107 protein-coding genes and 2 pseudogenes (1 of these 109 only partly in view) are annotated in these 115,343 nt (G+C 37.5%); 36 read left to right on the top strand and 73 right to left on the bottom strand.

Features of this window, described 5'->3' with window-relative positions; translation table 11 throughout:
* Nucleotides 1–306, bottom strand: the 5' portion of a protein-coding gene (gene hcaT / locus SOI76_RS07180) for an MFS transporter (protein ID WP_205668356.1). Its footprint begins 858 nt before the window's first position; the window shows 306 of its 1,164 coding nt (coding positions 1–306); its start codon is at nucleotides 304–306; its stop codon lies beyond the left edge, outside the window.
* Between the two features lie 671 nt (nucleotides 307–977).
* Here hcaT and SOI76_RS07175 point away from each other — a divergent pair.
* On the top strand, nucleotides 978–2,651 hold the full coding sequence (locus tag SOI76_RS07175) for an FMN-binding glutamate synthase family protein (RefSeq protein WP_032054012.1): 1,674 nt from the start codon (nucleotides 978–980) through the stop codon (nucleotides 2,649–2,651).
* A gap of 143 nt (nucleotides 2,652–2,794) precedes the next feature.
* Here SOI76_RS07175 and pldB read toward each other — a convergent pair whose 3' ends face one another.
* From pldB to SOI76_RS07145, 6 genes are all read right to left on the bottom strand, one after another.
* Nucleotides 2,795–3,823 (bottom strand): alpha/beta hydrolase, encoded by a 1,029-nt coding sequence (pldB, locus tag SOI76_RS07170; protein ID WP_016140682.1) that lies wholly within the window; start codon nucleotides 3,821–3,823, stop codon nucleotides 2,795–2,797.
* Nucleotides 3,823–4,947: a YdcF family protein gene (locus SOI76_RS07165; protein WP_032054014.1), complete on the bottom strand. Its 1,125-nt coding sequence runs from the start codon at nucleotides 4,945–4,947 to the stop codon at nucleotides 3,823–3,825. The genes pldB and SOI76_RS07165 overlap by 1 nt, the downstream gene beginning before the upstream one ends.
* A 4-nt stretch (nucleotides 4,948–4,951) precedes the next feature.
* A complete protein-coding gene (murB, locus tag SOI76_RS07160) occupies nucleotides 4,952–5,986 on the bottom strand; it encodes a UDP-N-acetylmuramate dehydrogenase (protein WP_032054015.1) in 1,035 nt (344 codons plus the stop codon).
* Nucleotides 5,987–6,013: 27 nt separating this feature from the next.
* Nucleotides 6,014–6,508 (bottom strand): low molecular weight protein-tyrosine-phosphatase, encoded by a 495-nt coding sequence (locus tag SOI76_RS07155; protein ID WP_104078862.1) that lies wholly within the window; start codon nucleotides 6,506–6,508, stop codon nucleotides 6,014–6,016.
* Nucleotides 6,509–6,879: 371 nt separating this feature from the next.
* Nucleotides 6,880–7,110, bottom strand: a complete 231-nt coding sequence (locus SOI76_RS07150) for a hypothetical protein (protein WP_039761891.1) — start codon at nucleotides 7,108–7,110, stop codon at nucleotides 6,880–6,882.
* 289 nt (nucleotides 7,111–7,399) lie between these two features.
* Nucleotides 7,400–7,729 (bottom strand): YcgJ family protein, encoded by a 330-nt coding sequence (locus SOI76_RS07145; RefSeq protein WP_205668385.1) that lies wholly within the window; start codon nucleotides 7,727–7,729, stop codon nucleotides 7,400–7,402.
* A gap of 341 nt (nucleotides 7,730–8,070) precedes the next feature.
* Between SOI76_RS07145 and gbsB the strand changes: the two genes are divergently transcribed.
* Complete coding sequence (gene gbsB, locus SOI76_RS07140) at nucleotides 8,071–9,228, top strand: iron-containing alcohol dehydrogenase (protein ID WP_104078864.1); 1,158 nt, start codon at nucleotides 8,071–8,073, stop codon at nucleotides 9,226–9,228.
* Nucleotides 9,228–9,662, top strand: a complete 435-nt coding sequence (locus SOI76_RS07135) for an acyl-CoA thioesterase (protein ID WP_104078865.1) — start codon at nucleotides 9,228–9,230, stop codon at nucleotides 9,660–9,662. Before gbsB ends, SOI76_RS07135 begins: the two co-directional genes overlap by 1 nt.
* Before the next feature lie 48 nt (nucleotides 9,663–9,710).
* Here SOI76_RS07135 and SOI76_RS07130 read toward each other — a convergent pair whose 3' ends face one another.
* The 4 genes from SOI76_RS07130 to amvA form a co-directional block, all read right to left on the bottom strand.
* On the bottom strand, nucleotides 9,711–11,939 hold the full coding sequence (locus tag SOI76_RS07130; protein ID WP_104078866.1) for a phosphocholine-specific phospholipase C: 2,229 nt from the start codon (nucleotides 11,937–11,939) through the stop codon (nucleotides 9,711–9,713).
* Between the two features lie 26 nt (nucleotides 11,940–11,965).
* Nucleotides 11,966–12,118 carry a hypothetical protein gene (locus SOI76_RS07125; RefSeq protein ID WP_153301268.1) on the bottom strand — a complete coding sequence of 51 codons (153 nt, stop codon included), beginning with the start codon at nucleotides 12,116–12,118 and terminating at the stop codon, nucleotides 11,966–11,968.
* Between the two features lie 145 nt (nucleotides 12,119–12,263).
* Nucleotides 12,264–14,351: a DNA polymerase III subunit gamma/tau gene (gene dnaX, locus SOI76_RS07120; RefSeq protein WP_104078867.1), complete on the bottom strand. Its 2,088-nt coding sequence runs from the start codon at nucleotides 14,349–14,351 to the stop codon at nucleotides 12,264–12,266.
* A gap of 173 nt (nucleotides 14,352–14,524) precedes the next feature.
* Nucleotides 14,525–16,003: a multidrug efflux MFS transporter AmvA gene (gene amvA, locus SOI76_RS07115; protein ID WP_104078868.1), complete on the bottom strand. Its 1,479-nt coding sequence runs from the start codon at nucleotides 16,001–16,003 to the stop codon at nucleotides 14,525–14,527.
* 124 nt (nucleotides 16,004–16,127) lie between these two features.
* Here amvA and SOI76_RS07110 point away from each other — a divergent pair, with 124 nt between their 5' ends.
* The gene (locus tag SOI76_RS07110; RefSeq protein WP_104078869.1) at nucleotides 16,128–16,706 is read left to right on the top strand and encodes a TetR family transcriptional regulator; all 579 of its coding nucleotides are present in this window, start codon (nucleotides 16,128–16,130) and stop codon (nucleotides 16,704–16,706) included.
* Between the two features lie 47 nt (nucleotides 16,707–16,753).
* Here the strand turns inward: SOI76_RS07110 and lipL are convergent, their stop codons facing one another.
* From lipL to SOI76_RS07095, 3 genes are all read right to left on the bottom strand, one after another.
* Entirely contained in the window at nucleotides 16,754–18,013 is a 1,260-nt protein-coding gene (lipL, locus tag SOI76_RS07105; protein WP_104078870.1) for a serine hydrolase domain-containing protein, read from the bottom strand.
* Between the two features lie 71 nt (nucleotides 18,014–18,084).
* Complete coding sequence (locus SOI76_RS07100; protein WP_104078871.1) at nucleotides 18,085–18,939, bottom strand: MaoC family dehydratase; 855 nt, start codon at nucleotides 18,937–18,939, stop codon at nucleotides 18,085–18,087.
* Nucleotides 18,940–19,013: 74 nt separating this feature from the next.
* Complete coding sequence (locus SOI76_RS07095) at nucleotides 19,014–20,405, bottom strand: 3-oxoacyl-ACP reductase (RefSeq protein WP_017725281.1); 1,392 nt, start codon at nucleotides 20,403–20,405, stop codon at nucleotides 19,014–19,016.
* Nucleotides 20,406–20,640: 235 nt separating this feature from the next.
* On the opposite strand from SOI76_RS07095, the gene fadI reads away from it, so the two are divergent.
* A complete protein-coding gene (gene fadI, locus SOI76_RS07090) occupies nucleotides 20,641–22,209 on the top strand; it encodes an acetyl-CoA C-acetyltransferase (RefSeq protein ID WP_032054027.1) in 1,569 nt (522 codons plus the stop codon).
* Between the two features lie 64 nt (nucleotides 22,210–22,273).
* On the opposite strand, the gene aceI is transcribed toward fadI, so the two are convergent.
* Entirely contained in the window at nucleotides 22,274–22,708 is a 435-nt protein-coding gene (aceI, locus tag SOI76_RS07085) for a chlorhexidine efflux PACE transporter AceI (protein ID WP_146065062.1), read from the bottom strand.
* 90 nt (nucleotides 22,709–22,798) lie between these two features.
* Between aceI and yahB the strand changes: the two genes are divergently transcribed.
* From yahB to leuE, 3 genes are all read left to right on the top strand, one after another.
* On the top strand, nucleotides 22,799–23,692 hold the full coding sequence (gene yahB / locus SOI76_RS07080; protein WP_104078872.1) for a LysR family transcriptional regulator: 894 nt from the start codon (nucleotides 22,799–22,801) through the stop codon (nucleotides 23,690–23,692).
* Nucleotides 23,693–23,822: 130 nt separating this feature from the next.
* Complete coding sequence (gene tal, locus SOI76_RS07075; protein WP_104078873.1) at nucleotides 23,823–24,812, top strand: transaldolase; 990 nt, start codon at nucleotides 23,823–23,825, stop codon at nucleotides 24,810–24,812.
* Nucleotides 24,813–24,885: 73 nt separating this feature from the next.
* Nucleotides 24,886–25,536: a leucine efflux protein LeuE gene (leuE, locus tag SOI76_RS07070; RefSeq protein WP_025466523.1), complete on the top strand. Its 651-nt coding sequence runs from the start codon at nucleotides 24,886–24,888 to the stop codon at nucleotides 25,534–25,536.
* A 51-nt stretch (nucleotides 25,537–25,587) separates the two neighbouring features.
* Here the strand turns inward: leuE and SOI76_RS07065 are convergent, their stop codons facing one another.
* A complete protein-coding gene (locus SOI76_RS07065) occupies nucleotides 25,588–26,061 on the bottom strand; it encodes an Lrp/AsnC family transcriptional regulator (RefSeq protein WP_016140663.1) in 474 nt (157 codons plus the stop codon).
* A gap of 186 nt (nucleotides 26,062–26,247) precedes the next feature.
* Between SOI76_RS07065 and SOI76_RS07060 the strand changes: the two genes are divergently transcribed.
* A complete protein-coding gene (locus SOI76_RS07060) occupies nucleotides 26,248–27,423 on the top strand; it encodes a benzoate/H(+) symporter BenE family transporter (protein ID WP_104078874.1) in 1,176 nt (391 codons plus the stop codon).
* 56 nt (nucleotides 27,424–27,479) lie between these two features.
* On the opposite strand, the gene SOI76_RS07055 is transcribed toward SOI76_RS07060, so the two are convergent.
* The 3 genes from SOI76_RS07055 to SOI76_RS07045 form a co-directional block, all read right to left on the bottom strand.
* A complete protein-coding gene (locus SOI76_RS07055; RefSeq protein ID WP_104078875.1) occupies nucleotides 27,480–27,923 on the bottom strand; it encodes an RDD family protein in 444 nt (147 codons plus the stop codon).
* Nucleotides 27,924–28,171: 248 nt separating this feature from the next.
* Nucleotides 28,172–28,345: a hypothetical protein gene (locus SOI76_RS07050; protein WP_104078876.1), complete on the bottom strand. Its 174-nt coding sequence runs from the start codon at nucleotides 28,343–28,345 to the stop codon at nucleotides 28,172–28,174.
* Nucleotides 28,346–28,520: 175 nt separating this feature from the next.
* Nucleotides 28,521–28,748, bottom strand: coding sequence for a hypothetical protein (locus SOI76_RS07045; RefSeq protein ID WP_104078877.1), 228 nt, complete (start codon nucleotides 28,746–28,748; stop codon nucleotides 28,521–28,523).
* Nucleotides 28,749–29,037: 289 nt separating this feature from the next.
* Here SOI76_RS07045 and SOI76_RS07040 point away from each other — a divergent pair, with 289 nt between their 5' ends.
* Both SOI76_RS07040 and SOI76_RS07035 read left to right on the top strand, forming a co-directional pair.
* Entirely contained in the window at nucleotides 29,038–29,481 is a 444-nt protein-coding gene (locus SOI76_RS07040) for a universal stress protein (protein WP_002115225.1), read from the top strand.
* Nucleotides 29,482–29,742: 261 nt separating this feature from the next.
* Nucleotides 29,743–31,329, top strand: a complete 1,587-nt coding sequence (locus tag SOI76_RS07035; RefSeq protein ID WP_205668357.1) for an ATP-binding cassette domain-containing protein — start codon at nucleotides 29,743–29,745, stop codon at nucleotides 31,327–31,329.
* 63 nt (nucleotides 31,330–31,392) lie between these two features.
* Here SOI76_RS07035 and SOI76_RS07030 read toward each other — a convergent pair whose 3' ends face one another.
* From SOI76_RS07030 to SOI76_RS07020, 3 genes and pseudogenes are all read right to left on the bottom strand, one after another.
* Entirely contained in the window at nucleotides 31,393–31,821 is a 429-nt protein-coding gene (locus SOI76_RS07030) for a PPC domain-containing protein (protein ID WP_104078878.1), read from the bottom strand.
* A gap of 21 nt (nucleotides 31,822–31,842) precedes the next feature.
* Nucleotides 31,843–31,941, bottom strand: a pseudogene (locus SOI76_RS07025) (hypothetical protein); the annotation flags it as partial.
* A gap of 44 nt (nucleotides 31,942–31,985) precedes the next feature.
* Complete coding sequence (locus SOI76_RS07020) at nucleotides 31,986–33,098, bottom strand: OmpW/AlkL family protein (protein WP_104078879.1); 1,113 nt, start codon at nucleotides 33,096–33,098, stop codon at nucleotides 31,986–31,988.
* 382 nt (nucleotides 33,099–33,480) lie between these two features.
* On the opposite strand from SOI76_RS07020, the gene yhbS reads away from it, so the two are divergent.
* Nucleotides 33,481–33,987: a GNAT family N-acetyltransferase gene (gene yhbS, locus SOI76_RS07015; RefSeq protein ID WP_104078880.1), complete on the top strand. Its 507-nt coding sequence runs from the start codon at nucleotides 33,481–33,483 to the stop codon at nucleotides 33,985–33,987.
* 90 nt (nucleotides 33,988–34,077) lie between these two features.
* On the opposite strand, the gene SOI76_RS07010 is transcribed toward yhbS, so the two are convergent.
* From SOI76_RS07010 to dgdR, 4 genes are all read right to left on the bottom strand, one after another.
* Nucleotides 34,078–34,440, bottom strand: coding sequence for a NirD/YgiW/YdeI family stress tolerance protein (locus SOI76_RS07010; protein ID WP_104078881.1), 363 nt, complete (start codon nucleotides 34,438–34,440; stop codon nucleotides 34,078–34,080).
* A 241-nt stretch (nucleotides 34,441–34,681) separates the two neighbouring features.
* Nucleotides 34,682–34,969: a hypothetical protein gene (locus SOI76_RS07005; protein ID WP_104078882.1), complete on the bottom strand. Its 288-nt coding sequence runs from the start codon at nucleotides 34,967–34,969 to the stop codon at nucleotides 34,682–34,684.
* 272 nt (nucleotides 34,970–35,241) lie between these two features.
* Complete coding sequence (locus SOI76_RS07000) at nucleotides 35,242–35,373, bottom strand: hypothetical protein (RefSeq protein ID WP_032054042.1); 132 nt, start codon at nucleotides 35,371–35,373, stop codon at nucleotides 35,242–35,244.
* A 183-nt stretch (nucleotides 35,374–35,556) separates the two neighbouring features.
* The gene (gene dgdR, locus SOI76_RS06995; RefSeq protein WP_016140648.1) at nucleotides 35,557–36,426 is read right to left on the bottom strand and encodes a LysR family transcriptional regulator; all 870 of its coding nucleotides are present in this window, start codon (nucleotides 36,424–36,426) and stop codon (nucleotides 35,557–35,559) included.
* Between the two features lie 197 nt (nucleotides 36,427–36,623).
* On the opposite strand from dgdR, the gene SOI76_RS06990 reads away from it, so the two are divergent.
* The gene (locus tag SOI76_RS06990) at nucleotides 36,624–37,478 is read left to right on the top strand and encodes a DMT family transporter (RefSeq protein WP_104078883.1); all 855 of its coding nucleotides are present in this window, start codon (nucleotides 36,624–36,626) and stop codon (nucleotides 37,476–37,478) included.
* 55 nt (nucleotides 37,479–37,533) lie between these two features.
* On the opposite strand, the gene SOI76_RS06985 is transcribed toward SOI76_RS06990, so the two are convergent.
* From SOI76_RS06985 to SOI76_RS06945, 9 genes are all read right to left on the bottom strand, one after another.
* A complete protein-coding gene (locus SOI76_RS06985) occupies nucleotides 37,534–37,797 on the bottom strand; it encodes a hypothetical protein (protein WP_104078884.1) in 264 nt (87 codons plus the stop codon).
* A gap of 162 nt (nucleotides 37,798–37,959) precedes the next feature.
* Nucleotides 37,960–39,066 (bottom strand): minor capsid protein, encoded by a 1,107-nt coding sequence (locus SOI76_RS06980; protein WP_104078885.1) that lies wholly within the window; start codon nucleotides 39,064–39,066, stop codon nucleotides 37,960–37,962.
* Between the two features lie 184 nt (nucleotides 39,067–39,250).
* The gene (locus SOI76_RS06975; RefSeq protein WP_104078886.1) at nucleotides 39,251–39,493 is read right to left on the bottom strand and encodes a hypothetical protein; all 243 of its coding nucleotides are present in this window, start codon (nucleotides 39,491–39,493) and stop codon (nucleotides 39,251–39,253) included.
* 566 nt (nucleotides 39,494–40,059) lie between these two features.
* Nucleotides 40,060–40,632, bottom strand: coding sequence for a lysozyme (locus SOI76_RS06970; protein WP_104078887.1), 573 nt, complete (start codon nucleotides 40,630–40,632; stop codon nucleotides 40,060–40,062).
* Nucleotides 40,633–40,799: 167 nt separating this feature from the next.
* Complete coding sequence (locus SOI76_RS06965) at nucleotides 40,800–41,000, bottom strand: hypothetical protein (RefSeq protein WP_002114613.1); 201 nt, start codon at nucleotides 40,998–41,000, stop codon at nucleotides 40,800–40,802.
* Between the two features lie 155 nt (nucleotides 41,001–41,155).
* Entirely contained in the window at nucleotides 41,156–41,614 is a 459-nt protein-coding gene (locus SOI76_RS06960; protein WP_104078888.1) for a hypothetical protein, read from the bottom strand.
* 309 nt (nucleotides 41,615–41,923) lie between these two features.
* Nucleotides 41,924–42,193: a hypothetical protein gene (locus tag SOI76_RS06955; RefSeq protein ID WP_104078889.1), complete on the bottom strand. Its 270-nt coding sequence runs from the start codon at nucleotides 42,191–42,193 to the stop codon at nucleotides 41,924–41,926.
* A gap of 302 nt (nucleotides 42,194–42,495) precedes the next feature.
* Nucleotides 42,496–42,870, bottom strand: a complete 375-nt coding sequence (locus SOI76_RS06950) for a TonB C-terminal domain-containing protein (RefSeq protein WP_104078890.1) — start codon at nucleotides 42,868–42,870, stop codon at nucleotides 42,496–42,498.
* A 149-nt stretch (nucleotides 42,871–43,019) separates the two neighbouring features.
* Nucleotides 43,020–43,250 (bottom strand): hypothetical protein, encoded by a 231-nt coding sequence (locus SOI76_RS06945; RefSeq protein WP_104078891.1) that lies wholly within the window; start codon nucleotides 43,248–43,250, stop codon nucleotides 43,020–43,022.
* A 301-nt stretch (nucleotides 43,251–43,551) separates the two neighbouring features.
* Here SOI76_RS06945 and SOI76_RS06940 point away from each other — a divergent pair, with 301 nt between their 5' ends.
* Nucleotides 43,552–44,040, top strand: a complete 489-nt coding sequence (locus tag SOI76_RS06940) for a hypothetical protein (RefSeq protein WP_104078892.1) — start codon at nucleotides 43,552–43,554, stop codon at nucleotides 44,038–44,040.
* Nucleotides 44,041–44,098: 58 nt separating this feature from the next.
* On the opposite strand, the gene SOI76_RS06935 is transcribed toward SOI76_RS06940, so the two are convergent.
* From SOI76_RS06935 to pepN, 10 genes are all read right to left on the bottom strand, one after another.
* On the bottom strand, nucleotides 44,099–44,650 hold the full coding sequence (locus SOI76_RS06935; protein ID WP_104078893.1) for a TetR/AcrR family transcriptional regulator: 552 nt from the start codon (nucleotides 44,648–44,650) through the stop codon (nucleotides 44,099–44,101).
* Nucleotides 44,651–45,224: 574 nt separating this feature from the next.
* Entirely contained in the window at nucleotides 45,225–45,782 is a 558-nt protein-coding gene (locus SOI76_RS06930; protein ID WP_104078894.1) for a chorismate mutase, read from the bottom strand.
* Between the two features lie 77 nt (nucleotides 45,783–45,859).
* Nucleotides 45,860–46,543, bottom strand: a complete 684-nt coding sequence (locus tag SOI76_RS06925) for an SDR family NAD(P)-dependent oxidoreductase (protein WP_104078895.1) — start codon at nucleotides 46,541–46,543, stop codon at nucleotides 45,860–45,862.
* Between the two features lie 9 nt (nucleotides 46,544–46,552).
* The gene (locus SOI76_RS06920; RefSeq protein WP_104078896.1) at nucleotides 46,553–47,314 is read right to left on the bottom strand and encodes an SDR family NAD(P)-dependent oxidoreductase; all 762 of its coding nucleotides are present in this window, start codon (nucleotides 47,312–47,314) and stop codon (nucleotides 46,553–46,555) included.
* Between the two features lie 7 nt (nucleotides 47,315–47,321).
* Nucleotides 47,322–48,008: a glutathione S-transferase family protein gene (locus SOI76_RS06915; RefSeq protein ID WP_057074573.1), complete on the bottom strand. Its 687-nt coding sequence runs from the start codon at nucleotides 48,006–48,008 to the stop codon at nucleotides 47,322–47,324.
* Nucleotides 48,009–48,234: 226 nt separating this feature from the next.
* Complete coding sequence (locus tag SOI76_RS06910) at nucleotides 48,235–49,254, bottom strand: spore coat U domain-containing protein (protein ID WP_104078897.1); 1,020 nt, start codon at nucleotides 49,252–49,254, stop codon at nucleotides 48,235–48,237.
* Nucleotides 49,245–51,704 (bottom strand): fimbria/pilus outer membrane usher protein, encoded by a 2,460-nt coding sequence (locus tag SOI76_RS06905; RefSeq protein ID WP_104078898.1) that lies wholly within the window; start codon nucleotides 51,702–51,704, stop codon nucleotides 49,245–49,247. Before SOI76_RS06905 ends, SOI76_RS06910 begins: the two co-directional genes overlap by 10 nt.
* 9 nt (nucleotides 51,705–51,713) lie before the next feature.
* The gene (locus tag SOI76_RS06900) at nucleotides 51,714–52,418 is read right to left on the bottom strand and encodes a molecular chaperone (protein WP_104078899.1); all 705 of its coding nucleotides are present in this window, start codon (nucleotides 52,416–52,418) and stop codon (nucleotides 51,714–51,716) included.
* A 71-nt stretch (nucleotides 52,419–52,489) separates the two neighbouring features.
* Nucleotides 52,490–53,020: a spore coat U domain-containing protein gene (locus SOI76_RS06895; RefSeq protein ID WP_104078900.1), complete on the bottom strand. Its 531-nt coding sequence runs from the start codon at nucleotides 53,018–53,020 to the stop codon at nucleotides 52,490–52,492.
* Between the two features lie 587 nt (nucleotides 53,021–53,607).
* Complete coding sequence (gene pepN / locus SOI76_RS06890) at nucleotides 53,608–56,214, bottom strand: aminopeptidase N (RefSeq protein ID WP_104078901.1); 2,607 nt, start codon at nucleotides 56,212–56,214, stop codon at nucleotides 53,608–53,610.
* A gap of 318 nt (nucleotides 56,215–56,532) precedes the next feature.
* On the opposite strand from pepN, the gene SOI76_RS06885 reads away from it, so the two are divergent.
* The 3 genes from SOI76_RS06885 (at nucleotide 56,533) to thiM (ending at nucleotide 58,962) form a co-directional block, all read left to right on the top strand.
* Nucleotides 56,533–56,790, top strand: a complete 258-nt coding sequence (locus tag SOI76_RS06885) for a hypothetical protein (RefSeq protein ID WP_005068647.1) — start codon at nucleotides 56,533–56,535, stop codon at nucleotides 56,788–56,790.
* 151 nt (nucleotides 56,791–56,941) lie between these two features.
* Nucleotides 56,942–58,099 carry a hypothetical protein gene (locus SOI76_RS06880; protein WP_205668358.1) on the top strand — a complete coding sequence of 386 codons (1,158 nt, stop codon included), beginning with the start codon at nucleotides 56,942–56,944 and terminating at the stop codon, nucleotides 58,097–58,099.
* A 35-nt stretch (nucleotides 58,100–58,134) separates the two neighbouring features.
* Nucleotides 58,135–58,962, top strand: a complete 828-nt coding sequence (thiM, locus tag SOI76_RS06875) for a hydroxyethylthiazole kinase (RefSeq protein WP_104078902.1) — start codon at nucleotides 58,135–58,137, stop codon at nucleotides 58,960–58,962.
* Between the two features lie 117 nt (nucleotides 58,963–59,079).
* Here the strand turns inward: thiM and SOI76_RS06870 are convergent, their stop codons facing one another.
* Nucleotides 59,080–59,439, bottom strand: coding sequence for a 5-carboxymethyl-2-hydroxymuconate Delta-isomerase (locus SOI76_RS06870; protein ID WP_205668359.1), 360 nt, complete (start codon nucleotides 59,437–59,439; stop codon nucleotides 59,080–59,082).
* A 43-nt stretch (nucleotides 59,440–59,482) separates the two neighbouring features.
* Nucleotides 59,483–61,195: an AAA family ATPase gene (locus SOI76_RS06865; RefSeq protein WP_019767620.1), complete on the bottom strand. Its 1,713-nt coding sequence runs from the start codon at nucleotides 61,193–61,195 to the stop codon at nucleotides 59,483–59,485.
* Between the two features lie 230 nt (nucleotides 61,196–61,425).
* On the opposite strand from SOI76_RS06865, the gene mdh reads away from it, so the two are divergent.
* Both mdh and SOI76_RS06855 read left to right on the top strand, forming a co-directional pair.
* Nucleotides 61,426–62,598: an iron-dependent methanol dehydrogenase gene (mdh, locus tag SOI76_RS06860; RefSeq protein ID WP_104078904.1), complete on the top strand. Its 1,173-nt coding sequence runs from the start codon at nucleotides 61,426–61,428 to the stop codon at nucleotides 62,596–62,598.
* A gap of 195 nt (nucleotides 62,599–62,793) precedes the next feature.
* On the top strand, nucleotides 62,794–63,762 hold the full coding sequence (locus SOI76_RS06855; RefSeq protein WP_104078905.1) for an alpha/beta hydrolase: 969 nt from the start codon (nucleotides 62,794–62,796) through the stop codon (nucleotides 63,760–63,762).
* On the opposite strand, the gene SOI76_RS06850 is transcribed toward SOI76_RS06855, so the two are convergent.
* Nucleotides 63,759–64,949 carry a helix-turn-helix domain-containing protein gene (locus SOI76_RS06850; RefSeq protein ID WP_104078906.1) on the bottom strand — a complete coding sequence of 397 codons (1,191 nt, stop codon included), beginning with the start codon at nucleotides 64,947–64,949 and terminating at the stop codon, nucleotides 63,759–63,761. The genes SOI76_RS06855 and SOI76_RS06850 overlap by 4 nt on opposite strands.
* A 142-nt stretch (nucleotides 64,950–65,091) precedes the next feature.
* Here SOI76_RS06850 and aldA point away from each other — a divergent pair, with 142 nt between their 5' ends.
* The 6 genes from aldA (at nucleotide 65,092) to SOI76_RS18685 (ending at nucleotide 71,634) form a co-directional block, all read left to right on the top strand.
* Nucleotides 65,092–66,603 (top strand): aldehyde dehydrogenase family protein, encoded by a 1,512-nt coding sequence (gene aldA, locus SOI76_RS06845; protein WP_104078907.1) that lies wholly within the window; start codon nucleotides 65,092–65,094, stop codon nucleotides 66,601–66,603.
* A 220-nt stretch (nucleotides 66,604–66,823) separates the two neighbouring features.
* On the top strand, nucleotides 66,824–68,260 hold the full coding sequence (gene eat / locus SOI76_RS06840; protein ID WP_104078908.1) for an ethanolamine permease: 1,437 nt from the start codon (nucleotides 66,824–66,826) through the stop codon (nucleotides 68,258–68,260).
* A gap of 13 nt (nucleotides 68,261–68,273) precedes the next feature.
* Nucleotides 68,274–69,659 (top strand): ethanolamine ammonia-lyase subunit EutB, encoded by a 1,386-nt coding sequence (gene eutB / locus SOI76_RS06835; protein WP_104078909.1) that lies wholly within the window; start codon nucleotides 68,274–68,276, stop codon nucleotides 69,657–69,659.
* A 10-nt stretch (nucleotides 69,660–69,669) separates the two neighbouring features.
* Nucleotides 69,670–70,485 (top strand): ethanolamine ammonia-lyase subunit EutC, encoded by an 816-nt coding sequence (eutC, locus tag SOI76_RS06830; RefSeq protein ID WP_104078910.1) that lies wholly within the window; start codon nucleotides 69,670–69,672, stop codon nucleotides 70,483–70,485.
* A gap of 166 nt (nucleotides 70,486–70,651) precedes the next feature.
* On the top strand, nucleotides 70,652–71,374 hold the full coding sequence (locus SOI76_RS06825) for a glutamine amidotransferase (RefSeq protein WP_104078911.1): 723 nt from the start codon (nucleotides 70,652–70,654) through the stop codon (nucleotides 71,372–71,374).
* Between the two features lie 146 nt (nucleotides 71,375–71,520).
* Nucleotides 71,521–71,634, top strand: coding sequence for a hypothetical protein (locus SOI76_RS18685; protein WP_414017395.1), 114 nt, complete (start codon nucleotides 71,521–71,523; stop codon nucleotides 71,632–71,634).
* A 77-nt stretch (nucleotides 71,635–71,711) separates the two neighbouring features.
* Here SOI76_RS18685 and SOI76_RS06820 read toward each other — a convergent pair whose 3' ends face one another.
* On the bottom strand, nucleotides 71,712–73,439 hold the full coding sequence (locus tag SOI76_RS06820; RefSeq protein ID WP_104078912.1) for a glutamine--tRNA ligase/YqeY domain fusion protein: 1,728 nt from the start codon (nucleotides 73,437–73,439) through the stop codon (nucleotides 71,712–71,714).
* 167 nt (nucleotides 73,440–73,606) lie between these two features.
* Here SOI76_RS06820 and ppiB point away from each other — a divergent pair, with 167 nt between their 5' ends.
* Nucleotides 73,607–74,116 (top strand): peptidylprolyl isomerase, encoded by a 510-nt coding sequence (gene ppiB / locus SOI76_RS06815; RefSeq protein WP_002122280.1) that lies wholly within the window; start codon nucleotides 73,607–73,609, stop codon nucleotides 74,114–74,116.
* A gap of 15 nt (nucleotides 74,117–74,131) precedes the next feature.
* The gene (lpxH, locus tag SOI76_RS06810; protein WP_104078913.1) at nucleotides 74,132–74,851 is read left to right on the top strand and encodes a UDP-2,3-diacylglucosamine diphosphatase; all 720 of its coding nucleotides are present in this window, start codon (nucleotides 74,132–74,134) and stop codon (nucleotides 74,849–74,851) included.
* 7 nt (nucleotides 74,852–74,858) lie between these two features.
* Here lpxH and SOI76_RS06805 read toward each other — a convergent pair whose 3' ends face one another.
* Nucleotides 74,859–75,089, bottom strand: a complete 231-nt coding sequence (locus SOI76_RS06805) for a hypothetical protein (RefSeq protein ID WP_104078914.1) — start codon at nucleotides 75,087–75,089, stop codon at nucleotides 74,859–74,861.
* A gap of 139 nt (nucleotides 75,090–75,228) precedes the next feature.
* Here SOI76_RS06805 and nfsB point away from each other — a divergent pair, with 139 nt between their 5' ends.
* The gene (gene nfsB / locus SOI76_RS06800; protein WP_104078915.1) at nucleotides 75,229–75,882 is read left to right on the top strand and encodes an oxygen-insensitive NAD(P)H nitroreductase; all 654 of its coding nucleotides are present in this window, start codon (nucleotides 75,229–75,231) and stop codon (nucleotides 75,880–75,882) included.
* 36 nt (nucleotides 75,883–75,918) lie between these two features.
* Here the strand turns inward: nfsB and SOI76_RS06795 are convergent, their stop codons facing one another.
* The 5 genes from SOI76_RS06795 to tsaE form a co-directional block, all read right to left on the bottom strand.
* Complete coding sequence (locus SOI76_RS06795; protein WP_104078916.1) at nucleotides 75,919–76,779, bottom strand: DMT family transporter; 861 nt, start codon at nucleotides 76,777–76,779, stop codon at nucleotides 75,919–75,921.
* A gap of 141 nt (nucleotides 76,780–76,920) precedes the next feature.
* Nucleotides 76,921–77,436, bottom strand: a complete 516-nt coding sequence (hfq, locus tag SOI76_RS06790) for an RNA chaperone Hfq (RefSeq protein WP_016140609.1) — start codon at nucleotides 77,434–77,436, stop codon at nucleotides 76,921–76,923.
* 94 nt (nucleotides 77,437–77,530) lie between these two features.
* A complete protein-coding gene (gene miaA, locus SOI76_RS06785) occupies nucleotides 77,531–78,475 on the bottom strand; it encodes a tRNA (adenosine(37)-N6)-dimethylallyltransferase MiaA (RefSeq protein ID WP_032054084.1) in 945 nt (314 codons plus the stop codon).
* Between the two features lie 6 nt (nucleotides 78,476–78,481).
* Nucleotides 78,482–80,431, bottom strand: a complete 1,950-nt coding sequence (mutL, locus tag SOI76_RS06780; RefSeq protein ID WP_104078917.1) for a DNA mismatch repair endonuclease MutL — start codon at nucleotides 80,429–80,431, stop codon at nucleotides 78,482–78,484.
* Nucleotides 80,424–80,897: a tRNA (adenosine(37)-N6)-threonylcarbamoyltransferase complex ATPase subunit type 1 TsaE gene (gene tsaE / locus SOI76_RS06775; RefSeq protein ID WP_104078918.1), complete on the bottom strand. Its 474-nt coding sequence runs from the start codon at nucleotides 80,895–80,897 to the stop codon at nucleotides 80,424–80,426. The genes mutL and tsaE overlap by 8 nt, the downstream gene beginning before the upstream one ends.
* 120 nt (nucleotides 80,898–81,017) lie before the next feature.
* On the opposite strand from tsaE, the gene SOI76_RS06770 reads away from it, so the two are divergent.
* The 3 genes from SOI76_RS06770 to SOI76_RS06760 all read left to right on the top strand — a co-directional run bounded on the left by SOI76_RS06770 (nucleotide 81,018) and on the right by SOI76_RS06760 (nucleotide 82,887).
* On the top strand, nucleotides 81,018–81,926 hold the full coding sequence (locus tag SOI76_RS06770) for a pseudouridine synthase (RefSeq protein WP_205668360.1): 909 nt from the start codon (nucleotides 81,018–81,020) through the stop codon (nucleotides 81,924–81,926).
* A 110-nt stretch (nucleotides 81,927–82,036) separates the two neighbouring features.
* On the top strand, nucleotides 82,037–82,345 hold the full coding sequence (locus tag SOI76_RS06765) for a type II toxin-antitoxin system RelB/DinJ family antitoxin (protein WP_002122138.1): 309 nt from the start codon (nucleotides 82,037–82,039) through the stop codon (nucleotides 82,343–82,345).
* Nucleotides 82,346–82,443: 98 nt separating this feature from the next.
* Nucleotides 82,444–82,887 (top strand): GNAT family N-acetyltransferase, encoded by a 444-nt coding sequence (locus SOI76_RS06760; RefSeq protein ID WP_002122286.1) that lies wholly within the window; start codon nucleotides 82,444–82,446, stop codon nucleotides 82,885–82,887.
* Here SOI76_RS06760 and rsuA read toward each other — a convergent pair.
* Both rsuA and SOI76_RS06750 read right to left on the bottom strand, forming a co-directional pair.
* Nucleotides 82,880–83,584, bottom strand: a complete 705-nt coding sequence (rsuA, locus tag SOI76_RS06755; protein WP_104078920.1) for a pseudouridine synthase — start codon at nucleotides 83,582–83,584, stop codon at nucleotides 82,880–82,882. The genes SOI76_RS06760 and rsuA overlap by 8 nt on opposite strands.
* Before the next feature lie 102 nt (nucleotides 83,585–83,686).
* Nucleotides 83,687–83,905, bottom strand: a complete 219-nt coding sequence (locus SOI76_RS06750) for a hypothetical protein (RefSeq protein WP_032054089.1) — start codon at nucleotides 83,903–83,905, stop codon at nucleotides 83,687–83,689.
* A 250-nt stretch (nucleotides 83,906–84,155) separates the two neighbouring features.
* Between SOI76_RS06750 and SOI76_RS06745 the strand changes: the two genes are divergently transcribed.
* Nucleotides 84,156–84,608 carry a DUF441 domain-containing protein gene (locus tag SOI76_RS06745; protein ID WP_104078921.1) on the top strand — a complete coding sequence of 151 codons (453 nt, stop codon included), beginning with the start codon at nucleotides 84,156–84,158 and terminating at the stop codon, nucleotides 84,606–84,608.
* A 61-nt stretch (nucleotides 84,609–84,669) separates the two neighbouring features.
* Here SOI76_RS06745 and metR read toward each other — a convergent pair whose 3' ends face one another.
* From metR to SOI76_RS06730, 3 genes are all read right to left on the bottom strand, one after another.
* Nucleotides 84,670–85,590 carry a LysR family transcriptional regulator gene (metR, locus tag SOI76_RS06740; RefSeq protein WP_002122195.1) on the bottom strand — a complete coding sequence of 307 codons (921 nt, stop codon included), beginning with the start codon at nucleotides 85,588–85,590 and terminating at the stop codon, nucleotides 84,670–84,672.
* 278 nt (nucleotides 85,591–85,868) lie between these two features.
* Entirely contained in the window at nucleotides 85,869–86,666 is a 798-nt protein-coding gene (locus SOI76_RS06735) for a DUF4198 domain-containing protein (protein ID WP_205668361.1), read from the bottom strand.
* Between the two features lie 146 nt (nucleotides 86,667–86,812).
* Complete coding sequence (locus SOI76_RS06730; RefSeq protein WP_205668362.1) at nucleotides 86,813–87,241, bottom strand: hypothetical protein; 429 nt, start codon at nucleotides 87,239–87,241, stop codon at nucleotides 86,813–86,815.
* A gap of 226 nt (nucleotides 87,242–87,467) precedes the next feature.
* Here SOI76_RS06730 and SOI76_RS06725 point away from each other — a divergent pair, with 226 nt between their 5' ends.
* Nucleotides 87,468–88,667, top strand: a complete 1,200-nt coding sequence (locus SOI76_RS06725; protein WP_104078923.1) for an MFS transporter — start codon at nucleotides 87,468–87,470, stop codon at nucleotides 88,665–88,667.
* Between the two features lie 26 nt (nucleotides 88,668–88,693).
* Here SOI76_RS06725 and SOI76_RS06720 read toward each other — a convergent pair whose 3' ends face one another.
* The 7 genes and pseudogenes from SOI76_RS06720 to ytfM form a co-directional block, all read right to left on the bottom strand.
* The gene (locus SOI76_RS06720) at nucleotides 88,694–89,677 is read right to left on the bottom strand and encodes an ion transporter (RefSeq protein WP_104078924.1); all 984 of its coding nucleotides are present in this window, start codon (nucleotides 89,675–89,677) and stop codon (nucleotides 88,694–88,696) included.
* A 123-nt stretch (nucleotides 89,678–89,800) separates the two neighbouring features.
* Nucleotides 89,801–90,235 carry a hypothetical protein gene (locus SOI76_RS06715; protein ID WP_104078925.1) on the bottom strand — a complete coding sequence of 145 codons (435 nt, stop codon included), beginning with the start codon at nucleotides 90,233–90,235 and terminating at the stop codon, nucleotides 89,801–89,803.
* Nucleotides 90,236–90,463: 228 nt separating this feature from the next.
* Nucleotides 90,464–93,103, bottom strand: a complete 2,640-nt coding sequence (gene acnB, locus SOI76_RS06710; RefSeq protein ID WP_002119674.1) for a bifunctional aconitate hydratase 2/2-methylisocitrate dehydratase — start codon at nucleotides 93,101–93,103, stop codon at nucleotides 90,464–90,466.
* Nucleotides 93,104–93,356: 253 nt separating this feature from the next.
* Nucleotides 93,357–93,719: a hypothetical protein gene (locus SOI76_RS06705; protein ID WP_104078926.1), complete on the bottom strand. Its 363-nt coding sequence runs from the start codon at nucleotides 93,717–93,719 to the stop codon at nucleotides 93,357–93,359.
* Between the two features lie 136 nt (nucleotides 93,720–93,855).
* Complete coding sequence (ykgB, locus tag SOI76_RS06700; protein WP_104078927.1) at nucleotides 93,856–95,091, bottom strand: lactonase family protein; 1,236 nt, start codon at nucleotides 95,089–95,091, stop codon at nucleotides 93,856–93,858.
* Between the two features lie 317 nt (nucleotides 95,092–95,408).
* The gene (locus SOI76_RS06695) at nucleotides 95,409–99,917 is read right to left on the bottom strand and encodes a translocation/assembly module TamB domain-containing protein (protein ID WP_104078928.1); all 4,509 of its coding nucleotides are present in this window, start codon (nucleotides 99,915–99,917) and stop codon (nucleotides 95,409–95,411) included.
* Between the two features lie 26 nt (nucleotides 99,918–99,943).
* A pseudogene (gene ytfM / locus SOI76_RS06690) lies at nucleotides 99,944–102,448 on the bottom strand (autotransporter assembly complex protein TamA); the annotation flags it as partial.
* Nucleotides 102,449–102,842: 394 nt separating this feature from the next.
* On the opposite strand from ytfM, the gene lplT reads away from it, so the two are divergent.
* The gene (gene lplT / locus SOI76_RS06685) at nucleotides 102,843–104,165 is read left to right on the top strand and encodes an MFS transporter (protein WP_104078929.1); all 1,323 of its coding nucleotides are present in this window, start codon (nucleotides 102,843–102,845) and stop codon (nucleotides 104,163–104,165) included.
* A gap of 3 nt (nucleotides 104,166–104,168) precedes the next feature.
* Nucleotides 104,169–104,804 (top strand): 2-polyprenyl-3-methyl-6-methoxy-1,4-benzoquinone monooxygenase, encoded by a 636-nt coding sequence (gene coq7 / locus SOI76_RS06680; RefSeq protein WP_032054145.1) that lies wholly within the window; start codon nucleotides 104,169–104,171, stop codon nucleotides 104,802–104,804.
* A 45-nt stretch (nucleotides 104,805–104,849) separates the two neighbouring features.
* Here the strand turns inward: coq7 and SOI76_RS06675 are convergent, their stop codons facing one another.
* The gene (locus SOI76_RS06675; RefSeq protein WP_104078930.1) at nucleotides 104,850–105,398 is read right to left on the bottom strand and encodes a DUF2799 domain-containing protein; all 549 of its coding nucleotides are present in this window, start codon (nucleotides 105,396–105,398) and stop codon (nucleotides 104,850–104,852) included.
* Nucleotides 105,399–105,805: 407 nt separating this feature from the next.
* On the opposite strand from SOI76_RS06675, the gene puuA reads away from it, so the two are divergent.
* Nucleotides 105,806–107,230: a glutamine synthetase family protein gene (gene puuA, locus SOI76_RS06670; RefSeq protein ID WP_104078931.1), complete on the top strand. Its 1,425-nt coding sequence runs from the start codon at nucleotides 105,806–105,808 to the stop codon at nucleotides 107,228–107,230.
* A gap of 76 nt (nucleotides 107,231–107,306) precedes the next feature.
* Here puuA and kdpE read toward each other — a convergent pair whose 3' ends face one another.
* Genes kdpE through kdpA form a run of 5 tightly spaced genes read right to left on the bottom strand, consistent with a single transcriptional unit; the run spans nucleotide 107,307 to nucleotide 115,104 of the window.
* Nucleotides 107,307–108,023, bottom strand: a complete 717-nt coding sequence (kdpE, locus tag SOI76_RS06665; RefSeq protein ID WP_000625746.1) for a response regulator — start codon at nucleotides 108,021–108,023, stop codon at nucleotides 107,307–107,309.
* Between the two features lie 11 nt (nucleotides 108,024–108,034).
* On the bottom strand, nucleotides 108,035–110,689 hold the full coding sequence (gene kdpD / locus SOI76_RS06660; RefSeq protein WP_104078932.1) for a sensor histidine kinase: 2,655 nt from the start codon (nucleotides 110,687–110,689) through the stop codon (nucleotides 108,035–108,037).
* A gap of 38 nt (nucleotides 110,690–110,727) precedes the next feature.
* Nucleotides 110,728–111,333, bottom strand: coding sequence for a potassium-transporting ATPase subunit KdpC (gene kdpC, locus SOI76_RS06655; protein ID WP_104078933.1), 606 nt, complete (start codon nucleotides 111,331–111,333; stop codon nucleotides 110,728–110,730).
* 13 nt (nucleotides 111,334–111,346) lie between these two features.
* Complete coding sequence (gene kdpB, locus SOI76_RS06650; RefSeq protein WP_104078934.1) at nucleotides 111,347–113,386, bottom strand: potassium-transporting ATPase subunit KdpB; 2,040 nt, start codon at nucleotides 113,384–113,386, stop codon at nucleotides 111,347–111,349.
* Between the two features lie 8 nt (nucleotides 113,387–113,394).
* Entirely contained in the window at nucleotides 113,395–115,104 is a 1,710-nt protein-coding gene (gene kdpA / locus SOI76_RS06645; RefSeq protein ID WP_104078935.1) for a potassium-transporting ATPase subunit KdpA, read from the bottom strand.
* Between the last annotated feature and the right edge of the window lie 239 nt (nucleotides 115,105–115,343).

Below are 115,343 nucleotides of genomic sequence, written 5' to 3'. Positions count from 1 at the left end.
AAGCAAAGCAACTGATTGAAAAGTATTTGGCACTATAAAAATAGCCAACCATATACACGACTCCATCCAAGTTGCTACCCGAACAAGCAACATTCGTTTACCAGATTTGTCAGCAATCCACCCCCAAACTAAAGGAGCAAAAAAACGCGTTACAATCGCAATTGAGGATAAAACACCAATTTCTTGATAATTAAATCCCTGATCTTGAAGATATAAATTCCAATAAGGCATGAATGTACCCACAATGGAATAGTAGAAAAAGTAGAATCCGCCGAGTCGAGTTTGGATGGTAAGTGGTTGGAACACGTTATAAACCTTGGCATTTTCAATAGGTTAAAATTAGAGATAGTCATATATCAAAACATCCCAACTCTTTAATTTTAACACTTTGTTTTGCAATACAAATAACTAAATTACTGATAGTTCAATTGTCTCTAAAAGCATTTTTTATGGATAAGAAAGAAAAAAAATAAGGAAAAGGGAACTGTAATTTAATTTGTATAATCTGTTAACTTGTGTAAAAATACATTTAATATTCATAAGGTATTTAATCATCAGATGTTTTTTCTTATTTTTTTAATTTGTCTTTTTCTGTTTTTACTCATCCTAAAACAACATTATCGATAAGATCCTCTTATAAATTCCGGTATATTCAAAATTTCGCTTTAAATCTAAATTAAGTCATCCTCTTTCCCCCAATCCAATTCGCTATGTAAAATTAAAAAATATATTAGATTTTTTAAATTAATTAAGAGATCTAGAAAAGACAATAAAAAGCAAAAAATTTAATTCTCAGCTCCTAGTAATTTCACATTTTAAAAATGGAATTTATCCAAAATAAATAATTCCTCTTAATTTTTATTATTTGTGTGGATTTTATATTTTATTTTAGGTGTGAGCTAACAATTCCATACTTGTAGTTTGACTTGCTTCTTGGCAAGGTATGTGCCAGTAAAACATTAGGAATTTGTTCCAATATGGCGAGTCCAGCACAAATCATTCGACATAAATTTCTCAATACATTTTTCTCACGCCATTCTATTTGGTTTTTATGTATTTTTACTGCGCTCAGTATTACGTGGTTTCGTACTGTATATACCCCTCATAGTATCTACTATTTTGTCTCTGACACTCTCCTTAACGGTTTATGGGTGGTTACAGGCGCCCTAAGCTTATTAGGTCTTTATGATGTTTTGCAGAATAAACATTCAATTTTAAGAAATTACCCAATTATGGGGCATTTTCGTTTTTTGTTTGAAGATATACGCCCTGAAATTCGCCAATACTTTATTGAAGCGGATCAAGACGCTCTACCTTTTTCACGGATGCAAAGAAGCTTAGTTTATCAACGTGCTAAAAATGAAAATGCAGATAAACCTTTTGGTTCAATCATCGATGTCTATCAAGAAAATTATCGCTTCATTGTTCACTCAATAAGCCCTTGCCCACCTGCAGATCCCAAAAGTTTCCGTATTCAGGTGGGTAATGCACAATGTCTTCAACCGTATAGCGCCTCTATTATGAATATTTCTGCCATGAGCTTTGGTAGTTTAAGTGCGAATGCAATTCGTGCACTAAATAAAGGAGCACAATTAGGCGGTTTTTATCATGATACTGGCGAAGGAAGTTTAAGCCCTTATCATCTCGAAAATGGCGGCGATATTGTTTGGCAAATTGCCAGTGGTTATTTTGGTTGTCGTACCCTAGATGGAAAATTTGACGAGCAAAAATTTGCTAAACAATCTCAATTGCCACAGATCAAAATGATCGAATTAAAGCTTTCACAAGGTGCAAAACCGGGCCATGGTGGTATCTTACCTAAGCATAAAATTACCGAAGAAATTGCCCAAATCCGTGGCGTTTCACGCGATCATGATTGTATTTCTCCTGCTAAGCATTCTAGTTTTTCTACCCCAATTGAAATGATGCATTTCTTACAGAAGCTGCGAACATTATCTGGCGGCAAGCCAGTTGGTTTTAAACTGTGTATTGGCCAACCTTGGCAGTTTATGAGTATTGTTAAAGCAATGCTTGAAACAAAAATTGTTCCCGACTTTATTGTTGTGGATGGTTCTGAAGGTGGTACTGGTGCAGCACCAATTGAGTTTAGTGATAATATTGGCACGCCATTACGCGAAGGCTTACGCTTTGTCCATAACACTCTTGTGGGTGCAGGGCTAAGAGATCAAGTTAAAATTGGTGCTAGTGGTAAAATCATTAGTGCATTTGATATCGCCAGCACTTTTGCACTCGGTGCTGACTGGGTTAACTCAGCACGCGGTTTCATGTTTGCCGTCGGGTGTATTCAGGCACAAAGCTGTCATACCAACCAATGCCCAGTAGGCGTTGCAACCCAAGATAAAGATCGTCAAAAGGCAATTGATGTACCGACTAAATCAGAACGAGTATTTAATTTCCATAAAAACACATTGCATGCACTATCAGAAATGATTGCTGCTGCTGGTTTACGTCATCCTTCTGATATTAAAGCCCATCATTTGGCTCAGCGTGTAAATGACCGTGAAATTAAGAACTATGCTCAATTGCATTTTTTCTTAAAAGAAGGTGAACTTTTACAATCTGAACTTAATAATGACGATGATAATTTTTATTATCGAATGTGGAATATGGCGGATGCTAATCATTTTTAATTGATATTAATTTTATCAGTTAAGTATTTATAGGGGGACACCCTCTCCCTATAAATGCTTCATACAGCTTTATCAAAAATTAAAAAAAAGCCCCCAGATTCAGTCATGCATCTATCTAAAATTTTTGGATAGATGCATTATTTTTAATAATAAAAATGTTTTGGCTTTGCATGTAAAAAGGCCGGAATCAACCCTGTTAAAGCCGCACGTATATCCGCACGCTCATTAATTAATTGATGAGAGCCTTCTTCAAGCATTAATAACGTTTGCAGCCTAAATTTACGACGAATAAATTCAATGTTGTAACGCCAATCAACCGTTTGATCGAGAGCACCTTGTGCAAGCCAGACTGGGATACGGCAAGCAGGTCGCGCTTCCATTTCCTGCATCCATTTTGACATAGCCAAAATCCAGTCCATTCCCATCATTCGGGGTTGCAACGGATCTTTTAAGCGAATGAAACGTAAAAATTCAGGATTATGATTATTACGTCTAAAATGTCTTGGTACTTGACGCTTAATACGGCGAATAATGCCCAATCCAACAGGGTTATGCCACCATGCAGTTTTTGCCGGTCGAATCAAAGGAGAAAGTAAAAGTACTCGATCTACAATCGGATCTTGACGTTTTTCAGCATATTCCAATAAGTGATGCATCCAGATTGCACCACCCGTACTCTGACCGATACCGACCCATGGCTTTGGCAATTGATCTGCATGTTTTACATATTGATAAACAGCCATCAAAACTTGCTGATAGTGATCAAAATTTTTAATACTGGCCGGTGAACCATCACTTAATCCATGGCCAGGCAAATCATAAGTAATGATGCTAAAACCCTGCTCAAGAATTTCACGGATAATTGGCTGATAAATACCGCTATGTTCAAGATAGCCATGCAATAGGCAAACTGTACCTTGTATTTTTTCTACTTTGGGTTTGAAAACTTGTACATGCAAACGGAATAAAGGCATTTGAACATAGCCCTGCCAATGGTCACACTCAAGTAAATGTAAACCATATAATTTGCGGTAAGCTAACAAATCACGAGAAGGTTCTTCTAATGTATTTAAATTAAGTGGACTCAAGACCTGCGGTGTAAGATCACGGTTAGGAACCGGTAAATCTAATTGTTTTAATACGGCAGGATTGAGAAATGGAATATCTGACATTAAGGAACCTCTCGACAATCACTTGAGCCAAACAACATGTCGCGAATTGTCGCAAGTAATTCATAATTTGCACGGCGGCTATGATCGTAATTTTGTACACTTGGTTGCCAGCGCGTCAGTGGAGTTGGCATTGGAGCCACAACAGGAATAGTTTCAATACCATTTAAGGCAAACAGTCGGCGTGTACGCGGCATATGATATTCATCTGTAACCAGCATGACCGTCGGTGCTCCACCCTTTTTCTGAAGCAATAGAGAACTAAAACGAGTATTTTCACATGTATTCATACTGCGCTTTTCTAATAGCTTGGCATCAACACCGCGCTCTTTTAACCAAGCTTGCATATAAGGCGCTTCTACACCGCTCAGCACAATAGGTAAATGATTTTGTTTTTCAACTTCTAAAGTTTTTTCTAATCGCAAACGCGTATAGCCATTAACAACAATATCTTTACCATTTTTATCTAAAGTTAATCCTCCACCCAACACAACAATTGCATAAGGCTCTGATAACTTTTTAGGTTGTACAGGTATTGGATTTTTACGTACATATTCGATTTTCTGTTCAGGTTCACTGACAGCTTCTTGATGCTCTGGTACTACAGGTTTTCTTGCTAAAAACTCTGTATATTGCTCGGTAAGTGCCTTATTTTCAGAACTATTAATAAAAAGTGTTTCATCAACAGGGCTACTCGCCTCATCTGCAGCATCAATTTCTGAATTTTTAGCGACTAGAGGAACGGTTACCGTGGTTTCCTGTTCTTCTGTATCCTGTTCCTTTTCTTCTAAAAGAATAATTTGCTGTAAAGCTTTATAATTCTCTTGAATATAGGTCAGATCAGATGTTCTTTTTTCACGTAACGCTTGCTCTGTCAGTTTTAAATAGGCCTGACGAGCGATCCATAAATTCGAACCTGGCTCTAAATTATCATGCTCACTTAACGAAGCCTGTCTTTGGCTTTCAGCAGCAACCTGATTAACGTCAACAGGAACAAAATAGTTAAGGCCAGCTACAATAAGTTTTGAATAAAACGGCGAATATAAAAAAACCACGAAACAGCCTAATAGCACAAATAGTACGGTGACTACTTGGACTAAACGTACCATTAAGTGTACTTTTGGCATAAAACTATTCCGTATGATTTTCAATTAAACCTAAACTGTTATAAAGAACAGGCTCTGGTTCTAACATAATATGGAAACGCTGATCAACATCATGTTGTACAGCCTGATAAGTTTTCTTTACATCAGTAAGAGATGCATTGGCATAATTCACCAAAACTAATGCCTGCTTATGGAACATCCCCACCATATCGAGTTGTTTCCCTTTCCAACCCGCCTGATCAATTAACCATCCTGCAGCAATTTTAACGTTTCCATTCGCTTGAGGATAATGAGGAATTGTTGAGAATTGTGCGACTAAGCGCTCAAACTCTTGAGGGCTAACAATCGGATTTTTAAAGAAACTACCTACATTTGGATATTCTTTTGGATCAGGAAGTTTACTTTGACGAATATGGATGACCTGATTTTGTAAATTTTCAGCAGTCTGATTATCTCCAACTGCTTGTTTCAAATCGCCATAGTTAAGTTTTAAATGTGGCTGTTTAAGTAATTTAAAAGTGACATGCGTAATAATGTAGCGGTTTGGATCATCTTTAAAAATACTATGGCGGTAGGCGAAATGGCAGTCAGCCGCTAAAATTGTTTGAGTTTGCTTTAATTTACGGTCATACACTTGTACTGACTCAATAAACTCGCCCACCTCTACCCCATAAGCCCCAATATTTTGTACGGGTGAAGCGCCGACTAAGCCCGGAATAAGGGCTAAATTTTGCAAACCAAACCAGTTCTGTTCAGTGCTGTATAAAACAAAATCATGCCAGACTTGGCCTGCACCAACTTTAACCCGAACAAAATCATGCTCGTTTGATAAAACTTCAATTCCCTGAATATCAAGATGAATTACTAAAGCATTGATCTGCTGCGGCAGCAACATATTACTACCGCCCGATAATACAAGTACATTTAACTGATGCTGCTCTGCAAAATCTAAAGCTTCTTCAATATCGTGAATGTTGGCAACTTTAGTATAGTGAGAAACAGTTGCATCTAAACTTAAGGTATTGAATGGCTTAAGCTGTACTTGATTCTGAATTTGCATTGTATTGAAAAACCTATTCTTAAACATTCAATTGTTTTTTAAAATATTAACCCACGCCAAACTACTAGACTCACATTGATTGAGTACACGCTCAAAGCCATCCGCACCGCCATAATAAGGATCTGGCAACGCTTGTTGTGGATATTCAGGATCATGCTCACTCATTAAAGCTACTTTTGCACGAATTTGATGAGCGCCAAATTGTGAGACTGCTCTTTGCAGTACTACATGAATATCTTCAAAATTTTGATGATCCATTGCTAAAATCAAATCAAACTCTAAAAAGTCTTGAGTTGAAAGCTGTCTTGCTCGTAAAGACGATAAGTCATAGCCTCTTTTTTTAGCATGCAACTGACTGCGCTGATCAGGCGCTTTATTTGGATGATAATTACTGGTTCCAGCTGAATCGACAATAACACTGAGTTGATGAGCATCACAATAATGTCTGAAAACCACCTCAGCCGTGGGAGAACGGCAAATATTTCCTAAACAGACACATAACACCTTATATTGTGTTTCCATTAGAAATTACATCCAAACTTTTGAATTAAATAAAAATAAATTGGGGGCATGCAAAATCTTAACAAAGTATAAATTTGTGACAACCGCATTGACCATTGTGACTTGTTGCATTTTGTCAAAACTCACATGGGTTGAAAAGGAAAATAATGTTTATCAATAGATTAAAAGTTGATAAATCAGTCGATAAACTATTTGGTCTTTGTTCTTTCTTATGACTCAGCCATTTCAAAGAACACGAGACACAATATAAAAAAAGCCTACTCTTTCAAGTAGGCTTTCCCCTTATGACTTTTGCGCTGATCATTCAGGTTTATTGTTGTTTAAAGCAACTCGGGGATCTTACAGAAATACTTAAGAATAAAAAAGCTTATTTACTTAACTGAATGTAAGTACTCATATGCGCCTTTTTCGTTACTCTCCAGTTTAATGACTGCATCTGTTTCATCGTTTAGTGTCAGATTAAATACTTTTTCACCATCATATGAAATTTGATGGCCCATACGAAACTCTGAATCAAGTGACTCAAGAATAATAAAATTTCCTTTATTGTTCGAAGCAATATAGTAAGTGTTGTTCCGATGAACATATCTAATTGTGTACATCACTATTTAAATTCCACCTAAAAATTATGTTTTTTCTTAATAATAAAAAGATCTTTTTTCCCTTCCCAATCAGAAAAGATCCTACCGAAAACTAAACTCTCCCTTATTAATTATTACCCCTGATCATTTAGTATTTTTTCACCCTATACTATTAAATTGATATTACAGAAATACTTAATAATAAAAAACCCCGCCATTAGTCGATAGTTAGCGGGGTCTTTTGCGATTTAATTTTACTTTGATAGACTCATCTATCAGAGATATTTACCTCATTTCTGCAATAGAAAAATCATTTATTTTTGAAAAGTTTATCTGTCATAGTTCTATCAATTTTACTGAGATGCCCATTCTCAAAGTATCGATCGACATGGCATAGTTTCGTTTTAGTATCACAGAACACACCATTTGAGAGCGTAAACGCTGAAGTATCAAAATCACCTTGAGAGAAGGCTTTATTCGCTTTATAAGTGCCTAAGTATTTAGCTGTAAGTTTTTTAGATACACCTTTTTTGTCAGCACAAATATATTTATCACAAATTACACCTTTTGTAGGCGAATATACACTAGAGCTGGTTTTCGCGATTGCTGCCGAGCTAAGCATCAAACACGTACATCCCATAATACTAAGAAAAGTTTTAGAAATTTTCACTTTTTAGAACCGATAAAATTATAAATTGTTAAGGCATTATATAAATTAGAAGCTTTCCAGAAAATCTACAGAACACTATAAATAACAAAAAGCCCACTTTTCGACGAGGGTTTAAATATTTTGGTAATCCTCACTTACATGTCGGACCCAACATTGCAAAAAAGTATTTATCTATGGGTAGCACAAGGCTTAAGAAAAGTATAGTCACGTCAGAACTACTTTATTTTAAAGTTTCTTATGCTAACTTATTTAGAGATTGAATCTTATAGAGCCATTCAACAATAATGTTCAAAAATAAGGAAATAATGTATATGAGCCATTTTCAATTTCAAACCGTTCCAAATATCATCTCTGGCTTAGGCTCTATACAAGAATTACAAAATGTTTTGTCGTCAAAAGCTTACCGTAAGTTATTGCTAGTCACCGATGCAGGCATGATTAAAAATCAATTACACCGTCCCATCCTTCAAATTTTAGATACGCTCAATATTGAATATGTCATCTATGCTGATGTGCAAGCTGATCCGCCTGAACAAGTAGTACTACATGCAGCCAATTATGCAAAACAGCAAAATGTCGATGTCATTATTGGTTTTGGTGGTGGTAGCTCTTTGGACGTTGCAAAAGTTATTGCTTTACTCGCACACCCCAACCAAACTCAACATTTGCAAGAGATGTATGGTTTAAACCAGGTCACTACAACTCGCCTTCCGCTTATTTTAATTCCCACTACGGCTGGTACTGGCTCAGAAGTAACGCCAATCTCAATTGTGACTACTGGTGAAACAACAAAAATGGGTATTGTCTCTCCAGTACTGTATGCCGACACAGCAATTCTTGATGCAACCTTTACTCAAAACCTTCCAGCCCATATTACTGCTGCGACAGGTATTGATGCGATGGTGCATGCCATTGAGGCATACACCTCTAAACATAAGAAAAATATTTATACCGATATTTTAGCCAAACATGCACTCAAGCTACTAAATCATAACTTACCGAAAGTTCTTAAGAACGGCAATGATTTGGAAGCAAGGCAAAATATGCTGTTCGGCTCAATGCTTGCAGGTCAGGCATTTGCAAACTCGCCCGTTGCTGCGGTACATGCTTTAGCTTATCCACTGGGTGGACATTTTCATCTTTCGCATGGTCACACCAATGCCTTAGTATTGGTTGAAGTATTAAAATTTAATGCACCACATGCTAAACAATATTATGCAGAGCTTATGCAATGGTTAGATCCATATAGTAATGGCAGCACCGATGGTCTATGTGATCTGTTTATTGACCATATGCAGAACCATTTAGACCGTAGTGGTTTGACTTTAAAACTTAGAGATCTGGGTATTGATGAGTCTAGCTTACCTAGACTTGCTCAAGATGCCATGTTGCAAACCCGCTTACTACAAAATAACCCACGTGACATGACAGAAGCCGCTGCTTTGGCAATTTATCAGGCGATTCATTGATGACTAAACCCGTTTTAAAAACCCGCGATCAATTTAAATTCTTTTTAGATATTCAAACTCGCTGGGCGGATAACGATATTTACGGTCATGTAAATAATGTGACCTACTATAGCTATTTTGATACAGCAGCCAATGTTTTACTGATTCAAAAAACAGGTTTTGATATTCATGAAGCAAAATCAATCGGGTTAGTGGTTGATTCAGCATGTAGCTTTTTACAAGAGTTGTCATTTCCTGAAATTATTCAAGTAGGTGTTGCGATTGGTAAAATCGGTACGACTTCACTACGTTATGAATTGGCGATCTTTAAACAAGGTCAAGACCAAGCCTCAGCTCAAGGACATTTTGTACATGTATTTGTTGATCGCGAAACGCGTAAGACTGTGCCAATTTCTGAGTCAGTTCGTGAAGCTTTAAAAACTTATTTATTATAAAAAATGGGGCAAAAAGAAAATTAATTTGTTCTTTTGCCCCACCTAAACTTACATCATTGCAGGATCACTAAAAGAGTCTTCACCCGTTTCAACTCGGCCCGCAAAACGTCGGTAATAATACGGATCACTCTGGCTCGTAACTTCAAAATCATACCAATGCCCTACATCAGCTAAAGCCCAATGCTGCTTAACAACCTGTCCCGCTTTTACGGTAAGTTGTAACGGCGCATCTTGTCGATATGCACACGGTTTTACCGTCAAGATCGCATCCTTAGTACCATCATTCATAAGTTCGACATAAACATCACCATTGGCAATGTCATAGCACACTCGAATTTCAGGTTTAACGCCACTATCAACAATACGTTGAGTATCCCCTTTGAAATGACGATGATAGCCATTTGGACCAAGTACCCATAGGTCATAACGACCCAAGTTATCTTTTAAAGCATCCCATTCATCATCTAAAGTTTTATTCGGCTCGACAATATAACGCTTTGGAATACGGTCTAAGTTGAGTTTGTCATAAACATGAAAAACCGCAGCTTGCGTACCTGTATTAGAGAATATTAATTGCACTTTGCCATCCGCTTTACAGCGTGCACTGGTATGCAACTCGTAAGGTAACGCACGTGAAAGACGTATACCACTTTGCTGAATCGGTAACTTTGTATCCGTGGGTACAGGCACAGCTGGTAAAGCTTCTTGATTTTCTCTTAACTCATCAGCCTGTAAACGTGTTTGTTTACCATTCAGCTGCGGTAAAACATCTGCATTTGGTGTTTTAAAGTTAAATGCACTAGTTAAATCACCACACACTGCACGGCGGTATGGACTGATATTCGGCTCTTTTACTCCAAAACGTTTTTCTAAAAACATGAGCACGGAAGTATGATCAAAAACTTGTGAGTTGACCCAACCACCACGGCTCCATGGGGAAATCACATATAACGGAACACGAGGACCCGGGCCATAAACTCGTCCATCAGGTGTAGGCTGTGAATGACTCCCCTCAGGTGCAGCATGATCAAAATATTCATCCTGCATATCAACACTGCTTAATGTCGATTTACCTGCGTACTGGCCGTTTTTGAGTCGAGATGGTGCTGATGGCGATGGCATATGGTCAAAGTAACCATCATTTTCATCAAAGTTGATGAGCAGAGCCGTTTTACTCCACACCTCTGGTACAGCAGTTAATGCATCAATAATTTCTTGAATAAACCAAGCTCCTTGAACCGGGCTTGAAGGGTCTGGATGTTCGCAGTATATCGATGGCGCGTTAATCCAAGAAACTTGAGGTAACTTCCCTTCACGAATGTCTCTTTTAAAAGCGTCGAGATACTCTTCTGGTTTATTACCTGGTAGCGTATTTGCAATGCCTTTATAGAGTGGATTTTTGGCATTATCAGTAGCCGCATCATAGGCTTTATACGGTAGTTTTTGACCCGTATCGGCATACGGTTTATTCGGCTCTCCACCGCTTGAAACAGGATAGCCAGATGCAATGTTGGCCTTTCTAAACGAACGAAATGCACCAAGCATGTTATCACCCCACTCATCTGGCATATTTTGATAACAAATCCAGTTTACCCCTGCTTCTTCTAAGCGTTCGGCATAAGTTTTCCATGTATAACCACGGTCTGCCGTTGCTGGGTTACCATCAATCCAGTCCCACTCATTGTTTACAAATGAACGCTTGGTCGGTGTCACCCCATTTGTACCCGTTAAATGAAAAGAGCGGTTTGCATCTGTTCCAGTATGCATAGAGCAATGGTAGGCATCACAAATCGTAAAAGCATTCGCAAGCGCAAACTGATATGGAATTTCTTTTTCTTTAAAATAACCCATAGATATATCAGTTTTGTGGGTTGGCCAGTGCGCCATACGCCCATTGTCCCAAGCCAGCTGACTGTCATCCCATGTGTGAGGCGTACCATCTGCACGCTGTGCATTATTGGCTGTACCATCTAAGTGAAAAGGCGTTAGAACTTGCCCATTACTTCTAAGCTGCTCCCAAACACGCCGGCCACTTGGCAAAGGAATCGTAAAACGATCAGCAAACCCTCGAACACCTTTTAATGTTCCGAAGTAATGGTCAAAAGATCGGTTTTCCTGCATTAAAATAATAACGTGCTCGACATCCTGAATGGTTCCAGTTTTATTATTTGCAGGAATTGCTAAAGCTTTTTGAATACTAGATGGGAACGCTGCCAATGCCGCAGCACCAAACCCCATATTTAAAGAGTAATTTAAAAATTTACGACGTGTAATCATGATTAGGTTCTTTTTATTATTTAAGTTTATGGAGCACAGCGCATTACAGGCTTTTTACCTGTATCTGGTGTATTTGAATTATCATTTGCCGAGTCGTTACAACCACTCAGCAGAATCGCGCCGATTAATAAAAAATATGAATATTTAAAACTATTTATTCCAGTGCATTGCCTTTTCATGACGATATATAGTCCATTTAAAATCTAAAATGGCTAACATAGAAAAGTACAATGACAGTGACATGACCCAAATATTTCAATCCAGTGAAAAATATGAAAAGTCTATTATTTTCATATTCTGCACCAGATCAAAAATCAGATAAATTTAAGGTTTTAATTGAATATTTTGTAGTTTGCCATCAAAAGTCTCTATGAGACTCTTAATCACTGGCTGTTGCTGTAATAGCTCAGCTGCTCTATGAAAGGCTTTTTCTTTACGTGCACTTTGAATGGTATAGGGAGTAGATGTATTCAAAGCACCATATTCAACTGTAAATTGAGTATTCGGCCATTGCTCATTTAATGCATCAATAAGGCCTTGTTGTAATTGGGTCAGCATATTTTCATATTCCTGAGGAATATGGAAAATAGTATTGCCGCCAATTTCACCAGTCATCACACCATGCTGCGCAAGTTCTTGGACGGCTGGAGAAAGCTGACTATTTCTAAACCAATATTCCCACTTTTCGAGTGTCCACTCACCTTCCAAAACTTGAGGAGAAAGCTTCAAGATATCTTGAGGCATCAAATGGCCGTAATCAGTTGCACTAGGCTCTTTTACAACGGTAACTGTTTCAACAACTTCAGCCTGCACCAATGTTTGCTGCTCAATAACAGGTTCAGAAGCAAGATTAGGCGTATCTTGGGCCAGCGAAAATTCAGCGTTAGGCGTTTCAAATAAACCCATAGATTCAGCAGTGAAAGCCGGTTCAGGTTCAATATTTTTAGTTTGTGTTTCTGCCTGCACTTGTACTAACTTTTGTTCTTGTACAGGAATGAAATCTTCTTCCAGAACACTAATTGTTTCTTGAACAGAAGCTGACTCAAGTCCAATCAACTCATGATGATTTGGGTCAAATACCATTAAATCCTGATTAGACTGAGGTTCAGGTTCAGGTTCAGGTTCAGGTTCAGGTTCAGGTTCAGGTTCAGGTTCAGGTTCAGGTTCAGGTTCAGGTTCAGGTTCAACCATAGCGGGCTGGTTAATAACTTCAACAGGTTGAACTGTATTTACTGGAGTAATCTCTTGAACTTGTTGCTGGACTTGGTGATTCACCACTGCTTGTTCATTTTGTTGAACAGGCTCTGATACTAAAATTTCATTTGGTGCTAAAGGACGGAATGCCAATAAGCGTAAAACACACATTTCAAAACCTTGCTCTTGCGTTACGGCAAGTTGCAAGTCTGAACGACCTTTACATGCAATTTGGTAATAAAGCTGTAAATCTTGAGCAGAAATCAGCTTAGACAGCTGCATGATTTTGCGATTGATTTCATCGCTATATTTCAAACTCAAATCAGGCAGATATTGCAAAATTGCCAATTCATGCAATGTCGAAATCAACTGATCCAGCACCAGTGAAACATCTAGCGCTTGATGTCTAAATTGCAATAAAAGCTGACTGACTTTTTCACGTTGGTTCTGATGAATCGCTAAAATCAAATCATAAATAATGGTGCGGTCAATCAAGCCAAGCATTTCTTTAACATCTTGGTGATGTACCGCACCCTGTCCATAAGCAATGGCTTGGTCAGTTAAAGATAATGCATCACGTAAAGAGCCTTGTGCAGATTCAGCAATTTGCCAGATTGCATCTTGGTCAGCAGCAATCTGTTCTTTTTCAAGAATAGCGCCAAGATGCTTGGTAATTTCATCGACAGCTAAAGGTCTTAGAGTAAATTGCAAACACCGTGAAATAACCGTAATCGGTAGCTTTTGTGGGTCTGTCGTTGCAAACAGAAATTTAACGTGTTCTGGTGGTTCTTCTAGTGTTTTTAGTAACGCATTAAAAGAATGCGTCGATAGCATATGTACTTCGTCAATCAAGTAAACTTTAAAACGACCTTGCGTTGGCGCATAAGGAACGTTGTCTAAAAGTTCACGCGTATCTTCTACTTTTGTTCTTGAAGCAGCATCGATTTCGATTAGGTCAATAAAGCGGCCTTCATTTACCGCCTTACAAGTGGCACAAACTTCACATGGCGTAGAAGTCACACCTGTTTCACAGTTCAAACACTTGGCTAAAATACGTGCAATTGTAGTTTTACCTACACCACGCGTTCCTGTAAATAAATAAGCATGGTGAAGACGACCGCGTTCCAATGCACTACTTAATGCACGAGAAACATGGTTTTGTCCCACTAACTCATTGAAATTACGTGGACGGTATTTTCTAGCAAGTACTTGATACATGTATGCTCCTTGTTACAGGCATAAGCATACTTTGTTTTTAAAAGAGTGTGAACGCATAAAGCTCATATCCGTACAGATAAACTGCGAACTACATCATTTGTCTGGACTATCAGTGAATTTTAAAGTTTCGAAGAAAAAGTTTTCTACCGAAACTTTAAATACTGTGAAAAATATTAATTTACTTTCTTCGGAAAACTAAACCAGACAAATACAGTTAAAAGGAAGAAACAAATGGCGGAGATTGTAAGCACCCAACTATGCGCATAGCTAAAAGCTTGCTGAGCAACTGCAATCAATTGCCCTCCCAAAGGGCTTTCAAGGTTAGAAGCTAATTGCATGGTTTCACCAATCGAGATACTCGCTTTTTCAATTAAGTTCGATGGAAGCTCTGCTGGTAAAATAATTGAGCGGCTATAAAACCAAGACAACATTAACCCGAAAATAGCGATACCTAAACCAGCACCCAGCTCATAGGCCATACCTTCAATCGCACCTGCTGCACTTGCTTTTTGTGGTGGAACGGATGACATAATCGCAGCAGTTGAAGCCAGTAAGGCAATCTCAATGCTAAAGCCTAAAAAGACCATACAAGTCCATGCTAAAAAGTGGTCGGTTGAAAAGTTGAGCTGGGCAAGTCCCCATAGACTAAATCCACTTATTAAAATACCAACAGTAGATACAAGTCTAAGTCCCCACTTATTCAAGCAAATTCCGGCTAATGGACCACCTAAACTAATCGCAATCATGAATGGAATAATAAACATGGCTGCCTGTAATGGAGAAAAACCATGTACAAACTGCAATTCTTGAGACAAAAGTAATTCAAAACCAACCAAAGCAATCATGGAAACAACAGCCATGACAATGCTGGTAGAAATCACTTGATGTTTAAATAATTCCAGATCAATCATTGGCGTCGTACTTCTTTTTTGGCTTCGAATGAAGTGGATTAAAGTACTTATACCAATTACAAACATCACGACTGTAAGTACCGAGAAGTTATACATCGCCGATTTGATTGAATAGATCAGGCTTAAAATGGCTACAACCAAGATTAAAGCTTGTCCTAAATTAATTGGCTGATCAGTCTTCTCTTGTTGTTTAGGAATGATCATTACAATCATAACCAGAACCACTAAAATAATCGGGATATTGATAAGGAATACAGCTCCCCAATGAAAATGTTCTAGTACAAATCCACCGACTAATGGACCAAAAGCTGCTCCACCACCACCCACTGTAGACCAAAGACCCAGTGCAAAATTTCTCTGCTTTTCTTCGGTAAAGGCATTACGAATGCCGGATAAAGTGGCTGGAATAAGCATAGCTGCCCCTAGCCCTAAAACTGCGCGAGAAGCAATTAAAGCGTAAGCTGTTGGAGAAAAAGCCGCAGCTAAGGAACCGACTCCAAAAATTGCAGTTCCAATAAATAATAATTTTTTAAAGCCAATACGATCACCGAGTGCACCCATCGGCAAAATCAAACCCGCCATAATCAGCGAATAAATATCAATAACCCATAAAAGCTGATTGGCAGTTAAATTCAATGCTGCACTTAAAGATGGTGTTGCAACATGCATCACCGTTGCATCAATCGTAACTGGTAAATAAATAAGGACGATAATTGTCAGGATTAACCATTTTTTTTGCATAACGCTCTTCAATATCCAAAACTTGGACATGTGTTCAAATCATGGTTATTATATACACAATTGGACACTTGTCCAACTTTTAGTTTTAATGTAATTTGTGTCGAATTCAGTCAGGTGAAAAAACATGGCCTATCTTAATCGCGATCAACGCAGAGAAATGATTCTGCAAGCTGCCATGCAAGTTGCTTTGGCTGAAGGTTTTACTGCCATGACGGTACGTAGAATCGCAACAGAAGCACAAACCTCTACCGGACAAGTTCACCACCACTTTTCTTCGGCATCTCATTTAAAAGCTGAAGCTTTTTTAAAGCTGATGGAACAGCTCGATGAAATTGAACAAACTCTTCAAACAACCAGCCAATTTCAAAGACTGTTCATCTTATTAGGTGCAGAAAATATCGACAGACTTCAGCCCTACTTACGTTTATGGAATGAAGCTGAACTCTTAATTGAACAAGATACAGAAATACAAAAGGCTTATAACCTTGCCATGCAAAGTTGGCATCAAGCTATTGTGCAATCGATTGAATGCGGTCAAAAAGAAGGCGAATTTAAAAACAGATCAAATTCCACAGACATTGCATGGCGACTCATTGCCTTTGTTTGCGGCTTAGAAGGTATTTATCAACTTGGATTACAAGGTTTAGCTGAAGAAGACTTTAAGCGCCATACCGAAGCGATTATTCGCCTAGAATTATTATAAGTGTTTAGCTGGCATTGCTTAAAAATACCAGCTTTAAAATACTAAAATTAGAACCAGCCTTTACGGCCTTTTAAAATTTGGTCTGTACAACGTAAAGTTTCTTGAGTCAGCCCCCACAAACGATAATCGCCTGTGATTGAACCAATTTGGAAGTTATGCGTATAAGCAAAGCTGAGGTCACGCTCAGGATCACACCACGCTCCTGAACCATTGTAACCAATATGTCCAAAGCCATTTTTAGCGCGTTTACCCATAGTAATAATACGGTGATAGCCTAAACGCCAATTCATCGGAATTGGCATGACACGATCACGTGCATAACTTTGAATGCTACTAAGCTCTTTAAATACTTCTGGGCGAATCAATTGCTGCCCATCCCATTCACCTTGATTTGCCAGCATCGCATAAATTTTAGCAAGACTATTTGCAGTAAACGTGCCGTTCGCCGCTGGAATAACAGCTTGTAATCCTTCGTCACTAAAGAAACTAAAATGTTTCATTCCTTTTGGAATCATAGCATCTTGAAAATCTTGAGGGTCTTGTCCAGTCCAAGTAATCATTTTTTCAGAGAGTGAACTCTTGCGCGTCTGTGGCTTTTTAGGTTTTTCAACTTGAGTAGACGCTGGTTTTTCTGGTTTTGGTTGAATAATTAAACGTGCTACACGATCCAACTCATTTGCAGGCGTCCCAAAATATGCCCCATCTAACTTTAACGGTTCAACGAGATATTTTTGCATGAGCTGATCTAAAGATTGACCAGTTGCTTTTTCAAGTACACCACCGACAAGCCAACCAAATGTTAAAGCTTGATAAGCATTGCCCTCTCCTGCAAGGAACCTTGGCTTAGTCGCCGCGACCACATCTAACATATGTGACCAGTCAAGCATTTCTCGCGCACTTTCGATGATATTTCGCACATCAAACATACCGCTTTGATGGCTAAGTACATGACGCAATGTCATTTGCTCTTTTCCATTTTGAGCAAACTCAGGCCAATAGGTCGCAATCGGTTTGTCGTATTCTAAAAAACCTTCACTTACTAAAATATGCGCTAAAGTTGCAAGTACACCTTTACCCGTAGAGTAGCAAACAGCCAAGGTATCAGGTTGCCAAGCTTCATTTTGTGATTGAAGACCGGTGTAGATATCTACAACTTTTTGGCCTCTAAAATAAACCGCTAAAGCAGCTCCACCTTGTCCTGTTCTAGCATCTTGAAGACGGCTGAACTGGTGAGCTAAATCAATAAAACGTTCATCTAAAATACCGTGATAGTTATGGGTATCGGCCAGTAAAATTTCTTTAATCACATGAAGTTCCTTGCATTTTTTGTTATTTTGCTCAAAAGCAGCCCAAACCTCTGTTCAGGCTGCTGCTATTTTTATAATGCTTTTACAGTTCCTGCAACATGCGGTTTTTGTGATTTGGCATTACGAATCAAGAAATCAGTCTTTTTATCTGCATTTGCAGTTAAAAACTCAACTTTTGACGGTAAGAACATTGGCAGCTTAAACCACACATCTGCTTCATAAGCATTTGGTAATTCGAGGTTCGCTAGTGCTTTAGCTTTACTCCACATACCATGCGCAATGGCTTGTTTAAAGCCAAATGCTTTTGCAGTAATGGCATGAATATGAATTAAGTTAAAATCACCAGACACTTTCGCATAACGGCGACCAGTGTTTTCTAAAATATCCCACTCTGCCTTTGGAACATAAGCTGGTGCTTGTTCTTCTTTAGCTTTCTCACCCACTCTTTTCTCAACTTTTTGACGAGATAAATAAGTCGTTAAGCCTTCCATCACCACTTCATTGCCAACTTTAGCGGTGGTAATAAAGTCAAACTGAACACCTTTATCATGCGGTTTTAGTTCCCCAAATTTGCATGACAAAGTGAGTTTTTCAGTTACACCAATTGGTCTGGTCTGTTTAATCTGATTACGGATATGCACTAAACCTAAAATTGGAAATGGAAATGCTTCTGCTGTCATCATGTGCATTTGCAAGCTTTGAGAAAGCACAGCCAAATAAATTGCGGGTACAAAACCATTATTTTGAAAGCCACATACTTCGTTATAAGCTTTGAGATGGTTTTGATCAATTTCTAGGGTATCTACCACATATTCAACTTGCGGTAATATTTTTGGGCCTTTCGGTTTTTTAAAAATTAAACCTTGCACTACTTTTGGATAAGCCAATGCCGCTTTTGGTAGCTGGCTAAAATGACGAGTATTCATACCTAACCTTTTATAATTTATAGATTCTTGAATAAAAAAGGGATGCACAAGCACCCCTATTTAGCTAAAAGTGCTTAAGCGCCCAACAAGCTTTGACCACACACTCGTACAACGTTGCCGTTTACGCCTGTAGAAGCAGTTGATGCAAACCATGCAATTGTTTCTGCTACATCAACAGGTAAACCACCTTGTTGCATTGAGTTCATACGGCGGCCAGCTTCACGAATCGCAAATGGAATTGCCGCAGTCATTTGAGTTTCAATAAAACCAGGTGCTACCGCGTTGATGGTAATACCATTTTTTAGAATAGGCGCAGTAAATTTCACTAGGCCAATTACACCTGCTTTCGATGCAGCATAGTTTGTTTGACCAAGGTTACCAGCAATACCACTAATTGATGATACACAAACAATGCGGCCATTTGCATTTAGACCATCATTTTCTAACAAGTAGTCATTTACGCGTTCAGCAGCAGATAAGTTAATGTTAATTACCAAGTCCCAAAGCTCAGGCTTCATATTTGCCAAAGTTTTGTCACGTGTAATACCCGCGTTATGAACGATAATATCTAAACCGCCTTGTTTTGCCGCAGCAGCTTTAATTTTTTCCCCCGCATCAGCAGCAGTAATGTCAATTGCCAATGTAGAACCGCCAATATCAGCCGCTACACGGTCAAGATCAGCTTGTTGTTGAGGTACATCTAAACAAATAACATGCGCGCCGTCACGTGCCAACACATGTGCAATTGCCTCACCAATACCACGGCTCGCACCTGTTACCAACGCAGTTTTGCCAGCAAGCGGTTTTGCCCAATCAACATCAACTACATCTGCTTTAGATACACGAATCACTTGACCAGAAACATAAGCCGAACGCGGAGAAAGCAAGAAACGTAAAGTTGATTCAAGGTTTGCAGCAGCACCTTCATCAACATAAACAACTTGAGCAGTAATACCCTTTTTAAATTCTTTACCTACAGATTTGATAAAGCCTTCAAGTGCACGCTGAGCAATCGCTTGTTTTACAGTTTTTGCAGTTTCAGGTGTTGTACCAATAACAATCACCCGACCAGAAGTCGCAACTTGACGTGCAATCGGATTAAAGAATTTATAAAGTTCGTTTAACTGTTCTGAGTTTTGAATACCAGAGGCATCAAATACAACTGCTTTGAATTTTGATTCTTTATCGCCCGCATTGAATGGACGTAAATTTAAACCAACTTTTGCAGCTTCTTGTTGTAAAGCAACATTATTGCCTACATAGCTATCTGCATGAATATTGCTAAGTACTTGTGCAATCGCACCAGACAATACACTTGACGGCGCTGCACCAACCAATACTGCACCATTCACTACTGGCTGAGCACTTTCAAAACGCTCTAATACAACCGGCGATGGTAAACCCAGATTTTTAACAACGAATTTACCAATAGGAGATTGTGTAAATGCTTGGTATTGATCAGTCATGATTATTATCTCTCAAAGAAATGAATTTTCTACGACAGGCTTCATTATGTTATGAGATGGATAGAAACAATATGAAAGCAGTCGTTCATTAGAGTTACTCCAAATCATACTTGACTTCATCTTTGGATGTCTTGACCTGAATGCTATCTACAATGTCATTCTAGTCAATACAGGTCTATTTGAATTGTGTTAAGGTAGCTTATAAGAATATCGTTAATATGCTTGGAAAAGCCTTATGAGCAAACCAACTCAAGAAAATCCAGCAGTCGAAAATTCTGCTCAGGAAAAAGTGTCAAATACATCAAAGCCGGCTTCTAACACGGCTAAGCGTAACAGCACTACGCCTAAAGCAGCAACTAATACTCCAAAAACGACACGTACTCGTTCAACGACTGCACCTGCACGTAGCCCTCGTACTAAGAGCGCCGCCACAGCAACTACTTCTACATCTTCAAATGTAGCTGCAGAACCAAAAGCAACAAAAACCAAAACTTCTGTTCAACAGGATAAAACCATGAGCCAAAACACTGTTCGCCGCGTTGCAATTATTGGTGGTAACCGTATTCCATTTGCACGTTCAAATACTGCTTATTTTAAAGCGTCTAATTCTGACATGCTGACAGCAGCATTAAACGGTTTGGTTGAGCGCTTTAATTTACAAGGTAAGCGTATTGGTGAAGTCGTTGCGGGTGCTGTTTTAAAACATAGCCGTGACTTTAATATGACTCGTGAAGTTGTATTGAGCACAGATCTTGCTCCTGAAACTCCTGCTTATGACATTCAAATTGCTTGTGGTACAGGTTTACAAGCAGCTTTTGTTGTTGCAAACAAAATTGCACTTGGTCAAATTGACGTAGGTATTGCAGGTGGTGTAGATACCACTTCTGATGCTCCGATCGCTGTAGGCGATGGTTTACGTAAAGTTTTACTTGAGCTCAATGTAGCTAAAACTGGTAAAGACCGCCTGAAAGCTTTAACAAAAATTGATTTTAAAAAGCTTCTTGATGCACCAAGTAACGGTGAACCACGTACTGGCCTTTCAATGGGTGAGCACCAAGCAATCACTGCTTTAGAATGGGGTATCACTCGCGAAGCACAAGATGAGTTAGCTGCTAGCAGTCATCAAAAACTTGCTGCTGCTTATGAGCGTGGTTTCTTTGACGACTTAATGACTCCATTCTTAGGTCTTAACCGTGACAACAACTTACGTGCAGACAGCACAGTTGAAAAACTTGCTAAGTTAAAACCAGTTTTCGGTAAAGGCGAAACTGCAACAATGACAGCGGGTAACTCAACTCCGTTAACTGATGGCGCTTCTGTTGTATTGCTTGCTTCTGAAGAATGGGCAAAAGAAAACGGTCATGAAGTTTTAGCTTACCTTTCTTTCTCTGAAACAGCAGCTGTTGACTTCATTGGTAAGAGCGGTCCTAAAGAAGGTTTGTTAATGGCTCCTGCTTATGCAGTACCTCGTATGCTTAAGCGTGCAAACCTTAAACTTCAAGACTTCGATTTCTACGAAATCCATGAAGCATTCGCATCTCAAGTGTTATCTACTTTGAAAGCTTGGGAAGATGAAAAATTCTGTAAAGAACGTCTTGGTTTAGATGCACCTTTGGGTTCAATTGACCGTTCTAAACTGAACGTAAATGGTTCATCTTTAGGTGCAGGCCACCCATTTGCTGCAACTGGTGGTCGTATCTTGGCAACTGCTGCTAAATTGATTAATCAAAAAGGTTCAGGCCGCGCATTAATCTCGATCTGTACAGCAGGCGGTGAAGGTGTGGTTGCGATTGTAGAAAAATAATTTCTATAATGAACTAACAAAATAAGCACCCATTTGGGTGCTTATTTCATTTCAATAGATTCACTTAATGAAGTGATGCAGCTTTAGCATCGGGGAAAAACTTACCTTCAATATGGTCATAGCACCACTGGAAAATAAAGGTATAAACCAAAATACATAAGGTTAAGCCAATATCTAAAATAAATGCATCAATAACACTCATCTGCATCATATAGGCGATCATTGGTACAGTCGCAATCAGCAAACCACCTTCAAAACCAATCGCATGTAAAATCCGTACAGGGATCGTTCTTTCCCAATTATATTTATGCTCTACTTTTTCGAAATAGTGGTTAAAAATCATATTCCAGAAAACTGAAACCACTGCCATAAACACACCGAGTGTACCGGTCACTTCCATCGGCATGTTAAAAATAAAACTTAATGCAATCGCAATGATGACCAATAAAATTCCTTCATAACTGATTGCATGAATGAGTCTTCTCTTGGAAATCAACATTTTTAAATACTCAATAATAACTTGGATAATGTGCATTTTATTTTTATAATATTGATTAATCCAATCAGGTTCTTTCAATTTTTTTGACAGATGAATATTAATCAAGAACAACTACTCATGTTTCAGGCCGTGATTGAAACTGGCTCTTTTTCTGCAGCAGCCCGTAAACTTGGCAAAGTTCCTTCGGCTGTAAGTATGTCTATTGCCAACTTAGAAATTGATCTGGACTTAACTTTATTTGACCGTAAAGGCCGTGAACCCATCCCCACTGACGAAGCACGGGTGTTATATGAAAAGACTTCTCAGCTTTTGATTGAGATGAACCAGTGGAAACAGCATGCCCACGCGTTAAGTACAGGTTTGGAAGCTAATTTAACTATTGTGATTGTGTCTGAACTTTTACACACCAATTGGACAGACTATATTTGTCTTCTAGAGAGCCGTTTTCCAGACCTACAAATTAATATTGTGTCTGCCCCTCAAGAAGATGCACTCCAAATGTTATTAGACGGGTCTGCCCAACTTGCACTGATGTTTGAACGCGAGCATCTAGATAACAGAGAACAATTTGTAGAACTTAAACGTGAGGCTCTAATTCCGGTTATTTCAAATAACCATCCCCTAGCAAGCCAAAATCAGGTTTCTTATGAACAGATTCTCACTACACGACAAATTGTAGTTGCAAGCCGAGATGAAACTTTAAAGCCAGAATTGCTTTTTTCGAAACATTACTGGCGTACAGACAACCATCACTCTGCTTGCTTAATGATTTTGCGTAATTTGGGTTGGGGGGTTCTTCCTCAAGAAATGTTTAAAGAAAACCCAGAATTAAAAAATAAACTTAAGGTATTGGATTTATTAGATTTCACTCCACGCTTTGAATATTATGTTGACTTGGTTTGGAGCCGGGAAAGTGAACTTGGTGCCGCTGCTAGATATCTCATTGAATATATCCGTACGCAAAGAATGCAACAGGTGCCTTAAAATTATTTCAATTTAGATGCAGAACCTAAACGTTTTTCTTTGAAATATAACAATTGATATATCGACAGCATGAATAGACTTTGTGCTATAAAGAAAACATAAGATTTATTACTGAAGATGTTGAATATCAATGACTCATACAGCACTTGACCAATTAAAAACATTAACGACCGTTGTTGCCGACAGTAGTGACCTTGATGCAATTCGTAAATTCCGTCCATTAGACGCGACGACTAATCCTTCATTGATTACGGCAGCAGCAGAACAACCAGAAAGTAAAGAGCTCATTGAAGATGCTTATTATCAAGCCAAAGAAGAAGGCTATAGCAACGATGAGTTAATCGAAAGAACCATTGATATTTTAACCGTAAAATTTGGTGTAGAAATTTTAAAACTGATTGAAGGCCGAGTTTCAACAGAAGTTGATGCTGCTCTTTCATATGACACTGAAGCAACCATTCAAAAAGCACATGAATTATGTGAACTTTATAAAGGTTATGGGATTGATCAGTCACGTATTCTGATTAAAATTGCTTCGACTTGGGAAGGGATTCAAGCTGCTAAAGTGTTAGAGGCTGAAGGTATTGCTTGTAACCTCACCCTCCTTTTCGGTTTACATCAAGCTCAAGCATGTGCAGATGCAAAAGTAACTTTAATTTCGCCGTTTGTAGGCCGTATCTTAGATTGGTACAAAAAAGCTGAAGTTGTAGACGCTTACCCTATCGAAAAAGATCCAGGTGTGGTTTCAGTTAAGAAAATCTATACCTATTACAAACAACAAAACATTCCAACTCAAGTGATGGGCGCAAGCTTCCGTAGCATCGACCAAGTACTTGGTCTAGCTGGATGTGATTTGCTAACCATCTCGCCAAGCTTACTAACGCAGCTTGAGCAAGATACGCGTACAGTTGATGCGGCACTTGATGCCTCTCAAGCAAAACAAGCAGAAGCGATTGTTCGACCAGCTCAAGATGAACAAAGTTTTAAAGATGAACTTAACCATGACTTAATGGCATTCCAGCTTTTACAAGGCGGTGTTGATGGCTTTATCAAAGCACGTGACCAATTAAGCCTTTTGTTACGTCAGTCTTTTGGAATTGATGCGGAAATAAAATCTTAAAAAACTGCACTTTTCATACAAAATCACCGATTTTTGTTATCATGACAAAAATCGGTTTTTTATTGGGTTTCTCGTGTTCGGCATAACAGATTTAACAACATATATTATTGGTACATTCCTAATTGTGTTATTGCCCGGACCCAATTCTCTTTATGTGATGTCAATTGCTTCACGTTACGGCATTAAAACCGGATATATGGGTGCATTCGGTATTTTCACCGGTGACCTTATTTTAATGCTGTGTACAGTGCTTGGTGCTGCGTCTTTACTTAAAGCATTTCCATGGGTATTTGTTATTCTTAAATTAACAGGTGCACTTTATCTTTCTTACTTAGGCTTTAAACTGTTACAAGGCAGTATTCAACGCTGGAAACAACGTAATCAAACTCAACCAGAAATGGCCGATTTACCCGCTTTAGATAAAATTCATCCTTATAAAACAGCACTTAGTATCAGTTTACTCAACCCTAAAGCGATTTTATTTTTCCTCTCTTTCTTTGTTCAGTTTGTTGAACCCGACTATGCCTACCCAGCTTTAAGCTTTTTAATTTTAGCGGTTATTTTACAGATCATTAGCTTTAGTTATTTAACTGCATTAATCTTCTCTGGAATTAAACTTTCAGCATTTTTTAAAGAGAACCATAAAATTGCAGCGAGCGGAATCTTTCTAGTAGGAATTCTATTTTTTGGGTTTGGTTTAAAACTAGCAACCTCAACGATTTAATCATTTTGACTTTATAAGTTTTGCATTAGAAGGTTAAAACATGATGAGCTCCTAAAATGCCAACATGCCATCTGTTTTAACTTCATTGAGAACAAAAAACGTTCGGACTTGTCTTACTCCGGGTAAAGCAATAATCTTTTCACTATGAAATCGATTAAACGCAGCTAAATCTTTAACACGAATTTTTAGAAAATAGTCGACTTCCCCTGCCACCAGATAACATTCTAAAACATTTTCCAAATCACCCGAAGCTTGTTCAAATGCTTGAAAGCTATCAGGGGTTGAACGATCCAAAACTACACCGACTAACACCACAGTACCTCGTTGAACGGTATTGGGATTGATCCGAGCACGAACATCCAAGATGGCCCCAATCTTAAAAAGGCGCTGAGTATGATTCCAACAAGATGATGTACTAATGCCCACAAGTTTTGCCAACTCAGCATTACTTAAACGTCCATTTTCTTGTAAAGCACGCATAATTTTCAGTTCAAGTGGCGTCAAATTTTCAGCTTGCTCTTCCATAAAATAATATCCCAAATTAATTATTAGTTATGAAATAAATAATAGCATTATTCAATATTTTAAAAATATTATTTCTTTTTTAGACTCAAAATAGAAAGCACCTTCTTAAAAAAAATTGTTAAATTCACCCCAACTGGAAGCCATGGCAGAAGCCTATAAACTTTTCTTGGATTTAGAACACGTATTATGCAAAAGATTCTTCAAGATTTTTCAATTCCGGCAGTATTTGCTGGCTTTATTACCTTTTTAATCGGTATTAGTGTTTCGGCCGTTTTAGTTATTCAAGCGGCTCAAATTTTAGGTGCTTCACCTGAACAAATTACCTCTTGGTTTTGGGCCTTAGGTCTAGGAATTGGCTTATCGGGACTCATTCTTTCTTGGAAATTTAAATATCCCGTAGCGACTTCTTGGTCAACCGCTGGTCTTGCTTTAATTATGGCAACAGGCAGTGGATATAGTTTAAATGAAGCGATTGGTGCTTTTTTAGTTGGTGGTTTACTCACTGCTATTTTAGGCTTTTCAGGTATTTTTCAAAAAGCTTTGTCATATATTCCTCAAAGCTTAACCAGTGCCATGCTTGCAGGAGTCTTACTCAAATTTGGTATATCACTTTTCGCAAGTTTACAAAATGATTGGGCATTTATTTTGTCCTTACTTAGCATTTATGTCATTACAAAAAAATTGTGGCCGCGTTACAGCATTGTATTTACCGCAATTGCAGGGATTGCCCTCTGCCCCGTTTTTTTAGAATTTCATATGCCTACACTTCAGTGGTCTTTAGCAAAACCTGTTTGGATTAGTCCAGACTTTAATTGGTCAGCACTGTTGGGCTTAGCTTTACCACTGTTTGTGATTAATATGGCCTCGCAATATTTACCGGGAATTGCCATGATTAAAAGCTATGGCTATAAACCACACGTTAACCAACTCATTGGCTGGACAGGTTTAACTCAAGCTTTGCTTGCCCCTTTTGGTTGTTACACCGTAAATATTGCTGCAATTAGTGCCGCGGTAAGCTTAGACGACCAAGTTCATCCTGACCCAAGCAAACGCTATATTGCGGGCATGAGCTGTGGTTTTTTCTACATATTAATGGGTTTGTTTGCTGCAACACTCACAAGTTTATTGATGTCATTTCCTCACATTTTTATTGTAGCTTTGGCAGGCATTGCTTTACTTGGTACGATTAGCCACAACGTAGCAATTGCCTTTGCTCAAGTTGAAGAACGTGAAGCTGCATTATTTACGTTTTTATGTAGTGCTTCGGGTATTCAATTTTTCGGTATTGGTTCAGCATTTTGGGGCCTAATTGTCGGTATTATTGTATTTGTAATACTTAAATTTAAAACTAAAAGAAACTAATAAAAAGCGTTCATAGTCTCCTATTTTCAATGCTATGAACGCTTTTGCCATAATTCTTATAGCTCTCTGACTACGACTGTTTTTGCCATTTTGTCATGCCAACCTTGTTTTTTAGCATCAAATGCCACCCAGAAAAGGCCTATGCCAAACACTAAAATTGATGGAATGTAGCCAATATAGCGAATAATGCTTTGCATGACTGTGATCTTATTGCCTGTTTTTTCATCTAAAACTTTTAATCGCATTAAACGTTTGCCAGGTGTACCCGCAAAATACAACCAACATAAAACTGAATACAAGAAAGGAAATGCATAGTTCACAATAAGATCGAACAAGTAATTTTGTGGCTGACTACTTAAGCCAGTAGCAAATACTAAGTCGTAATCTCCCCGATAAAAAATCCATGCAGCTGGAATAATTGCTAAAAAAAGAATCAGACTATCAATAATCATTGCACCAAATCTTAACCAGAACCCTGCATACTCATACTTATAAGACATGCTCACCTCACTTTGTTATTGTTTAATAGATTAAAACGTTCTTACAATTTTACTTTTATCCTAAAGGAAACTTTTTTATTTTTAAATACTTAAATAAATTTAATCTTTTCTACTTTTATATTTTATTGTAATTATTTTGATCAAAATAAAACTTAATTTAATATTTTAAAACTGACACTTTTTATGTCAGTTATATTGAAATACTTTTTTCTAGTCTAAGAAAATTAAATTAAAAATAAATATAATATTTATTTCCAAAATAAAATATCTAATTTAAATTCTTTTTTTAATAATAATGCTGCAAATAATAGACCCAATCCAATAATAATTAAAAAGACACTTAAATTGATTACTCCATAAATAACAGCTATGGCACCTAATATAGATAAAATATAGAATATAATTACACTAAATGTTGGCATTTCAATTTATTCCACTACTTAAAATAAAAGCAATTTATTCTATCGAGTTTATAAACGATTGCTGTTTTCAAATGTTGGTTACACTATTAATTTGTATCATCATACAATAATCATGTTATTAAACTTATTTAGTGTTACTTTACTTTAATAACTAGTGATGTATATCACATAATTTTTAGCTAATTTCAAAATAATGTTTTTCAGTTACAAGTTTAATTTTTAGATTTTTATATAAACGTTCTTTTGAATCTTCAAGTGAAGGAATAACTTTTTCTGCAAATTTATCTTCAGTCATAAGTCTGGCATAAGTTTTGTAGCCAATGATTAATTTTTGGGGTTCTTTACCTGTTTGACGAAACTCTTCAATGAGCTTATTTACTTTCTTTGCTGTTAAATCTGCCATCTTCCTTTCTCTCCCCTAAATTTACTATTTTGTTATACGGGTTCTATGTGACAGAAATATGAATAGTAATTTTTTGTAATTTCATGTAATTATTAAAGATTTACTTCTGTAGTATGTCCCCCCCGTTTACAGCAAACCAAAATATTAAATTAAAATAATGATTTATATAATTTTTATTTAATTTCAATTACTTTCAATTGAATAGATGTCTCCAAAGAATGAAATATGTTAATCTTTAATTAATAAAAGCTTCATACATATAACAACTGTAAATAAGAGGAATAACATCATGAATTATCAACATATTATTGTACCAGTAGATGGTTCTGAAATTTCTTTAGCAGCAGCTAGACAGGCTGCTCACATTGCAAAGGCATTTGGTAGTAAATTGACTGCCATTAGTTTAGTTGCGGTAGACCCTTTTAGTGGCGTAGATTTTTATTACATCTCACCTGTTGTAAAAGATTATTTTGTTGAAGCTCGTGCCAATGCAGAAAAGACCCTCGCTAAAGTAAAAGCTTTATGTGCAGAAGAAGGTATTGATGCTGAGACTCAAATCATCCAGGGTGAAATTTCTTCGGATGGTATTTTGAAAGCTGTAGAAGACTTAGGTTCTGATTTGATTGTGATTGGTTCACATGGTCGTAAAGGCTTCCAAAAACTAATTTTAGGCAGTTTTGCTCAAGATGTTTTAAATAGCACTAAAATTCAAGTTTTAGTCGTAAAAGAGTAAATCTCTAGAAGGACAAAAGCCCAATCTAATGATTGGGTTTTTTAACAGAATAACTTCTAGAAATTTTACACTGACCTAAAATCGCTATAGAATAGTTCATTATTCCCTCAAATTTCGTGAGTCACGCCAATGAAGTAAGTCTTTTTTCTCATCAATTTTTTCTTTCTTTGATGTGCAAAATAGACTATTTTTGTGATTTACCGTCTCTATTAAAAATTATCATTATCCTATTTTGTACATCCTGTATTTATGAGGTTTTTTATGACTCAGCAGGCATGTGTAATATCGCAAATTACCTTAGAGTTCCCTTCAAAGGTAATGTTTAAGCATCTAAATTTTAGTCTTGAATCGAATCAGCTATCTGCTCTAATTGGTCGTAATGGCCAAGGTAAATCTTTGCTTATGCAAATATTAAATGAGACACTTGCAGCAGATTCAATTTTTATTTCTGGGCAAATATCTTGGCATGTAAAGCATGCGTATTTACCTCAATTACATCGTTTAGCAGCGCTGACCATTGCCGAAGCCTTAGATATCTTAGATATTTATCAGGCTTTTAAAAGAGTTGAACAAGGTGATGCTAGCTTTGAAGATTATGATTTATTGGAAGGTAAATGGGACCTACCCACTTTATGGAACAACCTCTTAGAGTCAGCTGGTCTACCAACAGATTTATATTTCCCAGTTAAAAATTTAAGTGAAGGCCAAAAAACCAAGTTGGCTTTAAGCTGTTTATTTTTAAAATCAGATCACTATCTATTACTTGATGAGCCTAGCAATCATCTAGATCAGGAATCTAGGCAATGGTTAATTCGTCATTTGAAAAAACACCCAACAGGTGGACTGATTATTAGCCATGATCGGACTTTATTAAATGAAGTAGACCATATTTATCATTTAAATGAACATGGACTACAGCACACCACAGGAAACTATGAAAAATTTTATGAACAATATCAAACCAATATTGCTGCTCTAGAGCAATCTATTCAACAAAACCAACGTGAAGTTAAACACATGAAGCAAAAGCAGCATGATGTATTAATGAAAGCTCAAAAACGTGAGCGGGCTGGTAATAAATTAAGAGAATCAAATTCTCAAGCCAAAATTTTGCTCGACTTTAAAAAGGAGCAAGCAGGCCAAAGTATTGCCGCTATACAGACTCAACATCAACGACAGATTTCGAACAGTCAAAATGAATTAAAAGACAAGAAAATGCTTCTTGAAACTGTCAAACCTCAACAGTTTGTGTTCCCAACTTTTCAGAAGAAATCAGGTGAAATTCTTCGTATTAAAAAACTTAAACTGACTCAGGGAACTCAAAAACCCATTAATCTAGCAGTACAAGCTGCTCAAAAAATTCACATAACTGGACAAAATGGAATTGGAAAGTCAACTTTGCTTAAAGCAATTTATGAACAGAACAAGCAGCCATGTGAAAGCATTCACTTATTTGTAGAGTGCTTTTATCTGGACCAAAACTTTAGCTTTTTATGTGATGAGATGACTGTGATTAACAATCTAACTCAACTGAATAATGAACTTTCAGAAGTCGAGTGGCGGAATTTATTAGGTCAACTCCGAATCCGCGGTGATAAAGGTACACAACTACTGTCTCAGCTAAGTGGTGGGGAAAAACTAAAAGTAGCTTTATTGGCCCTTAGTCAGATAAAACCTACACCTGAACTTCTGTTATTAGATGAACCCGAAAATCACTTAGATATTGAATCTAGGGAGTTACTCGCTCATGCAATTCAGAGTTATGAGGGTGCTGTATTACTCATTTCACACGATCCACTGTTTGTAGAAAATTGCGGTATAAGGGAGTCATTTACATTAACCCAATAACTTTTCAGACTATTTTGCAAATTTACTAGTTCTCATTTGAGAGCTAGTAAATTTTATCAATTCTTATTTTTTTACTTTATTTAAGAGTTCAAGGTCTAAATTATATTTCACAGTTTTATTTTTACGAGCACTATTACGCATTTGATAAACTTGAATAATATAATCACCATCGGCTGGTAAAATTAGCTCTCCTTTAAAACCTACTGTTGAGCCAATCAAAAATGCTTTATCTTTACCGGGCTTTGTTCCGGGTGCAAAAATATTAAGGTAGGCTAAATTACCAAGGCTATTAATATCAAATTTTAAAATTTGACCTTTTTTTGCATAAATTCTATATCGTACATCATCGTAACCCTGAAATTTTCCAGTTAAATTAGTATGCGGTGAACCTTGTAAAAAATTAACTTTTTGTTCAATGTTTTTTGCATAAATAGTAAATGAAGTCGTTGAGATTAATGTTGTTAAGAATAAAGTTTTAATGATTTTTTTCAATTTCCATCCCTCAAAATATTTTTAAATTATTATATTAAAAATAGTTTTATAGAATTTTACTTTATGTATGAGTTTAATAAGTAATAGTTGTTTTTTATAAATAGTAACAAGTAAGGTATCTCAAAAACTTAATATTATTAATTCTGAGATACCTTTTTTATAACTTAGAATCGATATCCTACCCCTAAATAGGTAATCAACGGATCAATATCAACTTTTGTTGTCGCATGTATTAAGCGAGTACCCGTATTTTGATTGACTACATCAATTTGTGCTTTGTTGTTTAGTTTCGCATAAGATACAGAAGCAACCGTGTACCATGAATCATTAAAATCATAGGTAAAACCAGCAGTAAAAATAGGAGCTATTGCGTCATCTGTATCGACATTAACCACCATTTTTCCACTCGACTCTTTTCGGTCTAAAGCCGCGCCTGCTTTGCCATCTAAGACATTTTGAATCATATGACCTGCAGAGACTAGATCAGAGTGAATTCCATCATTAAGTTTAATATCATTAAAATGGGCATACATTATGCCCGCTCCAATGTATGGTCTAAACTTATTTACCCCGCTTTTGCCAAACTGATATTGTGCTTCTATCGTTGGCGTCCATGCTCGAATAGTTGCAGCTTTAGATTTATTTCCTAAGTTGGTAATCGGGATTGCTTGGCCTAAAGTAATCCCATTAGGGAAAAGGTATTTTACCAAGTCATTAGGAGACATTGCGACTCCGCTTAATGGCGCTAATATTTCGCCTTTGCCTTTAACATCAACTTTAGGTGGAATTCCGCCAATAAATTGTAAAGATACATTATCATTCAAATAATAGTTAAAGGTTAATCCCAATGTATCTACATCATCAACCTCAAGCCCTGCATCATTCTGTTGCCAGTTTTCGATTCCTTGAACCGTCGCTATACCAGAAACTTCAGGCTTAATATTACCGTTCTCATCAAGAATAATCTCCCTCATGTACTCATCTTTTAAAGCTAGCTCTAGAAACTCCTTTTGATTAAAGACTTCTCCTCCTAAGTCTACTTCTGTGGCGTTAGGATCAACCGAGTTTAAAAAGCTTGTTGTTGAAATAGTACCGACTTTAGCTGTGGTTCCATTTTTAACAGCGGTATTAATATTAAACGGATTAGCTTTACCTTGTGGCATTACATGTACCCAACCAGCAGACACAGAGAATCTTTTAAATTCCTGCGCATAACTCATGCTTGTGATTACAGATAATGAGCTCAATATTGCTATTTTTATTACTCTTTTTTTCATTTTTATTCCATCCTAGAAATATATATTGCTGCTTTTGCAATATATGTATGGAATATAGCCAAGTTGCCTTTTTTATCAATCAGTATATTTTTTAAACAATCTTAATTTAGATAAATCTATCAATATATCCAATTAATTATATGAAATAGTTATCTAATTTTTCTGACGAATGACATAAGTAAAATTAAAAGTAATTTAACGAATGGTAAAATAAATAAAAATAAGTAGGCTATATAGGTTAGCTATCGTGACTGAATTATTTAAATTAGAATTTAGCTAGATATTTAATTTTCCTTCATAGATATTTCGACAAAAACCACTGAAGCGAACTGGTCTAACTGTTAAACCCTATAGCTAATCATCAAATCTGGAAGAATTTTTAATGAATATTATTACTCGTGATGAGCAAGACAAAGATATTGAAGCAATAGAAAAACTAACCAAAGCAGCTTTTCAAAATGCTGAGCATACGAGTCATACCGAACATTTTATTGTTAATAGTCTAAGAACTCACGGACAACTTACAGTCTCCCTAGTTGCGACTGAAGATAGCGCTATTGTTGGACATGTGGCTATTTCTCCAGTTCAAATAAGTTCAGGAGAAACGGGGTGGTACGGTTTAGGCCCTATTTCCGTTCATCCAAATAAACAGGGGCTGGGTATTGGTACTCTTCTGATGAATAAATCATTAGAAAAATTAAAAAACTTAGGTGCAAAAGGATGTGTTTTATTAGGAGATCCCAACTATTACAGCCGATTTGGTTTTAAAAATTATCCTGAGCTGATCTTGCCTGATGTACCGAGTGAGTATTTTCAAGCTCTAACTTTTTCCGGCAATATTCCAAAAGCGAATGTCACATACCATGAGGCGTTTAACGCGACAAAATAATAGAAAGTTATTGTCTTTAAAAGAAAACTCCTAAAAGTAGGAGTTTTCTTTTTAATTAATTTGAACACGATTTATGCAAATTAAATTGTTTTATTTAACTCGCTCAATCTGAAAAACTTCAATATCGGTAGGTTTAATTCTATGCTTATCTACCTCTCCAACCACACGGACTTTATCCCCTGCTTTTAACTGTAGAGGCTTCCATAAGTCATCGTCGATATCAATTATGATTGAACCGGTTGCATCTTTGAGCTCAAAATGATCACCAGCAATATGCTTTACAATAGTCCCTGTTAAAGTTACCCCAGCTTCATCAGCCAAAGTTTTGATTTTAGATACTGTGACTACATTTTTTGTCGCTTCTTTTAATAAAGCAGCATCTGGTTTAGCCATCACAGCATTACTACCTAATAAAGCACATCCAGCCAATGCTGTTAAAAGTATTTTTTTCATTACAATTACCTGTTTTATAATAGTCTTAGATATATAAACAAATTCTTTTAAAGTTATAGACCTAGCTTTTGTGGTTTTTTGTATCTTATTAAAGGCTTTGTTTAAAACAATATAAATTAAAATATAGAATAATTTTATGAGTTCTCGGGTTAAAACTATTTTCACTTAAGCTTTTGTGTCCAATTTACTCAAGAAAAAGTTTCCATAAGTAAATTGAACACATAAAAAAATCAATTAATTTTTAAACAACAAGCTGTTCTAATTCCATTAAAATATTCATGGCTTCTTTCTCGTCTTCTGTTTGCATAACAATTACTCTGTCATAGGAAATGCCACCAATCTCAATATAAATTTTCGGGTGTGGAAGCTGAGGAATATAGACTTTTAGCGGCTGATAAAGAGCAAGAAGATAACCGAATGAATCATAAGGATAATAGTCATCTTTTACTGACTTTTTTATCACGACATAATGGTTCAATATATTTAAAATAAAACCATAATCATTTTCAGAGTGAAATTTAGCATCCATACCCACCTCCTTGATTCATTTATATTTTTATAATCAAATTTAAAGGTTAAATTTCCGAACTGATGATATTTAAACAAGTTATTTTAAATATAGAGTTCTATTTAAAATAATGAGTTTCGAATTTAAATATATTTAAAACCAAGTGTACTAGTCAACATATTTTGAACAGCGCCATTAAAAATAAATTTTTTGAGTTACAAATCACACTTTAGGACAAGAATAAAAGATATAAAAAAACCCATCTTACGATGGGCTTTAGAGTTTTAACGAGGTTACGAATCCTTATCCATTGAATGAGGAGTCGTGGTTTTATCTTGCTGATTTGTATCGTTTTCACCTTGGCAAGCGCTCACACTTAAAGCAATAAAAGCAGCTAAACCTAAGGATGCTATAATTTTTGTCATGTTTCACCTCATGAATTGTTTAGATTAATGAGTTAATAAATACTTTTTATTAGTTTTACGATCAGCATAGGTTTCTAGGCTTTTTTGTAGATTTAACGCAAAAATGTAAAGCTATTTAGTCCTAACTTAAATTTAAAAACAAAATGTCCAAACAAATATAAGTAGTTCCCCAAAATGTTAAAATCAAACATTAACCGAATGCCTCAGCGTTTTGATGAGTAAGTCATATAAGTGATCTACAGCTTTTGACTCTAAAGATGCCCTACTGCGATAGACAGCGGCTTCCATCGGTTCTAAAGGTCCAAGGCCATGATCGGCCCCCAATATCGTTAAATGCTCAGGTGCACTACACTGTGTGAACACGGCAATTGCTAAACCACTTTCAACTGCTGCAATTTGGCCTGCTAAGCTTGAACTGTTATATACCACACGATAACGGCGTCCTTGTAATGCCAAGGAATTAATCGCACTCTTTTTGGCTTGACTGGTACTTTCATAAACTGCAATTGGAAGTGGGTCTTCTCGCCAAAGCTCAAACTGTGGAGAGCCTACCCACACCATCGGTTCATGAAATAAAAGTGTGCCTTGACGAGCGTTATCTCTTGAAATTAATGCCAAGTCTATATCCCCACTTTCTACCCGCGGTATTAACGAAGTAGATTGCTCACAGATTAACTCGATTTCAACTCCTCCGTAACGTGGTGCAAACCGCTTCAGTACGGGTGTTAAATATTTCGCTGCATAATCATCGGGCACCCCAAGGCGTATACGCCCTTTCAGCTCATCTCCGTGAAATGCCATTTGGGCTTCTGCATGCAAGTCAAGAATACGACGTGCATAACCTAGAAGTAGCTGTCCTTGCGACGTTAATTCAATTTGTCGATGTGTTCGTATTAAAAGTTGGCAATGTAACGCTTCTTCAAGTTTTTTTAGTTGCATGCTAACCGCAGACTGTGAACGGTATAACTCAGGTGCTGCATTCGATAGTGAGCCTGTATCTACTACGGTGACAAAACACTTTAACCAATCGATCTGTAGGTTTTTTAAATTCATTAGGATTTATCTATTCGATTTTCAAATAGTATATAAAAGAATTATGCGCTTTTCTTTATTTGTTGTCTCTCTCATACTGAAATTAGAAGAAGTTATCCATGAATTGCTTAATGACTAAATAAACCTTTAATCACTGTCCTTACCAACAATTTTATCACTTCGTATTTCTTAGATATTACGCACTAGGAGGAGGTTTTATGCGCCTAAATAAACAGATGCTTGCGTCACAAAGTGCGACATCCACTTTCGTTTTACTTTGGGGAAGTGCTGCGATTTTTACTCGATGGGGACTCGACAGTGCCTCACCTATAGCATTATTAATTCTGCGCTTTGCCACAGCTTTGTTTGTTCTGTTGTTAATTGCTATTTTTAGAAAAAGACTTTTACCTAAGCGTGGAACTCGAAAGCAAGTTTTATTAACTGGACTCCTCATTATTGCAGGTTATTCAATTTGTTATTTTAAAGCCATGGCTCACGGAGTCACCCCTGGTTTAATGGCCACAATCATGGGAATACAGCCAATCTTGACACTTTGTCTTTTAGAAAAGAATTTACAAAAAGAGAGATTATTAGGTCTATTCATTGCTTTAGCCGGACTCATCCTTTTAGTGTGGAAAAGCCTGACTATGTCTTTTATCGCTCCAATCGGAATATTCTTTGCTTTAGCAGCACTGATCTGTATCACTTTTGGGGCCATCATGCAAAAAAATATTCAACAAGCTCCAACAGATGTCTTACCACTCCAATATGTAGTCAGTCTTGTCGTTTGCTTATTTATAGTTCCGTTTGAACATTTTGAAATAACGTGGAATTCACAACTCATTATTTCGGTGTTATTTCTTGGAATTTTAATTTCTGTAGTTGCTCAACTTTTACTTTACCGACTTCTAAGTCAGGGCAATATTGTAAATGTTACCAGCTTGTTTTATTTAGTCCCTGTGGTTACTGCAATTTTAGATTTTCTAATTTTGAAAAATAAGTTACCACTTGCGGGTTTAATTGGAATGATGGCAATTTTAATAGGCTTAATGCTTGTATTTAAAAAGAAATAATTCATTTAAAATTTAGTCTAAAACCCTCGGGTGAGGGCTTTAGAAGGATTGAAAACTAGTCTAAAGTTTTCCAATCTTTGCCGATTTGAGCGAGTGCTGGAAGTTCATCACTGTTAAACACATTAGAATTGCGATCAATAGCAAATCGATAGATGGGTACAGAATCAGCTTCTATTTTTTTATAGAAGCTAAAATTTTCAGTAATATGATAATTGCCGGCTTCTGTAGATTTTACAGCCGTTCCTGATGGAATATGTATATAACTTTCACATTCCACTTCAACATTATTTCCATTAAGATCTTGGTAGGAAAATTTCATATTCTCATCCTTTTTAAATTTTTATGATTGAGAAAAACTTAACATGCTATCTGACAAGATTATGGAAACTTTTTTCAACTAATTGTTTAAGTGTGTATATTTAGTTAAAACCAAAAAAATTATTTAAGATAAAAAACCGATTTCAAATACTGCTGCTCTATCTCACAATCCCAATATTTTAAAGGCCCGCTCATCCAGTTCTTTAAGTTCCTCAAGTGTATATAACCGCCCTTCTGGATCAAAAAACTTATCAAAGTCGAATTCCCCTTCTTTATATAGTTGATACCTTTTAGGTCCTAGCCACTCTTTTTGAAAGAAATCGTCTGTTAGTTTAAAAAATTCTTTAAAAGATGTATTTGCATCTAATTGACCAGTTAATTGTTCACGTTCAATCTTAGGAATATCCTTAAATTTTCTTTCATCCATAATGAAAGCTCGGCTGCCAATGAGCTGACCATCTTCATGTGTTGGAATTAAAATACTACGGCAATGAGGATGTAGAGGGGGAACTTTCTTTGTAGGATCATTGATGGTCCAGACACTGCTATCAAGTGCAGCACATACTTTGGATGTTCTTCCATCAAGGACACTTACAAATCTGACATATTCAAACTTTAACTGTTTATAGCTATTTAAATAGGCCTGATTGGATATATGGCTTCGAATTGTACGTACAGTTCGTTCAATATCCGCCTTTGTGCTATTTAATAGTCCATCTTCATATTTAAGGCGTTTAGTGCCGTGAATCCTTTGAATAATTTGTTGATTTGTGGCTCCAGTATTAAGGCTATCCCGAATTGCATACTCGACACGTTGACGCGCCACCTCAACAATTTTCAAGAGCAACTCATCTACCAATGCTCCACCTGCTAAAGGAACACGTTTCGCAGCTTTATACAGCTGTTCGCCTTTTAACTCTTTATGTCTACCACCAAAAATTTTTGACATATATCTGGCTTCATAGACGGCCAATGCCACAGCAGAGATGGTAAAAGTATCCATGAGAACATCGTTAGTGGTATTAAACCACTGAGAAATCAGTGCACGTATCTCTTTTAATGTGGCTGTTGAGTAAAGCCCACCCGCCAATGCGGTTTTTTCCTTTTCACTTAGCTCATCTAACAGGTTACTTAGTTTAGTAAGCATGTTAACTGTTTCGGAATTAAATAAATTAAGAAGTTCATTGACCGATCTTGAAGATGCTCGATATAGATAAGCCTGATGTTGAGTTAGAACATCAAAAAGTGATTTTTGGTGAAGATTAACCATAAAAATTACCTCTACAGAATTGCCCTTTTTATTATTTTCTATTTGTTTGTCTTACCTTATGTAATTTGCTTATTATTAATATCTCTAGAATAAGTTATGACTAACAAGTGTACCTACGTAAAGTTATTTAGCTAACAGCTTATCCTTGTAATTTATGTCTTTATAAAATTATCTAATGTCTAGACTAAATAGAGTCTTTCATACTGAGTAATACAGCATTACTCGGAATATTTTTAAGTATTTTCTTTTGTTGTTTTCGCCATTCTTTATGAAATTTTTTATCAGATTGTTCGGAAAAACTGTCTCTATGCTTCTGACAATCAGTATCTTCTAAATTTGTTGATTGTATGCATGGCCATTTGTTTAATTGAGGTGTCAAAACCGCATTACTCATCAATGAGAGTTCTTCTAATCTAATCAAATTCATATTTACTTCCTTGCTTACATCCGCCCTGATTCTTCAAAATGTTCATTCCAAACGTTATTTGAATTACTTAAAGACCACTATTTTTACTTCTCAAAGCCAATCTAATCGGGGCCTACACACAAATACCACACCCTTAAAAATGCAAAGTGCAAGTTTTGTGTCTTGGTTTACTATTGATGTAACTTGCTATATGCCTCAATAAATTAAGTACAAATAGAATAAGAAAACCATTTAAAGGTTTTCTTCTCTGCTTCCTTAAATTCAGTTATACTGTCCTTAGTATGAGATGAGCCTTATATAGTTCATTGGTAGATCAATGAATGACTAAGCCCTTTGCTTTCGAGCAAGGGCTTTTTTAATGCGTATAATTTGGAAAAATTACTTTTATCTGACTCAGCAATTCAAGCCTCGGTTTGCCTTTACTGAGCAGGTCTGTTAGATTGGTCTTGTTCATCAACTCCTATTGTCGATGAATACTGAAGCCTGATTCGTAGCATCAGGCTTTTTTATGCCTAATTTTATATAAAGACTGGAATAGCTTTTTTGATATAAACCCTATAAAAAATTTATGAAGTTAGAAATAATTTCTTTTCCATGGCACGCCGTCTCACCAACCCCGGTAAACGCTTACCTGCTGCATTTACCCATACATCAAACTGATTTGCAGCCTCTTTGTAATTACCTGAATTTAATTTTTTTAGTAAGGTCGAGTTTTTAAAAGCACCCGTCCCAATGTTATATGTTAGAGAGACTAATGCATCGAATTGATTTTGCTTTAAAGGAACTTTTACAGCACCATTGACTGCACGTTCAAAAATTTTTAAATCATGCTGCATATATGCTTTGGCCTGCTCAAGAGTACATGTGTCACCTTTTTGAACGCTCGAACCATTTGGGTATTTGGTTGTGCCATAACCGATACTCCACACACCTACTCCATCATCATAAGCATTAAGTCTTAATCCTTCAAAATTACAAATATGGTTTACCCCTTCCTGACTAACAGACATCTCATCAACGGCGAAACCAACTTCTTCAGTGCCATTATCAGTTGCTGTAGCAATGAGACTATTATTAGCATCACTTGACCGAGACATGGCAGTAAAAAACTTGCGAAGATAATCCAATATTTTTTGCATTTAATTCCCAATCATCTTACGTTTTCTAAAAAGATATAGCCGCACAACTCTAGTCTCAATGCTTAACTCTCAATTTTTAAGTCATTAATGGTAGAACAATATCTAGTATTAATATTTGTTTAAAATACTCTAAAAATTAAAATGCCCAATATGAATTGGGCTATAGATTATTCTTCAACTTCTATCGGATCACCATCTTCAGGTCGAATATGCCGTTCACCATCATCGGCTGGATCGACACTAGAGCCATCTTTAGTAATGCTGTTATATAACTCATCCTCTTTTTTATCATCGATAAATTCTTCATCTGCAAAATCAAGAGGTTCTTCATCATCGTCAAAATTTAAGGGTTTTTCTTCATCAATCATGAAATTTATCCTTTACTTAACTTGTGTTATTCCATGCTTAAATAATTGAAAGATACATTCAACCCTAAACATTCACCATTTGTGTAACAGACACTTTAAGATACATTTGCTTAAAAAAACCGCCATAAAAGGCGGTTTATAAATTTTACATATTTTTAAGAGGGTAATTTATTATTTTTAAGGTAATCATCTGATTTAAAATAGTTAATAATCATTTCTGCATTTTCCTCTTTATCAGGTAAAGTAGTTACTGGAATACTTTCACTTCCTAGGCTAAAACCTTGAGGCACTAACTGTGAAATTGGCGGAAATTTAGGTTTTCCACCTTCAGTAATCCTTTCAATAAATCCCGCTAACCATAAAATAAATTCCCCTTCATTTTCAAATTTAGGTATAATACTAAAATCAATTTTTACTGAGCATTGCTCAGTAGGCTTGGTTAAACAGTCTTCAAAATTAATAAAGTTATACTTTAATTTAAATTCAGTCCCTTTTATGGTATTACGAATAAGACCGACTAAACAATTTAAGTTCTCTATCATGTCATCAGAAAACAAGTTGTCATTTTTAATTTTTTTATAAACCTTATCCGCTATAGCTAGATATTTTGGCATCATAACCTCCTATCTTCTTATGAATATATTCATATATTTTTTTAATCTATTATTTTTTTATGTAATATAGGGTAAAACTCATAAAGCGAATGTAAAAAGTATAGGTACTTTGCAAGTTAACATTAAAATCAATCACACAATCAACAATAAAATGCGAAATAAATCACATTAATTCTTATATAAAAAGTCTTTTTTGAAAAATTTTCTTTCAATATTTGCTATAAATTATTAATAATTTAAATTAAAGCTTACCTTTCCTATTTAAAATATAAAAGAAATCTTATAATAAATTATATTCAATAAAATTTATTAATTTTTATTATTTTCTAGATGATTTAAAATACTACTAATTTTTAGAAGTAAATAACCAAACAACAGTCCATTAAATATAATAAAAAAACCTATAGTGACCATTTCTGTGGACCATATTTGAATAATATCTAAATTATCATTTCTTGTTTCTACTTGCCCATATGACAAAATAAAGGCTATTCCTAAAACAATTCCAAATAAAATTATGCACCACGCTACAACTCTGGTAGCTTTACTCTCATTATAGGATTTCATTACTTCACTCATATTTTTTCTAGATACTTTTATGGATTTACTTATTTTTTATAATGATTTTTTACTCTTTTAAAGTTTTGTTTATGTTACCTTTTGATAGTAATGTAATTAATTTTTATATTTTTTTAATTTATAAATAAAATGTCTTATTTTATAACTACACTGAAATGTTAGCTTTCTACTTTTGAATTTAGCTCTTAAAGATCACTTCAATACAGCTAAACCCTGATATATCAATACTATAAAGAACCCAAGAGCAGATATAATTTCTCTCAAAAATTATAATATGCTCTTAGTGTTTGAGCATAACCCATTTATTTTGCTTGAAATTTCATATTGAATTTTCTTGCTTGCTTTCTTGCATCAGGATTAGAAGGTAAAACAAATGGACTTGCACGCCATATCGCTTTCTCAATACTTGTTTTAAATTTTTGCTCCTCTTTATCTAAAAAGATAATTTGCTCAATTTCGCCACTATCTGTTAAAAAGACTTTTACACTTGCACTCATGCCTGTAGAAGACTTTGGAATATCCCATATTTTATAAATTTTCTTTTGATATTGTTTTTTATATTTCTCAGCTTCTGAAGTAATCTTAGTATCAGTCACTTGAACTGGAGCAGCCTGTTTATAGCCAGTAGTACACCCAACTAATAAAAATAAAGAAGTAATAATAGTGAAATTTTTCATATAAAGTACCTTTTTTCAATAACTAAAATTTAACAGTTTAAAATTTAAAAAACCACCTAAAGATGATGTCTATTATTCATTATCTTGAATCAGCAAAGGTGTTAAGCCACCTTTGCTCCGCCCTTTTTTAGTTAATATTTTATTATTCTTTAAAAAGGAACTTCATAACGGAAATTTAGATTCGAATTTTCTGATATATTTATATTATAGACATCTTGATCAGTAAAAATTCCATGTTCTGTTGTTTTAAAACTATTAAAAGCTTTATTCTCTGGAACTATTGGAGGTTTATTCAAATAATTTTCTTGAGAGTTATATGTTGATGAGGCACAACCAACTAGCCCAAAACCTAGTAAAGAAATAATTAAAAATGTCTTCATAAATTCCGCCCACTTTTATAAAAACCAAAAAATCTAACAAATTAGATAATGATTGTCACACCAGAATAGTTTAGATTTACTTAACAATTAAGCACTTACAATTCTTTTAAAAAAATAAATTATTGATATATAAATATTAAATTAGATAATAGAGAAGCACTTTGATTAAAAGTTTTTTTGATTTTAATCTCAATATCTATCTGAAGTCATCAATAGCGCTTTATATACAGCACTATTATCCCTTGGTTATTTACCAATTGATCATTTGGTCTAAAAAACGGCCCCAAAATTCCAAATTTTAATGTTACAATACAGTGATTTACTCAATTTCAATTGGACTTCCAAAGAAATGAATAGATTTTTATTAACTTTTTTATTTTTAAATATTGGGCTTTTTCCTTCTTCCGTATTTGCTGAAACAAACACCTTTCAAACGAAACAAGAATATAACCGCCCTAAATTTAATCAGCATAAAAGCATGCTTGAAGTGAACGCAAACTCTCAAGAGAGTAAGCTGAATGAACAACAAAATGTAGATTTTTTTGAAATCGCAAAACAATATCAAGAAAAAGAAACCGAGCCTACTTCGTTTACTGATAACACAGTGAATATGAGTGCTCATGAACGCAGTCTTTACTACCTTAGAAATCATGATAATGTAGGTATTCAAAGAGAAATTCGTGACCAACAATTTAGATCGCTCAAACAACAGCGAGATAAAGGGGTAATTTCTAATGATGCCTATAGAGAAAAAGTCTATAAAATTTTAGATAAATCTAATTTTAGATAAATTCAAAGCCCTCTTTGGAGGGCTTTTTCATAAGTTAAACACTAGAATATGGATCAATTTAAGCGAGCGTCGACATAAAATATTCTAATAATTTATCTCTTTCATCAGTACTATTCGCACTTAAAAGCTGGACCATTGCCCCATCAATCACAAATAAAAACATGTAGGCATCTTCAACTGTAGCGTTAACTTTTATAGTTAAAAGCAGTTTATGAATTTCTTTAATAAACCAGTTCCGGTAGTCAATCACGATTTTATAGGCCGCAGGATAAAGCTTTTCAATTTCAAAAATGGCTTTAAATGGCAGCCGATAAAAGCCTTCTAAGTTTGCATGTAAAAAGTAAATTTTCTTAAGTTTATCGAAGGCCATGAGTTCACGGTACGAATGAATAATTGAAAACACCTCATGTTTTAATGCATCTGTTTGAAAAGTTAAGCTCATCTGAATAAGCCTTTCTTTGGAGTGAAAATAGTTATAAAAAGTGGCTTTGGGAATTTTGGCTTCTTCAATAATTCGGTCAATCCCGATGTAAAACCCATATTGATTAAACAAATCTCTTGCCGCATGTAGCACGCGAAGTGCTCTAAATGATGCTTCTAAATTTGGCATTTTTATACCGTTTAAAATAATTTTTTGTTGTAAGTAAATGAGATAGAAATGCCGTCACTCTTAAATTGAGCGCTAAAAACATGCATGCAAAAACGGCACAAATAATGGTGTGCTCGCCTATCTCAGGTTTATTGTTGCTATGATTTTTTAGTCGTAACGATTCTTAAGATGTAGAAAACCTAGAGTCGATTAAACCGTTTTAAAGACTGTTTATATGGGATGAATAGAGAGATTTTGGCAGAGGCCAATAAAGAAAAAATAGTATGCATAGCGGACTCCTAGATGAAATAGAAGTTCTACCAAATCACTGCTAAATGATTATGGTGGCAGAACGAAGAAGGGTTAGCAGACCAGTCATCTAGGAACCGGCACGCCCGAAGGCGTCCCTCCTCCGTCCTACCGCTACGAAGGGAGACGAACGAGTTCGACACCAAAAAATTGCTCTTTTGATGATCTAGATGAAAACGGTCTGCTAAAACCGACTGGCAATGTGGCCAGCAGGCAAAGGATAATCGGAGAGATTTTGGGTGTCAATGTGGTATTGGCTAGAAAACAGTTAAATAATTATTGTTTTTCATTCTCTTAACTTGATTTTATTTAATGTCTCACATAAAGCTTTTTTGTCGGCTTCTTTAAGTTGAGGATGCTGAACAGGCCACATATAGCTACAGCCATGAGGCGCTTTGTTGTTATTTCTCTTAAGTTCAACGGCAATATTTTTTAGAAGTTCAGTGTTTAGAGAACTAATTTTTAATCGTACTTCTGCTAAATCTTGTGGCTTCCAATTGCTTTCTGGACTCGACAACCAATCAGCCCGATAACGGTATTGAATGGCCTTGGCAACATTCATTTGCGTCATAATAAATGGCTTTACCGTTTCGCTATTTAAGCCAAAAGATTCAGCTTCAGAAAGCGATTGATCGAGAACTTTCTTTTCTTGAGTTAAATCTTCGATAGGTAAATGCTGCTCTGCTTTATAACCTGCGACATCCTTCATATAAGATAAGCATTCGTTAACTAAACGAGCAGTTTGAGTGTATTGTGAAGCTTGAGCGAGTGGAGGAAAACACATAAAAGCTGCCAAGGTCGACGCTACTTGAACAGCTCGTTGAAAACTCTTTATATTCACCATTTAAAACCTACCGAAATTATTGTTATATCATCATTCCAGATCAGTACTGTATTTTAACAACATGTAAAAGTAAAACTTCAAGATAGGCTGAGTTCTTGGCTCCATGCCGAATCAGGTTGCTGATAGATGTGTTGGCATACTTGTTTGAGAGATGAGGTAAAGTGCTGATTTTGCCCCTCCCATTTTTCAACCATGCAATAAGCAACATGAATACCTTTAGGCTGAAACTCTTTGGCTAATGACTGCGATAAAGCTCGAATGCTAGCAAACATGCTTTGGCTTAACACATCGTAATGGGTCGAGTGATTAGAGGGTGCGCCAAGAAAAATAAGGGTGCCCCGCTGTTGTTTAAGCATAGGCTTAATCACAGCTTGAGCAACACTTACTGCACTTAAACCTGTGGTCTGCCAACTGTGTTTAATCTCTTCTAAAGATAAAGCTTCGATATTGGGCGAAGATGAAAAACTCGGCTGAAATACACAGAGTTCAATGGTATGCCCGTGTTTTGAAATATAACGCAATAAGCATTTTAAGTGATCTGCATTCACTAAATTTAAATGTACTGCTGTCACGCCATCATTTATAGAATGAATTTTTATCTTTTGCGCAGCTGAATCATGCGCAACTTGATAAAGATGTAATGGAAAATGTGCGTTTTTATCTAGAATTACAAAATCACGCTCAATCAGTTGTAGGTCATGACCAGCCACTACAACACAGCCCTGCTTTTTTTGAAATTTTTGGAATATTTTTTTTAGCATTTTAATCTCTCAAAATTTTTCTTGATAAGGGCGTAAATCCAACTCATGTGTCCAGAGCTTCGGTGTTTGTTGGTAAAGCATCCAATAATTTTCTGCAATTGCATCAATATTAAGTCCGCCAGTGCCACGCGTAAGACGAGCTAACCGCCCCAGACCAAATAATGCTTTATTCACTCTATCGCCATCGACCATGCCATCAATAATCACATGAGCAATATGGATGCCTTGTGACTTATAGATTTGGGCTAGATTTAAGGCATAAGCTCTTAAGGCAGATTTTCCCATCGTAAAAGCTGCGAAAAAAGGTTTGCCGCGTAGAGATGCACTCGCTCCAGTAAAAATAAGCGTACCGTAATTTTGATCTTTAAAGATTTTTAGACAGCTTTGAGAAACTAAATAGGCCGATAAAAAAGTGGATTGCCACATTTGAGTAAAAAACGACAATGGACTGCGTAAAAAGATGGAAGGAATATTCCCTCCCACATTATGAATTACAGCTGTAATGCGCTCATTTTGACTAGTAATGGTGTCAAATAAGGCTTGTACTTGGTGTATATCTTCTGCATCTAAACGAAACGCTACAGCATCTCCACCATTGGAATGGATTTGGGCAGCCACTGCTTCAATTTTCTGAAAAGTACGCCCAGCAACATAAACTTTTAAGCCTTCTTTGGCGAACAGACGACACACCGCTGCACCAATCCCCTGTGATGCCCCGACGCCAATAACAACCGCACAATCTTGTGTTTTATCTAGTGTTGCTGATGTCATAGACGTTTCATCCTGTTTGTTTTTTATACCATAATGCAATAAACGGTCGATTCAAAATTTCTTTGCCAAACTTTTTACTTGTCCGAACCACTTCACCGAGTTGAGCAACCACGGCAATATCTGCAATGGTTTGGCTGTTTCCAACTAACCATTCACTTTGTGATAAAACCTGTTCAATACGGTCGAGATGTCGTATAAATTCTTCTTCAACATTTTCAGCTTTCATACGTCCTAAGCCTTGAAAGAAAAGCTGCGTTTTTAACTCGGCTAAAATAAAACCTTTTACCATTGGCTTTTCATAGGCCGGACGACCAATACTGCTGATACTGATGGCTTCTTTTAGAGCTTCAGGGTCATTGACGCGTAAATAGACTTCATAAAAATAAAGAGATTCATCCGCCCAGTCTTCCCAAAGTTCGGCAAGAGCTTTTTGATTTGGATCTTCGGGGTAAAGTCGAGGTGTGTCTGGAAAGGCTTCATCCAGATACCGAGCAATTCGAGTGCTGTCTTGAATCCTTTGTCCGTTATGATCAATGACAGGTACTTTACCTACCTTACTTAGCAGAGGAACTTTCGCTCCAAGAATGCCATTGTAGTTAACTGTGTCAAATGGAATTCCCTTGAATCTTAAAGCCCTTGAAATTTTTTGACAGAATGGAGAAATTTCCCATTGATGCAAAATAATATTCGACATTTATTCACCTTTATTTTTAATTGCCTTTTATCTAGTTCTTTTTTAGAACTAATCAATAAATATACAGAATACTTTTTTAAGTCAAACTGTTTTTGATGACGAATAAGTTCCGAAAGCTAAGAATTATTTGATTTTTATTATTTATATCTTAACAATTTTTAAGCAATATACTTTGAATTATAGGGAGCTCTGCTATAAAAAGAGCTCCTCATATAAATTTGAAAGATTAATAAGTCACCGTAACGACAACGCTATCAGAATAGACGCCAGGTCTACTTGCGATGGCAGTGCCTTGCGGAATTTTTCCATACACTGTAGTCGTTTGAGCGCTTCCTGTTCCTGTTTTCGAGACTCCTCCTGCTCCCCCAACACTGATTACACCACCTGTAGCGTCCCATACCGTACTATAGTTAGAATCTTTATATAGCTGATAGGGAATAAATTCATTATTACTATTAGTCATACGCCTAAAGCTCCCAGCTATACGGTTATTGCCATCGCCTAAATAAATGCTATATGGCGTTCCATAATTACAGGTCGAATTTACGGCTCCTTGCGCTGTGTAATCACGCTTAGTCGTGCCAATATCATTAATATTGCCGAAATCTACAGTTGAGGTTGAGTTTAATTGGCACAGACTTGGAACCACAAAGTTTGCTGTTAGCAATGTATCGCCTGAATCCCAGCCACCAAGTAAATCACCACAAGATAAACCCAAAAGATCCATATCCCAATACAACCGAACCGAAGCCGTATATGTTCCTTTCGGATAAGCAAGAAGCGACCCCGTTCGGGCTGGAACTTTTATATTTACCGAGTAGCTCACAATATTATTTGATGCGACTGTTGCTACTGGGCCATACCACACATTGGAGGTTTGGTTGGTAGTGGAAGAGCCAGCCCCGCCTACAGTTGCAGTTACCGTATATGGTAAAGTCACACTATTATTCGCAGTGGTTGCTCCTGTAAATACGGTCTTCATACACATGAAATTAGAAATCTGGGGAAGTCCTAAATTTGTGCAAGTAATTGTGCCTGAAAGGTTTACGGTTGCATCATTATTAATATTTGCTGCTGTATAGGTAAAAGTACTATTTGTGGTACCACTTACCGTGCAAGCAGCTTGAGCTGGACTAAAAAATGCATAAACGAGATAAAATAAGCAAATGCCTATAAAGTATTTTAAAGATGAGGGGAAAAATTTATAGCTCTCTATTTGAGCCTTATTCATAATATTTAATGACATATATAAGGTCCCAATTTTTTAGTTGAGTACTGATTACTGTTATAAGTGAAGTCAACTTGGCAGGTGCCATGATCCATAAGATCGACTTCAAGTTTGTTTTGCTTTAATAAGTTTTGAATAAACACTTCACCGTCATAGCCAACAACCCCATCCTGCTGCCCATTAATGCGTACCGTATAACCTGGTAATAATGGTGAATTGTTTTGATCAACAAGTTTTACTAATCCTGAAATAACCTGATGAGCACCAAAGTCAACTAGGGTTCCTTGGCGATAGCCGACCACTGTTTTTTGATCTGTCGCTTTAACGCTCCAATTTAAAGGAAGATAAGACGGATCTAAATAAATATGGTTCTCTTGATACGGCATTAAGCTCGGAATTAGAAATCTTCCAGATTTATCGGTAAAACCTAAATTAACCCCACCATTTAAAATCTGGCTTTGCGGTCCGGCATTGGTGACAACTGCATAACCCTCTCCAATTTCATTGGCCGCAAATATACGTCCCGCTGCCGCAACCAGTGAACCTGTTGCTGAAAGTGCAACCTGATCGTTATCTCCAAATCGGTTATAGCGTCCTGTCAGGTAAGCAGCACGGGCACGGTAAGAAGTATAAATCGAGGCATTATTTTCACGTGCATCCTGATCTCGCTCAACATAACCACCCCATCCAAATGAACCGATTTTCGGTTCCGATAAACCAAATATTTCTTGACGGTAGCTCAGTCTGCCACTCTCATTAGATACACTTGTGATCGCATTGAGTTTGTTAGACGGTGTATACCGCAGCGCAAAGTAAACGCCATAGTCTTTATTATTTTCATAATCTTTATAGGCAGAAGTATAAAAACCCCAGTTTTTATTAAGACTTCCGCTTAAGTTGGCAGAGAGTAATTTATAAGAGTTATCGCTATATTTGATCTGGTTATATCCCAGATAAGCCCCATAGCCTGCGTAAAAGTTGTAGTTAATCCCTGCCCTAAAAATCTCATCGGCCAGTGCACTGTAGCTCAGATAGTTTTGTGACTCGGCATTAATCTGGTTATCTTTTAAATATCTGACTTGAGACACACGGGCAAGATCAAAATAGTTATCAAATACTTTGCGGTAACTGGTGTTAAATGAAATATTTTTACTGATGCGCCCTTCTAAACCCAACAAGGCAGAATAGCCGTTTTCATCTTTATACTGGCTCGCTGCAATGTCAGCATTAATCACTCCAAAACCAAACAGATTCTTGGCAAATCCTGTACCGAGATTCGACAGACCATCTGTTGAAGCTTCCACGCCCCCGCTTAAAGTCAGTGAATTGCTATAACCGTATCGGATCGCACCTGATGCAAAGGTGGCATCATCATAATCATTTGAATAAAGCCCATAGTTATAACGAGGAACACCGACATCTACAGAAAACTCATTAATCCCTTTTGCCAGAATCTTGGATGAAAAATAGTAAGGCTTTTTGGTAATGCTCTGCTGACCCGTTGCATCGGTGGTCACAAGGGTGACTTCATTTCCTGAAATAAACGGAAGCTGTTTAATATCAAAAGGGCCTGATGGCACTAGTCCTGAATAAATCTTTTGCTGGTTGACGTATAAATCCAAAGTTGAAGGAAGCGCAGCCGAACCGGAGAATTGTGGGAGTGCAGAGGTGACAATATCACCGCGCTGTGTGTAGGCACTCGACCACTGGAAACCGGCCATACGGACACTGCTCCCCCAATCCGGACTGTTAGAAATAAAATCCCCTAGGGTATATATCCTGATCTTTTCAGGGTCGACATATTGCCACTTACTTTCTAGGCGTACCCATTTTTCATGGCTATAACTATTTTCATTACTGCCGTTATATAAAACGCCTGAAGAGAAGTTACCGATCGCACTGTTAAAAATCCCCTCAGCCGAACCGGAAAAGGTATTTTCGTCATTGGTTATGCTGTTATACAAGCTATAGTTGAGAATAGCCGCGTTTAAGGGTTTCATTTTAAGCAAATGTGGGCTGGTAATTTGCTGGCCATTTAAGTCCACTGCATAGCCCGTCAACATGTTTGACGGAACTTGCAAATTTAGGGACTGCTCATTCTCTAGATATTTAAACTGAATTCCCTTTAGATCATTAATACACACCCATTGACTGTCAGGAGTCTGCTCATTCATTTTTAGTCTTAAAGCTTTTAAGTCACGGGCACGGATATACAATTTGCCATCCTTAGACTGCCCTACTGCTACCAAGTCTTCAGCAGCATTTGTATTAATAGAAATATTTAAAAAAAGTTGAGTAAAGTTAAGATCTTGTTCCTGTCTATCACCCTTCACTTGCGCATACTTATTATTGCTATTTATAGCATCTGGAACACGAGGAGTTATTGTGTTCGTATGATCTTGAAGTTGCTCAGCAAAAGAATATGCAGGAAGATATGCAACACATAAGACACCTATAATGTATTTCATATAAGCCTCTTAAAGTGTTGTTTTCTTACCATTAACTGTCAGAGATACACTGTATTTATGATTTGGCTGATATGTAAAATTCTGAATAGAATAATTTCGTGTCTGCTGTCCAAGAATATACCCATTCACGGTGTTTACTTGAATCGGATAACTTTTATTTGCTGTGGTATCAACAAGCGTTAAATTATTTAAAAGCGCATGTCGATTTCCAATATTGCTAATATTTAAAGAAGGAGATTTCTGATTAAGATCAATTTTCCAATTCAGTTTAGTAATCGCGTCTTTATCTACTACAAATACAGGCAATGACGAACGTAGTAATACATTTATTCCTTGAGCCGCTTTACGGCTATCCGCGGGTTTTGGTAACTCATCAATAATAATACGATAGGTTTTTTCACCAGTAATCGCTGCCGGATTAATTCTGACAACACGCAAATTATAAGAATCATTCGGTTTTAATTTTAAAAACGGTGGGCTAATCGCGATCTCATCTGTCGGGATGAGTTGATCTTGCCCATCCTTTTGAGTCCATTCAAACACACGAATCTGTAAATCAGTACTTTCATTCGACTGGTTAAATAAACTAATCGAAGAAGCATTTTGATTACTCAAAATTTCAACATTCACAGGTGAAATTCGGATTGTAGCCGCACTCAAAGCGCTAGATAAAGATAAGAATAAACTCGTAATAATAAAGATATTTTTTTTCATGACTTGCCCAAATAAATCTTTTAATGCATTAGCCCTTTTAAAGGGCTAATAATATTTCTTATTTATTAAAATTAATAAGTTACAGTCACTGTCACAGTATCTAAATAACTGCCAGCACTTGGTAAAGTCGTCCCAGCAGGAATACGACCATACACATTTACAGTTTGAACATTACCAGTCCCTGTCCCAGTATAGGCAGTTGTTGCAATGCCGATTGCTGTTGCCCGGCCTGTGTCAGAGAAAAGGTTGTAAGGAATGTATTCTGTAGTGGTTGCTCCACCAATCATACGGCGCTGTGTTGATAAAACATTCTGACCACCATCAAATGATAAAGTCCATGGCACAGTGTTGTTACAAAGTACTCTGATTGGAGTACCACCTGTAGTTGTGGTATCTGCGTCTACATTGCTCGCAATTGAACTTAATGTTCCAAAGTCTAAGACCGCATTTGAAGTGGTGCCTGTGGCTGAGGTATTTAGAACACAGCTATTTGTCACTGTCGCTCTAACAGTTAATGTTCCAGTTGCTGTAGCAGCATTTGCTGTATTGAGAGAAAATAATCCTGCAGCAATTGCTGATAAATAATAAAAAGTCTTTTTCATGGTCTAAACCTTTTTACATTAAATTGTTGGAATTAATAGATGTAAAAAAATTAACCCTTACTATTACAATCTTTTTTTAATTTGACTGCTCTTTTAAAGCTTATATTTTTTACCCTATTTTGGTCATAATACATAAAAAAAGTTAAACTGCATGACAGCATTTTTATTTAGAATTTCAATTAATAAAATACAATTACTCAAATTAGCTCTAAGTAACAATACAATAACATTTAAAAAATTAAATGATTGATTTTATTTAACTTAATAAAATCACCATAAAATTTATTGGAAAATATTTAAATAAATATGTCAGTCTATTTAGCTTAATTTCCTATAACCCAAGACTATTTTTACAATCAATTATTCTATTTTTTAATTTATTATTCTAATAATTGGTTATTTTATCTCTTCACTTAAAGATGTATTTTAAATAAATCATTAAATCTTATAATTTACCTAAAAGAAAACTAAAAAAAACTGTAAAGCTAAGAAACATCAATAAAGCTAATTTTTGACTGCTATATTTCTATGTAGAAATATAAAAATAAAGGCTTCTTTAGAGACCTTTATTTAGTAAGTTTAAATAATTAAATGCTCAGCATGCTATTTAAAGTTTCAGAAACGTTTTTCGATTTCACTTTAGGTTGCAACGCTTGTAAAGCCTGTTGCACTTGAGTGCGCTGAGGTTCTGCAAGCGTATACCAACGTGACAATACCTGTAATAGACGCGAACCTAAAATTGGGTTCTTTTCATCTAGATATTGTGCAAGGTTAATAAAGTGAGCTACACCAAAGCCCCACGTATTTTCTGGATTATTTGACAAGCCACCACTTACCGCACGAATACGATTTGGAGTTGTTAAATCATAGTCTGGATGTTGAGTAAGATACTCAATTGTTTCTGTAGTGGCATTTGGGTTTGCAGCTTGAATCATAAACCACTGATCTAAAGACAAGGCTTCATCTTTAAAGCGATCATAGAAATCAGCAAGTGCTTCTTGAGCTTGAGGCGCATTTTGCCAAACCAATACACGTAACGCACCTAAACGCTCAGACATATTGCCTGTGTTTTGGTATTGAACATGTGCTAATTCAAATGCAGTTTGATCGCCTTGACGCGCCATCATCATCAGCATGATATTTTTTAATGCACGAACACCCATGGCTAAAGAGAATTCTTTTTGCAGGTCCGGGTCAAGCGTAAGGTAAGTATCTTTCCAGAATGAACCTAACTCTTGTGCCAAACGATTAAGTAAGGCTTCACGTTTGACATGAATATCGGCTGGTGCGTAGTCCTGATCAATACGACTACCCAAATAACCTTCACTTGGTACATCAAACAAACGTGATGCTAAAAGCGGGTCACGACCAACCAAATCAGGCAAAGTGCTCTGAATAGCTTGAATGTACGCATCTGCAGAATGGTCTTCTAGCAAAATACGCTCAAGCAAGGTTTGCGTTGCTTGCCACTGGTTAAAACCATTTGTTTCGTGTTGAATTAAGAATGCCAATTCTGCATCAGTATAGTCAAACACAAGATTTACAGGCGCAGAGAAATTACGCAGCAATGACACAACTGGTTGCTCAGTCACACCTGTGAATTCAATAGTTGCTTCGTCTTGATCAAACAAGTACACACCATCTTTAACATCATTTACGAATAAGCTGTCACTGTGCAATGTATATTGCTCGCCTGTTTTAGCATTAAATAGCGCTAAAGCCACAGGAATTGGAACAGCTTTTAAATTTGGATATTTCGGATGTGCTTTTAGGCTTTGTTTAAAGCTTAAACGGTAAGTTTGTGCTGCTGCATCGTACTCACCTTTTGCTTCAAGCTTTGGCGTACCTGGTTGGTTGTACCAAGTTAGAAATGCAGATAAATCGACACCTGAACCTGCAGATAATGCAGCAACCCAGTCTTCTACTGTTACGGCTTGTCCATCATGACGGCGGAAGTATTCATCGGTTCCTTGACGGTATTTTTCTTTGCCTAACAAAGTCGACATCATGCGGTTAATTTCCGCACCTTTTTCATAGACTGTCGCTGTGTAGAAGTTATTAATTTCTACAAAGTGATCTGGACGTGGTGGATGCGACAATGGACCAGCATCTTCAGGGAATTGATGCGATTTAAGTACAGCGACATCATCAATACGTTGAACCGCAGCAGATTGTAAATCTTCAGAGAAAGACTGGTCACGGAAAACCGTTAAACCTTCTTTTAAGCATAGCTGGAACCAGTCACGGCAAGTAATACGGTTCCCTGTCCAGTTATGGAAATATTCATGGGCAATCACAGACTGCACACGCATAATTGCAGCGTCCGTTGTGTATTCTTCATCAGCAAGCACACATGAAGTATTAAAGATATTTAAACCTTTATTTTCCATGGCACCCATGTTGAACTGGCTAACAGCAACAATCATATAGTTGTCGAGGTCATACGCACGGCCGTAGTGTTCTTCATCCCAACGCATAGAATGCTTTAATGCTTCCATCGCAATATGGCATTTTGGAATGTCTTTCTCGATTGCATAGATTTCTAAAGCAACATCACGCCCTTCCGAAGTCGTATAGCGGTCTTTAAGAACGGCTAAATCACCAATGACACAAGCAAACAAATAGCTTGGTTTTTTAGTCGGGTCTTGCCAGATCGCAAAGTGACGGTTTTCACCTACCTCACCTGTTTCAAGTAAATTACCATTGGCAAGTAATACCGGATATTTTCTGTCTGCTTCTACACGTGTCGTAAAGACTGAAAGTACATCTGGACGGTCTGGATAGAAGGTGATTTTACGGAAACCTTCAGGTTCATTCTGGGTTACAAACAACTCATCTGCTTTATATAACCCTTCAAGCTGAGTATTGGTTTCAGGATGAATAATGACTTGAGTTTGTAAAATGACTTCATCTGGTGCATCAGTGATCACCAGTTGTTCACTATCGAGTGAATATTGTGCAGGAGTAAGATCTTGACCATTGAGCTGAATAGATTGCAACTCAAGATCACGGCCCAATAACACCAAGTCTCCAGCAGTTTGACGCTTCATGACTAATGTTGAATCAACAATTGTTTTGTCGTCATATACTTGAATATCAAGATTAATGGATTCAACCAAGAATGAAGGTTTTTGATAATCTTTTAAATAAATTGTTTGATCTGCCTGAACTGGAGGCTGTGCCGCAATATTCATCTTTATTCCTTATATACTTTTCGGAAACCGTAGTACGAATTTTATGAACTTGATCATACACATTCATACATACCGTGTTTGTTTACCTTTATAAAATTAATGGGACTTCATTTATACATTTCAAATTAGAATCGTCTTTTATTAGCACAGATTAGACCAAAATTACGATAATCGCTGCTTATATAATCAATCTATACAATAAAAATAAAACAACTTCAGCTTTTAACATTTTTTAGAGTCAGCTTACATTTTGGGCATGGTTCTTGCCTTCATTAATACACCAATATAAATATTTCAATCAGAACAAGAGGTGTCAGTATGGAATTAAAAGCACATTTTCATCGTTTAGAAAATATTAAAGCGATTCATGATCTAGACGCAGCAGGACTCGATCACCATGTGATCGCAGTATTTTTATCTGCGGAAGGTATTTCTATTACAGCTCAGGAGGTGACCTCTATCGTTAATACTTATGATGCTTTAGGTAAAGTAAAATTACCAAGTAAAAAAGTGCAGGCACTTATCAATGCCAAAAAGCTTGGACAGAATGATGAGAGCTTGCCGTGCCCTGTTTAATTTTAAATTTTAACCCCTTATGAAAACCTAAAGTTAAGACAAAGACTTTAGGTTTTCTATTTTTGCACCAAACAAAAATACAATCTCAGCTATCGGCAATGCGGCTGTGTATAATAAGTCAATCATGATAGTTTTAAACGTTCGGAGCAAAATGGTCTTACAAATTCTACAGAAACAGCTAGATGAAAGTAGCCATTGTCCTCTCTGCCAAGCTTCAATGTACTGGGTAGATGCCGAGCAATTTGAACAAGACATTCAGTTTCATGAATGCAGTCATTGTCAGCACCGTGTATTTAAAGATACGAAAATGACTTGTCATTGTGAAACATGCACAAAACAACGGAAAAAGCTTTTACAGCAAACACGCCTACAAGAACAACGCCAGTTTAAGTCAAAAGAGCAACCACAACGTAGTCTGGAACAGCTCAGTTTTTTACATAAACTTTTTTTGCTTAGCTTGCTTGATGACTATGCACGTGACGATGTTGCTCATGACGAATACATTCACTGGGACCAAATTAAATATCAGTCCATTACACCAAACTGGATTTTTCAAAACTATCTGATTAAGCAACTCCATAAAGATGGAATTTTAAACGCCCAAGATCAAGCTGATGAACCTCAGTGCTTTTATTTAAACATTCGCTTGGACGGTTATAGTGACCCAAGTTTATTTAGTGTAGCTCAGCAACTACGCCACTGGTTTTATGAAAATTTAAGTCTTGGTATTCCGTTTCGTAGTGCCGATGAAGTAAAAGACGTACTTTTTCAGGTGCTCTATCAAGAGATTATTCAGTTTATGCAGTTCTATTGCCGAACTTGGGGCATTCAAATTGCAGGAAGCTCTAATTTCCAAACTTTTTGCTATCGCTTAATGGATTCATTAGCAATTGGGCAGATTTATTATTTAATTCAAACCGCACTCGAGTATCTTTATAAACAGAAAGCCCTACAGCCGCGTAATGAAAAATTTATTAACACCAATTTGTTGAAGAAAACCTTAGAGCAATATCGCGAGAGAGCCTTAGCTGAAAAGTGGGAAACCTCAATGTTGCCTCGTCCTCACAATATTCCCTACAGTAAAATGAGTTATATTTTACTTAACCGCTTCTTAGGTTACGACGAACAAATCTTTGTACAACCTGTCTGGAAAGCATGGCGAAAAATTGAACCTCGATTAAACTTTTATTCAGTTAAACGTTGTATGCATTGTGGTTCAAACGATTTAAGTGTTGATTATGATGCAGCAGATTATGTTTCTTTGATTTGCCAAAAATGTAAACATCAAGATCATTATTTTACTCACTAAATCTACAATCACTTTGGCTTAATAAGGATAATAATATGACATCAGCATCGACTTTGATTGAGCAGGTAATTGACGCTTGGCAAAACATGCAGGCAAAAACGCCTCTTGTGCAATGCATTACCAATAGCGTCGCGGCCAACTATACAGCCAATGTCTTACTTGCTTCTGGTGCTTCACCTGCCATGATTGATAATCCTTATGAAGCAGAAAGTTTTACCAAGATTTCTTCAGCTTTAAGCATTAATTTGGGTACGCCAACTTCAGAGCAAATGCAAGCCATGCAAATCTCTGCCAAGACTGCACAGCTTAATAACATTCCATGGGTGCTTGATCCAGTCGGCTATGGACCAATTTTAGCTTGGCGTAGTCAAATGACAGACGAGCTTTTACAGTTCAAGCCAAGCATTATTCGTGGTAATGCCTCAGAAATTAGTACACTTGCAGGCAACCAAGTTCAATCTAAAGGTGTGGATAGTACTTTAAGCAGTGATCAGGCCTATCAACAAGCCTATGCACTATTAGCACATGCGGACTGTATCGCTATTTCAGGTGAGTCAGATTATATTTTATCTAAAGAATTAGACACCGTTATTCAAGTAAACGGTGGAAGCCCTTTACAGCCCAAAATCACAGCAACAGGCTGCGCTTTAGGTGCATTAATCGCAGCATATAGCGCTGTGACGACGCCAACCATTGCTGCTCTTTCAGCTCATGTTCATTTTGCAATTGCAGGTAAACTGGCAGCAAATCAAGCACAAACTATGGGAAGTTTTAGTTCCATTTTTATGGACTATATCCATATGTTAGATGCTAACTTAATTGAGCAATATGCAGATATCAAACTTTTAAATCTACAGACATAACCTAATTTAGGCTTGTGTCACTTGCACTCATTTTAAAAGTGAGTAGATGTTAGTAATACGCACTACTTTTACATAGTGCTCATCTCTATTCTTGATCGAAATTGCGCTTTTTTAGAATTATACAAATTGCTTAAAATAATCTTCTCTTGGCATATCGATAAGCTCAACGCACAATTGAATTTCTTTATTAAACTCTGGTTGTAGATATTTTTTGTTGCTGAGTGCCGTCAACAATTGCTCACCCACAAGTTGTTTTTGTTCGGCAGTTCTTCCCGACAAAATATACGCCTTTACATGAATATAGGCTTGATCAACCCCTAAGCCAATCAGAAAAACCTCATCTTTACGCGCACGACTTTTAATGTCTTCTGGACTAAATAGCTCTGTTTCAATTAGTGTGGTATTAATTTCTTCAAGTAATTGTTTTGCATTTAGTCCAGTTAAGTTATCTGAATAATCAACTACAACGTGCGGCATAGCCACCTCAATTTATATAATAAGTCATTAAGCTAATTAAACTTTACTCAATAAATAATAAAGCTAATCGAACCTGATCATATCCCATTCGAGGGCTGGTTGCTTCAACAATTGGTCTGAGTTTGATCGAACCATCATCAGAAAAATGATCTGGATTTTGGCGCTTTTTCAGCTTTTTATAAATTTTTCGGATTTCTTCGACCACTTCTTCACCCGGATGGGCAACCGAAATATCTAGCTTTTGCTCTTTATGCAGTCGAGCCAAGTGATTAATAATCGTCGCTGGGGTTAAACCACGTTCGTGCGCGATGTCTTCAATCTCGTAACCTTCTTCAAACAAGACACGTGTCTCGTCTAGCGTTGCCGTAGCGTAATTTTGCTTGCCACCTTTTGCGAGTTTCTTCTCATTACGAGAAATCTCGGTTTCATTCAAGGTGCCACCACAGTGACGAATAAACGCTTTATGCTGAGCCGTTAAATCTACATCTGCAAAGTTGTCTTCGGCCTCTTTTGAAAGTTCTTGGAAACGGCGATCGGCTTTGACAGCTAAACTGTCTAACTCTAAAGCTTGCTCGTTGATACCTAATAATTTTAGACCAGTTAAAGATTTTAAGCGCGACAATGCAACATAACCCTGACCTTTCTCGAAGGTATTCATTAGGTTAATTTCAGCGGCTTCTAAAGTCATCCCTTGGCTTTTATGAATAGTAATCGCCCACGCTAAACGAAGTGGAATTTGCTGAAAACTTGCAATCACTTTGCCTGCTTCGTTTTCGACTGACCACGTCTCAGGCGCAACCAACAATGTCGTGCCATCAGTCAGTTTTACTTTCGGCAGTAAGCCATTTTCGTCATCTTCCTCAAAGCCGATGACTTCACCCAAACTTCCGTTGATATAGCCCATATCAAAGTTATTTTTTACAAACATGACTTTGGCATGCTTTTTAAGTGTGAGTTCTTCTGGCGCACGAACTGAAGACTTTAAAGTTTCTAATAATTTTTCATTACCGTCTAAAACGGCATTAAATTGATGCCCTTCATTATCAATTTCATTTAGGTGCTGATAGTTGATATTGTCGACATCCATATTGTGTGTATAAAGACGAGTAAAGGTCTCACCAATATCATGCGCGCGTGATTGACGCAGTGCTTGCAAATGATCGGGTTGAATATTTTGCGCACGAATAGCATTTAAAATCTGGTTCAGAATTTCATCGTCTTGACGGTGCTGCTCTGTTAAATAACATACGCGGAATTTAGCTTCGACCCATGCATCTGACATAAAGCAGAACTTGTCGCGATTGGCTTCACCATTACGTCCTACAGGCGGCAACTGGAAGAAATCTCCAGCCACAATGACTTGAATACCACCGAATGCTTCGTCGCTTTCTTTAAAATATTTTAGAACTTGATTGACCAGATTAAGCTGTTTCGCATGTAGCATTGAGATTTCATCAATCACAAGAACTTGCGCATTTTCAAGGTGTTCCTTGAGATATTTACGCTCTTTCATGCGTTTTAGATCGTCGTCAGTTAACAGATCTTTAATGCCAATGCCAGCCCATGTATGAATGGTCATACCGTTCATATGTGTTGCTGCAATACCTGTAGAGGCCGTAATTGCCACAGGCACTTTACGTGCTTTTAGGTATTGGATGTACTGATTAAGTGTATAGGTTTTCCCTGCACCAGCCGAACCGGTTAAAAAGACATTTTCACCTGCTTTAAGCAGTTTAAGCGCAGTTTCCTGTTTCATAATCTCATATGTACATCTTCAACAGCCCATAGCTTAACGATTTTCCCGAAAAAATTAAATGAATGTGCCAAACTTTCTAAAAAGCATATACAAATCAATAATTAATAAACAAATAATGTTTGGTAGGTTTTTGGTAGGTAGGAAAATAATCTTCAGATCACAATACTAAGCCCATGGTGAGGCTCACCTGTAATAACAAACAATGGATTTATGGAAGAAGGAATCACTCCATGGCTTTTAAAAATATTGCAGATCAAACAAACGGTTTTTATATTCCTTGTGTATCACTCTTTGGACCAGGATGTGCCAAAGAAATTGGTACAAAGGCGCAGAACCTCGGTGCAAAAAAAGCATTAATTGTGACCGATGAAGGCTTATTTAAATTTGGTGTTGCGGATCTTATCGCGAATTATTTAACAGAAGCAGGCGTCGCAAGCCATATTTTCCCGGGTGCTGAACCTAACCCAACCGATATTAATGTTCACAACGGTGTTAATGCCTATAACGAAAATGGCTGTGACTTTATTGTCTCTCTAGGTGGCGGTTCATCTCATGACTGTGCAAAAGGGATTGGCTTAGTTACTGCGGGTGGTGGTCATATTCGCGACTACGAAGGTATCGATAAAAGTAAAGTACCGATGACGCCATTGATTGCAGTGAATACAACGGCTGGTACGGCATCTGAAATGACTCGTTTCTGTATTATTACCAATACCGATACTCACGTAAAAATGGCGATTGTTGACTGGCGTTGTACCCCACTAATTGCGATCGATGACCCGAAACTCATGATTGCAAAACCGGCAGGTTTAACCGCTGCAACAGGTATGGATGCATTAACCCATGCAGTTGAAGCATATGTTTCTACGGCGGCGAACCCGATTACTGATGCGTGTGCAGAAAAAGCGATTACGATGATTAGTCAATGGTTACAACCTGCTGTCGCAAATGGTGAAAACATCGAAGCACGTGATGCAATGAGCTATGCACAATATTTGGCTGGCATGGCATTTAACAACGCATCTTTAGGTTATGTTCACGCAATGGCGCACCAGTTAGGCGGTTTCTACAACCTACCTCACGGCGTATGTAATGCAATCTTGTTACCACATGTTTGTGAATTTAACTTAATTGCCTGCCCAGATCGCTATGCAAAAATCGCAGAATTAATGGGTGTAAATACGCAAGGTCTCACCGTAACAGAAGCTGCGTATGCTGCAATTGATGCTATCCGTAAACTGTCTTCATCAATTGGTATTCCATCTGGTTTAACCGAGCTTGGGGTAAAAATTGAAGACCTTGCGGTGATGGCAGATAATGCTCAAAAAGATGCATGTATGCTCACCAACCCTCGTAAAGCAAATCATGCACAAGTTGTGGAGATTTTCAAAGCAGCACTTTAATACTGATGTAATGGCATATCCCTCTAGTAAGTCAAATCCCTCCGACCGTTGACTTACTTTTTTGGGGAATACTTAGCTCCAGCGGTATTCCCTTTTTTTAGAACCTATACTCCAACCTTTTCCAAACCTGATTGACAATTCGCCCATTTCATTGAAGGATACTCTGCATGTCTTAATTACAATAGCTCGATAAAAATGAATACATCTTTAGCTAATCAAACTTATGTTCCAGATATTTTAGGCACGGGTTACGAACAGCTCACACTTAGTTTTCCTGATGATTATGAAGGGAAAGTTGTAGCCACGTTAGTGCGTAAAAAAGCCGCTCAATCTACTCAAAAAGCCGTACTATATATTCATGGTTTTTTAGATTATTTCTTTCAAACCGAAATGGCTGAGCAATTCAATGCTCATGGTTACGACTTCTATGCACTTGATTTAAGAAAATATGGCCGCTCAAAGCTGCCTCATCAAATTTTTTATAATGTGCTTGATTTAAAAGAATACGACACCGAAATTACTCAAGCATTAGAGATTATTGGCAAAGAGCAACACACTCAGGTTTTACTCGCAGGGCATTCAACTGGTGGTTTGACAGCAACACTTTATGCTGCTCATCATCCAGATCATCCTCTTATTAAAGCGCTATGGGCAAATAGTCCGTTTTACGACTTTAATTTAAGTCTAGTCGAAAAGAAGTTTGGTATTCCAATGCTCAGTCGAGTAGGAGAATATCTACCAAAAGTTAAATTCCCAAGCCAATTAAACAAATGGTACACTACCAGTCTTCACAAGCAGCTCAAAGGTGAATGGGAGTTTAACCTTGACTGGAAACCAACCTCTGCCCCTACAGTTCAACTCAGCTTTGTACATGCAATTCATACGGCACAAAAAGAGATTCACCGCGGGGTTAAACTAAACGTTCCCGCACTGATTATGCATTCGCATCAAACTAAAAACCCAAAAAAATGGGGACCAGATGCAACTCAAAGTGACGTGATTTTAGACGTTAAAGACATTGAAAAACATGGTAAAAAAATTAAAGGTGATGTCTCGGTTGTCTCTATTCACAATGGATTGCATGACTTAGTCCTTTCGGCCCAGCCAGTACGGAAACAAGTCTATCAACAATTGTTCCAGTGGCTGGATCAAAAAATTACTTAACTGAGCTTAGGTGAGTCAATATATTTCACCAGCAATTGATGCGCAGGATGTTCACTCGGTAATAGCTCCATAAGGCGTTCTACCGCATCAATTGCTTCAGGGAAATGAGCTAAATGCTTAAGTAATAAATCTGTTTCTTGAGTTTTAAAAATCGCATCGCTCAAGCGTGACTCAAGGCAGTCACGCCATGCGCATAAAAATGGACTTTCAGTTTTTGCCAGAAATACGCCTGTGTAAAGCTGCAAAGCAGAAGCCGCATATCCCGCATCCAGTGCTTGTTCAGCTTGTAAAAAATCGGCTTCAACATGCACAAGCAGACGATATGGGCGTGAACCAAGTAAACCACCTAAAATATCTCGTAGTTGAGACATTTCAGCTTTCAGTGTACCCATGCTGACTTTACGTTCGCCGTAGAGCGCCTGATAAAGATGCTCTAAAGTTAAGCCATGGGGACATAAAGCCAATATCGTCAAAATTTCAATTTGACGGGGCGTTAATAACAAGCTTTTGCCGTTAAATTTAACTTGCGGTGTCGAAAATGCACGAATATGTAACTGTTGACGCTGCTGCTCTAGCAAAGCGGATTGAATAATGGATGCACAACGTTCAGCAGCCAATATTCCTAAACTATTATGGTTCTTCCAAGTCGTCGACAAATCAACGACACCCAGAGTTTGTTTTGAATATGGATCGATAATCGGTGCGGCATAGCAAACCCAATCATGAATCGATTCCATATAATGTTCATTTGAAAAAACACAGCTTGATTGTTGAGTTTTTAAAGATAAAGCCAAGGCATTCGTACCAACAAATTCTTCACGCCACTGACCACCCTGCACAAAATGTACACGCTCCGCAGCACTTTGCATTTGAGCACTTGGTGCCGTCCAGATAATGGTACTGCCGATATCACCGACAGCAATCACCATTGAAGATTGCTCTGCAATATGACGCAAGTCATCGGCACATTGGCTTAAAGCCAGATCTAAAGCATTCTGTGAGGCAGTTTTTTTCTCGACTAATGGAGCAGCAAAACGCTCTTTAGGAATCGCAGCAGAAGCTGATCGTTCCCAAGAGCTTGCAATACTTTGGCCGAGTTTGGCAGCGTTTTGAGGAGAGAGACTATTTTGCGTGCGCAGTTGATCAATCAACGTCCGTTGCTGCAATAAATCCTTTTTTGTGAACATTTGTAAATTCCTTATATATCCACATTTCTATTCCAACCTTTCTCCAACCTTCTTCTTTATATCCTAATTATACAAAGTACGAAAGTACCTACTGACAGGGTTCTTGTTAGTCTTTAGTCCTAAAAAGCAAAGGAATATTTATATGCGCTATATCAATCCAAATCAACCAGGCTCAAAAGTTCAATTCAAATCACAATACGAAAATTTTATTGGCGGTGAATGGGTAGCACCTATAAAGGGTGCATATTTTGATAATGTATCTCCTGTTGACGGAAAAGCTTTTACACGTATTCCACGCTCTAGTGCCGAAGATATTGAGCTCGCTCTAGATGCAGCACACAAAGCGAAAGCTTCATGGAATAAATCTTCACCGACTACACGTTCTAATATACTTTTAAAAATTGCTGATCGTTTAGAAGCAAATCTTGAAATGCTTGCTGTTGCAGAAACTTGGGATAATGGTAAAGCGGTCCGTGAAACTTTAGCAGCTGACCTTCCGCTTGCGATTGATCATTTCCGTTATTTCGCAGGTTGTATTCGTGCTCAAGAAGGTGGCATCTCTGAAATTGATGAAGATACGATTGCCTACCATTTCCATGAACCGCTAGGTGTAGTTGGCCAAATTATTCCATGGAACTTCCCGATTTTAATGGCAGCATGGAAGCTTGCACCAGCTTTAGCAGCGGGTAACTGTGTGGTGATTAAACCAGCTGAGCAAACTCCGGTAGGTATTTTGTTAGTAGCTGAACTCATCCAAGACATTTTACCGCCGGGTGTCCTGAATATCGTTAATGGTTTCGGTTCAGAAGTCGGCCGCCCGTTAGCGACAAACCCACGTATTGCAAAAATCGCGTTCACAGGTTCAACTCAAACTGGACAAATGGTGATGCAATATGCGACTGAAAATATTATTCCAGTTACGTTAGAACTTGGCGGTAAGTCACCGAACCTTTTCTTTGAAGACATCATGGATAAAGAAGATGACTTCTTAGAAAAAACGCTTGAAGGTTTTGCCATGTTTGCCTTAAACCAAGGTGAAGTATGTACTTGTCCTTCTCGTGCTTTAGTACAAGAAAGCATTGCTGATCAGTTCTTGGAAATGGCTGTCGAACGTGTAAAACGTATTAAGACTGGTCATCCACTTGATACTGAAACCATGATTGGTGCTCAAGCATCTTTGCAACAACAAGAGAAAATCTTACGTTGTATTAACACAGGTCGTGAAGAAGGTGCAGAGCTCTTACTTGGCGGTAGCGGCCGTAAAGAAGTAGGCGATGGTTACTATGTTGATCCAACTATTTTTAAAGGTCACAACGGCATGCAAGTTTTCCAAGAAGAAATTTTTGGACCTGTACTTGCTGTAACAACGTTCAAAGACTTTGACGATGCAATTAAAATTGCCAATGACACTATGTATGGTTTAGGTGCAGGTGTTTGGTCACGTTCAGCTCACATTTCTTATCGTGCGGGTCGTGCTATTGAAGCTGGCCGTGTTTGGACAAACTGCTACAACATCTACCCTGCACATGCTGCATTTGGTGGCTACAAGAAGTCTGGTATTGGCCGTGAAAACCATAAGATGATGTTAGATCATTATCAACAAACTAAAAACTTGCTAGTGAGTTATTCAACTAAACCAATGGGCTTCTTCTAAGTTTCGCACCAAGTTGATACCAAACTATCAACACTAGAAAGAAGTAAGATGACTAATGATATAAGAAGCCAGTAATTTAGATTGCTGGCTTCTTTATTTCCGATTGTTAAGCTTGAATTTTTATCATTTAGAATAAAAAAACTCCATCTACTCTCTGAAGTGCTTCATTTAGGCATTGCTTTTGCATTGATTCATACAAACCCACTCGCAGGAGTATTGTATGAATCAACCAGAAACAGCTTCCGTCATTTCTTCAAGCACAGAAGTCTCATCAGCAGAATATTTTGCTCAGCGTCAACTCAAACAAGGTACGGTTGGTTGGTTACTCCTGATTGGTTTAGGCGTAGCTTATGTGATATCGGGTGATTTTGCTGGCTGGAACTTCGGTATTGCTCAAGGTGGTTGGGGTGGCATGTTTATTGCCACTGCCCTCGCTGCAATCATGTATCTGTGCCTGTGTCTTTCTATGTCAGAAATGTCCACCATGATGCCGACAGCAGGCGGCGGTTATAGTTTTGCACGTGCTGCCTTTGGCCCTTTTGGGGGCTATTTAACAGGAACAGCCATTCTAATTGAATACGCAATTGCCCCTGCGGCGATTGCCGTATTTATTGGCGGTTATTGCGAATCTTTATTTGGTATAAATGGCTGGATGATTTACCTCGCCTGCTATGCCATTTTTATGGGCATACATCTCAAAGGTGCTGGCGAAGCCTTAAAAATTATGTTCGCAATTACACTTGTCGCAGCTGTTGCTCTAGTTGTGTTTATTGTGGCAATGGTTCCACATTTTAATACACAAAATCTATTAGATATTCCTGTTGGCACAGCAGCTGGTGCAAGTCGTTTTCTACCTCATGGCTATTTAGGCATCTGGGCCGCAGTTCCTTTTGCAATCTGGTTTTTCCTTGCAGTTGAAGGTGTGCCATTAGCCGCCGAAGAAGCAAAAGATCCAGCAAAATCTCTCCCACGCGGTTTAATCGGTGCAATGCTCATCTTAACGGCGTTTGCCATGCTCATTTTATTCTTGGGTGCAGGCGCAGCAGGTGCAAGTACTTTGCAAAACTCAGGCGCCCCCCTCGTCGATGCTCTGGTTAAAGTTTATGGTATCAATACTTGGCTTGCGACTTTTGTTAACTTTGTTGGTTTAGCAGGTTTAATCGCGAGTTTCTTTTCAATTATCTATGCCTATTCCCGTCAAATCTTTGCATTGTCACGTGCTGGTTACTTACCTACTTCACTCTCTTTAACCAATAAAAATAAAGCCCCTTATCTCGCAATTATTATTCCGGGCATTATTGGGTTCTTGCTTTCACTGACCAAAGAAGGCGATTCACTGATTTTAATCGCGGTTTTTGGTGCAACTATTTCTTATGTGTTGATTCTTTTATCCCACATCAAACTACGCCTATCTAAACCCGACATGCCTCGTCCTTATAAAACTCCTGGAGGAATCGTTACTTCAAGTATTGCCTTAGTTCTAGCAGTGGCTGCTGTGGTCGCAGGCTTTGTTGTTAATCCAAAAGTTTGGTTTATTGCTGCCGCTATTTATGTCGTATTTATTGCTTACTTTTTACTCTACAGCCGCTATCATTTAGTGAAAGGTACACCAGAAGAAGAGTTTGCAAATATTAAAGCCGCAGAACAAGAACTATAAAAAGGATGCAACTATGAGTTATCGCAATATTGTCGCCAATCAACAGTATCACTTTGCTGACTTGAAGACCTTGATGGCAAAAGCAACGCCGTTACGTTCTGGCGATGAATTAGCAGGTGTAGCGGCCAGAGATTCAACCGAACATGTTGCGGCACAAATGACTTTGGCCGATGTGCCATTAAAAACCTTTTTAAATGAAGTTGTAGTCAATTATGAAACTGATGAAATTACACGACTAATTATTGATGAACATGATCTGGCAGCCTTTGCCCCTATTTCACACTTTACGGTAGGCGATTTTCGAAATTGGTTACTTGGAGAAGAAGCCACTACTCAAAGCTTAAAAGCCTTAGCGTCAGGTTTAACTCCAGAAATGGTGGCTGCTGTCAGCAAAATTATGCGCAATCAAGATTTAATTTATGTCGCCAGCAAATGTGAAGTAGTGACCCAGTTTCGCAACACGATTGGTTTAAAGGGACATCTTTCTACCCGTTTACAACCCAATCACCCGACCGATGATGTGCTCGGTATTTCTGCCAGTATTTTAGATGGTTTAATGTATGGCAATGGCGATGCCGTAATTGGCATTAACCCTGCAACAGATAACCTTCATAATTTGTCAGAGCTACTAAAATTACTTGATCATGTCATTCAGGAATATCAGATTCCAACGCAATCTTGTGTACTTACGCATATCAGCTCAGGCATTCAACTGGCTGAAAAAAATGTACCGATTGATTTAATGTTCCAATCCATTGCCGGCACTCAACTTGCTAACGAAGGTTTTGGTATCTCACTCGATTTATTACAAGAAGGATATGAAGCCACACTCGCACTCAAGCGCGGAACCATTGGACACAACGTTATGTACTTTGAAACGGGTCAAGGGAGTGCCCTATCAAGCAATGCTCATCACGGCGTTGATCAGCAAACATTAGAAACTCGGGCCTACGCAGTGGCTCGTAAATATAAGCCGCTTTTAGTGAATACAGTCGTTGGCTTTATTGGGCCCGAATATCTCTTTAACGGTAAACAAATTATACGTGCCGGACTGGAAGATCACTTCTGCGGTAAGTTACTTGGCGTGCCAATGGGCTGCGACATTTGCTATACCAACCATGCCGACGCTGACCAAAATGATATGGATGTTCTCCTTACTCTGTTTGGTGCTGCGGGCATTAACTTTATTATGGGAATTCCGGGTTCAGATGATGTCATGCTCAACTATCAAACCACTTCATTCCATGATGCTCTCTATTTAAGACAACTCCTCGGTTTAAAACCCGCTCCTGAGTTCTCCGCTTGGCTTGAACAACAAGGGATTTTTAAACAACAAAACTCTCAAATTTGTTGGGCAGACCACATGCCTGACCAATTCTCTCGTCTGCTCATGAACTAGGGAGAACATCATGAAACTGAACCGTGATATTCAATATCCATCTTCTACTCATCAAGATCAGTGGGAAAAACTTAAAGAGTTTACAGATGCTCGTATTGCTTTAGGTCGTGCTGGTTGCAGTATCCCAACACGGGCCTTACTTGAGTTCCAGTTATCTCATGCGCAAGCAAAAGATGCTGTTTATCAACATATGGATGTTCCCTACTTGTCTGAACAATTACAGCACAAACAACTTCAAACTCTTCATGTTCAAAGTAATGCTGCTAATAAGGAAATTTATCTTAAACGTCCTGATTTAGGACGTCAGCTTTCCCCCCCATCAAAAGATGCGTTAATGAAGGAATATACAGAAAATCCGAAGCCATACGATGTTTGTATTGTGGTTGGTGATGGACTTTCAGCAAGAGCGATTGAAGCAAATGCTATTCCATTCATTACCGCGCTAAGTGAACACATTCAGCAAGAAAACTGGAACCTTACACCAATTGCACTTGCTACAGGTAGCCGAGTTGCTTTGGGTGATGAAGTCGCAGAAATCTTTAAAGCATCCATGCTTGTGATGCTGATTGGTGAGCGCCCTGGTTTAAGCTCCCCTGACAGTATGGGGATTTACTACACATGGAATGCATATTCAGGTTGCATCGATGCCAAACGTAATTGTATTTCGAATGTTCGCTCAGCAGGTTTAAGTATTCCAGTTGCAGTACAACGTTTAATAGCATTAATGAAAAAATCAAAACAGCTTGGCTTTTCAGGAGTTAATTTGAAAGATGAACATCAACTTCCAGATATAGGTATTGAACAAACTCAAAAGCTATTATTTTAATCAGAGGAATATGCAAAGAGATTTATTGAAAAATAGATAAACCTTTGCATAACAATATTATCTTAACGAAAAATATCAATTTTCAGCTATTGACGATTTATACAGATATTTTCTTCTTTATATTTATCGCTATACTCCACCTATTGATCTTCTATGAATCATTTGTATGAGCACAACAAACGCCTTCCCCAAAACTATTTATGCCATTCAGCATCTTGCTTTCGAAGACTTAGGTTCATTAGAAGATGTGTTTTATCAACTCGGATTTCGCGTCCGTTATTTTGAAGCGGGCGTAGATGATTTAACTTCTGCATTTTCACACGATGGATTAACTATTATTTTAGGTGGACCAATCGGGGTTTATGAAACTGAAGATTATCCGTTTTTAAAAGATGAAATCGCTTTACTCAAACAACGCTTAGCTGCAGATAAACCTACACTTGGTATTTGCTTAGGTGCGCAGCTGATTGCTCATGCGCTTGGCGCAAAAGTATATGCAGGGCATCAGAAAGAAATTGGTTGGGGACCACTGAGCTTAAGCCTACGTGCCAATCAGGTGTTATCTCCTTTGCTTAATAATGTACATGTTCTACATTGGCATGGCGATACTTTTGACCTGCCTGAAAATGCTGTGCTACTAGCTAGCTCAGAGATTTATACCAATCAGGCATTCGAAGTTGGGAATAATATTCTTGCATTGCAATTCCATATTGAAACGACAGAAGAAAATTTTGAGAAATGGTTGATTGGCCATACATGCGAACTTCGCAATGCTAATATCTCAATTCCAAAACTTCGAGAAGAAAACTTACAATATGCTCAAGCACTCGAACATGCAGCATTTGAAGTAATTCAAAAATTTCTAAAACGCATTGGATATAGTGGTTAATCGCTTTTTACTACTATAAATAAGTTCAAATGCTTTTTTATTAACCAAAAGGTAGAGTAAAAATCTATCTTTTGGAACATTTTATATTAAATTAAGTCTAATGCTTCACGCTACTTTTACTCACAAATATAAATAGTTAAATCATTATGGAAATCCTGAAATTTATCAAAAGCTTTAATACGGTGAATACCTATTTATTGCTAGCGTCTATTCTTCTTCTAACAACAGTTATTTATTTTTATGTGATTAATCCTACTTAGCCATACGCAAAAGTAATCTTTAAAAGTAAATATCAACCTAAATAAAAAGCCCAACTGAGTTGGGCTTTTTATTTCTCTTACTTTTTCTCAGGTTTGAAGCTGTCTTTTAAGTCAAGAACACGGTTAAACACAGGCTTTTCAGGAGTGTGATCGTATTGATCAGCAACGAAATAACCTTCACGCTCAAATTGGAAACGATCTTCTGGCTTCGCTTGAGCTAAAGCAGGTTCAATCACAGCCTGAACTACTTTCAAAGAATCTGGATTTAAGTTTGCTAAGAAATCGTCACCAGTTTCTGGGTCAGCTTCTGTAAATAATCGATCATAAATACGTACTTCAGCAGGAACACCTTTAGTTGCAGACACCCAGTGAATCACGCCTTTTACTTTACGGCCTTCCGGATTCTTTCCTAAAGTTTCAGGATCGATTGAACACTTCAGCTCAATCACCTCACCATTTTCATCTTTAATGACTTCATCACATTTAATCACGTAAGCATGGCGTAAACGCACTTCACCGTCAGGAATTAAACGTTTAAAGCCTTTTGGCGGTACTTCTTCAAAATCTTTACGATCAATATAGATTTCCTTGGTTAAAGGAATCACACGATCACCCATATCTACATTAGGATGGCGAGCATGCGTAAGATCTATATCTTCAGGTAAGTTAGTTAAAGTCACTTTAAGTGGGCTTAAAACAGCCATACCACGTGCAGCAGTATTTTCTAAAGATTGACGAATACAGAACTCAAGCATTGCAACATCTACAATACCGTCAGTTTTCGACACGCCTACACGTTTACAGAAATCACGTAAGCCTTCAGGAGTAAAGCCACGACGACGCATACCGACTACGGTTGGCATACGTGGGTCATCCCAACCATTTACATACGCACCTTCCACCAACTTACGTAATTTACGTTTTGACGTGATGGTGTAGTCCACGTTTAAACGTGAAGATTCGTACTGATGCGGAACAGATTTAGATTTTACTTTTTCTACAATCCAGTCATAAAACGGACGGTGATCTTGGAATTCCAATGTACAAAGTGAATGAGTAATCCCTTCAATCGCATCAGACAATGGATGAGCATAGTCATACATTGGGTAGATTTTCCATTTATCGCCAGTTTGGTGATGCTCTGAATGCAATACGCGATATAAAATCGGATCACGCATATGTACATTTGTACTTGCCATATCAATCTTGGCACGTAAAACCGCTTCACCCTCTTTAAACTCACCGCTACGCATTTTTTCAAAGCGAGCAAGATTCTCTTCAATAGATGCATCACGGTATGGAGAGTTTTTACCCGGTTCAACAAAGCTACCGCGGTTTAACTTAATTTCTTCTGGAGATTGTAAATCTACATAGGCATCGCCTTGTTCAATCAATTGAACTGCCCATGCATATAATTGATCAAAGTAACCTGATGCATAGCGTGGTTCACCATTCCAGTTAAAACCAAGCCATTTCACATCATTCGCAATACCGTCAACATATTCTTGTTCTTCAGCATCAGGGTTTGTATCGTCAAAACGCAAATTACACAAACCATCAAACTCTTCAGCCACACCAAAGTTCAAGCAAATCGCTTTTACATGGCCAATATGTAAATAGCCATTTGGTTCTGGTGGAAAACGCGTTACGATCTGCTTTGCACGACCCGTTGCTAAATCATCAGTAATGACTTGGCGAACAAAATCTAAGCCAGCCTGTTGTTCTTGCTGCGCAGAATCGACAGAGGCATGAGTATTCGGTGTCGGGTTATTAGGCAGGCTCGAGACAACATCATTAGGCTTCATAGTGTATCAATCACTTCTTTGTAGATAAATTTCGAAAAATTTAAACGCTATCTTCATTTTTCACAAAGATTTTAACGTTTTTTACTTGCCTTGTAGTTTACAGTTTGCTTATGCTTCTCTCAACCAAAAACCCATGGTCATAAGCCCATGTTTAGGAGATTAATGTAATGAGTTTTCCTCAAGTCGAATTAAACACCAATAAAGGTCGTATTGTTCTTGAACTAAATACTGAAAAAGCACCAAAAACAGTAGCAAACTTTTTAGAATATGTACGTGACGGTTTTTATGACGGCGTTATTTTCCACCGTGTCATTGATGGTTTCATGATCCAAGGTGGCGGGATGGATGAAAACTTCAAAGAAAAAGCAACTCGTGATTCTATCGAAAACGAAGCTGACAATGGTTTAAGCAATGATGTTGGTACGATTGCTATGGCACGTACTCAAGCACCTCACTCTGCTTCTGCACAGTTCTTCATTAACGTAAAAAACAACTCTTTCTTAAATCATACCTCTAAAACCGCTCAAGGTTGGGGTTATGCTGTATTTGGTAAAGTTGTTGAAGGTATGGATGTTGTTGAAGCGATCAAAGGTGTTCGTACAGGTAACCGTGGTTACCACGCTGACGTTCCTTTAGAAAACGTTGTAATCGAATCTGCTAAAATTATTTCTGAATAATTTTAGGAATAAGCTGTGACTTATCTGTTTATTTCAGATTTACACTTGTCACCTGAACACCCTCGACTTGTTCGAGGGTTTTTAGATTTATTGGTGCATTATCAAAATAAACAAACACAGCTTTATATTTTAGGTGACTGGTTTAACGCTTGGATTGGTGATGATTACTCAGCACCATGGCTCGATGAAATTGTTGAAGCATTAAAAGACTTTAACAAAAAAGGAAATCGGATTTACTTTCAAGTTGGTAATCGTGATTTTGCCTTAAATCAGGTTTTCCTTAATAAATTTAACGGTGTATTACTACCCGACATTTATTATCTTAATATTGCTGGACATCAGTACCGTCTAGAACATGGTGATGCCCTATGTACAGATGATATTTCTTATCAAAGATTTAAGAAGATTATTCGAAATCCGCTCTTAGTTGCTCTTTTACGTCGTACACCACTGAGTTTTCGAACCAAACTGGTTAATGGCTTTCGTAAAAGAAGCTCCGCTGATAAACAGCAAAAAAGCTATGAAATTATGGATGTGAATGAACAAGCTGTTATTTCTGCTTTAGAGGATGCAGATATACTGATTCATGGACATACCCATCGCCCTTCAATTCATCAGGTACAAGCTAAACAACGAATTGTTCTTGGCGATTGGCGTGAAGATCAAGCTTATATTTTAGAAATTGATCCGTCTTCCAATATGCAACAGCTTGAATTGATGATCTGGAATTATTAGCTAGAAATTAGCCACTTTTTATTTGAACTTTCAATTCTTTAATTTTGTTATTTAAATCAAAATCCCAAATCATACATAAACAGGTAATGAATACAAATTTCCAGTTTATATGTACATACTTTTGATATTCAATATATAAAATCAAAAGACTCAATACAAATGCAAAAATGATAAAGGCTTTAACGATTCTAAATTCTCGCAGCTTACTCTTTTCATCTGTTGGCATTAAATCAATCATTTTCAATAGATTATTAAAAGTTTATATAAATATTATATTTCTTTATCAAACTACATAGGAAATGTTTTTGAATAAAATAGCGTATGATGGCAAAGATTAAATTCTCTCAATTGCCATAAGATTGATATGGAGCACACCTATGGACTTATTGAATTCTGTTAAAAGTCGCTATACAACAAAAGCATATGATCCAAATAAGAAAATACCTCAAGAAAATTTTAATAAATTATTAGAAATATTACGTTTCTCTCCCTCTTCAGTAAATATTCAGCCTTGGCACTTTGTAGTTGCAGACAATCTTGCTGCTAAAGAACGTATCGCAAAAGCATTAACAGGAAAGTATGCTTACAATGCTCCTAAAGTGCTTGAGTCATCACATACAATTGTATTCTGCACAAAAACAGATATTTCACCTGAGTATTTAAATCAACTACTTGAGCAAGATGATTTAAGTGGCCGTTTTAAAGATGAAAAAGCTAAACTAGGCCAAAAAGATACTCGCCATGGCTATGTTGAGTTTTATAGGAATGAACAGAAAAATTTATTCGGATGGATGGAAAACCAAACATTCATTGCTTTAGGACAGTTACTGTTTGCTGCTGGCTTAGAAGGAATTGACGCGACTCCTATGGGTGGCTTTGATGAAGAAGTTTTAAATACTGAGCTCGGTTTAACTGAAAAAGGCTTAAGAAGCTCGGTGATTGTTTCGCTAGGCTATCATAGTGAAAATGACTTTAATGCCAAACTTCCTAAATCACGTTTGCCAGATGAAGTGATTTTCACATACTTATAATAATCTCAATAGTTCAAGAGATTCGTCTCTCTTGAACTATCCAGCCATCGCACTTGCCAAACAAATTACCCCACTTATTCCTAAAAGAATCCCCAAAATAGTAGGCCATTTTAATTTTTCTTTATATAAGACCACTCCACTGACAATCCCCAATAACACTACAAGAATATTCATACTTGCAAAAACAATTGCAGGTGAATCTTTTAAAAGAATATGAGCCTTTACATATAAAGCAATATTCAAAAAATTAAGTACACCCAATACTAAACCAGCTAGCGTGCTTTTAAATTGCCACTTTTGATTTTTCTGTATGAGTAAATATGAAATCGATAATATAAAAGCAGTAATAAAAATAAGATTTAAAGTAAGTGTAAACTGAAGTCCTAAACTACTTGTATATTTTAAGAGAATGTCTACTGCTGCATAACCGCACCATACACTTAATAGAGCAAATATCGCTTTTCGAGATTGGTGATTTGAGAAAGAATTCATTTGTCCAAATAAGACAAGTAAGACTGCAAAAATTCCTAGACCTATTCCCCACAGTTTTAATGCATTAAATTGCTCATGAAAAAGGAAATATGCTGCAAGTAAAGAAAGAACAACCGAAAGTCTTTGGGCAAGTTCCGTCTTAACAATTCCGGCATATTCTAATGATTTAGCAAGACATAAAAAAATACTAGGTAAAATTATTCCTAAGGCAATAATTAGCCACCAAGGCGTATGTTGTATTGAAACATGTTGAATATCAGGCTGAAACCACAAAAAACAAAGCAGACTTGCGCTTGCATAATTCCATGCAATCAATTGTAAGGGTTGATAACCTTTTTTCTTTAAATTTTTTAATAGGATAGACACCAAGACACTGCTTAAAGCAGCAGCTAATATTAATATCATTTGTTAAAGCCCTATTTATTTAAATATACTATCTATCATGTTCAAATGATTACCCATGACCAGTTAAATATTTGGAATAAACTTTTAAATACACATAAAAAAACCAGTCATTATCTGACTGGTTTCTTTTTTAGATTTCAATTAACGATTATTTTCGTCGTCTTGACCATCTTCAAATTTAGTATCGTTGTCAAAACCACCTTGATGGCCACCGAAACCGCCTTGACCACCGAAGCCACCTTGACCACCGAAGCCACCTTGACCACCGAAGCCGCCACCTTGACCACCGAAGCCGCCTTGACCACCGAAGCCGCCTTGAGCGCCGCCGAAGCCACCTTGAGCACCACCGAAGCCGCCGCCTTGAGCACCACCGAAGCCGCTACCTTGACCACCAAAACCGCCTTGAGTGCCGCCTTGTGCTGGGAAGCCTGTACCTTGAGCGCCTGCTGGACGTGGGTTACGTGCTGGAACAACAGTTGAAATCGCGTGTTTGTAAACCATTTGACTTACAGTATTTTTTAATAAAACAACATATTGGTCAAAAGATTCAATATGACCCTGTAATTTAATACCGTTCACAAGGAAAATAGAAACAGGGATACGTTCTTTACGGAGAGAATTTAAGAACGGATCTTGTAAAGTTTGACCTTTAGACATTTTTAACTCCAAAAAAAAATTTTTAAATCAGCGCAAAAAAACTATCTTTATTTTTCAACTAAAAATTATAAAAAGACAGTGTGCAAATTTTGCTTTATCCATAAGAGTTTCGCAAGTCTTCTTTCGCCTGCTTTATCGTCAAGTAAGTTTTAAAATCGTGTATTTCTTGCAAAGAACGTAACCACGTATATTGACGTTTGGCAAGTTGTCGTGTTGCAAATAAAGCTTTATCCTCCATTTCACGTTTACTTTTGAGACTTAAGTCACTTTTTAATAAAAATTCTAGTGCTTGTCGATAACCCACTGAACGCATTGAGGGTAAATTTTCATCTAAATCGTATTTTTCAATTAGAGCTTCAACTTCACTCAAAAAACCGATATCCCACATTTTGCTTAATCTTTGCTCAATGCGTTGATGTAATTCTACCCGATCTGGAAGCAAAGCATAGTTATGAAATATGTATCGATATGGTACGTTTTTTGGTTGCTCTGCCTGTAATTTAGTAATTGGCTCGCCTGTAATTTTATAAACTTCTAAAGCACGAATAATCCGTTGCTTATCAGTTACATTAAACTTTATAGCAGCGGCCGGGTCTACAGAAACTAACTCATCATAAACGGCTTGCCATCCTTCATTCAAAGCTTTTTCTTCAATTGCTGCTCGAACCTCTGCATCTGCGCTTGGCAAATTACCAGACAAGCCCTCTAATAATGCCTTGAAATACAACATTGTCCCTCCTACTAAAATAGGAGTTTTCCCACGCGAATGCATTTCATCAATTAATTTACATGCATCTTCGACAAATTGAGCAGCCGAATAGACTTCTAAAGGAGTAATAATATCAATGAGGTGATGAGGATAGAGCGCTTGTTCTTCACGCGTTGGCTTAGCAGTACCGATATCCATATCTTTATAGACGAGTGCGGAATCAACAGAAATTAGTTCAAAATTTCCACGCTCATATAATTCACATGCCAAAGCGGTTTTCCCGCTCGCAGTTGGTCCCATTAAATTGATGACGGGCAATTGATTTGACATGTAAAACTACTCTCCTCGAGCAAATAATTTATCTAGTTGAGATAATGGAAATGCACGCCAAGTTGGCCGCCCATGGTTACATTGGCTCGCAAATTCGGTTTGTTCCATTTGACGAAGTAAAGCGTTCATTTCTGAAAGACTGAGTTGTCGATGTGCACGCACTGCCCCATGACATGCCATTCCAGCGAGTAACTCATCTCTTTTTTGAAGTAATCCTTGTGCTTCATCATTCGGATCTAAATCATTTAAAAGTTCTGGAATGAGATTTTCAAAATCAGCTTTTTGCAAAATGGCTGGCACACCACGAACAATAACTTGCTCATCACCATATAAATCAATTTCCAAACCTAAGCGCTCAAGCTGAGGTTTTAATTCATCAACCCTAACAGCTTGCATACGGCTAATGGAAATCACTTTAGGTATAAGCAATTGCTGAGATGTCCAAAATTCCGGTTTATCCCAAGCATTTTTCATTTGCTGTAATAAAATACGCTCATGGGCCGCATGCATATCAACAATAATTAGCCCTTCGGTATTTTGGGCTAAAATATAAATTCCATGTAGTTGAGCAATTGCGATCCCTAATGGAAACTCATCTACTTTAGCAACTGGCTCTATATCTTCATTTACCGAGAAACTCGTAGGTTGGTCACGCAGAGGCGCTAAATAAGTTTTTAAAGCATTATTTAATTGAGCAGAACCATTATATTTGGGTGTTTGATCTGCATAGTGAACAACTTGCGGACGACTAGCGTTAAAATCGGTTAATAACTCTGTTGGTGCGTGCTGAGTCTGTGGCTCACTATCTGCATTTAAAGTTTCATTTGCTCGGTGCAATGAAAATTGTTCTTGATATTTAGGCTGCGGCTGTACTGAATAATCTGATTGTTCATCTACTTTCATCGCTTGAGCTAGATCAGCACTCGCTGTCTGAAATTGTGCGAGAGTTTCTTTTGCATAATGCCTTACAAACTCATGCACTTCTCTTTGATTTAAAAATCGAATCTCATGTTTGGTCGGGTGAACATTGACATCAATATTTTCAGGATCAACTTCCAAGAAAAGTAAATAAGATGAATGTTGATGGCCATGCAAAATACCATCATAGGCCATGCGTAGCGCATGTGAAATTGTTTTATCTTTGACAATACGACCATTTACATAAACATATTGCATGTCGGCCTGTGCACGTGCATCCGAAGGATGACCAAGCCAACCTGATAAACGCATGCTAATACTTTCAGCATCGATCCAATATGCATTTTGAACAAATTGTGAGCCTAATAATTGCTGAACTCGCTGAAAGCGTAGTTCTCCGCTATCTGCTATCGGTAAATTAATTCTAATATTATCATTGTGTTCAAGCACAAAACGTATATCGAAATGTGTTAGGGCTAGACGGCGAACGATTTCTTCAATATGACCAAATTCAGTGGTTGGTTTTTTTAAGAATTTACGACGCGCAGGAACATTAAAAAATAAGTCCTGAACTCGAATATGAGTACCTTTTTGTGCTGCAACAGCTTGTACCTCTTGATGATCAAATGCTGTACCGTTTACCTCAACCTGATGGCCAATACCACTTTCATCTTGGCTACTGGTCAAAGTCAATCTTGAAACAGCAGCAATCGAAGCTAGGGCTTCCCCACGGAACCCCAAACTCACAATCGCATGTAAATCTTCAGCGGTTTTAATCTTACTTGTAGCATGACGCATGACAGCAAGCGCCAAATCATCCGGATGAATACCATGCCCATTATCAATGATTTCGATTAAAGTCGAACCACCTTGAGCAATCCTTACAATCAGCTCAGTCGCACCGGCATCGATAGAGTTTTCTAATAATTCTTTGACCACAGAAGAAGGTCGCTCAATCACCTCACCTGCTGCAATCTGGTTCGCTAACGCTGCGTCTAATGTATGAATACGACGTTTTGTTAGCTTTTCATCAGTCATGAAGCTGTTCCTGCAAAGTCTGGTACAAATTTTCTGTTGGTAAAGTTAACGTTACGAACCGGCTCAACTCATCATCTGACTTTTGAATGTCAATGATGATATCCGCTTGTGGAATTTCATCACCACCTTTAGAGGGCCATTCAAACAAAAATAAAGCATCAGTGATATCTAAATAATCACGGATTCCCATTAATTCAAGTTCGTAGGGGTCATTCAAACGATATAAGTCAAAATGAAAAATTTCCTTGTCATTAATTTTATACGGCTCAACGAGTGTATAAGTTGGACTTTTAACAGAACCTTTATGACCCAAAGCTTGCAAAAAATAACGGGTAAGTGTGGTTTTACCCGCACCTAGGTCCCCAATTAAATAAATTACACCCGACTGAACATGCTGCGCCAAAGCTCGAGCTAAACGCTCAGTATCTTCTTCATGATTTAAGACCAATTTCAATGAGTACGACATAGCACACATAACATGATTCGAAATAATCGATATGATAACATTGCCCTGCCTTAAAAGCCTACTTAAGCCCTAGAAGTTGGCTTTTTTTATATCAATTTTCTTACATATTTACATTTTTTTATGTCTAGTCCGAACGATTTTTTGCCCCCTATGATTGATGGTGTAAGCGCAAGCCAAGTTTATCTTCCTCAACAAAAAGACACTCAAACGATTTATGAGTATCTATGTGGTCACTTTGCACATATTAGAACAGATGAGTGGAAACAAAGATTTCAAGACGGGCTTATTTATGGGGCAAATGGACAAAAACTAACATTAGATAGTCCATACCAAAGTAATACGCATATTTTTTATTATCGATTTCTTGCTTATGAAGTCCACGTTCCATTTGAACATCGGATTTTATTTGAGAATGATGATTTACTGGTGGTCGATAAACCTCATTTTTTAACGATTAGCCCCACTGGACAATATGTTCAAGAAACACTTTTAGTCCGACTAAAAAAACAAACAGACAATGAATTTTTAACCCCTATTCATCGCTTAGACCGTGAAACTGCTGGCGTGGTTCTATTTTGCAAACGGGTTGAGTCTCGCGGTATTTACCAACAATTATTCTCAGAGCGCCAAGTCAATAAAATTTATCACGCTGTTGCACCTTATAAAAAAGATTTAACTTTTCCTCAGAAATTACATTTGCATTTAGATAAAGGTCATCCTTTTTACACCATGCAAGTTATAGAAAATGCAAAAACAAACACCGAGACCTATATTGAGCTGATCGAGCATAACCAGATTTGGGCAAAATATCGCTTAACACCGACAACGGGCAAACAGCACCAACTTCGGGTGCATCTGAATTACTTAGAAATTCCGATTAAAAATGATCCATTTTATCCAGTAGTTCAACACAAAGCTGAAGATGATTTCTCGGAACCATTACAGCTGCTAGCTAAGCACATTTCATTTATAGACCCCCTTACAAAGGAGGGAATGTCTTTTAATTCTGAGTTTGAATTGACATTGTAATGTAACTGTAATGACAAAAAGATTATTTTTTATGCCAAAAAGCATTGAAATTACATTGCGATGGTTTAAAATAAATTCCTAAAAATTAAAATCATTTGGTTTTGTTATTCATGCGAAAAACAGAAGTTTATCAGGTTCGACTTGACTCCCAAGAAAAAAAGCAGGCTTTTGCTGTTTTTAAACAACTTGGAATTACCCCTGCCCAAGCAGTACGACTTTTTTTTAAACAGGTCGTATTAACTAAATCTATTCCTTTTGCGATCGAAAATCAGAATATTAATATGGAACAATTATTAAAACTGAGAAAAGCAAAAGCATCTTCATTAAACCAAAATTCATCAACTTTAGCTGAAGATGATGACCATGAAGATTTATTTGAAGAATTGAATGCACTTCTTGGTGAAAGCGACAAAACTTAACACTGTTGCATTTATAAACAAGTTTTAACGTCAAAAAGCTCTTTTTTTCGTTATGCTCTCTTTGTAAAAACATAATGATAAGTTACAAGGAGTGCCAAATGATCGTTAGACGAGCGACTTTTGAAGACTTAGAGCAACTCGCCGTTTTATTTGATGAATATCGCCAATTTTATGGGGCCTCTTCTAATTTTAATGAATCCCTTCACTTCCTAAAACAACGTTTTGAGAATAGAGAAAGTGTGTTCTTCATTCATATTAAAGACGATAAAATTACGGGTTTTATTTTACTCTATTTAGGTTTTTCTTCAGTTGCTTGTTCAACTTACTATATCTTAGATGATGTCTATGTTACCCCCGTTTTCCGTCGTCAAGGTTCAGCTAAACAGCTCATCGATACAGCAATCTTATTTGCAAAACAAGAGAATGCTTTGCGGATTAGTTTGGAAACTCAAAGTAACAACCATGAATCTCATCGTTTATATGAACAAATGGGATTCATTCGAGATAGTGAGTTCCAAACTTTTCATTGTTTTCTCAAATAATATTTTGAGCAAGCTGTTTTTGTTGTTCAGATAAATACACCCATTCTCCATCTTCAAGTTCAGGTAAAACCAATTGTCCTATTTGATGGCGATACAATGCTTCTACTTTATTTCCTACAGCTGCAATCATTCTTTTGACTTGATGATAAACACCTTGATGAATCGTCATGGTTAATTGATGAGTTTCTAATATCGCTACATCCGTTGCAGCAAACACACCTTTTTCTTGATGCAAACTTACGCCTTGACTCAACATTTCAATTTGCTCAGGTGTGACTGGATCTATAGTCGTAACATGATAAACCTTTGGAACATGTTTACGAGGATGGGTTAAAGCTTGAAGATATTTACCATCATCAGTAAGTAAAAGTAAGCCTGTGGTATCTTGATCTAGACGGCCAATGGCTTGCACGCCACGTTGAATCATGATTTCTGGTAAAAGACTAAATACGCTTTGATGATGGTGAGGCTGATGTGAACATTCAAAACCTTTTGGTTTTTTTAAAGCGAGGTAAACTTTTTCTCGATATTGATAAGTTTCTCCAAAAAGAGAAAATTCTAAATTTTCTGGAGAGAATTGCTTTTTGAGATCATCTGCAACCTCTCCCTCAATACTTACAGATCCATTTTTTATTAACTGCTGACAATATTTACGTGAACCAAACCCTTGTGATTGTAAAATTTTTTCCAGCAGCATGAAGTTTTCTCATTAGAACTAAGCTGTTATTTTAACGTAGTTTCTATTTTTTGCTAAACACTACTCTCTACTGTTTTCATCTATTTGATTTAAGTCGCTTTCTTAATCTTCCACTACTCGATAAATATTTTCGTTTTGTTCACTTTCAAACAACAATTCAGTGGTAGGCAAAATAATTTCATTATCAACAATAATATGCTCAATACGTTGGCTCAGCTTTAAAGGCTCATTTTCATGTTCCACTAAATTTTTCTTTAGTTGCGCTTTTGCATCATGAATCTGGTCAAACTGATCTTTAATTTTAATATCTATAATGTCCATAAAATTATCCTGTACTCATGAGTAATGACTATTTTTATATCACAACTTTAAGAAACTAAAATTTTTAACTTGTTAATTTATATAACATTGTGTCCAAGCGTAACCAGAAATTAAAAATCTTTATCATTTATAGATATACAATGATTTTTTATCAAAAATTAGATTTAAAATCGGCTATATCTTTTAAAGCGTTCACATCAACACTCTTAAATATTATACAATTCCACTTATTTACTTGCTCTGCACCCCCATGCTTGCCCAATTTGATGTGAATTTAGTTGTTTTACTCGTCCTGTTGATTTGCGGTTTATTAAGTCAAAATGCAGCTGTAACGATTGCAGCAGGTGTGCTCATTGTCGTTAAAATTACGCCATTAAATGAGTTTTTTCCCTATATTCAAGCCCATGGCCTTAATTTAGGAATTCTTATCTTAACGATTGGTGTACTCACTCCAATTGCCAGTGGCAAGCTTAGTGGTGAGAGTATTTTAAAATCCTTTATTAGTGTTAAGTCTATTATGGCTATCGCAATTGGCCTGTTAGTCGCCTGGCTAGGTGGTCGTGGCGTAAAACTAATGTCGAGCCAGCCCGATGTGGTTGCAGGTTTACTCATTGGTACGGTTGCTGGTGTTGCTTTACTCCGAGGCGTACCAGTCGGCCCACTGATTGCAGCAGGTTTACTCTCTTTATTTATTGGTAAATAAGAAGTCGATAGAAAAAAGGTGCAATTAAGCACCTTTTTAAAACTTAGGCTAATTCATTGTTTTAGCCAGAGTAATAGGCGTTTCGTTTTAAAGAGAACTTTTCCAACTGCTTTAAAAATCCTTCAAAATAACTTTTCTCTTTTTCTTCAGTTCGGTAACCTGCATATAAAGTTCGTCTTAAGCCTGTAGGAGAAACACAATCTAAACGACGACTAGTAACCCATCCCTTTTGTTCATATTCATTTACAACCCAATCAGGTAAAGCAGCAATACCTCGTCCACTTGCAACGAGTTGAATAAGCATTTGGGTTAAATCGGTTGTCCGTATTTGTTTAGGCTGAATATTCGCGGGGATGAAAAGTTTAGACATAATATCTAAACGGTGCTTATCTACCGGATAAGTAATTAAAACTTCTTCAGCCAACTCTTGAACTGTAATATTTTCAGCACGCACCAAAGGGTGAGTATTTGATAAGACTAACCGTGACTCATATTCAAAAATCGGAAAATACTCAATTCCTTTTAACGCAATTGGATCAGCTGTAATCAGTAAATCAAATTCTGCATTTTGTAAGAGTTCATGCGGATTGGCTTCAAAACCTGATGCAAAGTCTAAATCGACGTCAGGATATTGCTGGCGATACTGATTTAATAAAGGCATTAACCAGTCAAAGCAACTATGGCATTCCGATGAAAAAATAATTCTACCTGTCTGTCCATGCACAATGCGTGTGATATCACTATGTGTAATCTGGATTTGTGGTAAAACATCATCAGCCAATTTTAATAAGCGCTGTCCAACATTAGAAAAACTAACAGGTCTACTTCGACGATTAACTACTTCCACCCCGTACCAATGATCTAATTCTTTTAATTGATGGGAAATAGCAGATGGTGTTAAACAAAGATCGTTAGCTGCCGAAACTAATGAACCATGCTCACGTAATGCAACTAAAGTTTTAAGGTGACGAATTTCTAACATGGGCCAAGCCTAAAAAAGAGATTTATCTACAAATGGATAAAGCTCATCTTTACTTTTCCATAAAACTTTCGACAAATCTTTATTAATGAATTTTATTCACTTTAACACAAAATTAGTTAGTTTGTCTCAACATGAGTTTTATTTCACTATTTTACATGGGATGAATTTAGGTATCTTCAAAAATGAAGGAAAATTAAAACGATTTTATAAAAATTTTTAAAGGGCGTAAAAAGTGTAAGGCAAAAATAGACCTAATAAAGGTCTATTTTTATAAAAAACTATTGTGCTAATACATTTAAACTAATAATCGTATAACTCTGTTTTGTAGGTTTTACTTTCAAGTTTAGGGGAGCTGTTACTTCTACTAGGTACTCTCCAGCTTTTGGAAATCTAAGCTCAACCTGACCATTCTTTTCTGCCTTAAAGTGCTGTACTTGTTTGTCAGTCGCACCCTTTTCTCTTAAATTAACTTCAGCATAAGCTAAAGGCTGGCCCTTTTCAGTTATAGCTAATTTAACTGGTTGAGCAGCTTTAATTTGGTTTGGATGTAAAGAGAAACTAACTTTAATCGGTGTATTAGGAAGCTGAATATCTGAAACTTTTCCCTTAGAAAGATAACTCTGCAATATCCACTCACGTGTTACTTGCTCTGTTTTAATTGTTTTTGTTTTAAGGTCAGTCGGAATCAAATATTCACGTTCTGCTTTCGGTGGAGCTTTATCAGCTGGCATATCAACAAAGAGATGCCATTCTTTTTGGTCATATACATATTTTAAAGGATAACTCGCCTGGGTTTGAACAATGTAGGTCCCTTCTTCAGATAGATCTACATCAAACACAGTTACAGACTTATGTAAAGCTTCTGAGTTGACAGTTTTAAGCTCATTTTTAGGTGTAATTACAGTAAGCTTAGCATCCTTTAAAGCATATTCACTATTTAATGCTTCTTCCGCATAACCAGCAATTACGGGCACTTGAGTCTGTTCAGTTTTATAAGCTACAGGAGCTACATAAGGTTCGTGAGCAAAGCCTGTTGTACATATCAATACAAGTGACGTCATTAGAAATCTATTCATTATTACAAAATCCTGTTGTATGCAAAGTTAAAAAATCAGACAAAATATAAACGGATACAGTATACACAAATAAAAATAATTCTTATTATCATTAATAGATTTAATTTTACATAAAAAAAGACTCGAAGGTCTTTTCTTATTTGATTTTATTGCTGCTTTATCTTTGGAAATGTCTGATCGAAATCAATTAGCTTATAGCTTTTCACTAAATCATCTGGTCCGTAAGATACTTCGTATGAGGTTTCTTTACCATTAAAATATGCTTCTGTTGGAGTCCCAAAAACCTCCCAAAGGCCGATTGAAGCCACATCTGCTACACCATGACCAAAAGCTCTGCCGACTTTCACCCACTTTGAATACCCTTGCTGAAAAGTATAGATCTCAACACGTGTTCCATCACGGTATTCTGAAAGTACAGGGGCACCAAACTCGGCAATCACATAATTACGAGAGCTGCCTGGATTTAGAACATTTAAATTTTTTTTACTTGGTTGATTACCTGCCATAAATACTGCGCAACCAGACATAGATAACATAGCCATACCTATAAGGCAGGTAATAAATAATTTTCTCACGTTTTAGCATCTCTATTTTTTGGATATTTATACAACTTGTTGTAATGACTAAAGTATTACGCGCTAATCATATATAATTTTTAAAAGTTTTTCGATGAATTAATCTATATAAAATTTAAATTTACTTTAATTGAATATGTAATCTTTCTCTCAATATTTTAGTTTTTTATTATTCTGTTCTCTTTTCCCTTATACTTCTCTTTTTTGAGTCTTCCCTTAACTTATTATGGCGTCCCCGCAATCTCCTCTTTCCACACTTCAACATTACTCTCTCTTTTTAGCAATTTTCTCACTCGCTGTAGGTGGTTTTTGTATTGGAACCACTGAATTTGTCGCAATGGGACTGATTCAGGAAATTGCAAATAATTTAAATATTACAGTACCTGAAGCTGGTCACTTTATTAGTGCCTATGCATTGGGTGTAGTTATTGGTGCTCCTATCATCGCTATTCTCGGAGCCAAAGTTCCGAGAAAAACTTTATTACTCGGCTTAATGCTTTTTTATGGTGTTGCTAATGCGTGTACTGCTTTAGCTCATACCCCTGAAACTGTTTTAATCTCACGTTTTATTGCAGGTTTACCACACGGAGCATATTTTGGAGTCGGAGCCTTAGTTGCCGCTGAACTAGCGGGTCCATCAAAAAGAGCTTCTGCAGTTGCCCAAATGATGATGGGACTTACTGTCGCAACTGTAATTGGTGTTCCCCTCGCAACATGGTTAGGCCAAAACTTTGGTTGGAGAGCAGGTTTTGAGTTTTCAGCAACTATTGCTTTCGTCACTTTAATTGCTGTTGGCTTCTTTGTACCCAATATTCCAGTTCAGGCTACTGCCAGTATCAAAACTGAATTAGCTGGCCTTAAAAATATCAACATGTGGTTAACACTAGCAGTAGGCGCCATCGGTTTTGGAGGCATGTTTTCAGTTTATAGCTATGTTTCACCAATTTTGACTGAATACACACAAGTTAATATCCAAATCGTTCCTATCGCCTTGGCTATTTGGGGTATTGGTATGGTTATTGGAGGATTAGCGGCAGGATGGTTTGCAGATAAAAACCTCAACAAAACGATTGTAGGTGTATTAATTAGCTCAGCTATCGCTTTTGTAGTCGCTAGTTTTTTAATGAGTAATATCTATACTGCCATCGCATCTTTATTTTTAATTGGTCTCACAGTAATGGGACTAGGTGGAGCTTTGCAAACCCGTCTAATGGATGTTGCAGGCGACGCCCAAACATTAGCAGCATCACTCAACCACTCTGCCTTTAATATGGCCAATGCATTGGGTGCATTTTTAGGTGGATGGGTACTCAGCCATCAAATGGGTTGGATCGCTCCAATCTGGGTGGGTTTTGTTTTAAGCCTTGGCGGTCTGATTATTTTGCTTATCGCATTTGCAGTAGAAAAAGCCAGTAAGAAAGCTTAATTAAAGAAAAGGCTAACTTATTACTTCTAATCAGTTAGCTTTCCTCCACAGTGTGGACAATAACATTTTTTCTCACGAATGGACTCTTCTTCATCTAATACTTTTTCACGCATAATTTGAATAATCAGGTTATGCGCTTGCTCTTTTGGCAGTCCTACTTTTTGACGAACTCGTTCTATTTCAATTTCATCATGTAAAATATCAATACCTCGTGCTTGAAGTAACTCACGAAACTCTTGCTCTAGTCTCTGATTCCGTTGATTAAGCTCATTTGCGAGTCCAGACGCCAAAATACCAGCCGGTAATGCCGCAATACCCACACCCAAAATAGTAATAAGCGCTCCTAATAACTTTCCTAGGCTAGTTACCGGAGTAACATCACCATAGCCCACTGTAGTTAAAGTAACCACCGCCCACCACATAGATTTAGGTATTGAACTAAAAGCTTCTGGCTGAGCCTTATTTTCAACTACGTAAATTCCAGAAGCAGTCATAATAATCATGATAATTAAAATAAAGATAACGGCTTGAAAAGATCCCTTCTCACGTTTAATTACGCATAACAATATCTGTAGCGAGATGAAATAGCGTGTTAATTTTAATAAACGCAGTAAACGTAAGATCCTAAGCATACGAAGATCGATTCGTACAAAGAAATTTAGGTAAGCCGGTAAAATTGCCATCAAATCAATTATAGCTTCACCGCTTTTCATCCAGTTCAAGCGGGTTTTCCATGCGGATTGGGTCGTATCTCGATCAGCAATACTCCACAATCTTAATAAATATTCGATACTAAAAATTGCGATTGAGATATTTTCAAAGTAGTCAAACCAAATACGATAACTTGTGTACAGATCATTTACCGTTTCCAATAAAACCGCAGCGACATTGCCAACAATTAAAACAACTAAAAAATAGTTAATGCATTTACTTACCGTAGTTTCATAGTCATGGTTATGAAGATTATTGTAGAAAAACTTACGCAATCCCTTCAAAGCTGAATTTTGCATATGGCTCTGACCACTTGATAATGTAGATATAGTAAGCGCTTAGTCTGTATTCACCAATATAGTCTCTAACAATTTTTACTTTTACTGACTTCAATATTTAAGCCTTAAAATTTACTTCATGCATCAATCCGCGGCTACACATCGGAATTCATTCTCTTCCCACCACATCACATCGTAGATACCGGGATGTGATTTTAAAATAATATTTATATAGTTTTGCAGCACCATAATATGATGAGTAATATCAAGTTTTCTAAATAGAAACTTTCTTAAAATTGGCGTATTTGGAGAAATAAAAATTGCGAATCCATTGCTATATTCTTCATAAACACTGATTCCAAGATACATTGTTATTTCAGGTAGAGGGATCTCAATTTGCCACCCCCATTTCTCACTATATAGCTCTATATTTAAATGATATCTATTCTTTAATATACTAAAAATATACTGTGCAATATCTTCAGTTTTTTGAACTAAAATACCGCCGTCTTCAGCATGCGTTTTTTGATTATATAATTGATAATCATCAAATTTAAATTCAACAATTGTCTTTAACATTCTTAAGTTCCCTATATAAAATACTCATATTTTTTTTAATTATTATTAAGTTCGTTCAATTATTTTAAAGCAAAAAACGTTTTAATATCTAGAGTAATATTTATTTTTACATTTTCATTAAATAAAATTTGATCTATTTATTATTTTTAAAACTAATTATGTATAAAGTCTCAGTTAAATAAAAAAGGAGCTGAATAATCAGCTCCTTTTTTGCACTAAATCGAGGTATTAAGTCAATTGAGCAGCTTGGATTTTTTTAGTATCAACTTGATCAGCTTCTTTAGTATATTCGCTCATCTTATCGAAGTTTAAGTATTTGTAGATGTCAGCAGAAGCGCTGTCGATTTGTGACGCATACTGTTGATATTCTTCTGGGCTTGGTAATTTACCAAGTACCGCAGCTACAGATGCAAGCTCAGCAGATGCTAAGTAAACGTTTGCACCTTGACCTAAACGGTTCGGGAAGTTACGAGTAGAAGTCGATACACAAGTTGTGTTCGGCGCTACACGTGCTTGGTTACCCATACATAATGAGCAGCCCGGCATCTCTGTACGTGCACCAGCACGGCCATAGATGTTATACAAGCCTTCTTCCATTAATTGGTGCTCGTCCATACGAGTTGGTGGAGCCAACCATAAACGAGTAGACAATGAACCACCAGGTACTTTGTCAAGTAACTGACCAGCTGCACGGAAGTGACCGATGTTCGTCATACAAGAACCGATGAATACTTCATCAATCTTGTCGCCTTGAACGTCAGAAAGAAGTTTCGCGTCATCTGGATCGTTCGGGCAGCAAAGAATTGGTTCTTTGATGTCAGCTAGATCGATTTCGTAAACTTTTAAGTATTCAGCATCAGCATCAGCTTTTAACAAGCTTGGGTTATCTAACCACTTCTGCATGTTTTCAGCACGACGAGCAAGTGTACGTGCATCACCATAACCTTCTGCAATCATCCACTTCAACATAGTGATGTTAGAACGTAGGTATTCAGCAACTTTCTCTTCAGAAAGTGTGATTGAACAGCCTGCAGCAGAACGTTCAGCTGACGCATCAGAAAGTTCGAATGCTTGTTCAACAGTCAAGTCATTTTCCATTTCTGATAAATCGATCTCAAGGATACGACCAGAGAAGATATTTTTCTTACCTTTCTTCTCTACAGTTAAATCACCCGCTTGAATTGCATAGTAAGGAATTGCATGTACAAGGTCACGTAAAGTGATACCAGGTTGCATTTTACCTTTGAACTTAACAAGTACAGATTCAGGCATATCAAGTGGCATAACACCAGTTGCTGCTGCGAACGCAACAAGACCAGAACCCGCTGGGAATGAAATACCGATTGGGAAACGAGTATGTGAGTCACCACCAGTACCTACTGTATCTGGAAGTAACATACGGTTTAACCAAGAGTGGATAATACCGTCACCTGGACGTAAAGATACACCACCACGGTTCATGATGAAGTCAGGTAATGTATGGTGAGTTGTTACGTCAACTGGTTTTGGATACGCAGCAGTGTGACAGAAAGACTGCATCACTAAGTCAGATGAGAAGCCCAAGCATGCTAAGTCTTTTAACTCGTCACGAGTCATTGGACCTGTCGTATCTTGAGAACCAACTGTAGTCATTTTAGGTTCACAGTAAGTTCCTGGACGGATACCTTGACCTTCTGGTAAACCACATGCGCGGCCAACCATTTTTTGAGCTTGTGTAAAGCCTTTGCCAGTGTCAGCAGGTTGTACTGGAGTACGGAACAATGTAGAAGGTGCAAGACCTAGTTCTTCACGTGCTTTAGCGGTTAAACCACGACCAATGATCAAGTTAATACGACCACCCGCACGTACTTCGTCTAAAAGTACTGGAGTTTTAAGATCTGCTTCAGAGATTTGTACGCCATCTTTAAAAGCAGTTACTTTTGCAGCAGCATGGTCAATTTTCAATACTACTTCGTCGCCCATGTTCATGTTAGCAACGTCGATTTCTACAGGTAATGCACCTGCATCTTCCATAGTGTTGAAGAAAATTGGAGCGATCTTAGAACCTAAGCACACACCACCGTCTTTTTTGTTTGGAATGTGTGGAAGTTCATCACCAAAGAACCAAAGAACAGAGTTAGTTGCAGATTTACGGCTTGAACCTGTACCAACAACGTCACCTACGTAAGCAACTTGATTGCCTTTCGCGATAAGTTCTTTAATTTGGCTTAATGGACCAACTTCACCTGGTTTTTCAGGGTTGATACCATCACGCTCATTTTTCAACATTGCATTTGCGTGTAATGGAATGTCTGGACGGCTCCAAGCATCTTGAGCTGGAGACAAGTCATCAGTGTTTGTTTCACCAGTTACTTTGAACACAGTGATTTTGATTTCTTCTGGGACGTCAGGACGGCTAGTGAACCATTCTGCTTCAGCCCAAGATTGTAAAACAGCTTTAGCAGCTGCATTACCAGCTTTTGCTTTATCTGCTACGTCATGGAATGCATCAAATACAAGAAGAGTTTTCTTTAATGCTTCAGCAGCTAAGCCTGCAAGTTCAGCATTGTCAAGAAGTTCAACAAGTGGTGCTACGTTATAACCACCTAACATAGTACCGAGTAAGTAAACTGCACGTTCTTTAGAAACGAGTGGTGAAGTTGCTTCGCCTTTTGCAATCGCTGCCAAGAACGCTGCCTTTACGTAAGCTGCTTGGTCAACACCTGCAGGAACACGGTTTTCAAGCAAATCAACCAAGAACGCTTCTTCGCCTGCTGGTGGATTTTTTAGTAATTCAACAAGCTGAGCTGTTTGAGCGTCATCAAGTGGCTTCGGTGGGACTCCGAGTGCGGCACGTTCTTCAACGTGTTGGCGGTAAGCTTCTAGCACGGTGTTCATTCCTCTTTTTTTGAAAAATTACTTGCAAATTCCAGCTTTCTTAAAAGCTTCACAAGTAATATGGACTACAAAAGTTTACTAGAGTTCAAGGTAAAAGTTAATGAGCGCGGGGTGTTTCTCCGTGATGCCCATTATTTTGTATCTAAATACCCGTGTTTAAATAATGAGCGTATCGGGCCAAATTGGGCTTTTTTTAAACAAATTAAGCTTTGATTGGATAGAAATTCGATAACCTCATCCACAATTAGAACGATTTATATTTTGGCATTTTGTCATGAGGGGTTGCCAAACACTCACCCATCATTTGCTTTCTAACTTTTTCTTGAATTGCTTGAGGATCTTTTGTCAGTTCTTCTTTTGGAATCGCATAAACTTTTTCAATAATATTAAGAATGAATTTTTTAGTTATCTCATCTTCAATTTTATTTGCATGCTCAACTGCCTGTGTTTTTTCAATTGCTTGCTGACGATCAAAAACAATACTTCTTGCAGCATTTCCTACACTAGTACAAAAGCCATGCCACTGCTCTTCTGGTGTTAATGGTTTCTTTTCTGAACAACCGACAAAGAACAAACTCACTGCAATCAATAAAATCTTTTTCATCACTTCACTACACTAATTATTGCTGTTCATATCATACGGAAAATCATCATTTTTGCAAAAACTGCTATAAAAAAACCGAGGATAGCACAACCTCGGTCTTTTATTTCAGGCACTAGACATGCCTGTTTCATAATTTGAATTAATTAAAGAATTTGATATCCGTAGGTGTTGATATTTTTGCTGCATCACCAGCTGGTGTTAAGGTGCCATTTTTTGCATCGAAACGGAATAAACTAATGTTATTACTATAAACATTGGTTACATATAGATATTTACCAGATGCATCAAATGAGAACGCGCGTGGTTCAATACCATTCGCTTTATAAACTACTGGTTGACCTAGCAAGCCATTTTGTTGGATTTTAAACACTAAAAGTTTGTTATCCGCACCCCGATTAGCAGCAATCACATATTTACCATTTGGACTGAGGATAATTCCACTCGCGCTCTTAAATTCAGGTGTTTTGTCCTCATGGATCAGTTTCAGCTCAGCCACTTTTTTCAAATGACCATCTTGTACGTTAAATGTCACAATCTCACTTCGCATTTCTGCGGTAACATACGCTTGTTTGCCATTTGGTGAAAAGACCATATGGCGTGGGCCAGAACCATGGATAAAAGTCACATCTCGAGTGCTATCTGCTTCGAGTGGTTGAGGCTTGTTAGGGTTATAACGGAAGGTGTAGATTTTGTCATTTCCAAGATCACTAGCATATAGATACTTACCGTCTGGGCTGAAGGTTGTCGAATGTGCATGACCACTTTCCTGACGCCCTTTGACGTGACCAGAACCTTCGTTAAAAACAATATTTTGTACTTTTTCACCTAAATGGCCATTTGGCAAAATTGGTAAAACAGCCACACCACCACGACCTTTGTCAAATGCCGAATAGTTCGATACAAACAGGAATTTACCGTCTAAACTGATTGATGCATGTGTTGGGTGCCCACCATGGCTATCCACAGTGTTCAATACTTCTACCTTTCCATTTTGAATTGATAATGCAGTCACCGCTCCTTCATTTTCTTCATTAGTGGTATATGCAAAACGTCCATCTTTCGACTTCACAATCCAAGAAGGACTTTTCATTTTCAACACATTAACTGGAGTTAAAGTTCCATCGCTATTTACTTGAAGCTGATACAAACCTTCACTGGCCTGTTTTGGTTTTTGCACAAGTGGTGCATCAGGAATTGATGTCCATGTTCCGACTAAAGCAATTTGTTGTTGTGCGGCATTTACGGCGGAGCCCCATCCCAATGATAAAAGCGTCAATGACAATGTTGCTGTTAACTTTTGAATTAGCTCACGATATTTAATATTTGTATCGCTTTCCTTGCTATATTTAATTTCAACACAAGTATCTATTTTCACTAGTATATCCTTGAAAAATTACCTTATTTGCACTTATCAACAAGGTATTATTAATTTAATTTCGTTTGATAATTCTGAAAACTAATTTATAAAACAGCAATTTTCAAGTGAATTTTCTTTAATAATAAGCCTGATCAAGGTTTGCGAACCTATAGGAGAATGGATCGTGTATATGATAAATATTCAAATTTTTAAGTCTTATGAAAGTAGTATTAAATAAAAAGCTCACTTAACGTGAGCTTTTTATTTATAAGTCATTAAAATCAATTACGGCATTATCGATACTAGCGTACTTTTTAATATTTCATTTCCAACCACTAAAAGCGCCAATTATAGAAAAGGTCAATTGCTCTTTCTAAAGACTGACTCGCTTCTAGATATAAACGTCGATTCATTTGATAACGTAAAGTGAGTTTATTTACTGGCGTAAATACTCCGACACCATAACGAATAAACAGATCTGGTGTGATATAACCCGTTAAGCTCACTTGCGTATCATCACCTGTACCTTGTGCATCTAAAGCTAGGCCGCTCAAACCAAACGTACGTCCAATCTGGTTAGTTAAAGCACGTGTACCACCTAAGCCCATACTAATACCTGCTGCAGCAATGGTGTTGTTTACATCAGATTTAAAGCCCTCTGCATTACTTAAACCACTCGAACCTTCATTAATACGTCCAGTAACAAGCGCATTTAATGCTTCTTGTTCAGATAAACCTGCATCGTTATAAACCTGAATGTTTGGTGAGGACGCCGTACCTGTAACACGAACCCCCACCATACTACCCTGAACATTTTTATTCGCATCGATATCTAAAGTCGGGTTTGCCAATGGTCCATTAAAACGGGCAATTGCTCGATTCAAGTCTAGACTTTGCCCATAAGCTTCAATTTTCACTTTTTGGCTAACACCAATCGCCCCGTTAGCTCTCATTGCCGTCTCATAGCCACGTTGGCTTAAGTTTAAACGGCCAACCAATGGAATGTTACTGTTAAAGCCTTGGAATATCACTTGTTTTCCAATATTAACGGAAATATCAGCTCGAATATCCCAAGGTTTAGCAGCCCGTAAAATTGCAAGTGGGTCTTGACCTTGGCGTACGATACGAACATCTGATGAAGTATTAATAATTGGAGCAGTTGTTTCTGGCATTGAAATACGTGCACGAGGAACATCTACAGATCCTTTTAAGCTTAATCGCTTATCAAAAGGATACATATCAAGTGTCAGGTTCGGGTTGGCAATTGCAGTAATTAATGGAGCTTGACGCACTAGTAAATTATCACCTTTCAGATTTAATTGAAGGCGTGGTGCATCTTTCCATTCAAAACTACCTTTGAGTAAACCCACCCCCTGTCCACTGTTAAATGCTCCATCAATTGTTGCCATATCTTGACGAATTGATGAGTAAACCTGAACGTTGGTTAAGTTAACTGGCAAAGAAATCATACTGATTGCACCATTTTTCAGACGCATTTCACCAGTAAACTGAGGTTGAGTTAATGTACCGTTGATTTTACCTGCCAAGGCTAAAGTACCACTCATTGAGCGGACATCTTGGATAAATGGTTTTAAAACTTTTAATTGAACATCATTAAAAGCTACCTCACCATGCATTGGCATTGATGACTGGAATGGGTTGATAATAACGTTCGCATAACCCGTACCAATGTCAGGTGTTTTAACATCAACTCGGAATAACAGTCCCTCTGATACACTTTTTGCAATCACGCCTAACTCATCATAAGCCAGAGTAGTCGCAGGGTCTTGCGGATCTTCAGCAGCCAAACCAATTTCACCTTTACGCGTAATTAAACGTGCATCAAGTTTTGGATTACCACCATTTACCCATGATGCCTTGGCATAGCCATTTAATTGTCCAGTCATTGCCAAACCTTCTGGCATAAATGCCGCGAAATCACTTAAATCCATGTTCTGAGTTACAAAAGAAACATTACCTCGTGCTTTACTCACTCGTAGCGGCTGATCAAAACAGAGTTGACTGTTAGTACTTTGCCAGCAATGTTGACCCACATATAGCTCAGACTTAGCAGAAGAAAAAATTACCGGAGCATTTTGATTTTGTGCCAGACGAATGCGTCTTGAATCAAAACTTCCTTTTTGGATTTGTCCTAACCAATCATTATTTTGGTTAAAGCCTCCAGCTAACTGGACATAAAACTTAGAAATACTATTATTGCCGAGTACTTTCAATAAATGCGCTTTTCTTGTTCCCGTTAAATTCACTTCAGCAGACTGAATTTGTCTATTTCCACTACGCAAATTATCTAATTTTGCGGTTAATTGAGTCGGTGTTGTTTCCGAAGTTGGAAGCTCACCTTGAATACTCAATCTCTTTACGCTGACTAGTGTATTAAAAGCAAAATTATCTACTGCAATATTTGCTGTTGCTTTTAATCGTGGTTGTGATTGAACATTTAGATCTCCATAAGCTCGACCACGTAGCCCTGGATATAACTCGTAGAGTGCTGGCGCATTCAGCTTAATTTTTAGATTTTGTGCATTGCCAGTAGCTTGTAGCTGGTTCTGTCCATACACTAAAAATAAGTTATTTGCTTCAAACTGCTGAGGTAAAAAGCCATTTTGATTGGAATCCATCAATAGAGATAGATTACCTTTACCTCGAACAGGTTTATTATTCAAAAAGCCTGCAAGATTCAATTGTTGAATATTAATTCGCTTCAAGTGATCAGACCAAACCCCTTGAGTTTTCAGATTTCCTGAAATTTCACCTTTAACAGTTGAGGCAAAATATTGAGGCTTAAAGCGTACCAATGAACTATTAATATCCCATGCGATACGATCTTTTAAATTTACAGAACCAGTAGCATAGATTTTTCCAGCCACACCATCGTGTTGTAATTGGCTAATTCGAATAAAATCCGGCGTGCCCGCTATAGAAAACTTCAACAAACCATTTGCCTGTTTTAAGGCTTTTAAAGACCCATCATAATTAACCGCAAAGCCTTTAAAACCGCCACCAGCTTTCACATCATGAAATAATAATGCAGCAGTACTTTTTCCACCTAAACTTACAGTTTCTTGACCTGCTTGAGCCAATCGACCCGTTAAATCAATTTTCTCAAATTGGATAATTTGCTGATTTGGTTTAGCAAAACCATTTGCCTTAATTGAACCATTTAACAAATTAACTGGCGCTGCTGCCTGAATACTTTGCGGATTAAAATCTTTTGCATTTAATAACGCACTCCAAGCCAACTGACGTTTTTCACTAGGTAATAGAACTTTAGCCTGACCCGTTAAGCTACCTTTTTCAGCAGCAAAACTAAAATTAGGAATATTTAAAATATTATCTTTAACATTTAAATTAGCTAGATATTGTCCTGCTGGCAATAAAGTTTTTTCATGCTGATATACTTTTGTAGCAACTTTAATATCTTGTTGGCCATCACGTAACGTTAAATCGACTTGACCATTGTCACTACTTAACCATCCAATATAAGGCATTGCACGGTCTATATTTGCCCAAGCCACATTCATAAGCATCGGCTGAGGTTTATTATTCTTTTCTGGCGCCTGATTAAGTTTGAGTTTCCATGACTCGTAACGGTCAAAGTCAATATTAGCAAATACTTCTGTACCTTTTTCCAAAGACCCAGTTGAGGCAACAGCAGCATCTAAACTTGGCGGTAAAAAGTCTTGAACTACCTGAGGAATTGTTTTGTCTTTAGGATTAATGCGATCTAAACGGCCTTTAATGTCCCAAGTCACATGATCTTTCCAATTCACCAAACCTTTAAGGTTAACGGCACCTTTCATAACTTGGCCATTGAAATCGGTAATATTAAGCTGATGAACTAGATCAGTATTCATCAAAGCGTTGTATTGACCTTCAGGTAAATTCTCACCCTTTAAATCTGTATCAAGTGCCAAATTAAGCTGTTTAATATCACCTTGAAACTTGACCACCCCATTTTTTGCAAAGAGTTTTTGCTCTTGTAGCAAAGGTAAATGATAGTTTTTGAGTAATAGTTCACCTTGCATTGGAACTTCATCACGAACAGGATGCAATATTACCCAACCTGTTAATAGATCAGGAGTAGTTGTTGCAACCCCAGCTTTTATAGTATCTAAACTTCCCCGAGCAGCTACTTTAATATTTTGAATATTTAAACTTTTTAAAGATGGGATTCTTAAATCTGCTGTGGCATCTAATGGATATTTGCCACTGAAATCCATTTTACCTGTTGCGTTGTGGACTGAAAGATAGCCCATATCCATACTGGATTTTTCAAATTCTAGTTTTGTCTCTGACCAGAGCGCATCTTGCAAATGGACATTATAGAAACTTACATCTGAACTCGACAATTTAAGCTCTAAATGGTCGACATCACCTTCATCTACGCGCAAGACAAAAGGTAATTTGATTGGTTTAAATTCAAAAGGTTTACCAGAAGGCGGAGTTTTATTAATAATACGTAAGTTACGCACATCAGCATGGCTTAAATGCACTTCTTTTTCTAATAATAAAGAACGCCATCCTAAGCCTACATCAGCTCGATCTAATGAAACATCGACATCTTTTAATTGCACCAACACATTTTTGAGAATGATACCCCGCAGTAAGTTTCCACCTTCATATTCATATTTAATTATTTTCTGAGCTTCTAATACCCGATCTAATAAAAAACGACTGCCGCGATCCGTTGACATCATGATCACTAACGAAGAAGCCAATAATAACAATATGATCAATATCGTCAGCAAGAAGCTACGCAAAATGCGACGCTTCTTCTTAGGAGAGCTTGGTGCCGAAGTGGGCTGCTGTTCTACTTCCGCCATAAAATAAACCTAATAAAATTTTATTTTTAAAGTTGTGGGCCTATAAAAAAATGTAAACGAATCGGATGGTTCTCATCTGAAATACCCGAAGCGACATCTAAACGGATTGGCCCGATTGGAGACTTCCAGCGAATTCCAACCCCAACGCTATAAGCTGCCGGATTATTAAAGTCTTTATCGTAAGCATTACCAAAGTCAGAAAAAACAGCTGCTCGCCATCCATCTTTGAACTGATAGTTATATTCTAAAGAACCTACAGCTAAAGCTTGGCCCCCAATTTTATATCCATCTACTTCTGGAGAAAGACTCTTATAGTCAAATCCACGAATTGTTTGGTCACCACCCGTAAAGAACCTAAGATTGTACGGAACTTTATCAAAGTCATCTGTAAAGATGTAGCTAAGATCAGATCTTCCAACGAATTGGTGATCATCATTTTCACCTAGAGAATAAATAAATCTCCAACCTGCACTCGCAATTGCCATATTGGCATCAGATAGTAAACTCTCGCTACCTAATTCTAATTTATAAGTTTGTTTAAAAGCTTTGGTTGGGTTTAAACGCGTATTACTCGAGGTTTTAGAAGTTTCATAACTAAATAATAAAGCTTCTTGCTCAGATGCAGCCGTTTTGAACGCATCCGGTAACTCAGAAATATCAACATCCCCTTGTTGAGTCAAACGGTCTAAACGATAACGGACCCCAATAGTATGTTGCCAGTTCCCTAGTGGGCGTTTAATGATTCGCTCCCCCCCAACAACTGCAGATTCAGTAAGCAAACTTACATCTGGACCAATATCATCACGTGTTTCACGCTCATATCCGCCCACGATATTAAAATAGTCATTTAACGGATGCTTATAAGGAATACTATATCGGCCATCAATAGATTGACGAATTTGCGAGACTTCTAAGTTGGCATCAAAAGAATGACCATACTTATTTACAATAGAACGGCGATACTGACTACGTAGTCGCGCACCAGTATCGGTCCCGTAACCAATACCAGTTTCCAGACTATTTAGCTTATCTGCATTTAAAGTCACAATAACCGGAATTCTTTTTGTTTCTCTGGCTTGGGCTTGTAAACGGTCTTGTTCTGTTTCTTGTTGATCTTGTGGAACTGCTGCACTTTGCAACATCGCTGTTTGAGGCTCTGCCTCTTTTGCATTTTGCGTTCCAGCAAACTGTTTTTCATCTACTACGTTTTGTGTAACTTCTTTATTCGACGTCGCTAATTGACGTGCTTTCGCAAGTTGGCGTTGTTCTGGTGATAGTAAATTAGACTCATCAACATCAATATTTTGCTCATCGACCAAAGCTTGTAAATCTGGTGGTAGCTCAAGTGGCTTTTCAATCGGATCTGGTTTGATACTATCAACCAAGGTGTAATTAAAATAGCGTGAGTTGGTTAAATTATTTGCGAGTACATTTACACGCCAGAAGGCATAGTCATCACCCTCTTTCCAAGGTGCCATGCTTTCTAAAATATTTTGATTTAATGGTAAAGGTTTCGAGGGATCGCTCATACGAAACTCGACCTTATCTAATTTATAACGCTCACCGGTCTCGTAGCGTAAATTGATATCAGCCTTATTTTCTGGCTGACTCACTTTCACGTCGTGCAGTCGCCAATAGGCATCAAAATAACCATTATCAGATGCTGCATCGACAATACGGCTTTTAGTGGTTTCATATAAACCATGGTTAAAGATATCACCGACATCTTGATCAGGAACTAAACGAATAACCTGAAATTGCGGCTGCTTTTCACCTGGACCTGTAAATTCAATATTTTGCTCATTAATCCGTACTGGCTCATTTGGCGTAACTCGAACACGTACCCGACTTGGACTTAATTTTTCAAATCTGAACTCAGCATTATAATAACCAACAGCTTGCGCAGCTTGATTACTCAATGTTCTAAGCTGAGGTAAAGCAGCATTAAAGTCTTCAAAGGACTCTTGAGTAAATGTTGATAATTTACCTTTAATATTTTTAGCCAGCACATCTGAAGCGCCTTCCACTTCTGCACTAATACGCGGTACTTGTTCCATCGGAATTGCACGCGGCGGACGCACTTTATTTAAAATACGCTTAAAGAAGCCTGCTTGTTCAGGCGGTTCTTCAACTTCTGGCGTTAATTCAGGCAGTGTTTTTCCGGTCTCATTGGCTTCAACTACAATCTTACTGTCAGATTTAATCTCTTGCATGAGCTGATCAATATTTACAGGTGCCTGATTAATTTGATTTAATTCAGATTGAGTTGCATCGCTTACAGTAACTTCAGGCTGCTTTTGTGCCCCATTTTGAAAGTTCTGTGCTTCACTTTTAGCTTCTTCCGCTACCCTATAAATTTCATTTGCCATATTTTGGTCAACAGGCAAGTCGGGTAAATCTTCAAGATTATCAAGAGTAATTGGCTTAAATTCATCAATTTGATTTGGAAATTGTTCTTGTTGTTGCAATATGGCCAAGCTATCTTGTTGCTGCTGAGCTTGGGTCACAAGTGTGGCAATATCTGTAACTGGAGCAGTGTATTGTTGATTAGTCTGAGCTAATTGTTCAGTTGACTCATCAGATACGGTCTTGTTTAAAATGGATGAACTATTCTCAACAGAAGTTTGAGCAAAACTTGGCGTTACAAAAACACTTAACAACAAGCTGCTACAAATAAGTTTAGGAATGCCCTGCATTTTTAAAATTAAATGCATAGAATGAGAGAGAGTTGACTGTTTAAACTTAATTTTAGAAGGCATAGAAAACTCTAGACTTATTTTTTAATAAAACGCACCAAGGTAAGTGTAAAACTCACTCAAAACCATTGATTTTTCATTTAATCAAGCGTTAAAAATATCATACATGGTTTTCGATGCAAATTAACACTCGGTCACATTTTTTTATAAAACACAATGAAGTTTGCACATGATGAAACAAGATGAGCACCTGATGACCTCACGTCGGTTTGTACCGATGTTTTTTACCCAGTTTTTTGGCGCATTAAATGATAACGTTTTTAAGCAAGCTTTATTATTAGTGATTACTTATGGATGGATTCAGCAACAATCTGCTCCCGTAAGTACTCTTAATAATCTGGCAGCCCTCTTGTTTATTCTGCCATATTTCTTTTTTTCAGCCACAGCTGGACAAATCGCCGACAAATACGAACGTTCTCAACTCGTCCGTGGCATTAAAATTTTAGAAATTATCATTATGCTCATCGGTACTGCTGGTTTCATGTTGGGCCATTTATGGCTACTTCTTCTTGCTTTATTTTTGATGGGTACACATTCGACATTCTTCGGTCCCATTAAATACGCAATTTTGCCTGAAATCTTAAAACCGAATGAGTTAATGTCAGGTAATGCGCTATTTCAATCCGGCACATCCATGGCGATCTTGTTCGGAATGATCTTAGGTGGTGCCGTAATTGCCTCATCAGATGGTAATTTATTGTGGATTAGTATCACCGTAGTGGCTATTGCTTGCATAGGCTATTTATTTAGTCGCTTCATTTTGCCGCAAAAAGTTGCTGCACCTGACTTAAAGATTGACTGGAATTTTATCCGTACAAGCTTTCAAACCATTAAATATGCCAAAAGCTTACCGCTAGTATTCACAATTTTGCTAGGCAACTCATGGTACTGGTTTTATGGCGCGACTTATTTAACTCAAATTCCGCAGCTTACCCAGCAAAACCTTCATGCATCAGAAAATGTCGTTAGCCTGTTACTGACTTTCTTTTCAGTCGGTATTGGTGTGGGTTCTCTTCTTTGCCGTAAAATTGGTGGTTCAGAAATTAATATTAAAATGGTGCCGATTGGTGCAATTGGCCTTACTGTTTTTGCGCTCTACCTTGCTGCCAGTTTAGCTTTTGTACCAGAAAGAACCGGGGCATTACTTACCTTAAAAGACGTTTTTACCCAAGGCTGGGTTTACTACCATGTCATGATTGCGGTGACTTTATTGGGTATTAGTGGCGGTTTTTATATAGTTCCTTTGTATGCCATGATGCAGGCTTATTCACCACGTTCACATCGTGCACGTGTTGTTGCAGCGAATAACATCCTAAATGCCGTTTTTATGGTTTCTTCTGCAATTTTTTCAATCTTAATCTTAAGTGTTTTAAAAATTGATATTAAAATACTCTTTATTATTACAGCTGTACTTAGTGCAATCTTTAGTATTTGGCTTCTAGCACGTCTAAAACCAATGCTTGCCACAGCACATCTTTCTTTGGAGGACTAATTTATGCGCCACTATACTGGAATTGATCAGCTCATTAACTCTTTTGATCAAGCATTACGTAGTCTTGTTCCGGGTGCAACCGCAGCACAGCGCCAAAATCCGGCCGAATCGGTTGAAGCAAAACTAGGTGTAGAAGATGCTCGTCATGTTGCAGGCTTAATGCGTGTTAACCATAGTGGTGAAGTGTGCGCACAAGCCCTTTATCATGGACAAGCATTAACGGCGAAATTACCCAATGTACGCCGTGAAATGCAGCAAGCAGCAATTGAAGAGCAAGACCATTTAGCTTGGTGTGAAGATCGTTTAAAAGAGTTAAATAGCCATACAAGCTTATTAAATCCTATCTGGTATGGCCTTTCATATGGTATGGGCGCTCTTGCGGGTATAGCTGGTGATAAATATAGCTTAGGTTTTGTTGCTGAAACTGAGCGTCAGGTAAGCATGCATTTGCAAGACCATTTAAACCAATTACCTGCTCAAGATGAACGCTCGCGCAAAATTCTAGAGCAAATGAATGAGGATGAGTTGCACCATCGTCATACTGCACTTGAAGCAGGCGGTGTTGAATTACCTTATGCAGTAAAAATCAGTATGACTGCTATTTCAAAGTTAATGACAAAAACTAGTTATTATCTTTAAAAAACAAAGGATTGATCTCCTTCAGATCAATCCTTTTTTAAAATATTATTTTAAGCCATGATCATATTTGAAACGTTCGATATCTCGAATTGAGTTCCAATAGTTTCTGTTAATACGGTCACGATCAATTTGTAATTCTCTTAAAAGCTTACGGTAACGTTCACGCTCTTCTGGCTTTAATTTTTCGTTGTAAGCATTATCAGAATATTGCTTAAACTTTTCGTCATAACGATCATATTCAGCTTTTGCATTGTAGTAATCGGAAGCTGCTCGATAATAAGGTCTTAAACGATTACGCTGCTCAACTGGGCATACATTAATATTGCCGTTACCCTCTAAAGCGTTATAAAAAATATTTGATGGCTGGCAATAATACCCTAAGCCCTCTTTATACCCACGTTCATATGACTTTTGATCTGGAACAATATTGGCTTTTCCACACGCTTTATAATATTGATCTAAACGTGGCGAAGCCCCCTTTGAACCATCTTTCTCACCCACTAATGACCAATTCGCAGTCTTACATTCTTCTACGCTCATTGCAGCACAACCTGAAAGACTGATTGCTAAAATGGCTAAACCGATATTTTTCATATTAAGAGAACTCAAAAATAAAAATTAAAAAAACGCAAAAAATAAAATTCCAGTACATGTGCTATATAAGCCTTGCTCAATTCAAGATTTATACATAAATGTTTAACTGGATAAGATTTTAAGTTTAAAGCAGTTTGACCATCTCACCAAATGAGAAGCTAAAATTTTTAGCTTTGTTTAATTTTAAAAAGAGAAATCCATAGAATTTTATAATGCGCCGACTGCTCTTATACGCTAATTTTACTTTAAAAATTGATCATAAAAATCAAACTCAAGTGATTGATTATTAATAAATAAAAACAACAAACCCCATAAAAAAACCTTTCATTATTTTACTCTTTTTTTACGAGATTAACTTCAAAGGCTACGTTAGGATTTTAGCTAAATAACCACCAAGGTTTTTTATAATGAGTACGCATATTTACCCAAATTTAAACTTACAAAATTCTCACTTTAAGGCATTTAAAATATCAGATGATTTTATTCCTCCAACACAAACCGACATTTTCAACTCAGAGCTTTTTTTGAAAGAAGTTGATGAATATTTAAGTTTATATCCCCACACTCAGCACATTGATATTTGTCTGCATGACTTAAATGGGCATATTCGTGGCAAACGAATTGACGTTAAGAGTCTGAAAAATCTATCTAATGGCTGTTATTTTCCTCTTTCTGTTTATGCCATGAGCCTTGATGGAAAAGTGATTGAAGAAACAGGCCTGGGAAAATATATTGGTGAACCAGATAGACTTTGCCTGCCCATTTTAGGCAGCTTGCAACCAAGTGCCTTATCCCCAGAATTAAATGCTCAGCTTTACCTATCAATGCAAGAAGAAGATGGTTCAGACTGTCGCTATGAACCACGCAATATATTAAAAAAATTATTAAATCAGTTACATACTAATAATTATTTCCCTGTCATGGCTGCCGAGCTAGAGTTTTACCTTTTCTCACCTCAGCATCAGTCTGAAACCTGCATAGAAAACCAATGTTTCGATATAGATGCACCGAATAACTATCAGCAAGTCCTAGATGAAGTTGAGAAAGCAGCCCTACTTCAATCTATTGAAATTACCGCTATTGTTGCGGAATCATCCCCTGGACAATACGAATTAAATCTTCAACACAGCCATGATATTTTAAAGCTCTGCGATCAAATTAATGCTTTAAAAAGAATTGTAAAACAAGTCGCAAGAAAGCATGACTTAACCGCTTGTTTCATGGCGAAACCAAACTTGGCAAAGGCTGGTAGTGGCATGCATTTTCATATGAGCATGCTGAATCAATACCATGAAAATATATTTAGCTCAGAAGTAGAAAAAAATGAGCTTTCAGCTAAATTATTGAGCGCGATTAGTGGCCTAATTGAGTTAATGCCTATATCTATGGCGATTTTAGCACCTAATATTAATTCTTATAGACGTTTTAAAATTGGGCATCATGTGCCATTAGAAGCCAATTGGGATACCAATAATCGTAATGTCGCAATCCGTATTCCATGCTCAGACGTACAAAATCAACGTTTAGAATATCGTGTTGCTGGTGCGGACTGTAATCCCTATCTGGTAACAGCGACTATTTTAGCGGGCGCATCTTATGGCTTATCTCATAAGTTACCGCTGCCAAAACCTGCTCATCTTTTGAAGTTTCAAGATGAGCACATTTTATTAGCTAATAATCAGCCAGAAGCCTTAAAAATATTTAAAGGGAGTCTTATTTTAAAAGGATATTTAGGGGCAGACTTTGTAGAACATTGGTACACGGTTAAACAGGCTGAATATCAAAACATTTATAGTCAAATGACTGAAGCAGAACAACATTGGGATATATAAATAAAAAGAGCAAAAAAACTATAAACCACTTTGCAAACCCTTAGGGAGAAATACCCTAAGGTTTTTTTATATCTAATTAATGATTTTTCTGTTTAGCTAAAAAACGTAACCCAACACCTGGTTCAGTAGCAATATAACGTGGCTGAATCGCATTATCTCCCAACTTACTACGTAACTTCCCCACCAAAATACGTAAATAGTGAGTATCTTCCTGATGGGTTGGTCCCCATAGTTCTTTTAAGAGCTGAGGCTGTGTTAAAAGCTGTCCTTGATAACGCATTAATAGAGTCAAAAGTTGAAACTCTTTTCGAGTTAAAGTAATTGGCTGTTGCTCAATCCAAACTAATCGTTGCATGACATCAACCTTGAGATAACCATCGTCATACACATGAGCTTCTTGCTGAATCGGTTGATTTCTTAGAATGACACGTATGCGCGCCAAAAGCTCTTGCACACTAAAAGGCTTGGTCATGTAGTCATTTGCGCCAGCATCTAGCAAAGCAACTTTTTCGTATTCATCGGCGCGTACAGATAGGACTATAACTGGCACATTCGACCAGCTACGTAATTCTTGAAGCACTTCTTTCCCATCTAAATCGGGTAAGCCTAAGTCTAAAATAACCAAATCAGCCCCTTGAGTTGCCAAAGCCTCTAGGCCTTTGTAACCCGTTTCGCAGAGCGTGGTTTTGTATTTTTGAGTTCTTAAAGCAATGTCTAGAAATTTACGGATTTGAGGCTCATCATCAATAATCACAATACGTGTTTCTACAGGTGATGTTTCTGAACTTATCATGAATTTACAACTTATTCTTTTACTGGATGAATGGGTAATTTGATTTGAATTAAAGTACCTTTATTTTGGCGCCCTGAAAATGCTTCTATTGTACCCATATGAGCACCAATAATCGCTTTTACAATTGTTAGCCCTAAACCTGTACCAAATTTTCCACGGTCTCCACGCTCCATAGTATAAAACATATCAAAAATGCGGTGTCTTTCGTCTTCAGGAATTCCCGCTCCTCTATCTTCAATTTCAATTTTTACTTCATCTTCTGATGAAAGCTGAGCACGAATCATGACTGGTTCATCTGGAGGTGAAAAGTTTGCGGCATTTTCTAAAACATTAAAAATAGCTTGCTCTACCAGTGCTGGGTGTACATATAAACTAATCGGTTGCTCAGGTAACTGAACGACCACTTGCGTATCTGGTTTATAGCGCTTTAAACGGCGGGTTGCAGAACCAATTAATTCATCTACACCAATCCAGTCCCTTTTTAAAGTTAGACCCTCGTGTCCCAAACGGGTCATATCAAGCAAGTTTTGAATATAACGGTCTAAGCGCTCACCTTCTAAATGAATTGTTTCGAGTAAATCCTGTTGGTCTTGTTCTGTCATTTCAGCTTTAAAATGGGCAAGTGTGTCTGCTGCCCCAATAATAGAAGCGAGTGGTGAACGTAAATCATGCGATACTGAAGATAATAAAGCAGAACGTAAGCGCTCTGTTTCACTAGTGACTTTTGCTTGTTCAAGCTCATTCACCAATTGGGTTCGAAGTACTGCCTGTGCAATATATTCGATTACACTTTCCGTCAGTTTCTTTTGCTCAAAATTTAAGGAAACCACTTCATCCTTAAAGTAAATTCCCACAATACCTAGGGTATTTTTTTGTTCTAAAAGAGGTAAAAACCACCAGTTTGATTGACTAAGAGTATCGGTAAAACGTCCGCACGGCTGCCTGTGTTTCAAGCACCATTCTGCGGCTACTTTTTCTTTATCATTTAGCTCAATATCAGATGAAATTATTTTATCTCGAATAGAAATCCACACTTTAGTTTGAAGTTGTGTTTCTAAAGTCATACGTCCTGTTTGCATGACTTCTTCAAGGTTTACTGCACTAGAAAGCTTACGCGCCAAGTCTTGCATTACCGTAGTGTAGGCATTGGCAGCTTTTAAAGATAAAACTTGCTGGCGTAACTGAGAAGCCAAACGTCCAGCAATTAAAGCTGCTGCAAAAAAAGCCACAACGGTGACTACCCCTTGGTGTGCTGAAATCTGAAAGGTATAACGTGGTGCAATAAAGAAAAAATTATAGGCCAAGAAACATATTAAGGCTGCCACTACGGCAGCTAACATTCGAGTTTTAGTTGCAACAATTAAAACAGAAATAATAAAGATGACAGAGAAGTCTTCAATACCAAATAGAACTTCGGCGAAGTGAGCTAGAAAAATGCTACCGCACGTCACAGCTAAAACAAAAATGCTTTCTTTTAATGATAAAAATGAAGGTTTTTCGAGCTGATTAATCTTTTTAGTGCCCTGTTCTGGGTGCAAAATGGTTAAAGCAATCGAGTTTTCTTGATTTAATAATTGCTGAGCTAAATTTTTCTTAAATAACGTTAACCACCACGGCGAAATACTTTTGCCAATGACTAGATTCGAAATTCCTCGGTCAACCGCGGCATCCATTAACACTGACGCAACTCGATGCCCATATAAGACTTCTGTTCGACCACCGAGTTGCCGAGCCAGCTCAAACGCACGGTCAATCTCAATGTATTCTTTTTTATAAGAACTCACTGAACTCTGTCCAAAGTCCAGACTTTTAGCAACATTCACTACAGTCCATGTAGCCCCATTACGTTCTGCTAAGCGGCAGCCTGCTCGCACTAAATATTCAGAAGAGCCTTGCCCATCTATCGCAATCATCAATTCATTTTGCAACGATATAGATTTCAAACCCTTTGAGGCATAACTCTCTTTTAAGTCTGAATCGACATGCTCAGCAACGCATTGCATTGCCAGTTCACGTAATGCCGTTAAATTTGAAATGCTAAAAAAGCCTTGTAATGCCAGATTTGCTTGCTCTGGTACATAGACTTTTCCTTGATGGAGCCTTTCAATGAGTTCACTGACGGGTAAATCAATTAAGCGAATGTCACGAATACGATCAAATACCCGATCTGGTACCGTTTCATTTACTCGAATTCCCGTAATCTGGTACACCACATCATTTAGGCTTTCTAAATGTTGAATATTAATGGTCGTAAATACATCAATACCTGCATCTAGCAATTCATTGACATCTTGCCACCGTCGTTCATGACGACTATTTGGGACGTTGCGATGAGCCAACTCATCAACTAAAACGATTTGCGGATGCCTAAGTAAAATAGCATCCAAGTCCATTTCTTCTAAAATATGCCCCTGATATTGCATTTCTTTTCTAGCAATCTGAGGCAACCCTTCCAAAATTTTTAGAGTTTCGATTCTTCCATGGGTTTCAACAATACCCACAACAACATCTGTACCCTGTTGAAATAACTCTTTGGCACGGGCGAGCATGGCATAGGTTTTTCCAACACCAGGTGCAGCACCAAGAAAGACCGTTAGTCGACCGGCTTGATATCTGTTGACATGATTTAATAAGGCCTCAGCCTGATTTTCGCGATTGCTTTGCACTTAATATCATCCGGTAAACTAACAACTTTATTTTTAAGTTAATGTGTAGATTGTAATTGATCTAAAGCAATATTGAGTTCTAATACATTAACATGAGCTTGCCCCAATACACCAAACTGCATCGGTTCAATATGCTTTTGGAGTAACTCTTCCACAACCTTAGGGTCTAAATGACGCGCTTGAGCCACTCGAGTAACCTGTAACTGAGCAGATTCAGGACTAATATGCGGATCAATACCACTCCCCGATTTAGTCACCAAATCGCTTGGAATCGGTGTATTACCTGTATGATCTTGTTTTTTCACCGCAAGAATCTGAGCATCAATTTGTTGCTGTAGTTCAGGATTAGTACGAGCTAAATTTGTACCTGCCATAGCCATCGGGTCATAAGCGACTGCTGAAGGACGTGGATGAAAATAAGCCTCTCCCACAAATGGCTGAGCGACCAACGTTGACCCTAAAGTTTTATGGTCTATTTCAATCAAACTACCATTGGCCTGATTATTAAATAAAACTTGTCCAGCACCTGTTGCGATAGCACTATAAACAGCACCGCACCCCACCAGAGTAAAAATTAATAATCCCAAAGATGCTCTTAAGGTCTGACCCAAATTTGCTTCTGAATTTTGTACATAAGTTTTCATTTCAAACTCCAGATTACAAACCAAATAATTGAACAATCACTACATCAATCGCTTTAATGGCAATGAATGGTAGAACCACACCGCCCACCCCATAAATCAACATATTTCGACGTAGTAACTGAGTTGCCGTTGAGGGTTTAAATTTCACGCCTCGGAGTGCGATTGGAATTAATAACGGGATAATAATCGCGTTAAAAATTAATGCAGATAAAATCGCACTGCTTGGACTTGCTAAGTGCATTACATTCAATACTTGCATTTGTGGAATTGCAGCAGCGAACAATGCAGGCAAGATGGCAAAGTATTTAGAGACGTCGTTTGCTAACGAAAATGTTGTTAAAGCACCACGGGTAATCAGCTGCTGTTTCCCAATCTCAACCACAGCAAGTAGTTTGGTCGGGTCAGAGTCTAAATCAACCATGTTGCCGGCTTCTTTTGCAGCTTGTGTACCCGAGTTCATGGCTAAGCCAATATCGGCTTGTGCTAGTGCTGGTGCATCGTTGGTTCCGTCACCGACCATCGCAACTAAACGGCCTTGTTGTTGTTCTGTGCGAATACAAGCCAATTTGTCTTCTGGTTTTGCTTCGGCAATATAATCATCTACACCAGCTTCAGCAGCAATTGCGGCGGCAGTTAATGGGTTATCACCTGTAACCATAACAGTTTTAATACCCATTTCTCTTAAACGAGCAAAACGCTCTTTAATGCCGTGTTTAATTACATCAGAGAGTTCGATGACACCCAATACATGATGTTGATTTGCGGCAACCAATGGTGTCGCACCCTTTTTGGCAACTTGTTCAACACGTGCTTTTAATTCTAAATCTTGAGAATAATCTTCATCTACAAACTTCAAGATCGCATCTAAAGCACCTTTACGAATTTGGTCACCATTCGGTAAATTCACACCAGAAATTCGAGTCGAAGCACTAAAAGAGATAAATTCGGCTTGCTCAGGTTCTTGCTGTTTTAAACCCTGTTCTTTTGCTAACTTAACAATCGATTTCCCTTCTGGTGTTGGGTCGGCTAGTGAACTTACCCAAGCAGCAGCTCTCAACTCAGACTCGGTTACCGAAGTTAAAGGATAAAAAGAGGTCGCTTGACGGTCACCATAAGTAATGGTTCCTGTTTTATCGAGTAAAAGCACATCAATGTCACCCGCGACTTCTACCGCTTTACCTGATTTCGCCAAAACATTGGCTTTGAGGGCACGATTCATCCCCGCAATACCAATCGCAGGTAACAAGCCACCAATGGTTGTAGGAATCAAACAGACCAATAATGCCACGAGCACAACTGGATCAAGTTCAATATGCAAGTACTTGGCAATAAATGGCAAGCTAATCACGACAATTAAGAACGTGATTGTCATCACCATTAACAAGAAGCCAAGTGCAATCTCATTCGGTGTTTTTTGGCGATTTGAGCCTTCAACCAAAGCAATCATACGGTCTAAGAAACTTTGACCAGATTCAGCAGTCACTTGCACAACAATACGATCTGTAAGTACTTTGGTTCCGCCAATAACACCTGAACGGTCTGTTCCAGCCTCACGTAACACTGGTGCTGACTCACCTGTAACAGCTGATTCATTAATGGTCGCAAAGCCTTCTACAATTTCACCATCAGCTGGAACAAGCTCACCTGCATGTACTTCAATAAAATCATTTAAATGAAGTTCGGTCGCTGCAACTTGAGTCGCTTGACGGTCTGTCAAAGAGTTGAGTCTTCGAGCGGTTAAATTTTCTCTTGCTGCACGTAGTGAAGATGCCTGCCCACGGCCTCGAGCCTCTGCAACAGCCTCGGCATAGTTAGCAAATAAAATGGTAATAAACAGAATTGCTGTAACCACTAAACCAAATAACAGTGTGGTGTAACCTAAGATAGTACTAATGCCTGTAACAACTGTCCCAAGCCATACAATTGCCATCACAGGGTTTTTAATTGCATGCTGCGGTAGCAGTTTCACAAATGCATTTTTCCAAACTTCAAAATTTGGCACTGCCATGGTTTGTTTATGGCTATTTACATGAGTTTGTGTATTCATTTTCACTCGCCTCCTTAGCCTTTAACCAACAAAAGTTGATCGGCAATAGGCCCAAGGACAAGAACTGGCATAAATTGTAATAAGGTAAGCAACACAACAATCGTAATCAGCGTTAAAGCAAAGGTTGGAGTTTCAACTTGAAGACTACCTGCTGTTTCGGGTGCTTTTCTTTTTGCTGCTAAACGTGTCGCAATCATTAATGGCAAAATTAAGGTCGGAAAACGTCCTAACAGTAGAGCGATACTACAAGTAACATTCCACCATACAGTGTTGTCTCCAAGACCTTCAAAACCTGAACCATTGTTGGCAAATGCAGAAACATATTCGTAGAACACTTGGCTAATACCATGTGGTCCCGGATTACTAATTCCAGATATGCCTGGAACGCTGAGGCTTAATGCGGTGAATGCAAGAATAACTAAAGGTTGAATCAAGATAATAATCGCGAGCAATTTAATTTCTGCTGCTTCAATCTTGCGCCCAAACAATTCAGGGGTACGGCCTGTCATTAAACCTGCAATAAATACTGCAAGTAACAGATAAATCATAAACTGTTGCAGACCACAGCCTACACCACCCCAAATCGCATTAATCAACATATTGATGAGTTCGACTAAACCAGTAAGCGGTGCAGAAGAATCATGCATCATATTGACCGAACCGTTATTCACCTGCGTAGTGATCGCTGCCCAAACTGCTGATGCAGCTGGTCCAAATCGTTGTTCTTTACCTTCCATTACGGCAAGTTGAGATGCTGTCGATAACATACTCTCAGACCAGACAGCCGCTGCACCTGAAATAATCGACATGAAAAGCATGCTACCAAACACAAAGTAAGCAAATTTTTTACGCTGGGTAAAATGCCCAACCATAAAAATCACGGTAAGTGGAATAAGTAATATCGCAATCATTTCTAATAAATTAGAAAGCGGTGTTGGATTTTCTAAAGGCACACTACTATTTGGACCATACCAACCGCCACCATTACTTCCCAATTGCTTAATCGCTACCATTGGTGCAACTGGACCTAATGGAATTTTTTGGGTTTGAACTGTATTGGCTTTATCAATCAGCTGTACTTCAGGTCCGCCTTGGAAAGTCGCTGGTACGCCTTGGCTGTTGAGCAATAAAGACCAAACAAAACAGAGCGGAAGTAAGAATCGGACTGTAGGGCGAATTACATCTGCCCAATAGTTCCCAATTAAAATTTGGTCTGGCTGCTCGGCAACATCGGCTGCAATATGGCTTGGGCGCTGATAAAAGAAAGCTCTTAAGGTCGCGACAACTAAAGCCAGCCCCATCATTGGAGTAATGACTTGCAAACCCACAATACCTGTCATTTGCGACAAATAAGATAATTGAGCTTGCCCAGAATAATGCTGTTGATTGGTATTAGTTAAAAATGAAATAACCGTGTGTAATGCTAAATCCCAACTCATATTTGGTGCATGATTTGGATTTAATGGTAGCCATGCTTGTGTCATAAAAATAGCAAAAACGGCCACAGCTAGAAAAACACAGCTAACAACAAATGCTAGCGAATATTGTTTCCAGTTCATTTGTTGTTGTGGGGATATACCTAATAAGCGATAAACAGGATTTTCAATCCAGCGAAATAATCCATCACCCCACATTGGCTGATTTGTCATCACTTTGGATAGATATTTACCGAGGCACCATGCTAGAAGAATAGTAATAAATAAAACAAGTATAAGTTCTAACATGGCTATTCTCCTCTATACCCCTTGGCTTGATTTGCCAAACTGGAAATAAGGAGAGATGAAGAAATATCATTTGTTTTAAGTCCGCATAACACAATGCTAGACTGATGCAAGATGCACATTTGAGAATTTATAAGCATCTTTATTGTCCTGAAATAACACTAATTTAGTGAATTTCAGTATGGATAAAATGCCCGTAAATTCTCTATTGAGGAACTCAAAGACCGCGTAAAGTTTGCGTA

It is taken from the genome of Acinetobacter pittii, assembly GCF_034064985.1.
GTDB lineage: Bacteria > Pseudomonadota > Gammaproteobacteria > Pseudomonadales > Moraxellaceae > Acinetobacter > Acinetobacter pittii_H.
Note: the sequence above shows the minus strand (reverse complement) of the source record. Positions and strands in the feature narration are given on the sequence as shown.

Bases quoted from the DNA above. Each gene is read 5' to 3' on its own strand.
- fadI (WP_032054027.1), top strand. From the start codon at position 20,641: ATGAGCAAACCAACTCAAGAAAATCCAGCAGTCGAAAATTCTGCTCAG.
- SOI76_RS06980 (WP_104078885.1), bottom strand. From the start codon at position 39,066: ATGGTTAATCTTCACCAAAAATCACTTTTTGATGTTCTAACTCAACAT.
- SOI76_RS06905 (WP_104078898.1), bottom strand. From the start codon at position 51,704: ATGAAATACATTATAGGTGTCTTATGTGTTGCATATCTTCCTGCATAT.
- SOI76_RS07145 (WP_205668385.1), bottom strand. From the start codon at position 7,729: ATGGGATGTACGTGTTTGATGCTTAGCTCGGCAGCAATCGCGAAAACC.
- SOI76_RS06940 (WP_104078892.1), top strand. From the start codon at position 43,552: ATGTTACAATACAGTGATTTACTCAATTTCAATTGGACTTCCAAAGAA.
- SOI76_RS06935 (WP_104078893.1), bottom strand. From the start codon at position 44,650: ATGCCAAATTTAGAAGCATCATTTAGAGCACTTCGCGTGCTACATGCG.
- yhbS (WP_104078880.1), top strand. From the start codon at position 33,481: ATGAATATTATTACTCGTGATGAGCAAGACAAAGATATTGAAGCAATA.
- SOI76_RS07055 (WP_104078875.1), bottom strand. From the start codon at position 27,923: ATGTCTTATAAGTATGAGTATGCAGGGTTCTGGTTAAGATTTGGTGCA.
- hfq (WP_016140609.1), bottom strand. From the start codon at position 77,436: ATGTCTAAAGGTCAAACTTTACAAGATCCGTTCTTAAATTCTCTCCGT.
- SOI76_RS07130 (WP_104078866.1), bottom strand. From the start codon at position 11,939: ATGATTACACGTCGTAAATTTTTAAATTACTCTTTAAATATGGGGTTT.
- tal (WP_104078873.1), top strand. From the start codon at position 23,823: ATGACTCATACAGCACTTGACCAATTAAAAACATTAACGACCGTTGTT.
- kdpE (WP_000625746.1), bottom strand. From the start codon at position 108,023: ATGATAAGTTCAGAAACATCACCTGTAGAAACACGTATTGTGATTATT.
- SOI76_RS06715 (WP_104078925.1), bottom strand. From the start codon at position 90,235: ATGTTAAAGACAATTGTTGAATTTAAATTTGATGATTATCAATTATAT.
- SOI76_RS06855 (WP_104078905.1), top strand. From the start codon at position 62,794: ATGAATACATCTTTAGCTAATCAAACTTATGTTCCAGATATTTTAGGC.
- miaA (WP_032054084.1), bottom strand. From the start codon at position 78,475: ATGTCAAATCAATTGCCCGTCATCAATTTAATGGGACCAACTGCGAGC.
- SOI76_RS06915 (WP_057074573.1), bottom strand. From the start codon at position 48,008: ATGTCGAATATTATTTTGCATCAATGGGAAATTTCTCCATTCTGTCAA.
- SOI76_RS06765 (WP_002122138.1), top strand. From the start codon at position 82,037: ATGCGAAAAACAGAAGTTTATCAGGTTCGACTTGACTCCCAAGAAAAA.
- dgdR (WP_016140648.1), bottom strand. From the start codon at position 36,426: ATGAATTTAAAAAACCTACAGATCGATTGGTTAAAGTGTTTTGTCACC.
- SOI76_RS06695 (WP_104078928.1), bottom strand. From the start codon at position 99,917: ATGGCGGAAGTAGAACAGCAGCCCACTTCGGCACCAAGCTCTCCTAAG.
- yahB (WP_104078872.1), top strand. From the start codon at position 22,799: ATGAATATTAATCAAGAACAACTACTCATGTTTCAGGCCGTGATTGAA.
- SOI76_RS06990 (WP_104078883.1), top strand. From the start codon at position 36,624: ATGCGCCTAAATAAACAGATGCTTGCGTCACAAAGTGCGACATCCACT.
- SOI76_RS06910 (WP_104078897.1), bottom strand. From the start codon at position 49,254: ATGTCATTAAATATTATGAATAAGGCTCAAATAGAGAGCTATAAATTT.
- SOI76_RS06950 (WP_104078890.1), bottom strand. From the start codon at position 42,870: ATGAAAAATTTCACTATTATTACTTCTTTATTTTTATTAGTTGGGTGT.
- SOI76_RS06850 (WP_104078906.1), bottom strand. From the start codon at position 64,949: ATGTTCACAAAAAAGGATTTATTGCAGCAACGGACGTTGATTGATCAA.
- SOI76_RS06865 (WP_019767620.1), bottom strand. From the start codon at position 61,195: ATGAAACAGGAAACTGCGCTTAAACTGCTTAAAGCAGGTGAAAATGTC.
- SOI76_RS06820 (WP_104078912.1), bottom strand. From the start codon at position 73,439: ATGAAGCCTAATGATGTTGTCTCGAGCCTGCCTAATAACCCGACACCG.
- SOI76_RS06805 (WP_104078914.1), bottom strand. From the start codon at position 75,089: ATGATTGATTTAATGCCAACAGATGAAAAGAGTAAGCTGCGAGAATTT.
- SOI76_RS06750 (WP_032054089.1), bottom strand. From the start codon at position 83,905: ATGGACATTATAGATATTAAAATTAAAGATCAGTTTGACCAGATTCAT.
- SOI76_RS06925 (WP_104078895.1), bottom strand. From the start codon at position 46,543: ATGCTAAAAAAAATATTCCAAAAATTTCAAAAAAAGCAGGGCTGTGTT.
- SOI76_RS06920 (WP_104078896.1), bottom strand. From the start codon at position 47,314: ATGACATCAGCAACACTAGATAAAACACAAGATTGTGCGGTTGTTATT.
- kdpA (WP_104078935.1), bottom strand. From the start codon at position 115,104: ATGTTAGAACTTATACTTGTTTTATTTATTACTATTCTTCTAGCATGG.
- mutL (WP_104078917.1), bottom strand. From the start codon at position 80,431: ATGACTGATGAAAAGCTAACAAAACGTCGTATTCATACATTAGACGCA.
- SOI76_RS06975 (WP_104078886.1), bottom strand. From the start codon at position 39,493: ATGAATTTGATTAGATTAGAAGAACTCTCATTGATGAGTAATGCGGTT.
- mdh (WP_104078904.1), top strand. From the start codon at position 61,426: ATGGCTTTTAAAAATATTGCAGATCAAACAAACGGTTTTTATATTCCT.
- SOI76_RS07060 (WP_104078874.1), top strand. From the start codon at position 26,248: ATGCAAAAGATTCTTCAAGATTTTTCAATTCCGGCAGTATTTGCTGGC.
- thiM (WP_104078902.1), top strand. From the start codon at position 58,135: ATGACATCAGCATCGACTTTGATTGAGCAGGTAATTGACGCTTGGCAA.
- puuA (WP_104078931.1), top strand. From the start codon at position 105,806: ATGAGTACGCATATTTACCCAAATTTAAACTTACAAAATTCTCACTTT.
- SOI76_RS06945 (WP_104078891.1), bottom strand. From the start codon at position 43,250: ATGAAGACATTTTTAATTATTTCTTTACTAGGTTTTGGGCTAGTTGGT.
- gbsB (WP_104078864.1), top strand. From the start codon at position 8,071: ATGAGCCATTTTCAATTTCAAACCGTTCCAAATATCATCTCTGGCTTA.
- SOI76_RS06930 (WP_104078894.1), bottom strand. From the start codon at position 45,782: ATGGTGAATATAAAGAGTTTTCAACGAGCTGTTCAAGTAGCGTCGACC.
- SOI76_RS06825 (WP_104078911.1), top strand. From the start codon at position 70,652: ATGAGCACAACAAACGCCTTCCCCAAAACTATTTATGCCATTCAGCAT.
- eat (WP_104078908.1), top strand. From the start codon at position 66,824: ATGAATCAACCAGAAACAGCTTCCGTCATTTCTTCAAGCACAGAAGTC.
- SOI76_RS07035 (WP_205668357.1), top strand. From the start codon at position 29,743: ATGACTCAGCAGGCATGTGTAATATCGCAAATTACCTTAGAGTTCCCT.
- eutC (WP_104078910.1), top strand. From the start codon at position 69,670: ATGAAACTGAACCGTGATATTCAATATCCATCTTCTACTCATCAAGAT.
- SOI76_RS07095 (WP_017725281.1), bottom strand. From the start codon at position 20,405: ATGACTGATCAATACCAAGCATTTACACAATCTCCTATTGGTAAATTC.
- SOI76_RS06795 (WP_104078916.1), bottom strand. From the start codon at position 76,779: ATGATATTAATATTAGCTGCTGCTTTAAGCAGTGTCTTGGTGTCTATC.
- SOI76_RS06870 (WP_205668359.1), bottom strand. From the start codon at position 59,439: ATGCCGCACGTTGTAGTTGATTATTCAGATAACTTAACTGGACTAAAT.
- SOI76_RS06745 (WP_104078921.1), top strand. From the start codon at position 84,156: ATGCTTGCCCAATTTGATGTGAATTTAGTTGTTTTACTCGTCCTGTTG.
- SOI76_RS06885 (WP_005068647.1), top strand. From the start codon at position 56,533: ATGGAATTAAAAGCACATTTTCATCGTTTAGAAAATATTAAAGCGATT.
- nfsB (WP_104078915.1), top strand. From the start codon at position 75,229: ATGGACTTATTGAATTCTGTTAAAAGTCGCTATACAACAAAAGCATAT.
- SOI76_RS07005 (WP_104078882.1), bottom strand. From the start codon at position 34,969: ATGGATGCTAAATTTCACTCTGAAAATGATTATGGTTTTATTTTAAAT.
- SOI76_RS06895 (WP_104078900.1), bottom strand. From the start codon at position 53,020: ATGAAAAAGACTTTTTATTATTTATCAGCAATTGCTGCAGGATTATTT.
- SOI76_RS07155 (WP_104078862.1), bottom strand. From the start codon at position 6,508: ATGGAAACACAATATAAGGTGTTATGTGTCTGTTTAGGAAATATTTGC.
- SOI76_RS07100 (WP_104078871.1), bottom strand. From the start codon at position 18,939: ATGAATACTCGTCATTTTAGCCAGCTACCAAAAGCGGCATTGGCTTAT.
- SOI76_RS07175 (WP_032054012.1), top strand. From the start codon at position 978: ATGGCGAGTCCAGCACAAATCATTCGACATAAATTTCTCAATACATTT.
- SOI76_RS07150 (WP_039761891.1), bottom strand. From the start codon at position 7,110: ATGTACACAATTAGATATGTTCATCGGAACAACACTTACTATATTGCT.
- amvA (WP_104078868.1), bottom strand. From the start codon at position 16,003: ATGCAAAAAAAATGGTTAATCCTGACAATTATCGTCCTTATTTATTTA.
- SOI76_RS07045 (WP_104078877.1), bottom strand. From the start codon at position 28,748: ATGGCAGATTTAACAGCAAAGAAAGTAAATAAGCTCATTGAAGAGTTT.
- dnaX (WP_104078867.1), bottom strand. From the start codon at position 14,351: ATGTATCAAGTACTTGCTAGAAAATACCGTCCACGTAATTTCAATGAG.
- eutB (WP_104078909.1), top strand. From the start codon at position 68,274: ATGAGTTATCGCAATATTGTCGCCAATCAACAGTATCACTTTGCTGAC.
- tsaE (WP_104078918.1), bottom strand. From the start codon at position 80,897: ATGTCGTACTCATTGAAATTGGTCTTAAATCATGAAGAAGATACTGAG.
- aldA (WP_104078907.1), top strand. From the start codon at position 65,092: ATGCGCTATATCAATCCAAATCAACCAGGCTCAAAAGTTCAATTCAAA.
- SOI76_RS07010 (WP_104078881.1), bottom strand. From the start codon at position 34,440: ATGAAAAAAATACTTTTAACAGCATTGGCTGGATGTGCTTTATTAGGT.
- coq7 (WP_032054145.1), top strand. From the start codon at position 104,169: ATGCGCCACTATACTGGAATTGATCAGCTCATTAACTCTTTTGATCAA.
- SOI76_RS06965 (WP_002114613.1), bottom strand. From the start codon at position 41,000: ATGATTGATGAAGAAAAACCCTTAAATTTTGACGATGATGAAGAACCT.
- SOI76_RS06900 (WP_104078899.1), bottom strand. From the start codon at position 52,418: ATGAAAAAAAATATCTTTATTATTACGAGTTTATTCTTATCTTTATCT.
- kdpC (WP_104078933.1), bottom strand. From the start codon at position 111,333: ATGAAAACTTATGTACAAAATTCAGAAGCAAATTTGGGTCAGACCTTA.
- SOI76_RS06880 (WP_205668358.1), top strand. From the start codon at position 56,942: ATGGTCTTACAAATTCTACAGAAACAGCTAGATGAAAGTAGCCATTGT.
- SOI76_RS06960 (WP_104078888.1), bottom strand. From the start codon at position 41,614: ATGCCAAAATATCTAGCTATAGCGGATAAGGTTTATAAAAAAATTAAA.
- rsuA (WP_104078920.1), bottom strand. From the start codon at position 83,584: ATGCTGCTGGAAAAAATTTTACAATCACAAGGGTTTGGTTCACGTAAA.
- pldB (WP_016140682.1), bottom strand. From the start codon at position 3,823: ATGTCAGATATTCCATTTCTCAATCCTGCCGTATTAAAACAATTAGAT.
- SOI76_RS06970 (WP_104078887.1), bottom strand. From the start codon at position 40,632: ATGCAAAAAATATTGGATTATCTTCGCAAGTTTTTTACTGCCATGTCT.
- SOI76_RS06760 (WP_002122286.1), top strand. From the start codon at position 82,444: ATGATCGTTAGACGAGCGACTTTTGAAGACTTAGAGCAACTCGCCGTT.
- pepN (WP_104078901.1), bottom strand. From the start codon at position 56,214: ATGAATATTGCGGCACAGCCTCCAGTTCAGGCAGATCAAACAATTTAT.
- SOI76_RS07135 (WP_104078865.1), top strand. From the start codon at position 9,228: ATGACTAAACCCGTTTTAAAAACCCGCGATCAATTTAAATTCTTTTTA.
- SOI76_RS07125 (WP_153301268.1), bottom strand. From the start codon at position 12,118: ATGAAAAGGCAATGCACTGGAATAAATAGTTTTAAATATTCATATTTT.
- SOI76_RS06735 (WP_205668361.1), bottom strand. From the start codon at position 86,666: ATGAATAGATTTCTAATGACGTCACTTGTATTGATATGTACAACAGGC.
- SOI76_RS06985 (WP_104078884.1), bottom strand. From the start codon at position 37,797: ATGAAATTTTCCTACCAAGATCTTAATGGAAATAATGTTGAAGTGGAA.
- aceI (WP_146065062.1), bottom strand. From the start codon at position 22,708: ATGTTGATTTCCAAGAGAAGACTCATTCATGCAATCAGTTATGAAGGA.
- SOI76_RS06720 (WP_104078924.1), bottom strand. From the start codon at position 89,677: ATGCAAAATTCAGCTTTGAAGGGATTGCGTAAGTTTTTCTACAATAAT.
- SOI76_RS06955 (WP_104078889.1), bottom strand. From the start codon at position 42,193: ATGAGTGAAGTAATGAAATCCTATAATGAGAGTAAAGCTACCAGAGTT.
- SOI76_RS07050 (WP_104078876.1), bottom strand. From the start codon at position 28,345: ATGCCAACATTTAGTGTAATTATATTCTATATTTTATCTATATTAGGT.
- ppiB (WP_002122280.1), top strand. From the start codon at position 73,607: ATGAGTTTTCCTCAAGTCGAATTAAACACCAATAAAGGTCGTATTGTT.
- SOI76_RS18685 (WP_414017395.1), top strand. From the start codon at position 71,521: ATGGAAATCCTGAAATTTATCAAAAGCTTTAATACGGTGAATACCTAT.
- metR (WP_002122195.1), bottom strand. From the start codon at position 85,590: ATGTTAGAAATTCGTCACCTTAAAACTTTAGTTGCATTACGTGAGCAT.
- murB (WP_032054015.1), bottom strand. From the start codon at position 5,986: ATGCAAATTCAGAATCAAGTACAGCTTAAGCCATTCAATACCTTAAGT.
- SOI76_RS06770 (WP_205668360.1), top strand. From the start codon at position 81,018: ATGTCTAGTCCGAACGATTTTTTGCCCCCTATGATTGATGGTGTAAGC.
- SOI76_RS07020 (WP_104078879.1), bottom strand. From the start codon at position 33,098: ATGAAAAAAAGAGTAATAAAAATAGCAATATTGAGCTCATTATCTGTA.
- SOI76_RS07065 (WP_016140663.1), bottom strand. From the start codon at position 26,061: ATGGAAGAGCAAGCTGAAAATTTGACGCCACTTGAACTGAAAATTATG.
- SOI76_RS07000 (WP_032054042.1), bottom strand. From the start codon at position 35,373: ATGACAAAAATTATAGCATCCTTAGGTTTAGCTGCTTTTATTGCTTTA.
- SOI76_RS07165 (WP_032054014.1), bottom strand. From the start codon at position 4,947: ATGCCAAAAGTACACTTAATGGTACGTTTAGTCCAAGTAGTCACCGTA.
- SOI76_RS07040 (WP_002115225.1), top strand. From the start codon at position 29,038: ATGAATTATCAACATATTATTGTACCAGTAGATGGTTCTGAAATTTCT.
- SOI76_RS07110 (WP_104078869.1), top strand. From the start codon at position 16,128: ATGGCCTATCTTAATCGCGATCAACGCAGAGAAATGATTCTGCAAGCT.
- SOI76_RS06725 (WP_104078923.1), top strand. From the start codon at position 87,468: ATGGCGTCCCCGCAATCTCCTCTTTCCACACTTCAACATTACTCTCTC.
- SOI76_RS06675 (WP_104078930.1), bottom strand. From the start codon at position 105,398: ATGAAAAATATCGGTTTAGCCATTTTAGCAATCAGTCTTTCAGGTTGT.
- lplT (WP_104078929.1), top strand. From the start codon at position 102,843: ATGATGAAACAAGATGAGCACCTGATGACCTCACGTCGGTTTGTACCG.